This is a genomic window from Reinekea thalattae (assembly GCF_008041945.1).
Lineage (GTDB): Bacteria > Pseudomonadota > Gammaproteobacteria > Pseudomonadales > Natronospirillaceae > Reinekea > Reinekea thalattae.
Genome location: NZ_VKAD01000001.1, coordinates 1 through 115,343 on the forward strand (window position 1 = coordinate 1; position 115,343 = coordinate 115,343).

The window sequence follows — 115,343 nt, forward strand, 5'->3', positions numbered from 1 at the left end:
AAGGTATAAGGGCAAATGAAAGCAACGTGTTTGTAGTGTTGTAGTGATGGACAGCCCGCAATGCCCCTTTACCGGCTCGAGAACTCGCTGCGCTCAGACACACTCGCCGATAAACACGCATTGCAGGCCCGTCTTTGCAGTGAATATTTTTACCAAGACCAATGAAAAGGAAACTTGTTAAATAAAGGGGCTAAGAAGGACTAATATCAAAATAATGTATAACGAAGAATCTCATACCAAATATGCTGGTTATCGTTAGCCTAACGCCCGTCTTTGGTTTGTCTCAATGCGCGAGGGTGTCTGAGCGCAGCGAGTTTTCGAGTGCGTTTAGGGAAACCAAGACGCGGCGGTAGAACAGGAAAGGTATCAAGAAAAAGGGTTTGGGTTAGGTTCTTACTTCCAGGTGTCATACCAGTGTTGATAATTATCGAGTTGGCTTTGTTCAGGGAAGCGTTGCTCATGCCAGAGTAATTCGGTGATTTTCGCTAAGCAGCGAGCTAAATCTAATTCATCTTCATCTGGTTTGAAGGTTGCTATTAATTGTTGCCATTGGGGTTCATCTAGTGAAAACCCTTGCGAAATAAAGGCAAGATCAATTAACGGGTCGCCAAGAGCTGCGTATTCCCAATCCAGTAAGTTTAACGATTGTTCTGTTTCGATAATGTTATCGGGGTGAAGGTCAAAGTGACAAAGCACTGGATTTGCCGGAAGGCGATAACGTTCGAACTGTTGCTCTAGCAGTTGTCTCCAATCTTGATTGGCATAAAAAGACGGTGCCTGTAAATGTCGAATTTCTTGTCGGATATCCATCGCGGCGTGTTGTTGGATTTGCGAGCAGGGCACCGTATGGAGTTCTTTGACTAGTTGAATGAGTCGCTCCAAATTTTGGTCTTTTTCAAGATTGAATCGATCTCCTTGAATCCATTTGCTTAAACAGAGGTCATTGTCGATATAAACAATGTTAGGGCTCCACGAATAATTTTGAATAGCCATTAAAATGTCGCATTCTTTTTGACGATTAATCCCTAAGGCTGCCGAGTAGGGATTGTTGATGCGTAACGCCCAAGATTTCAGTTCGCTGTCTAATCGATACACGCTATTTGTTAGACTATGACTGATTCGATGAATTTTAAGGTTTACACCGGTGAAGCAGGCGATCGACTCTAGGTGTTTTCTAAGTGTCATATAAATCTTTTTTGTTCCTTGAAACGTAGGTAAACTATGACTCGTTCTTGCCGGGGTGCCAAGCAACGTTTTTATTATTAGACGTGTGGCTGAGACTGACCCGTTGAACCTGACCCAGTTAATACTGGCGTAGGGAGCAGACAGGCTGTATTTTCCAGCCCCTCTCTTTTTTATTCATTATATTGGATGAATAAAAACGCCGGTATCAATAATCTAATTGATACAGGAAATATTATGAAGCTGTTATTTAAACCTTTCTTATTGTCTTTGCTACTGGCATCGTTTAGCCAAGCACAAACTCTAACCGTTTATACTTATCAATCTTTTACTAGCGAATGGGGTCCAGGCCCACAAATTGAGACTCTATTTGAAGCTCAGTGTGATTGTGATGTCGAATTTATTGGTTTAGAAGATGGGGTATCACTGTTAAATCGATTACGTTTAGAAGGCCAGCAGACCAGCGCCGATATTGTATTGGGTTTAGACGATGCACTTATTGAAGAGACAAAAGCATTAAATTTGTTACAAGCGCACGGCATGACCTTTGAAAACTTAGACCTTCCGTATGCATTTAATGACGACCAATTTGTTCCATACGATTACGGCCATTTTGCTTTTATTTATGATGACCAAAAAGTTACTGACGTACCCAGCTCACTAAAAGAATTAGTTGAAGACTCTGAGCTAAGCATTATTTATCAGGATCCTCGTACCAGTACACCAGGCCAAGGTTTAATGCTTTGGGTTAAAGCTGTTTATGGTGATGAAAGTGCACAAGCATGGCAGCAACTTAAAGAAAAAACCGTCACAGTCACTCCAGGTTGGAGCGAAGCATATAGCCTGTTCTTAGAAGGTAAAAGTGATTTAGTTTTAAGTTATGTGACATCGCCTGCGTATCACATGACTTGGGATGAAACCGAACAATATAAAGCGGCTGAATTCTCAGAAGGGCATTACGTACAAATCGAAATGGCTGCAGCACTTAAAACCAGTAAAGAGCCAGAACTTGCGAAATCATTTTTACAATTTTTGATCAGTACAGAAGCACAAGCTGTTTTAGCCAGCACAAACTGGATGCAGCCTGTACTTAAAGATGCAGAAACACCGGCCGCGTTTGACAAGCTAATCACACCAAAAACAATCTATACGCCAAGCAGTACGGTTTATAAAAATCGTAAGCAGTGGCTACGGGAATGGCGTTCATCGGCTAGCTAAGTCATGACTTTGTTAGCAAGATTGACCACGGGTTTTTTATGCCTAACGTTAATGCTTTGTGGTGCTGGTCTTTACCTGCACCCAGGCATTGGCAGCCCGTGGCTGCAGTATTTTGATTCATGGCTAGTCTCGATCGTCCAATTTTCTATCTGGCAGGCTTTTTTATCTGCATTTTTTTCTGTGTTGATTGCGACTCCTATTGCATGGTTTCTTTCTCGGCAGGCTTTTCGCTTTCAGTGGGTGTTAAAGAGTCTGTTCAATTTATTTTTTATCATGCCGACACTGATTATTATTTTAGCTGTTGTCGCTGCCTACTCTGATTGGATTAATGTTTTTAGCTTAAAAGGCATTTTAATCGCTCATCTTTATATTAACGGCCCCTTTGCTATCCGGTTAATTTGGCAATCACTTGAAAATATTTCTCAAGAAAAATACCAGCTCGGACGGTCGATTGGCTTTAATCAAAAGCAACAATTTTATTGGATTGAGTTACCTGTTTTGTTACAGGCTATAAAACCTGTATTTCTGCTAATTTTCATTTTTTGCTTTAGTAGTTTTACCATTGTTTTAACACTTGGCGGCGGCCCTGCAAATACCAATTTAGAGGTTGCGGTTTATCAGGCGCTAAAACTTGATTTCGACCCAAAAGCAGCGGTTCTTTATGCGTTGATTCATTTTTTGTCGACAGCATCGATCATCTTATTACTCGGTAAAAGAGCGTCATTTAAAATGGAGTATGAACGGCTTGTTAAGCATATAAAGCCAAGTTCAAACCATATGCAGCGGCTGATCATCGGCGTGCTGTTATTGGTCTTGTTGTATCCTGTGACCTCTCTAGTTGCTCAAGCATTTTCTGAGCCGTGGATTGGTTCCTCTCGGTTGTTAGCTGCGTTGACTACCAGTTTTGTGATCGCATTATTCAGCGCCATGCTCAGTATTCTGTTGTCTTTAGGCCGAGCTTTTAGTCAGCAGCGTCGGCTTAATTTACTGTTAGATTATGGCTTGAACATTTTGCCCGTTATGGTGATTACCACAGGGTTGTTCTTATTGGTTTTAAAGTTAGGCATTGCTTTTAAAGTGACGCACCTGTTGATTATTTGGGTCAACGCGCTGATGACCATGCCGTTGCTCGTTCCGATGTTGCGTAATCGAGTCAATGTGTATCAGCAGCGTTATGCCGTTATTGCCACAGCTATTGGCATGCCGTTAGCCACCCAATTTAAGTATATATATTGGCCTGCCATTCGCGGCCAGATACCTTGGAGCGTTGCACTAGCCATGGTGTTGTCGGTGGGCGACTTGGGCGTTAGCGCTATGGTTGGCTCGGTGAATTTTGTCACATTACCTATTTTGATTTATCAGGCGATGGGAAGTTACCAAATGATCTTGGCGTCACAGCTGACGTTGTTGTTATTGGTTATCTGTGCGCTGATTTTATTAGCCGCTGAATGGCTTGGAGAGAGAAAAGCGCATGTTAAAGGTCGATAAACTGACAATCCAACGAGATGCTCAATCGTTTTGTTGGGATTTCCAATTAGCCGAAGGTGAATTATTGGCGGTAGTCGGTCAAAGTGGCGTCGGTAAAAGTACCTTAATTTCGGCATTGCTCGGCTTTCAGTTGCCGTCTTCTGGTGATCTAAGTTGGCATGGTCAACCCTTGACTCAATTATCCGTTGCACAAAGGCCGTTTGGCGTTTTGTTTCAGCAAGATAATATCTTTGAGCATTTAAGTGTTTATCAGAATATCGCCTTTGGCTTGCAAACGCATGGCAAACTAAACGCTGTTGAAAAGCAACAGCTGTTGTCAGCTGCCGAACGTTTCAACCTAAGTTCGTTACTTAAAAAACGGGCCAGTGATTTATCTGGCGGAGAACAACAAAGAGTTGCCTTGGCTCGTGTGTTTTTGCAGAACAAACCCATTCTATTATTGGATGAACCGTTTTCTTCTCTAGATCCGTCGTTGCGTGAAGAGGGTATGGGCTGGGTGCAAGATATGCGCAAAGAGCAAAATTCAGCTGTGATACTGGTGACGCACCACCTCTCAGAGATAGAGCATAAAGTCTCGGCAGTTTTGCATGGACACAGTGCTGATTCATGGCTATTTACAAGACTCTGCTAACTTATCATGATGTATCAGTTAACAGGTTTCGCGACTAGCTCTCTTGCTAGGCGTATTAATTTTTAAGGCGATTTTATGATTAATGTACAGCACGGTAACCAAGGGATTGCTATTCAGGTTGTGACCGAACGTCACTATGACGATTGGCTCGATGATCAGCAACTACAAACTAAAAACTGGCTAACCTTCAGTGGTTTTAAAACACCAGGATACAGCCTGATACCGAATAGTGAAGGTGAGTCGTCCTTTGTTTTGGTGGTTGTTAAAGATACACAAGAAGCGTCGATTTGGAACTTTGCGAACTTGGCGGTTGCATTGCCTGCCGGCGATTATTGTTTCTCTGGCTCGCCATCGCAACAGGCAAACTTTGCTCTCGGTTGGGCATTAGCGCAATATCAGTTCGACCGTTATCTGAAATCTGATAACGAGCAAGCCGTACTGTACATTGAAAATCAATCCTCTTATCAGCAAGTGCAAGATCAAGCCGAAGCGGTGTTTTTAACCCGAAATCTTATCAATACGCCAGCTGCGGATATGATGCCCGAACATTTATCGCAACAGATGCAAACGCTGGCCGAACAATACGATGCAGAATTTGACGAGCTGGTTGGAGAGCAATTACTGGAGCAAAATTACCCAACAATTCATATGGTCGGTCGTGCTTCTGTTCACGATCCTCGATTATTGCAATTGCATTGGGGCGATGAAGATGCTCCTAAGCTAACGCTTGTTGGCAAGGGTATTTGTTTTGACAGTGGCGGCTTAGATCTTAAACCAGCCTCGGGCATGCGTTTAATGAAAAAAGATATGGGCGGTGCCGCGCATGTTTTAGGCTTAGCAAAGTTAATTATGGCCGCTGAGTTACCGGTTCGGCTCAGAGTGATCGTCGCAGCGGCTGAAAATGCGGTGAGCGGCAATGCTTTTCGCCCTGGTGATATCGTAAAAACACGCAAGGGTTTGACGGTCGAAATTGACAACACCGATGCAGAAGGGCGTTTAGTGTTGTGCGACGCTTTAGCCGAAGCCAGCGATGAGAACCCAGACTTGATCATCGATTTCGCTACCTTAACCGGTGCCGCCCGCGTTGCTTTAGGCTTAGAGGTTCCTGGTTTTTACTCAACGGATGATGCCTTCTCTGAGCAGTTACGTGTTGGCGCGATTCAGGCAGAAGACAGTATTTGGCAATTGCCGTTACATCAGGGCTACGCCGACTACATGAAAGGTTCGATCTCTGATCTGGTGAATGCTTCTCCTACACCTTACGGCGGCTCGATTACCGCGGCTTTGTTTTTACAGCATTTTGTTGCCAGCGATAATTGGGTGCATTTTGATGTTGGCGCATGGAATGATCGTGCCCGACCAGGTCGTCCAAAAGGTGGTGAAGCCATGGGTGTTAGGGCGGTTTTTAATGCGCTAGAGGCACGTTACTGCTAAGTGCCGTGCCACATCTGTCAGAGCATCACCGACGCAAACCAGTCAAGCATTGTCTGATTCGAAGGTTTCATCATCGAGTCCGGCAATGTCATTGACAGAACTTCCAGTGTTAGACATTGGGCAAAAAATATCGACCAATAGCGATCAATCTGACTACTTATCTGCGAAATGTCGACTAAACTTATTTGACTTTGAAGATCCTTGGTAACCCGATGTCCAGAATGATTCAAAAATATCTCAATCTAGCAAATCTTGTTAAATTCCTGATCTATCTGTTTATTGCAGTCATAATTATGGGGCTGTTGTTTATGGGTTCTCGTGGCGCCAGCGCGCCAGCACAGAGCAGCTCTACTCATAACCCGTTCATCCAGCTAGATCATCAATTTATGCGTCTTGGATTATTGCAGTCGGTACCTACGTCAGTAACAGATTCTGAGGAAATCGACCGATTTGCAGAGGTTGAGCGGTTACTCGCAGACATTCAGCGTATGGAGCTCGAGTCTAAAGTTCCGAGCACCCTATTTGTAAACTTCTCTGACTCGGTACAAAATCTTGTTGATGAATGGCAATTGTCCGAGATCAATGGTCGCGTGCTGATACGGCCGGATTATTTAGTCGCTTATTTTGTTGCTCAAACACAGCTGATAACAGCCTTAGAACAGGATCTTATTAGTCGCCCAACTGCGATTGAAACCTGGCTAGCCAACCACCAACAAAAGATCACGGTGTTTCTGATTAGCCTGTTTGTTATAACCTGCTTATTGGTGCTGTTTATCTATCGTTCTATTCAGTCGCGCAGTCAATTACTTGAGTCCATTCTTAAATCTCATCCAGATTATATCAGTGTTAAAAACTATAGCGGTCGCACCGTATACTCAAATCATCATGGTCGTAAGGCGATACAAGGCGCAACAACGGTCAGTGAGCAGGCCGATTATCAATGTTGGTTACGTCAGCAACGTAAAACCGAGGCTGGCAATTTCGACAAAGAACAGCAGATTATGCGTCAGCAAGAACCCGAGCAAAATTATGAAGATTGTGTTGATGATAAAACCGGTAAGGTAAGCCATTCCTTGCTGACTCGCATTCCGTTTCGAGGCTCAGATAACTACTTATACTTGACGACCATTTATCAGAATGTCACTGATGTCGTATCGCTGAAGAATGAAACAGAACGTAATGCTCGTCGTCTAGAAAGTATTTTTGAAGTATCGAATGAAGGCTTGTGGGAGTGGAACGTTCGGACGAATGAAGTCGGCTATGACGCTCAGTGGGAAAAAATCACTGGCGTTTTTGCCTCTGAAAATCACTTTGAGGCATTTGATCGATGCATTCATGACGAAGATCGAGAAAAGGTTCACGCTCAATTAGCGGCGTTACTCGAACGTAATGAACCATTCAATTTAAAGTATCGAGTTCATCGATCAGATGGCGAAATGATTTGGATCTGGGATCGCGGAAAGATAGCCGAGTTTGATGAAAACAATAAACCTCTGCTGGTTGTCGGCATTATGCAGGACATCACCCAAGAGAAAATTAACCAAGATAAAATAGAGCGTTTGGCGTTTTTTGATCCACTAACCGAGTTGCCTAATCGAGCATTATTTAAGCAGCGCTTAAATCAGTCGATTGAATTGCATGCTCAAAAACACCACTACGGCGCAGTACTGCTTATCAATCTAGATCGCTTTAAATTAGTGAACGACACATACGATCATCAGGTGGGTGATGAACTCTTGATCGAAGTTGCACAGCGAATTAAGCGACAATTACGAGCTGAAGATACTGTCGCTCGTTTTGGTGGTGATGAATTTGCGGTTGTCTTGCAGCATTTAAGTGCCGACGAAAAAACTGCCAAAGCGCAAGCACTTGCAATGGCCGAGGTTATAAATGACGCCTTAACGGAAGTGTACTATTTGCCTTATGAAGAAGGTAAAACTCATGTCGAGCACTTTATCTCCAACAGCATTGGTGGTGTGGTTTATAACTCTAAACAGTTTAGTGTTAACAGCTTAGTGCAGATGGCTGATGTAGCGTTAACAAAAGCACAGCAACACGAAATGGACAGCAGCGTCATTGTGGGTGCAGAAATTCAACAGTCGCTTAACTTTGAACAGGATATGAAGCGCGAACTGCGCAGTTCGATTATTGACAATCGATTTATTGCTTATTATCAACCTAAGCACGACAGCGACCAAAATATTGTCGGAGCCGAAGCACTAGCGCGTTGGCTGCATCCGAACAGAGGTGTGGTGTTACCAGAAGTGTTTATGAAGGTGGCTGAGCAGACCAATTTAATTGCCGCCGTTGGTGACATCATGTTGAAGCAGGTTTGTGAGCAATTACAACGTTGGCAACAACAAAGTCATACTAAGCACTTAAGCTTGTCGGTTAACGTCAGTGCTAAGCAGCTTCGGCAAAAAGACTTTGTCGATCATTTTGCCGCAACGATTGGTGCTTATAGTATTGATCCTTCATTATTAACATTAGAAGTTTCAGAGATCGGGTTAAGTGATGACATTGAATCGATCGTTGAAAAGCTTCATCGCCTCAAACAGCAGGGTGTTCGTCTATGTTTAGATGATTTCGGTGCGGGTTATGCGTCATTGAATTATTTAAAAGAGCTACCAGTTGATGAAATCAAAATTGATCGCAGCATTATTGAGCAACTGTATTATTCCGAGAAGTCGGTGGCACTGATTAAGTCTGCGTTACACTTGGGGCAGAATTTCCAATTGACCGTTATTGCAGAAGGTGTTGAAAATCTAGAGCAGCGAAATCAGCTAATTCAATTAGGTTGCCAGTATTTTCAAGGTTTTCATTACAGTGAAGCCGTGTCTATTACGGAGTATGAGCAACTGCTCTCACAATAATGCTTAAATGCTTATCGTTTTTTAACTAGTTAATAGTTAATAGCCTTATAAATAGCTAACTAACTAACTAACTAAATAAATAAATAACGAAATGATAAAGTAACGAAATAACTAACTAAAGTAGATAGACCGCGAGGCATTAAAGGCCGTCGCGGTTTTTTTTGATTTAAATTTAACCAGTCGTTAACGGCTTGCCACCAACTGCCGAGCATCTCTTTTAGCCAGCCATGCCAAAAAGCCAAAGGCTGGAAGGTTCATAAATAGGCCGTACATGAGTGGTACAAACGCCAACTCAGGTGTATGTAATATTGCCAGTGCCACCATCATGGCGGTGCCAGCATTTTGTACGCCGACCTCAATCGCAATGGTGCGTCGTTGTTGTTGGTTAAGATTAGCGCGTGCGGCAATGCCAAAAGCAATGATCAGCGAGCCAGTGGCGAGCAGTAATACGGCCAAGCTGTTTAGACTGAATAGCGCCTGTACTACGTTCAGATTCGTTGCCATTAATGCAAATACAATGGCGATCATTGCGCCCGTTGCGATGCGTCGAACTATCGGTTGGACGCTGTTTGACCAAGAAGGCGCCATGCGCCGAATGATCATGCCGGTTGATACCGGTACAAGGGTTACTAACGCCAGTTGTTTCATTAGAGTTATTAAAGGTACCGCAAAGGTCGTTGCGCTATCCGCTGTTACAGCAAGGTAGCTGTAAAATGCTAAGGGTAAAATTATTGGCGAAAGTAAGCTGGTTAAGCCTGTGAGTGTCACGCTTAAGGCAATGTCACCGCGCGCTAAAAAAGAAAACAGATTCGATGTTGCACCGCCAGGGCAAAGTGAGACTAAAAATAATCCTGCTGCTGCCATAGGTGATAGTGGCACAAGTGTGATGATGGCTAGAGCCAGTAACGGTAGAAAGGCGATCTGCAAAAGCAAACCTAACAGCACGGCTCTAGGCTGTAGAATAATGCGTTGAAAATCTTTTACGCTTAGGCCAAGGCCCATCGCAAGCATGATGGCAGCGAGAACCACGGGCAGTAAAATTTGAGAAACGAATAGCGACATACGTACTTCCTTACTGTCGATGCAATGAATTTAAGATTAGATGCATGAGCGAGCTTAACGCATAAATCAAGGCTAACGATTGATTTGGCTTTGCGTATTGATAAGTATCTAACTAGATCCACTTTTGCACTGGTGCTTTACTCGTAATTTCTTTACATTTGGCGCACTTTTTTCTGACCGACAAATACTCCTTTATGAATTCGACTCATGCTTGGTGGCTTGCCGCTCGCCCTAAAACTCTGCCCGCCTCGGTTAGCCCGGTCATTTTAGGTTCTGCGCTGGCGTATTTTCATGGCCAGTTTGACGTATGGCTATTATTGCTGGCGTTGATTTGCGCTGTGGCGTTGCAGGTGGCGGTGAATTTTGCCAACGATTATTTTGATCACGCCTCTGGGGTCGATACCGAACATCGGCTGGGCCCTGTGCGCGCCAGTCAGAGCGGGATGGTTTCTGCCGCCGCAATGAAAAGGGCGCTGGCGTTGGTTTGTAGTATTGCGTTGCTCTCGGGCTTAGCGCTTTGCTGGTTATCGTCTTGGGCGTTAGTGTGGTTTGGTATTGCAGCGATGGTCGCCGTCTTTATATACAGTGGCGGGCCTTGGCCATTGGCGTCTCATGGTTTAGGAGAGGTGACTGTTTTTTTATTTTTTGGTTGGCTTGCGGTTGGCGGTAGTTACTTTGCACACAGCCAAGCGATAGGTAGCCTTGTTTTAGGCTTTGCCTCGGTAGCCGGGCTGATCAGTGCTGCCATTATGCTGGTCAATAATATACGTGATATTCCAACCGATAAGGTGGCAGGCAAATACACTTTGGCAGTGATGCTTAGCGAAGCTCGTGCGCGTATGCTTTATCGATATTTGCTCTGGTTTGTGATTGGCCTACATTTAGCGCTTGTCTCCTTATTAGGCATTGTCCTTATATTGCCGTTGCTCTTGTGCGCGCCGTTGTTTCGTCGGCTGTTTCAGCTGTCGTATCAATCTCAAGGTCAGGAGTTGAATGCGCTGTTGGCGCAGACGGCTAAAACCGAATTGGTTTATTGCCTATTAACCAGTCTATGTCTAGTTCTACTACCAACGTTGCCGTAGTTAGGTGGCTTTAGCCCTCTGTGAGCTCCTGCTATTTGAATTGTCATTGAGCTATTTGAATTGTCATTGAATAGTCACATTCGATTAGGTGACAGTGACGTGTCACCTCTAAATACCGTCAACGGTATGTCTATACTTTGAAGCTAAAGTTAGTAGCAAATCAAAAATATTACCCAGCCAGAGTTTTTTAGCAGAAGTCTGCTAGCTTTTACGTAAAAAAATCCCTTATCAGCTTGCTATGACGGTTTTATTAAAAAGCGCCAGTTATTGGTGCTGAGCCCAGTAAACAAGCGCCTTTGCGGTGCGTTTTTGGCTTTGGTAATAGTCGTAATAGCTAATGATTCTGAGAAAAATTGTCAATAGTTCCCGTTTTCTTACCTCGTTTACAATAAATTGACAAACTGACGAATAAATATAAAACGGTATTGAAAAAAAGCCCTATGTTGTTGATTTTTTAGACAATTATCCGCTTTATCGTCTTAAAACTGACATATTAGGGCTTTTTTTTTCTAAAAAAAATCAAGTGATCGCCTCAAAATAACGACAAAAAGGTTCTTTCTTTACCTTAAGATTACAGTTTGAAGTAAAACGAAAGTTGAAAAGCATTGTTGCAAAAGTTTTGTGGTGGTAGATTGGCTTCGCTTTCGATTTAACTCGGCTACAACTTTTTGGGAAGCCGTATAAGAGTTAGATACTTACTATCAACCAAAAAATGGTGAAATCACTATGAAAAAACTAGCACTTTCTGTTGCGGTATCTTCTATCGCACTTGCTGCTGTAGCTGCTCAAGCAGGTACTGTTTATGAAAAAGATGGCTTGTCTTTAGATATTTCTGGTCAGATTGCTTTTGAAGCAGTTAGTAATACAAGTACTGATGTTAACGCATTCAAAACTGACGATCTTAACCTTTTCATTGAACCAAGCCTTGCTCTAGAGAGTGGTACTGTATTCGGTTACTTCGATATTGAAGCGGCTTCACCTACTGAGTTTAATACTATTGATGAAGATAGTGGTGATACGGTAGAGACCTCTGCAAACCTTCTTCAATTAGATGATGAATACTACCTAGGTTACCAAACTGGTGCTTTAACTGTTAAGTTCGGTAATGTTTATGCTGCTTCTGATGATTTCTGGTTCACTAACGAATTAGATTCAGATGTTGCTATTCAAATTCCTGACAACATTTCTGACGAAACGTTGAAAGTTTCTTACGCTGCTGATGCATTCACAGTAATCGGTTCTTACGATTTCTCTGACGCTGAAGATGCAACAGCTTACGCTGTATTCGCTTCTTATGACGTTGCTGGCGCTACCATTGCTGGTACTTATGAGTCTATCGAAGACGCAGAAACTGCTTACGGTGTTGCTGTTGCTTACAGCATGGACGCAATCGGTGTTGCTGCTCAATACTCTGCTGAAACTGAAGGTGAAACTTCTGGTATCGATCTAACTGCAAGCTATAGCATATCTTCTGAGCTATCAGTAGCTGGTGGTTACGGTATGGCTGATGAAGTAAATACATACTACGTTAACACTTGGTATGACCTAGGTGCTTTAGACTTCTACGGTGAAGTTTATGGTAACGATGCTGACGATTCTGAAATCGGTTACGTTTTCGGTGTTGATCTAGACTTCTAAGTCGAATAGTTAATCTAACCACTTAATGCTTTTAATTAAGCTGGTTAATTAACACAAAGGTGGCTCAGTATTTATTACTGGGCCATTTTTTTTTGTTAAACATTCACTTATTTATTTGCTCCCTAGCTTTCTGCTCTTTCTCTTTCTCAGCCCTAGGCACAACTGCTTTTTAAAGCGAGCTTTTGGCAGAGAAACCACTATTTTATTGTCGTGCAATTATTTGAGTGTCGAGTCCGCGTTTGTCGGCGTTTTATAAGCCTTAATTTGGTCATTTTTTTATAACCCTACTGGAATAATGACGGGTTTGCTGCTACGCGTTGCGTCAGTTAAATAGTTATTTTTGGCTACAATGATGTAAAACAAAGAAAATAGTTTCAGCTATTTGTAAATGGCATCCGAGGGTGTTAGTTTAACCGCAACGGCTTATTACGTATTTTGATAATACAAAATACGTTGCAGTTGGGCCTCATCGCCTGCTGATTATGGCGTGGCGGTTTTTATATATAATAAAAAATTCAACCTTAATTGTTAGGAATTGATCATAATGAAAAAATTAGCACTGACTATTGCTGTTGCTGCCATTGCTGCGACTGCTGCTCAAGCAAAAACTGTTTATGAAGAAGACGGTATGAGCTTAGACCTTACCGGTGAAGTTGCATTTGAAGTTGTTCGTGATGAGAAAGATGAGTCAACAGTTGACTATAAAACTGATAATGTCGACCTTGAAGTAAAGGCTGCTTACGACCTAGAAAATGGTGTCCAAGTTTATGGCTTCTATGCATTTGAATTTGCTAGCTGGACGGAAGAAAATGTCTCTAGTGATGACGGTGTTCCAGAAGATGAATTGAAGGATGCCCTAATTGATCATTACATCGGTGTAAAAGTTGGCGGCCTGCATGTACGTTATGGCGACCAAGATTTAGCTGTTGATCAATTTGGAATCACTGAGGAAAAAGATTCAGACTTAGCTTATGAATCTGTACTTGGTGCAGATGACATTGATGGTGGTTCTGCTGAAGTATTGGTCGTTGAATATAGCGGTGATAGCTTTTATATTGCAGCCTCTACAGATTTACCTGAAGGTGATCCAAGTGATGCTACTGCTTATGATGTTTTTGGTAAGTATAAAGTTGCAGATATTACTCTTGGAGCAGTTTTTGCGGTTCAGGATCAAGATGGAGAAGACGGTGATGATCCGCTAACGTCAATGGGCGGTAGCATCGAGTGGAAAGGCATTGATAGTCTTAAGCTTGCAAACCAAACTACCTATAACCAAGATAGTGAAAATATAGGTACAGACTTCTCTTTTGAGTATGACTTTTCTTCAACCTTCGATATTGGTGGTGGTTTAGGGTACCTTATTCCGGGAGATGAAAGTGCTGAAACTACATACTATTATGTAAACTTAGATTACGATTTACATAAAGATGTAGATACTTATGCTGAACTGTTTGGTGAAAGCAACGATGACGTTGATACTCAGCTAGGCTTCGTTGTTGGCTTATCTGTCGACTTCTAAGTTATACCTTTAACAGCCAGGCTTCGGCCTTGCTGTGATTGATAAAGCGACCTTTGCTATCTATCGCAAAGGTCGCCTATCCGGCACGGATAATAGTGGTTAACCCATTATTGAGCGTTTACCGCTTAAACTAGAATTTTTAGATACAAACCTAATTTCTAGAGTGCCTACAGCTTTCTTTCAACCTGGTGCTCTGTGTTATTTGTCGGCCTGGTTGAGCTGGCAAATGGTTGCTCCGGTGGCCGGAGTGACACACTGAGAAGTTTAACGCTTTGCTTCTTAGGTTTCCCAAAGTCGATTAGCGGCGAATTTCAGGCTACTTTCAATGGCCACTTGAAGTGGGGCTGATGCCGCTCTTTTTGTTCCTATTATCTATCCTTTTTGCCATCGGCAACTTTTAATAATCTTCCTTCTCTTTTTCAAGTCCTTGATTACTATTGTTTGTGTTGTTTGTGTTGTTTGTGTTGTTTGTGTTGTTTGTGTTGTTTGTGTTGTTTGTGTTGTTTGTGTTGTTTGTGTTGTTTGTGTTGTTTGTGTTGTTTGTGTTGTTTGCTTTGTGGTGTAAATTGGCGTGTAAAGAAGGTGTCACATCTATCATTTAGAGTCATCTTAGATCATACTTAGCTCAGAAATATACAGTTGTATATTAATTGGTTTTCCATCTATTTTGATAGATATGCTTTTAGGTTAGGAGTTTATTGTGGCAGAGACAATGCCGAGATACGGTTTTAGAGAAGAGTTGGCTAACAGCCTTACCCATGGACTAGGGGCTTTTTTAGCGATTATTGGTTTGGTAGCAATGCTATTGGTATCAGTCGGTGATGGCAGTGTTTGGAAGGTTGTGTCTGCTTCTATTTACGGCGCTGCACTCATTGCGATGTTTTTAGCGTCAACGCTGTATCATTCCGTTCAGGCTGAAGGCGCACGTCGGGTTCTACGGCAGGCCGATCACTTAGCGATACTATATTTAATTGCCGGTACCTACACGCCATTAACGCTGGTGACCTTGAGTGGTGCTTGGGGTTGGTCATTATTTGGTGTTATTTGGGGCTTAACTCTTATTGGTACTGTGTTGCAGCTATCACCAGCGCGCCATGTTAAAGCGCTTATGGTAACGCTGTATTTGATCATGGGTTGGGTCGCCGTAATTGCAGCCAGACCTTTAATCGCCAATATGGATGCAACAGGGCTAGCACTGATTGTTGGCGGCGGCTTAGCCTACAGTGGTGGCGTTGTGTTTTACGTTAATAAAAAAATTCCATTCAATCATGCCATCTGGCACTTATTTGTCATGGCGGGTGCATTTTTACATTACTTCGCCATTCTCTTTTACGTTCTTTAGTTCATTAAACCTTTCTTAATTAAGCTTTCTTTAGCTTATAAAACACAGCTATATCGGTTAAGCGCAGTTAATCCCGTTAGATGGGATTAACTGTGTCGCCTATGTTTCGTTGCTGTTCGTTTTTTAATCATGTCGTTTGAGCTTTTATCTGTTTGCCGAAAGAAGGGTATCGCGAAGCTCGCCCAACAGCGTAAAATTTGAAACAATAGAGTAGATAACAGAGTTAGGGTTTTACGTGTGAGCAAGAAAATAAAAGTTGGCTTGGTCTTTGGTGGTCGCTCTGCGGAGCATCAGGTTTCGTTGCAGTCTGCGCAAAGTATTTTGTCGGCTATTGATAGCGATAAATTCGAGGTTGTTAAAATCGGTATTTCGGCAGAAGGGACTTGGCTATTAAATGATTCTGCGGATGTCTTTTTAAATGGTGATGATCCAGAAAACATAGCATTAGCAGAAACGGCTAAGCCTGTTGCTCTTGTTGCAGGTGAATCCAATGGGGCACTAAAACCACTGACAGAAACCACTGTAAACAACTCGACATCGCTGGATGTACTGTTCCCCATTTTACATGGTCCTTATGGCGAAGATGGCTCCATTCAAGGTTTAGCTAAGTTAGCTAATATTGCTTGTGTCGGTAGTGGTATTTTGAGTTCGTCGGTTGGAATGGATAAGGACTTCACTAAGCGAATTCTGATACAAGCGGGTATTGCTGTTGCTGATTTTATGACATTGAAATCGGCTTATTTCACTGAGGATGATGTTCAGCGCATTGAGGCGACATTTAATTATCCAGTTTTTATTAAGCCGGCCAATATGGGATCGTCGATCGGCGTAAGCTGTGCTCATAATCGTGAGCAGTTGTTAGATGCAATTCAATCTGCGTTTAAGTACGACAAAAAACTTTTGGTAGAACAAGCGATCAAAGGGCGCGAACTAGAATGCGCCGTGTTAGGTAATGATCACCCTCGTGCTTCTGTTGTCGGTGAAATTATAGCAAGTGATGGCTTTTATGATTACGAGTCCAAGTACATCGACGCCAATGCCGCTAAGTTAAGCTTGCCAGCAGATATATCTGAGCAGTTAAGTGAACGTATTCAACAAACCTCGTTGGCGGTATTTAAAGCCCTAGAGTGCCGCGGTATGGCGCGAGTCGATATGTTTGTTACTGATGATGAGCAGATTATTATTAACGAAGTGAACACCTTGCCCGGCTTTACTAAAATTAGTATGTACCCTAATTTGTGGGCGGCCAGCGGCTTAAGTTATACCGACTTAATCAGTGAATTAATTGAACTGGCTATTGAAGACTATCGGCCTTAGGTTTCATTCAATTTCTGGCTGATTAACGCAGAGATTATCGAGTTGTGATACGTCCGCCTTTGCGGATAAACGAGACGGCTCGGTATTCTCTGTCGGTCTTAAATGATGAACCATTAATAGTTAAAAAACAGTTCGGAAAGCATTCTTGATTCGCCGTAATATTGGGTGCATCGGTAATGAACTTGGCAAACTTGATGCTGTTCATCTTGCCTTCAATATCGAGCAAAATTTCTTGCATTTGTTTCATGCTTTCTTGTGCCTGTCGCGCCTTGTGTTTTTCATCTGCGGTGGCGCTGTTGTTTTCTATTTTTGTTTTTACCAACATGTAGTAGGCCTTCATTTGGGCCATTTTTTTAACTCGCTCGGTGTGCAGGCGTTTAAGATGTAAAGCCTGTTCGAGATCATTACGGGATGCGCCTACCTGAATTCGAGTATGAACATAGGCTTGGCTGCCGAGCACCTTTGCCGTGACCGCCTGACCCGCGACAATGTTGCCGCCAACAAGGTTGCCTTTACCACCTGTTTGGCCCAGCTGAATAATGTTGCCAGCGTCCAAGTCTGAATTGAATGAGTACTCTCGAATGATGATGTCTTTCTTTGCTTCAATAGCGGCAAGGTTGGCGTAGCGGACTTCAACGGAGCCCTGAGCCGTGAGTCGGCATTCCGACTGGCCGCCTTCTTGTTCGCGTAAATCAATATTTCCTAATGCGCCACCGCCGATATGGATGTCATTGCCTGCACTAATTGTCGCAGATTCAACTGAACCTTTAATAAACACATCGCCGGTGACATCAATATTAATGCCGCTCATGACATCGCCTCGAATATCGAGCGAGCCGTCAAAGGTGATGTGTCCGGTATTGAGTCCGACATTGTCGAATTTAAGCGTTGGGTCTACTTTTGCGCCATCGCTTAAAATAATTGGGTGGCCAGCAGTGGTGGACACTAGTACTTCTGAGTCGGCGTCGGACATTGCAACACCTTGCATATCTTCGGCAAAAGGAATCGACTTACCAGGTGTTGGCTGAATTATTTTGCCATAAACGTCCATGCCAACTTGGCCATTGGTCGGAGGGTGTCGGCGTACCAGTGGCGTACCTTCTTCAACAGTTAAATAGTCTTTACCTGCTAGAAAATCGACGCGACCGGAAGCGTCTTCTTTGGGGCCGTTTTGAGCTTCTGGTTCGTCGCCGATCAATGATTCAAAGCGACTATTACGGCCCATTACAGCCTTTTTACCTGTCGCAACGACGGTTTTGGCAGGTTTTGTCAGTGTTTCCAGTGCTTTTAGTGCGCGACCATTGATGCGTTTTTGGTCGATTTTAAGGCCGATAAGTTGTTGCAGTAAGGTCTTGGCCTGAATCGGAGTGCCGCCTTTCGCGGGTTTGACTTTAATTTGAACGACCATCTTGTCATTCGAGACTTTAAAATCCCATTCGGCGTCTAAGCGTGTTGCGAACAGTGTTTCAGTTGGTATTCCTTTTGCGAAGTCAGCAAGTAGCTTTTCCAGTGCCGTGAAGTCAATATCCCAATCGGCAATGCCATGCTCAGAAATCATGCGCGTTAGAATGTCCATTGAGAGTTCTAAAGGCGAATCTGAGGGCGTCAGTGCTGCGTGTGCAACACCGAGATCCTGACTGACCTTTAGCTCAAGGCTCATATTGGCAGATGTGTTTTTCTTATTGAGTATGGGCATAGTTACAACTTATGTCGTGTTGTTACTTAATCTAAGGCTAACAGTGAAAAAATTACCAGTGTTAGCCCAGTAAGTATCATTATTTTAGCTTTTATATAAATCGTCGAATCGTCGTATCGCGAGTGATTAGGCCGCAGGCTACTGTTCTTCTATTATTGTTTTTTTCTTTTTGATCGGGGCAAAACCACCTGTTTCTGGTTGGTTTGTCGCCTGCCGACGTTTGCCGATATTTTTGCGTTTACGTGCTGCGTGTTTTTCGGCTTTTACTTTCGATTCGTTTTTCTTATCAGAGTTCCGTTTTTTTGTATTGGCTTTTTTAACGCCGACAGGCTTGCCGTTGGCTTTAACATTTTTAGGGCCCGTGTATTTAGCTTTTAAAGGCTCAATTTGGCGTCGCTCAAAGCGAATTTTAAGGTAGCGCTCAATACTCGACATTAACGAATAGTCGAACGAATTTACTAAGCATATCGCCAAGCCGGACTCGCCAGCACGGCCGGTGCGGCCGACACGGTGAACATGTTCGTCGCCACTTTGTGCCATATGGTAATTGATAACCAAATCGACACCCTGAACATCTAAACCACGAGCGGCTAAGTCTGTAGCGACGATAATATCGACCACGCCTTCACGGAATTTAGCCATGACTTTGTTGCGATCATCCTGAGCGATTTCACCATGAAGGCTTTCGACGCGCAGCTTATGATAACGCAGCAGATTGTTTAATTGTTGAGCAGCGGCACGTGTTTTCGTGAAAACGATGGCTTTTTCATATTTTTCGTTCGTTAGCAGCCAGTGGGTTAGCTTTTCTTTATGCTTATCGTCATCACTGAGAATCACTTGCTGAGTGATGTTAGGTTGCAAGCTGTCTGTTTCAACCTTCACCAACTTGGCGTCGTTTAATAGCGTGCCGGCAATGGCTTTAACACCGCGATGTCGTAACGTTGCTGAAAGTAGCAGGCTTTGGTGCTTAGTTGTGCAATGTTCAGTGATCGCCAGTACTTCGTCTCTAAAACCCATGTCGAGCATGCGGTCGCATTCATCTAAAACTACAGTTTCAATGTCTGATAAATCGACGGTTTTGCTGTTCAGGTGCTCAGTTAGGCGTCCTGGTGTTGCAATGATGATGTGCGGGTTACGTCGCAATAACGACGCCTGGTATTGAAATTCTTGGCCGCCACGAATAATGACCGATTGAATAGCCGAAAATTGACTGAGTGCATCGCAGTCTTTTTTGACCTGCTGAGCCAGTTCGCGTGTTGGAACCATAATTAATATTTGGCTGCCTGCTTGGTTATTCGGCTGGCTGATCAGCTTGTGCAATACAGGGATCAGATAGGCTGCGGTTTTGCCGCTGCCAGTTTCGGCGCTGATAATTAAATCTTGACCTTGAAGAGCAAAGGGAAGGCTTTGCGTTTGCACCTCGGTGGCTTGTGTCCATTGAAGGGCATTAATCGCTTGGATTAGTTTTGGGTGCAAATTGAGTGATTCGAACAAGAAGGGTGACCTCAAAAAGTGTGCAGGTTGCAATGACCCGTGTCATGCGGTTTTCATGCAAGTTTAACATGATTATGAGGCTAAACTCACTACTGAGTCTTATTTGTGCGCTTTATCGCGCGGCGTTTTGGCTGTTTTGGCGTCCATTTAAGAGGGTAAAACAATGACCTGTTTACCGAGCCGGTTTTGTAAGCTATTCAATAGTGACCGCTATTGCAGGGCGATCAGCTGATAGGAAGCTAATTGATGACCAAAAAGCTAATTTTTGTACATGGCCGTTCGCAAAAACCGACCGAAACCGAGTTGATTGAATTGTGGTATAGCGCTATACGTCATGGCCTTGCGCGGGATTTTTCTCAATCGTCGGTGAGACAATTCGACAGCATCGACAAAGACTTTGTTTACTATGGCGATCTGTCTAATCAGGTGCTTAATTTGCCACCAGAAAATATAGATTCCCGTTTCGAAGCATTAGCCACGCTCAAAGGTTACAGTAAAGCGCAATTTAATCGGCAGACGTACCTGCAGGTTGCCAATGCGGGTTATTTTAAAGATGCCCTAGCGGATACCTTCTCTGCGGTGTTGGGCAAGCTGCATTTGGCTGACTTTCTTATCAATGCCGTGGCTCCTGATATGGCCGAATATTGGGGTGGCGAAACCTATTATGGTAACGACATTCGGGCGCGAATGACTCAGGCGTTAACATTCGCCTTGGACAGTGCGGACGATGTTATCGTCATAGCGCACAGTTTAGGCTCGGTAGTGGCTTACGATAGCCTGTGGAAGTTGTCTCATTACAGTGAATATCGACATCAGTACGGTGTTCACAAAAAGGTGAATCTGTTTTTGACCTTAGGTTCACCACTGGGTGATGAAAACGTCAAAGCCAAGGTTAAAGGTGCAGACTGCAAAGGCTTTAAAAGATACCCAACAAACGTACGCCGCTGGTACAACCTTTCTGCTGAAGGTGACTACATTTGTCACGATGGCCGATTGCATAACGACTTTCGGCAAATGATGTCGTTAAAGATGCTCAGCGAAGATATCAAAGATATTTATCCTATCCACAACATGACGGTTCGCCAAGGCGTTGCTAATCCTCATTCATCGATTGGTTATTTGGTGCATCCAGAATTTATCGCACTGCTGCAATCGTGGCTTGATCAGTCGGTTTAGAGCCTGATCCGTTAGCTGAGGCTGTATGGCTGGCGGCAGGGCGTTTTCGATGAACCTGAACCCAGGCTGTTTTATCGGTGTTGAATCTAAGTATCATTTTTTTTGATGCGCATTCTGCGGCGAGCCGGAGCCTTATGATAAGGGTGACGACAGCTCGGCTTAACTTTGCTTAATCCCTCTCTTTTTGCGCCCATTGTGCGCCTTTCTATTGGTCATTAGCTGTATTGAGGCAGGGCGAGTGCTGTTTAGACTCGCGTTGGCCGCAGTGAAGTGTCGTTTGGATTGACCTTATTAAAAATTGATACCCACCTTAAAAATTATCAAATTTTTTTATCTCATTCGTCCCGCTATGGTGAAGATACCTGAACATTAGGTGACAAGCGCTTCGGCGTATCTGTTTTTCATCGAAGGAGGATCTATGGGTCATTCACTGCTTAGCGTGGGCGTACTGCGCATTCGTCAAAAGGAGGCATCATGAGTCTTAATCAGCTCAGTACAGCGATGCCGATAGCTGAAAAGTCGGTTAGTCATGCCGCTCAAGCGCATACCTCGTTGGTGCAAGAGGCTGCTAAGTACGGCAAGGCTAAGGCACAAAAAGCCTTTGCAACCTCGTTTGGATTAGCGGTTTTTGCTGGGGCTTTTATCGCTATTGCCTTTGTTTTTTATATCACCGTTACCACGGGTGCTTCGGCGAATGCCAGTTGGGGCTTGGTGCGCTTAGTTGGTGGCATCGCCTTTAGCTTAGGTTTGATACTGGTGGTTATTGCAGGGGGAGAGCTTTTTACCAGCACGGTACTCACCACTATTGCCTGGGCGCAGCGACAGATCACCACAGGGCAGATGTTGCGCTGCTGGGCTCGAGTTTACGGCGGCAATTTTATTGGCGCGATGCTCATGCTTTCTCTCGTCAGTGGCGCAGGGCTTTTTATGCTCGATAGCGGAGCTTGGGGCTTAAACGCTCTACACATTGCTGATCATAAATTACAGCACAGTTGGTTGCAGGCGTTTTCACTCGGCATTCTTTGTAATTTGATGGTGTGTTTAGGGGTGTGGATGACCTTTGCCAGCAAGGACGCATTGACCAAATCGCTCTTGCTCGTTTTGCCGGTGGCGATGTTTGTTTCAACAGGTTTCGAGCACAGCATTGCCAACTTATTTATGGTGCCGCTTGGCCTAGCCATAAAAACCATGGCTCCCGTCGATTTTTATACATCCTTAGGTATATCGGTACAGGAATTTTCCGACCTGACGGTTGCCCATTTTATTACCAAGAACCTTATCCCAGTGACGCTCGGCAATATTGTCGGCGGTGGCCTGATTGTCGGTTTGGGTTATTGGTTAACTGAGATACCGCAAAAAACGACCCGAAAAACAAACGACAAAACAAAACCACAGGTGCGCCAGGTTTCGGCATTAACGTTGGTTTCAAACCAGCCACTGCCTAGCCTGAGAACTGGCGGCACTGCAGAAAAAACAACAGCAACGATTCAAGCGAAAGCAATTCAAGAGGATACGATGATGAACTCAGTAATTAAAAAAGCCAAAGTGAGAGATTTAATGATCGCCAATGCCATTGTTCTGGCTTCAGAAGCGACCCTAACCGATGCCTTACGTACTATGGCTGAAAATCAGCTGCGGGTACTGCCCGTTGCCGACAGCCAGCAGCGTTTATTGGGTGTCGTGTCAGAGCACGATGTGTTGCGCTACTTATGGGCTGAGGAGTTTTCTGACCAAACCGCATGGCGCATTAAAGACATTATGCAAACCGATGTTTTAACCGTTGAACCGGATAACTCACTGGTCGATCTGATTGAATTTATGACTGTTGATCGTGAGCAGCTATTCCCGGTGAACGACTCTGGTTTTCTGACTGCTAACGTCTACCAAAGCTATGAAGAGCGTTTAAAGATGGCACGGGCACAGCGTCCTAGCGTTTATCCGGTGGTTTGTAACGATACATTGTGTGGCGTGGTTCGCCGTACAGATATAGTGGCGTTTTTAGCGAAAGCTGCCGCTGGTAATGATGCAGCGCCAACAAGCGTACAGCGTGTCGACCCAAAGTTGAGCACCTGCTAGGCGCTCACTTGGATTGTTAAGTTCTAATGCAACGGCCTGCTAAGACAGGCCTTTTTTCTGCTCGTATGAATAGCACTTTTGTTTATGTTAATAGCTCTTGTTGATCTGGATAGTTCTTGTTTATCTGGATGGTACTTATGTTCCTATAAATAGAGCAAATAAAACCTCAAGCCAGAGCGCAGATTATGGTATTTAAACCACCCTGTTTGTGATTTAGACGGCTGGGATCTGGTTAGCTAAACGGTTGTTTTGATCTCGAAGGCGTTTCTTAGCCATTCGATGAGCTTCGGAAAGCACGCAGTCTCGTAGCGGGTTGTCAATTTCATCATTACGCCAAATGAAGGACAGTGATCGCTCCATGTTGAGCTGTGGAGTGCTGAGTATGACTAACTTACCTTCAACGACTTCTGGCTCAACGTCTAAATAGGGTAGGCAGGTTAGGTAAGGGCCTTTTTCGGCCATCGCTTTCAATATGCCGACCTGCTCGAATTCTTTCCAAACGTCAATGTGGTCGATTAAGCCATGAATGGCAGAATTAAAGATCCGGCGAGTACCAGCACCGCTTTCTCTAAGCACCCACTTAGCTTGTTCGAGCTGGGCTAGGCTGACATTGTCGTATTTGGCAAAGGGGTGTGTCGGCGCGGCAACAACAACCAGATAATCGTCAATCCAACGCTCTTGGTGCAACCGAGAGTCATCGCAGCGGCCTTCAATAATGCCCAGCTGAAATTCATAATTGATGACGCTATCAATCACACTGTTGGTATTACGAATGTTGACATCGATTCGCAGTTGCGGGAAATCGGTATCAATTTTAGTGATAAGCTCAGGTAGCAGGTGTTGGCCTGCCGTTTGGCTGGAGCCAATTTGGAATTGACCGCTAATAATATGGTGGTCGTGCAGACCCAATTCTATCTGCTGCGCATCCTGCAATAGCCGGCGAGCCCTGGGCCTTAGCCACTCGCCCCAGTGGCTGAGCACGAGCCGATTGCCTTGGCGAATAAACAGCGGCCGCCCGAGTAAGCTTTCGAGCTGCGATAACGACATACTCACCGCCGACTGGGTAAGTGATAACTTACGGGCTGCACCGCTCACACTCTCTAAACTGGCGACAGCATCAAACACTGATAGCTGCTTCAATGAATACTTCATCATAAGCGTTCACCTGAGGGTTATTGATTCGCCCTGATTGTAGTATCAGTAAAATTGATGAATACTGCCGCGCATCAACGATTGAGTGCAAAAAGTCTAGGGGTTGGCGCATTTTGCTAGAAAATCGATGCAATAAGGCAAGGCTGGGCTATTCAGACAGCATTGACGTCTGGTTTGCTAGTAAGCATTTGATATTAAACAACAGTCAGGCTGCCTTTATGCATTCATTTATTGCCTAACCCCTTTCAGGTCTTTATCCTTCACCCACCTATTTAATGGCGGCGGCTAACTGGTTGTTTAGGCAGTTAGGTATTGATGCGTCACGCATAACCGCATAATAAAGTAGTTAAACACACGAACCTCTCTAGGAGTTAGATATGTCAAAACCAGTTATCGGTTTTATCGGCCTTGGCCTTATGGGCGGCAACATGGTCGAAAACCTGCAAACACGTGGTTACCAAGTTAACGTTATGGACCTTAATAAAGATGCCGTTGCTGCTGTACTTGCACGTGGTAATGCGAGCGAAGCGTCTTCTGGTAAAGAGCTTGCTGAAAAAAGCGATATCGTCATGCTTTGCCTAACCACCTCTGAAGTGGTTGAAAAGGTTGTTTACGGCGATAGCGGTATTCTAGCGGGTATGTCTGCTGGTAAAACGCTTATTGATTTCGGTACGTCTATCCCTGCTTCTACTAAGAAGATCGGTGCAGACTTAGCCGCAATCGGTGCTGGCATGGTTGACGCACCTCTAGGTCGTACACCTGCGCACGCGAAAGACGGTCTATTGAACATTATGGCCGCTGGCGATAAAGAAACGTTCGAAAAAGTGAAGCCGGTTCTAGAAGATCAGGGTGAAAACGTATTCTACCTAGGTGCCCTAGGTTCAGGCCACGTGACTAAGCTTGTTAACAACTTCATGGGTATGACAACCGTTGCAACGATGTCTCAGGCATTTGCTGTTGCAAAACGTGCCGGTGTTGATGGTCAGCAATTATTCGACATCATGTCTGCAGGTCCTTCTAACTCTCCATTCATGCAGTTCTGTAAGTTCTACGCTGTAGATGGTGAAGAGAAATTAGGTTTCTCTGTTGCAAACGCAAACAAAGATTTGGGCTACTTCTTAGAGTTAGTTAAAGAGTTAGGTACTGAATCTCTAATTGCAGAAGGTACTTCTAAGAGCTTGCAAGCAGCTGTTGATAGTGGCCTTGCACAAAACGATGTGCCGGTTATTTTTGATTACTTCATGAAGTTAGAAAAGTAATTAGAACGGTTTAGTTTTAATCGATAATTAGTAGCCATCGATAGTTATTAGTCATTGATGGTTATTAGTCATTGATGGTTATTAGTCATCGATAGCGGAACGTTGCTTGGTGTTGAATGAAACACTAAGCAACGTTTTTTTGTATCTGTGACATATCAAGCCCTACCTGATTTTCTTTTTTATATTTCTTATTGGTTTAATTTTTTCTATTTCTTTGGTTAATCGTCATTCGTCGCCGCTGACGTAGCATTCGCTGTAGGTTGAGCATTCATCGCAGGTGGGTGACAGGCAAACATAATCACCTTCAGACTGACACAGCTGTAAATAAAAAAATCGTTTCCAGCGCATATTGTCGGCATTGGCTGCCGTCAATGATGGAAAGTTATGTGTAAGCCATTCTTTCAGTTCGTCGCGTGAATCCAATCCTAATGTTTTCCAAAGATGGGCAGGACTTAAGCATGCCGTGGCAACCACAATGGCGGCTACGGCGCTGTAGGGTGCATTGCTGCTGTGTTTAGTTAACAGTTCGACGAGTTGGTTGCGTTCAGCCATACGCAGCTCGATCAGTTGATTAATGACCTCCGAACGCATCTGTTTAGCCTGACTGTTGGTTGTATTCCAGCGCATGTCCATCAACGTTAATGGCTCAATATCAATCGCCTGCATTAACTCTTGATAGACGTGTTTATCTAACCCCAAACCGTAGGGTAAATTTGCCAGACCTCTCAGTTGAGCGCGTATCACCTTTGCGAAAATTGCTCGATTTTCGGAAGTCATGTTGCTTATTTTTTTAGTCGGCACTTCATCAGCGCCTAAGGTTTGTAAAAATTGGTCGTAATAATTTAGGGTAACAGCGTGCGTGGTCATTGTGTTGTCTCCATCCATTTTCAGGCTTATAAAAATTGAGGCTGATTAAAATTAAAGCTAATGGGTGCCAACGAACCCGTCGGGTTTAGAGCAATGCCGTTGGCATCTAAAATGGCATTTTCAACTGGGCAAATGCTGGCGCATTGCGCAACGGCTGCCGTTGATTGGCATTCATCGCAACGGTGGGCTGCAATTTGAAAATGAGGGCTTTTTGTTAGGATTGCATTCGACGGGCAAACTAATTTGCAGGCGTTACATGCAATACAGGCTTCTGAAATTGACAGCGCCATTAGCAGACCTCCTGTATAACGTTTTTTTCCATTTCTGGGCTTTTTGGTGCCAGCATTTTTAATGTGTCGGTAACATTCATCAGCGCAAACTCAACACTTGGCGAGATGCCTGCTTTTTCCAACTGTTGCCACGGTTCAATACCAATGCGAGCGCATAAAACCTGTTGGCAATCGTTTAGCGATTGGATGTGTTTGGCCAGCGGCTGGTCGTCGCAATGAGACATGCCGTGACAATATTGTTCGACGTCGCGGGTTTCGACCAGAGTGACGTTGTTTTCTGATACATCAAAGATACGAAATTCAGTCGCATGGCCGAAATGGGTATCGATAAGTTCGCCGCTGGAACTGGCAACGGCAATACGCACTGTAGCAATGGAGGCATCTAACTGTTGTGAGGCGCAGCTTTGATCATGACTCAGTTTTCCGACCGCGTCGGCGCGACATTGCTGGCAATGAGTCATCTGATGCATGTCCACTCCAGCGATTTTACGGGCAGCATTCAGTTGCGTTTCATCTGGGCCTTGAATGCCTTCTAAGCCAAAAAAAGTGCCGTGTGCTGGGTCAGAAATCAGCGGCATAATGTTGTGTAAAAAGGCGCCGCGTTGTTGAATTTCTTTGGCTAATTCAGGCAGCGACGCATCATTAATACCCGGCACTAACACGGTATTTACCTTAATTAAAATCCCTGCTTTGGCTGCCATCGATAAACCCTTGAGCTGTTGCTCAATGATGGCTTCGGCCGCGTCTAAACCTCTTAGGCGTTGTTGATCAAAGTAAGCCCAAGCATAAAGTTGGCTGGCGATGCTAGTGCTTAATGTATTGATGGTAATAGTAAGGTGATGAACGCCAAGTTCTGCTAGTGCATCAACATGCTCTGGTAAATTTAGGCCGTTGGTGGAAACACACAGATGAACATCGTCGTCGATTTGTTGAATACCTTTGAGTGTCGCCAAGGTTGCCGCCGGGTTTGCCAGCGGATCGCCAGGGCCTGCGATGCCAGCGACCTTAAGTTCTGGCATGCGTTTTTTTACTGCCTGAAAGCGATGTATGGCTTCGGCCGGCGACAAGAGTTTAGACACCACACCTGGACGGGTTTCGTTACTGCAATCGAATTTTCGGTTGCAGTAGTTGCACTGAATATTGCACGCCGGTGCAACAGGTAAATGGATGCGCGCGTACTTATGCGCGTCCTTGGAATAACATGGGTGGGTTTGAACTTTGCTGTCTTGCAAACGTATTTCATGCGATTTTTTAGCCAGTTCACTGATCATTTTTTAAGTCCTGATTTGTTCTTTGTATTAATAAGCTCCTGCATAGCTCAAGCCAACAGAGTGTGTTATTGAAATGCCCTAAATCCGTGGGCTATCGGCTATTGAGGTGGTTTATCTGTCTGTATGGAAGCAGCCGCTTGTTGGCTTTATGACAATGCGAGTGTCGGCTTTAGCAGGCGGTAACGCCTGCTGTTAGCGTTGAAAATGAGTTAACTAAATTTGCTTCATATGAATGTTCATGGTTTGTATGCGATAGGCAATTTGTCGAGGCGTCATATTTAATAGGCGCGCCGCTTTTGCCTGTACCCAACCGGCCTGTTCTAGCGCTGCAATCACCCGTTCACGATCGTCCATGTCCGAATCGATCAGGCTTGTTTCAACACTGCAAACGGAAGCACTTTTGCCAATTCGAGTGGGCATGGCATTGCCATCTAGAATGATCAGGTCTTGATCGATGGTGCCGTCGGCACTCATTACTGAGGCACGTTCGAGTAGGTTTTCCAGTTGGCGGATATTGCCTGGCCAGTCGTAGCTCATCATGCGGCGAATGGCACCGTCGGTTAGTGTCAAGGTTCGCCCCTGTTGCTTGGATAATTTATCCAACAAAAATTGCGACAGTTCAGGTAAATCTTCTAGGCGTTCTTTTAGAGCGGCAGGGAATATCGGCATCACGTTTAATCGGTAGTAAAGATCTTCACGAAATTTACCCTGTTGAACTTCATCTTCTAGGTTTCGATTAGTGGCTGCGATAATGCGAACATCGACCGTTTGCGTGCGCGTGCCGCCAACACGTTCAAATTCTCCCTCCTGTAAGACTCGGAGTAACTTGGCTTGAAAAGCGGGTGATATTTCGCCAATTTCATCTAAAAAAAGCGTACCGCAGTCGGCCTGTTCAAAGCGTCCTTTGCGTTGTTTAATCGCACCGGTAAAGGCGCCTTTTTCGTGCCCAAACAGTTCCGACTCTAGTAAATTGTCGGGCAGGGCAGCACAGTTGAGTTTAATAAAAGGCCCGGATGCTCTGGGTGAGTTGTAATGAATGGCGTTGGCAATCAGCTCTTTACCGGTGCCCGATTCACCGCGTATAAGCACCGTACTGTTCCATTTCGACACCATACGTATCTGCTCGAAAACGCGTTGCATGGCAGGTGAATGGCCGACCATATTTTCCAAACCATAGTTACTGCGAACTTTGCGTTGCAGCCGGTCACGTTCTTGTTCGAGAGAGGATGTTTGCTCATGAATGTTACGAGATAACACCACCGTACGGGCAATCAGGTTTGCACACATCTCCATAAAACGATTGAACTGAGCCAGTAATTCTGGGTTGGCCAATGAAGGCTGCGCTGCTAATACGCCAAGAATATGGTTGCTACTGGCTTTGATCGGAACCGCAATAAAGGGTTTGCCCCAATCGTACAAATCTAATTTGTCGGCAAAGCGGAAATCTTCGGAGATCATCGGAATAACGATGGACTGGCTTTCGCTCAGCACCATGCCGATGACGCCTTCGCCAATCTTATAAGCAACATGCGAGCGCACATTGGCCTCACCGCTGGTGTGGACGCTGTCGAGCTCTAGCTGTTCGCCAGCTTCATCCAGCAGTGTAATCATTGGGTGCTCTAACATCGCTTGCTCGTGAAGAATTTTTAAAATGGAGCGCACCGCTTCGGTGTAATCTAAGCCATTACTTAAAATACTGCTGACTTCATAAAGTGCACAGAGTTGTTGTTGAGCCATTGTTTCGTGGCGGTAGTCCTGATTTGTAATCATTATTAGACCTCCTGACGTCGAGGTAGGCTCATTCGTGCACAGCAGCCGCCCAGTGAACTGGAAACAAAACGCACCGTGCCACAGTGTTCGTTAATAACCTGTTGCACGATGCTCAAACCAATACCGCGAGATCCCTCACTGCTGACAGGTTTGGTCGAGTAGAAGGGTTGAAACACTAATAACGCGTCAGACTTTTTAATGCCTGGGCCGGAGTCGTCAAAACAAACCACCAGATCGCCGTCTACTTGGCTGGTGCTAATGAGAATTTCGCGCCGCTCACATTTAGCGTAATCGATTGCTTCGATGGCATTTTCGAGCAGCTGTTTAAGCGCCACTCGTAAGCGTGAAGGCTGTGCAATGATGGCGGGTAAATTGGTTAACAACGACAGTCGTAATTCGATTGATCGGCGCATCAGCTGTTCACTTTTCATTTGTGATACCTCATGCACTAACTGATTGACATTGACCGATTGTTTGGCTTCAAAAGCACGTTCAGGCAGTGCTTGGTGCAGCTGTTTTACCGCCTCTTTGCCAGCGTCGAGTGCCATTATCATCGGGTCGATACCTGTGCAGCTGGCGTGGCGTTTTTGTAATAAAGCCACAGCCGACTCAATCATGTTGACTGGCTCTTGCAGTTGGTGCAGTACAGCATGCATGGTTTCTTGCATGGCATGCATCATTTCAGTTTCGACAGTCGAACGTTGTAATTCAGCTAAGCGTTGTTGTTCGATGCGTTTTTGTTCGCGAGTGAATTCTGTTAACGCGAGAACCAAATGCGGGTTTCGGATCGGTGAAAAATAACTGGTGACGTTTTCTTCTTGCATGTCTAAGCCAGACAGTCGGCAAACAAAATGACGTGTGTGTCCTGACTGGTTGAATTCAATGATGACGTTTTTTTCTAACTGGCCTTCAACGGTCGATGAATGTAATGACTCAACATTGAGTTGTTGTTTTATCTTGCCAATGACTAATTTCGCTGGTTCTTGACGAATGTCGGAGGCTAAGGCTTTGTAGGCTAGGTTATCTAGAATAACCTCGTCGTGTTCATTCAGCAGTGCAACGGCAGTCGGCACACTGTTGAGAATCGAACTGAAGACGCGCTCATTATTAGACTGTTGCATCTCTAATGCGTGGTCAGCGCTAATGTCGCGATGCACACCTAAAAAGTACAGTGTGGCTTCGGCGTTGCTGTCATTTAGCGGCGATATTTGCACTTCAGCCAAATAGCTTTCACCGGTTTTTTTTCGATTGAGTAATTGACCACGCCAAGATTTCCCCGCGGTGATTCGTTGCCATAATTCTTGATACACCGGTCGAGGTGTTTTTCGGTCGCTTAAAATAGAATGGTTTTTACCAATGAGATCCTGTTCGGTGTAGCCGGTGGTTTGGCTAAAAAATGGATTGATGTACAGAATCACACCTTTGTCATCCGTAATGGAAACGGCCATCGGTGTTAGGTTGACTATTTTTTTCACCTGCTCAAGGGTAAATAGATCATCCTTGTGAGCAGCCCCTTCTGGTTGTGATTTGGCTTCGTTAAATAAGTCGATCATAAGTTGCCTCAATAATTTTTGTGGGCTGCTCTATTCGTTAGTCTATTGAACATCAACAGCGAACCCCGTGTGCATCGTTATGGTTCTGTTTTTCTGTGTTGGCTTAAAAAATAATTCTTATAGGCTAATTGCAATATGTATTCCCAATGCATTGAGTCGGCTTTGGCGTTAAAGCTTTGTTTGATTTACGACAAATATGAAAAAATTTATGTCACCGTTGCGTTAAAAAAATACCAAGAGTTTGCAGGCTTGCGCGTCAGGCACGCACTGATAAGGGGAGTTAAAACATTTTTAGTTTTTTTTGGTGCGCTGGCATGAGCGATGCAATAAGGCTGTTAGTGATCCACTAGGAAGACAAAAATGTTAGAGCATATTTTAATTATTGTGAGTACCGCCATTGTTAATAATGTCGTGCTGGCTAAGTTTTTAGGTCTTTGCCCTTTTATGGGCGTGTCAAACAAAATAGACAGCGCATTGGGCATGGGTATCGCAACGACCTTTGTTTTATGTCTCGCTTCAATTTCTGCGTGGTTGGTTGAGCGTATTATTTTAGTGCCATTGAATTTGCAAATGATGCGTATTCTCAGTTTCATTTTGGTGATTGCTTGCGTCGTTCAATTTACCGAAATGTTTATCCAAAAACTGTCACCAGTGCTGTATCAATCCTTGGGTATTTTCCTACCACTTATTACCACCAATTGCGCTGTTTTGGGTGTTGCCATTTTAGTGGTGCAAAACCAAATGAGTTTTTCGCAAACACTTTTTTATTCTTTTGGTTCGGCTTTAGGGTTCACGTTGGTGATTGTGCTGTTTGCAGGTCTGCGTCAACGCCTAAAGGTTGCCAATGTGCCTGAGTCTTTTCAGGGAGCGCCGATTGCTTTTTTAACGGCAGGATTAATGTCGATGGCGTTTATGGGTTTCGCTGGCATTGTTGCATAAGGGGATCGCATGAACATTACCTTCTCGATTATCGTTTTTTTACTGTTAGGTGCCGCCTTAGGTGCCATTCTCGGTTGGGCGCAGAAAGCACTGACACCAGAAAGTGATTCTACCGTGGATGAGTTAGAAGCCATGTTGCCCGGTGGTCAATGCGGCCAATGTGGCGAGGTCGGTTGTCGGCAAGCCGCAGAAAAAATGGCGCAAGGGTTGTTGTCACCAAACTGCTGTCCACCCGGCGGACGAGCGTTAGCCGCTTCTATTGCCAGTTTTTTAGGCATTGAATTGGGTGCCTCAGATAACAACCAAGGCCCAGTGGTAGCTTATATCGATGAAGCCAACTGCAGCGGCTGCGGTCGTTGTTTTAAAGCCTGTCCGTTTGATGCCATCGTCGGTGCGAATCGACAAATGCATACCGTGATGAACGCTATCTGTACCGGCTGCCAGCTGTGCGAAAAAGCTTGCAGTCAGGACTGCATCGAAATGCTGCCAGTGACAGAACAAATCAATACTTGGCAATGGCCTAAACCACAAACCGCTTAAGGAGAAAAACATGAGAGCGTTTGCAAAGCCGTTTCGTGGTGGCATTCACCCTGTAGGTTATAAAGAGTTTAGCCAAGACTGCGCCATCGAAAAATTACCCGCGCCAAAGCGAGTCTATCTAGGTTTGCAACAACGAAACGGCACTTTACTTTCTGCACTGGTGTCGGTTGGCGATTCGGTTGGTAAGGGTCAACTGGTGGCAAAGGGCGCAAATGATATGGCAGTGCCGTTGCATTCACCAATTAACGGAACCGTTGAGGATATTCGTGATTATGTAAGTGCTCATCCTTCAGGCATAAAAATAAAAACACTCGTCATTAAAAACAATGGCGATAGCAGCTGGTCACAACAGCACGGCTCGATTCACCCACTAAGTTTAGCGTCTGATGAAATGCTGCAACGCATTTTAGATGCAGGCATTGTCGGCTTAGGCGGTGCAGGTTTTCCGACCGGCATTAAGTTGCGTTTGGCGCGTGATAAGCAGGTGCATACCTTGATTATTAATGGTGGCGAGTGTGAACCCTACTTAACTTGCGATGATCGCCTAATGCAGGAGTACGCGGTCGATGTGGTGTTAGGCAGTCAGTTGATGGCAAAAGCCATTGGTGCGCGCAAAGCCATTATCGCTGTTGAAGATAATAAACCGGCCAGTATTCAGGCATTAAAAATCGCCGCTGCCGAGCTGCATGACATTGAAATTCAAGTGGTACCGAGCCTTTATCCGATGGGCAGTGAACGCCACCTAATTAAAGCTGTAACCGGCAAAACGGTGGCTCCGGGGACGCTCAGTGTTGAGTTAGGCATCTTGGTGCATAACGTTGCAACCGCGCGCGCGGTGTATCACGCCTTACGTTTTAATCGGCCGTTAATTGATCGAGTGTTGACGGTTTCTGGCGCTGGCATCGAGCAGCCGAAAAACCTGTTGGTGCCCATAGGAACCTCAGTGGCTGACCTGTTATCTGCTTGTGGTGGTCTAACCATGAGTGCGCAACGTTTGGTTGCCGGTGGGCCGATGATGGGGCAAGTGATTCCTTCTCCTTACACACCGATCGACAAAAGCATTGGCGGCCTGCTGGCGCTGACGGATCAAGAAGTGCGCGATGAACAAAGTCACGATTGCGTGCGTTGTGGTCGCTGTGTTGCAGCCTGCCCAATGGGTTTAATGCCTTTTCAAATGGCAGCCCATTCTCGCGTTTCGGATTACGACGGCGCGCAAGATTACGGACTCAACCACTGCTTACTTTGTGGTGCTTGCTCATATGTTTGTCCGTCACGAATTCCTTTAGTACAGCATTTTTCTCATGCCCGAGGCGAAATTAATGCTCAGCGCAGTATGGCTCAAAAGTCTGCCTTGGCTCGCCTGCTGACTAACGCAAGAGCAGAGCGGTTAGCCAAGGAAGCCGCACAGCGCAAAGCTGAAAAAGCCGCTAAAGCAGCAGAGCGGAAAAAGAAAGCGGCGCAGAGAAAAGCGCAGCAAGCCTCGGAATCAGGAGAGTAGCGATTATGAAATACAACATAGCATCCGGCCCTCATACACACGGCGGAGACTCCAGTTCTTCGTTGATGTATCAGGTAATTTTAGCCTTGCTACCGACCAGCTTATTTGGGCTTTATGTGTTCGGCGTTTCAGCCCTGTTGGTTTTATTAACAGCAAGCATCAGTGCGCTACTGGCAGAGTCGATCATGCTTTATTGGCGCGGCGTCAACCAAAGCAGTTTGTTTGATGGCTCTGCGTTGTTAACCGGTTGGTTATTGGCGCTGAGTTTACCGCCAGCAACGCCACTCTGGATTGTCGCTCTGGGTTCTTTTTTTGCTATCGCCATTGGCAAACACGCCTATGGCGGCCTCGGCCAAAATCTATTTAACCCAGCCATGCTGGCGCGCGTAATGTTGTTGATTTGCTTTCCGGTTGAGTTAACGGATTGGCATGCGGCGACACCGCCGGTATTGACTGAAACCGGTTTGGATTTAAACCCATATTGGCTTGGCATCGATGCGATCTCATCAGCAACACCTTTAGCTGCAGAAGCGCCTATGCTTGCAGTGCGCAGTCTATGGTTTGGTCACCATGCTGGCAGCTTAGGTGAAACCAGCGCGTTGTTTATTTTATTGGGCGGTTTGTTTTTGTTGTGGCGAAAGGTGATCAATTGGGTTATTCCAACGGCTGTTTTGCTGGGATTAGCGTTGCCGGCCTTACTGTTGCACGCCATCAAGCCCGATCAGTTTTTATCTGCCAGTACGCATCTTTTTAGTGGTGCGGTTTTTTTAGCGGCGTTTTTCATTGCCACCGATATGGTGACGTCTCCGGTCAGTGTTAAGGGCCAGTGGGTGTTTGGTCTGGGTTGCGGCCTGTTGATATTTTTAATCCGTACTTTTGGCAACTATCCAGAAGGCGTCGCCTTTTCTGTATTGATTATGAATGCCACGACACCGCTGATTGATCACTACCTCAGACCTGCGGTATTTGGTAGCCGGCCTAAATGGTTCAAGGAGGAGCGTGCATGAGCAGTCTGGCATTGAAACAATTTAAAGAAACCGTCAGTTATCAAAGTCTTTTATTGGGTGGTGTAACCGCCTTGGCCACGGCAATTTTATTTCTGGTTGCCAATCTAACTGCCAGTGCCATTCAACAACAGAATGCGCAAGATAAAATGGATGGTTTAAATCAGGTTTTACCTCCGTCGTTATACAGCAATGACTTGTTAGCGACAGAAAGAGGTTGGTTAATTTCGGATGCAAGCTATCGCGTATTCATTGCTAAGAACGCATCGGAAGCGATCACCGGCTTGGCCATTCAAAGTGTAGCAAAAGGCTATTCAGGCGATATTCAACTGTTGGTTGGGCTTGACGCGCAGCAGCAAATTATTGCTGTTCGTGTGTTATCCCATACCGAAACGCCAGGTTTAGGCGACAAAATTGAACGAGCTAAAAGCGATTGGGTCGATAGCTTTTATCAACAGTCGTTACAGCGTTTGTCGATGAAACAATGGGCGGTCAAAAAAGACGGTGGCGTGTTCGACCAATTTACTGGAGCCACCATTACGCCAAGAGCCGTTGTTGGTCAGGTACAGCAAACGCTGCTGGCGGTGCAGCAAGAAATTTTACCGACGCTGTTAAGCGAAGGTTATGAGCTAGCAAAGGGAGATTCAGATGAGTGATTACAAATCGATTTTTGCCGATGGCTTGTGGCGCAACAACGTTGTCTTGGGGCAAAGTTTGGCACTCTGCCCTTTACTGGCGGTGACATCCAGCGCGACCAACGGCTTAGGTTTAGGCTTGGCGACGTTATTTGTCATGGTGTTTGCCAACCTAATGACGTCATTGATGAAAGGTTGGGTGACTCGTGCCATTCGCATTCCGATAAATATTTTATTAATCGCGACACTGGTGACGGTGACCGATTTATTGCTCAATGCTTACTTGCATGACTTACATAAAGTTTTGGGTTTGTTTATCCCGCTAATTGTCACCAATTGCGCCATTTTAGGCCGAGTCGAATCCTTCGCCAGTCGCAGTGCTTTACTACCGTCTATGGCCGATGGTTTTGCGATGGGGTTAGGCTTTACTTTGGTGCTAACAGGCATGGGAGCTGTACGTGAAATTTTAGGTAGCGGTACTCTGTTTGCTAATGCCAGTTTGTTGTTAGGACCAGGTTTTGAGTTTTTAGAAGTCACGCTGATACCAGAGTATCGTGGTTTCTTGCTGGCTATTTTACCGCCGGGCGGGTTTCTTGTGTTGAGCTTTATTTTGGCGGCGCAGAAAAAAATTCAGCGGCTGTCTGCGCAACGAAGTGATCGTAAAAAAGCGCTCGCGCCTTCAGAAAATCCGTTAGCGATGGAGGGTTCCTAATGCAAGTGAGTGTTGCATATGCCTTGCCGGAGCAGCAATGGTGGTTGAATGTTGATATTGCCGAGGGCGCCACTGTGATGGCGGCTATTCATAAAAGCGGCTTACTCGAGCTTAATAAAGACATCAATTTAGAACATCAAAAGGTTGGTATTTTTGGTCGGTTAGTCAGTTTAGAAACAGCGTTGGCAGAAGGTGATCGAGTTGAAATTTATCGGCCTATCACTTGGCAAGGTGACGACGATGATGACGATTGAGCGTGCTAGCAAGTTTAAGTTGACCGCCAAGTTTAAACGTACCACTAAGCCTAAGTAGAGATTGTTAGGTATGCGACATTGTTTGCCTCAAAGCCTGAAGCTTGGTTTTTAGCGCCAGTAAAATCAATGCTTTAGCAAACAGATTATTTGGCAGTGACTTTGCAATGAAGCTTTTACAGGGCAATCACTGAGTGTGACTAAGCATCGCATCGTGGTTTTATTAATCGCTATAAGGATACAAATACTATGACTAAGATAGGCATTTTTTTTGGTACCGATACTGGCACCACTCGCAAAATGGCAAAAACAATGTACAAAGAATTAGGCGAGGATTTAGCCGACAAACCGTTAAACATTAACCGTGTTGATGCAGAAACCCTGTCCGGTTACGACTTTCTAATTTTAGGGACGCCGACCTATGGTCACGGAGAACTCCCAGGTCTGAGTGCCGACTGTCAAGAAGAAAGCTGGGAGGAGTTTATGCCTAATTTCGATGATATTGATTTGAGCGGCAAAAAGGTTGCCCTGTTTGGCTTGGGTGATCAGGTTAATTACAGTGAAGAGTTTGTTGATGGTTTAGCAGAGTTGTATGAAGCCGTTGTGGAAACAGGTGCAACACTGGTAGGACGTTGGCCTACCGAAGGCTATAGCTTTGAAGCTTCAGCTGCGGATGATGGCGGCGAGTTTTTTGGTTTGGTGTTGGATAACGACAATCAATCAAACCTGCATGCTAATCGTATTAGCCAGTGGCTGGATAAAGTGAAACAAGAAATGGGTATTACCGAAGCCGCCATAGCTTAGTTTTTAGTGCCTATTCAGCAGTGTTGGTTTCACTGCAATAAAAATATAAACAGGATCATCAGTGCTTAGCTCGTAGCCGCTTTTGTTGTAGCAAGCTGCGCTGCTAAGCCGTGTGAAATAGATGAGGAATTTATGACAACAGGTACGACAAAAGATCGTTATGTCACCTTTTGTGATATTGAATGCGATCGTAACGCAAATGAGCTGATTGCAAAGCTGGATCGATTGATTGCTGAAGGTCGTGGCTCTGAACAATGGCGGCATTATTTTCGTCAAAAGCGTGAAGAGCAGCTGGCGCGAGAACACGATAACTTGCATCTGATTGGCAATCAGATTAACCCGCTTTATGAATTTTTCAATGAGGTTGAAGATGAACAGGCGGTAGAACTTCTGTATCAAATTGAGCAAGAATGCTGTTAGCTCTTAGCGATGTTACTGTTAGGCAACAACTCAATGTGATAGTTATTCAGTGATAGCTGTATTTATTATTTATAACGAGCGTTAAAAACCAGCCTCGGCAAGGCGTTTCTCAACAGCGGTAATAAATGTTTGTTTGTTTTTTCGTCGCGCGTATCTTGAAATGGTTTGAATCGGAAACAGGGTTTTCTCGCCAAGGCCGTCGATTAGGTAGAAATCTTCTTCGCCGTCTGCTGGTTGTTCCAAAACAATGTTGCCAAAATTTAGGTCGCCAATGACTAAATCTGTTTTTTCAATTTGCTCAAGCAACGCCCTAAGCTTTTTAGCGCGGCTGGTATTCATTCGGTTTTCGCGGAATAACTTACCGATAGTTGGTGCTAGATTTCCCTTCTTATCGCGAACTGCCGATACCACCAAACCAAGCCCTAAGTCTGTGTCGACAATCCCTTCTATCGGGGCGATATAGCGCACCAGAGTATCTGCTCGATTGTAGCGAGACTGAAAATAGATATTTAACTCGCGTAAATTGCCAGAAAGAAAGATAAAACGATCTTCAATATTGCGATACCAATGTTGTAGTCGGCTCATAGGCCCAGATATTTCTATACGGCGATGAACCTTTACCAGCAACTCAGGGTTATCTGGGTGTTCATAAATGTAGCGGGTTCGACTGATCGCAATTGGCGTCAGTTCATTCAGTTTTAGGTAGCTATGATACAAGGTAAGAGCCTTAGAACGAGATATTTGTTGTTGGGTGCTAGTTATTCAGTACTGGTGTCAGATTATATTAGTAATAACAGTTGTAAGACAGCTGACTCGTATTAATATGGCCCTAAAATGACAAAATTGTGACTTTTTACCTAGCTGTTACATCGAAAGGGACTGCAGTTTTTGCGTGTGCCGACGGCATACGTTACTTTAGGCCGCCTAATTTTAAGCGAACCTAACGCAAAGAGGATTTATGAGTATTACCAGCCTGTTGGGCGACAAGCAGCGATTCGATGTAAAACCTGAAGACACTACCATGAAAGCGGTTGTGACCATGGCAAACGGCGGCTATGAGCAGCTAAATTACACCGATGTTCCTATGCCGAAACCATTAGCAGGCGAGGTGCTTGTCCAAGTGTTGGCAGCCGGTGTCAATAATACCGAGATTAACACTCGTTTAGGCTGGTACTCCTCTAAGGTGACGCAAGGTACCGATGCACTGAACGCTAATGACGATGAAAAATCCAGCGCAGCAGAAGAGCTTGATGGTGGCTGGAATGAGCAGACACCGTTCCCGTTCATTCAAGGTACCGACTGCTGTGGTCGTATTGTCGCCGTGGGTGAGGGGGTTGACCCTACTCGTATCGGTGAACGAATTTTGATTCGTGCCTGTATTCGTCGTGATAATTGGCAGTCGCTAGAAAATATCTGGATGGCATCAGACTTTGACGGTGCCTTCGCGCAGTTTGTGAAAATCACTGCAAGTGAAGCATTCGCGGTTGAGTGCGACTGGTCCGATGCCGAATTAGGCACCATTCCTTGTGCTTACGGTACGGCTGAAAATATGGTCCACCGTGCTGGAGTGGCTAAAGGTGAGCACGTATTAGTTGCAGGCGCTTCGGGTGGCGTCGGCTCTGCGGTAGTGCAATTGGCCAAACGACGTGGCGCTAAAGTCACCGCCATTGTCGGTAAAGATAAGATGGACATGCTGAAAGAACTGGGCGTAGACCAAGTGATAGAGCGCAATGCAGACTTGGTTGAAGTATTGGGCGACAAATCTGTTGACGTGGTCATCGACAATGTCGCCGGTGAAGCCTTTACACAAATGTCCGTGGTGATGAAGCGCGGCGGTCGATATGCATCTTCTGGTGCGATTGCTGGGCCTTTGGTGACATTAGATATGCGGAACTTTTATTTAAAAGACCTGACCTTTATTGGTTGTACCGCTTGGGACGAACCCGTTTTTCCTAATTTGGTTTCCTATATTGAGCGTGGTGAAATAAAGCCTTTGTTAGCGAAAACCTATCCATTGGCTGATATCGTCAATGCCCAAAAAGCCTTTACTGAGAAAAAACACGTCGGTAAATTTGTTTTGCTGCCGCCAGAGTTAACTGAGGCTCAGCAGCAATACATCGATAAGGTGAACGGCTAAAGCTAATTGTTGGCTCACAGTGCTAGCTCTATTTATGTTATCGCTGTGAGCCGAACCCAACAGATTTTAATTCGAGAGTTTCATGTCTAATTCTAGCAGTGCTGAGCGATCCATCTTTGCTCGCTTGGCAACCATTCCGCACGATAATCCAGCAATGAACGAATCGACTTGGTTCGATGTTCAGCCTTGTAAGACCTACCAGCTGTTTGGGCGTTCGGTGGTGATTACTCAGCCAAGTTCCAGTTTTTGGGTATATTTGCTTGGCGTGATCACGACAGCCGTCGGCATCTATTGTTTACTGATGCAAGGTGTTGAACAGACTCGCTTTTACTGGGGCTGGTCGCTTATCTTGTGGGGCGTCGGTGCGCTCATTGCCGGCACCAGTTATCAGGCGTTTGGTTTCCAGTTGAAATGCCAAGGGCGAGAAGTCTGTGCTTGGACCAGCTGGTGGGAAGTGGTGTATCTGATTTTCCAGCAATTAAGTGTCAACCTAATGCTGGTGGCTGTCGTGTATAGCTCTTTGCCTGCAGCTGTTGGTGTTGCTAAGGCGGTTGCGTTAGCAGTCTCAGTACTTTATTGCGTCATGGTTCTTTATGGTGCCTTTAAGCCGCAAAAACAGTTAATCACCTACGAACTGATGGTCAAGGTTTGTACGCCCTTTATCTATTTTTTCATCGCGTTAAATGGCTGGCGGTTTTACCAGCAGGGCATGGCGATTGATGCTGCGCTACTTGGGGTTTGGTTTGGCTTAATTTTGACCGACTTTCTTTATTGGCGTTATTACAATGCTGGCATCAGTGAAAAATTATGGGCCAAGGGCCAATGGTTTACCGAAAATGATGTGCTGCATGTCGCGCTGGTGATTTGGATTGTTTATATCGCAGTGGTATTGGTACCGTTAATGAAAGATGCACCGTTGGTTTAGTCTGTTGACTGTCGATTCAATTTTTTAAATCAATTAAATTAAATCAATTAAAAGGTTATTTGCCGATGAGTTGGATTTTATTAACCCTGCTGGCGGCTTTTAGCCAAAGCTGGCGTAATGCTTTTCAAAGTCGGCTGTCTCAAACATTCAGCACCGTTGCTGTAACCTTGGCGCGTTTTTTATGGGCAGGGCCTCTAGCGCTGCTCTATCTAATTGGGCTTTATCAATGGCGGCCGGTGGCTTTACCGCAATTTTCATTGGTGTCGGCGTTTTTTATTGTCGCCGCTGCACTGATGCAAATTGTTGCCACTGCATTAATGGTTGTTCTTTTTAAGCAAAAAAACTATGCCATTGGTGCAGGTCTGGCAAAAAGTGAAGCGCCGATGTCTGCTTTTTTAGGCGTGCTGTTTTTTGGTACCAGCTTAAGCTTAATTGGCTGGCTGGGCGTGCTTATTGGTGGCTTAGCGGTCTTTGTGCTAAGTACCGCTCAAGGTATTAAGCAGCTGTCGCTAAAAACCGTCCTGTTGGGTTTAGCGTGCAGCACGGCCTTTGCCTTAACCTCCCTTTGGATTCGTGAAGCCAGCCTAAGTTTGGCGCTACCCTTTCCGTACAGCGCGGCCTGGGTGCTGTTGTTGGTGATCGCTGTACAAACATTGCTATTAGTCGGTTATTTAGTATGTAACGACAGACGCAGCCTTGTGATGATGTTTAAAAAACCGACTTACGTTGTGTTGACCAGCCTAGCTAGTTTTATTGGCTCGTTTGGTTGGTTCAGTGCTATGTCGTTACAGGCTGTGCCTTATGTGAAAACGCTAGGGCAAATAGAGGTGTTATTTACGATGTTGATTTCGTATTTTTGGTTAAAAGAGTCGATTAAAAGTAAGGACGTTATCGCCTTATTTATGGTTGGTATCGCTGCAATATTGGTGATGTTGCACTAACGGTCAGATAAATGAGCTTTAAAATACAGCCCCTGTCAATTTGATAGCGAATTGATGATGAAACTGATTGACATCAAAAGCTGGAGCTTATACATTGCCCGCAGCTAAAAAGTAAGCCTATTTTTAACACCTCATTTCGTTGCATTCTGCGTAGTACATCGTCCTGTAGTTTGAAATTTCGTTTGTTTTTATTGCTAATAATGCCTCGCGGAGGCAGTTTTATAATTCATTACAGGATATCTAATATGTCTACTACTACTGGTACAGTAAAATGGTTCAACGAGTCTAAAGGCTTCGGTTTTATCGAACAAGAATCTGGCCCTGATGTTTTCGCACACTTCAGTGCAATCACTGGTTCAGGCTTCAAAACATTAGCTGAAGGCCAAAAAGTTGAGTTCACTGTAACTCAAGGTCAAAAAGGCCCTCAAGCTGAGAACATTGTTGCCCTATAAGGCTAATGATGTTGAAAAAGCAAACCTTCGGGTTTGCTTTTTTTTTGCCCGTAAAAAATAGTTGCTTACGGTTATCAATAGCTTGATATAAGCGCTGGTTGCAGCTTTCAAATAGCGCTAATATCTGCCGCCAACTGTAATCTAGTTGCCGAACGCTATCGGCGCAGCCTGATGCTTGGTTTCTTTTTCTTGAGAGAAGGGGAACAGGTATTAGGTTTAATCATTACATTGACTAATTAGGCTACAAGGCCTCGACGCCAATGCCTTTTATTATATGGAGCTCATATGTCTGTCTTTAAACAAGCCGCACAAGAACTGCTTAATCGTCGCAAGCCGGGTGTTAAAGCACCTCGCTTAGAAGAGTCTATTCGTCCTGCCAGCCTAGAAGATGCATTTGCTATTCATGCTGAAATGGCCACTATCGAGCCAGTGACGGGTTGGAAGTGTTTATTTCCATTGGCGGCAGATAAAATTATTGCAGCACCTATTTTTAATTTGCAGCAAGACACTGATGTTGTTGAATTATTTGAAGATAAAGGCGTTGCACGCGTTGAGCCTGAAGTGGCGTTTGTTTTAGCGAAAGATTTACCTGCTAAAGCAGAAGATTACACCGAAGCAGAAGTGCTTGATGCAGTAGGCAGTGCACACATGGCGCTGGAGTTGATGCAAAGCCGCTTTGAAGAGGGTGCAGAGCAAAGTTATTTTGAAAGCCTTGCTGACTGCATGGTCAACCAAGGTATGTTTGTCGGCCCAGAAATCGACAAAGCAGCGGCAGCTGAATTAAGCACGGTTAAAATCACCGTGACTCAGGGCGATGAAGTGCGTGAACTCGATGGTAAGCATCCAAATGAGCGTGCTATTGATGGTCTTGTTTGGTTGGTCAACTACATGGGCAAACGCGATGTTAGCCTAAAAGCTGGTGCCGCGATCATTACTGGCTCATTCAAAGGCATTGTAAACATGGCGTTTGATGTTGAAACCACCATTGCTTATGAAGGCTTAGCGCAATACCAGGTGACTTTTAAGCGCGCCTAATTATTGTTTGTCAGGTTGTTAAATGGCAAGCCAGATGGCTTGCCATTTTTTTTTGCCTATTTTGAGTCTCTAAAGTTGGCTCATTAAATTAGCCATCCAGTTTTTTTGGGCTCTCTTTTTTGCTAATAAATTATGCTGCTTAATAATTTTTTCTTTAGCCTGCTCAAATTCAACGCGGTGTGCCGGCTGTATTTTTTGGCAAAATAAAATGTGAAAACCTGCTTCCGTTTCAATAATGTAAGAAAGGCTGTTTGCGTTCATCGCAAATAAAGCACAATCGAGCTCGGTATGTAGCAGCCCTTTACTGACTAACCCTAAGTGGCCTTGGTTCATCGCTGTTGGGCATTCAGAATGGCGTTCTGCCATCTGTGCAAAATTATCTGGCGTGAGTTTATAAAGAATATCCTGCATCCGCTTGTGTGCCGCTTCGCGTTTGTTTTCAGCGAACTGGTCATTAATGGTGATCAGTATATGGCTGGCTTCTCGGCGCTCAGGCTGTTCAAATTTTTCGATGTTATTTTGGTAATAAATTTTTGCCTCTGCTTCACTAAAACGCGGGTAATCATCGGCAATAGTATCGAGTACCGCTTCACTGAGCAGCTCAATCGTTAGCGCCTTACGCATGTCTTCTTTGGTTAGCTTATTGGCGAGCAAGGTTTGTTGAAAAGCATTGCTGTCAGGGAAGCGAGATTCTAACTCCTTCATCGCTCTTGCGATTTCAATTTCACTGAGTGTTACCGCGTCGGCTTCTTGTGAGGCAACAATCTGTTTAATTAATAGTAGTTGTTTTGCTACTAGGCTTTGCAGCTTGGATTTTTCCTGACTGTCGAGTTCCGATGCAATACGGCCAAATAGGTCAAGGCTGGTCTTCATGGTTAAATAGGGTGCAAGCGCACTGCTGGCGTTGGCTTGAAAAATTTCTAAATTGGCCTGAGTCGACATGCGGCCTCCTAATGTTAAGCGTTATTTGACTCGGGCAATGAAGGCGGTGAAACGGCCGTCAGTGCACGTGCTGGGACGTCAATATCGTGTTCAATGAGCTGAATACGGTAATGAATTTGTTGCTTCGATCTGTCTACTGCCAATACAGAAACGGTGTCGCCTCTGTTGGCAATGCGTTCACCAGCGACACTTAACGCCAGCGTTAACTGGGCCTTATCGCCGTATTCAAATTCGTTGTAAATCCAGTCTTCACTGGCCGTGGCGAGTTCACTTTCTCGGCAACCGACAAGCTGGTTGCTGTCTAAAAAGTGCACTTGGTAAACAATTTGATCCTGTTGAAAATAACCGGCCTGGCGAATAAAACCAGTTGTACCGCGCCGCACTAAAAGTTGGCCGCGGCCACCTTGTAATGTGCCATCGTTACGAATGTTTTTGATCACACGTACCTCGTCACCGTAATCAAATAGAGGGCGTTGTTGGCTCATACTTGGCACTCCGATGCACAGCTGGCACAGGTGCTGGCTGCTAGCTCAACACGAACGCCATGTTTTAATAAACAATAGGCTTTTGTTAAGGCTGCTTGGTAATCTGCTAAGTTAGGCGCGTTGTATTGCTCCAGCAGTTGGTGAAACAGCTGCAACAGTGGCACTCGTTTATTGTTGATGACATCGGCTTCGTACGGCACCTGTAATAATTCAAAAAACTCTTCAGCGCAGTCTAACTCTTCTAGTTCTTGCATTAGGTTCATAGACAAGCTCCTACTGTCGCCAGTGGCTGTTGGATTTGAGCGCTGTTGTTCATAAGCTGGATTAACTCGGCATCGGTTGGCGTACGTTTTTTCTGCTCCGAAAACTGAGTTAACCGTTGCTTGATCAGTAGCACTTGCTCGATCGGTAATTCAAAACCCAGTGTCTGATAATGCTGAGTAATGGCTTTAACGCCGCTGTGTTTGCCGAGTACTAAACGATGTTCTCGACCTAATAAACTGGGGCGAAAAGCCTGATAATTGCGTACATCTTTTTTGAGTCCGTCGATGTGCAAGCCGGACTCGTGGGTAAAAATAGCGTCGCCGACAGCGCATTTTTGTGGTGACAGTGCACGGCCAGAAGCGGCTGATACCAACTCTGCAATATTTTTTAATGCCTTAAGGTTAACCTGACTTCCAGCTGGGTAGAGTTGTCGATGAACATTCAGTGCCAGCACAATTTCTTCCAGCGCGGCATTGCCAGCGCGTTCACCTAAACCATTAACCGTAGTATTGACAGATGTTGCACCGGCGCGGATAGCTGCCAAGCTATTGGCAGTTGCTAGACCCAAATCATTATGTGCATGCATTTCAATGCTTAGTGAGCAGGCGCTCACTAATTGGCTAATGCGGTCATAGGTTTGGAATGGATCTAACAAACCTAAAGTATCTGCAAAGCGAAGCCGTTCAGCACCGGCCTTCTCAGCAGCAGCAGCGGCACGTTTTAAACTATCTGGGTGTGCACGCGAGGCATCCTCTAAGCCAATGCAAACCTTTAAGCCTAAATCGCGTGCCTGTTGGACGCCGTAATTAATTCGGTCGAGCAGCTCGCGTTCGCTGATGTTTAATTTGCTGATACGCTGTTGATCGGAAATCGGTATCGATAAGTCAACCCAATCCAAGCCAAGCTCTTTGCATAGCACAATATCTTTTGGCATTAGGCGGCACCAAGCCATAGTTTTTGCCCGACTAAGAGTTGTTGTCAGCTGTTTGATGGTCGCTCGCTCTTGTTCCCCCATCGCTGGAATGCCAATCTCTAATTCATCGACACCGGCCAGCTCTAACGCTAGTGCAATGGCCAATTTTTCTTCGCTATTAAAGGCCACACCGGGCGTTTGTTCGCCATCTCGCAGAGTTGTATCGTTGATAATAATCGACATAGTTACACCCTCTTGCTGTTAAACATCAGCCGAACATTGGAATAAAATTATTGGCGCTACGTTCATCAGAATTCCAATAAGGCGATAAAGCGCGGAGCTTTTCGATGATCGGCGGCAGAGTTACTAGCACGTGATCGATCATATCTTCGGTAGTAAAGCGGCTCAGAGAAAAACGAATGGCACCGTGTGCAGCCGTATAGGGAATACCCATTGCTTTCATAACATGGGATGGCTCAAGCGCCCCCGAGGTACAGGCCGAACCGCTAGAAGCCGCAATGCCAGCTTGATTAAGCATTAATAAAATGGCTTCGCCTTCAACAAACTCAAACGCAATGTTAGTAGTATTTGGCACTCGGTTTTTGCTATCGCCGGTGACAAAGCTATTAGGGATTCGTGCTCTTAAGCCTTGCTCCAAGCGAGAGCGCATGAGTTCTATGCGTGCGGTATCTTCAAAAATTGATTGGGCTGCCAGTTCACAGGCTTTGCCTAAGGCAATAATGCCAGTAACATTTTCGGTGCCAGCACGCCTGCCGCGCTCTTGGTGACCGCCGCGAATCATCGGCCGGAATTTAGTACCACGACGTAAATAAAGTACGCCAACTCCTTTGGGTGCATGAAATTTATGACCAGAAATCGATAGCATATCGACATCGATAAAGTCGACATTAACAGGGATTTTTCCTGCGGCCTGTACAGCATCGCAATGGAATAGCACGCCTAGCTGTTTTGCCTGCATGGCTAATTTTTGGATCGGGAATAGGGTGCCGGTTTCGTTATTGGCCCACATCAAGCTGACCACAGCAACGTCTCTGCTTAACGCCTGTTTGTAAGCCTCGACATCTAAGCGACCCTGAGCATCGACACCAATCCAGTGAATGGTGTAACCCTTTCGCTCAAGCATTTTGCATAGCTCTATGGTGGCTGGATGTTCAACCACAGAGGTAATGATTTGTTTTTTATCTGGGAAGCTTTCAACAGCTGATAAAATAGCCGTTGCCGTTGCCTCGGTGGCACAGGAAGTGAAAATCACTTCACTGCCGTGTTCAGCGCCAATAAAGTTTTTTACCTGCTCACGGGCGTGCGCTAAAGCCTTGCCAACCGGCTGGCCAAAACTATGAATAGAAGAGGGGTTGCCATAGTAGTCGGTTAAGTACGGCAGCATGGTTTCAATCACTTTCGGGTCAACCTGAGTGGTTGCGTTGTTGTCGAGGTAACAGGTCATCTTGTTCATGCCATACCTCCGACTTTTGCAGAACTGGCAGCAACCGGATATACAGTGACTTCTTCACCGAGTGCGGCGGTAATTTGTTCTTCTACCATTGCTAATGTTGTTCCAGCTAGACCACAACCACTGCATGCGCCGGTCATTTCAACAAAAACCATGTCGTCTTCAACATCGTTTAACTGGATATCGCCGCCATCGGCTTGAATGCCTGGGCGAATGCTATCCAACACCTCTTCAATTTTTTGAATGCGTTGCACGGTGGTGAGAATCGAATGCTTAGTGGTGTTGGTTTTTCCCCCAGTATCGTTGGCTTGGCTGCTAGCGATGATCGACGATGGCTTAGTTCGTTCCGCCGTTAGTGGTAAGTGTGCAGGTACTGCACTGCCAAGCGTTTTGCCTTCGGCTTTTAAGATATCCTCTAATGCCCACTCAATTTTTTCGTGGCAAGCGCCACAGGCACCACCGGCTTTGGTGTAGCGAATCACATCGCCTAAGGTGGTTAGATTGTTTTGTAGGACGACGCGTTTAATCAGTTCACTGTCGATTGCATAGCAGCGACAAATGAGTTCACCTTCTTCGTGATCCTCTGCGCGTTTTTCACCTTTGTAATCGGCAATCGCTGCTTGCAGTGCTTCCATTCCCATGACTGAACAGTGCATTTTTTCAGGCGGTAAGCCGTCGAGGTAGTCGGCGATCTGTTGGTTGGTGACCGCACCAGCCTGCGTCACGGTTTTACCAATGATGATTTCTGTTAATGCCGAAGAGGATGCAATGGCACTGCCACAGCCAAATGTTTGGAACCCTGCATCTTCAATAACATCGGTTTGCTCATTAATCTTAAGTGTCAGCCGTAGCGCGTCACCACAGGACAAGGATCCGACATCGCCAGTGGCGTTAGCATTTTCAACCGCCTTGGCGTTGCGAGGTGAAAAAAAATGATCTTTTACTTTTTCCGAATAGTCCCACATAGAAGTCTCCAGCCGTACAGTTGTTTGTTGCATCAGTTGATCGCTTAACAGATGTACTTATTGACACCTGCCTATAAAAAGGGGGCGAAGACCAGTTGCAGTAACCCAGTACCTGAGCAGTCTCTCGGAGGGAACCGGTTTAGTGAGGTCTGCTCTCAACTGGCTTCGCTAAGAGTCTTGGTGCAAATAGAGTGCCGTGCAGCGCTTTTGTGTCAGACTGGCTGAGCCGCCGATAAACAGCGGCTTAGAGAGGGTAGCTGTGAATGAACAGCGCTTCAGTTGGCCTAAAGATGACAAACCGGCGCTGTCTTGATGTGAGTTTTATAACAAAGTGAAGGCCTTACTGAAGCCGACTAAATTAGGCTGAAAATTTCATCTTCAGGTAGGCGTGACTTTGGCAGTGCGGCGTTAAAGTCGTCTTCGGCACGGTAGCCAAACGATACGACAGCAACGGCATTGAAGCCTTGTGCGGGTAGGTCAAATTCTTGATTTAAAACATCGACGTCAACACCCTCCATCGGCACGGCATCAATACCCGCTGCAGCGGCGGCCAGTAAAGTGCTGCCCATATTTAGATAGAGCTGCTTTTGCATCCATTGTTGGGTGTCGCCGAGCTCTCGGTGGATAGTGACAAAGCCACCTCGTCCGTTGCTGACCGACTGTTTAAAGTCAGCGCTAGCATAACGGCCATCGGCATCTTCAACTGCCAATAGGTGTGCTAAGTAGTCTTCGCTGAGCTCAGTACGGACAGCAAAAACCACAACATGCGAGGCGTTTTCGATTTTCGGTTTGTTGTAGGCAAAGTTGCCGACTGCCGATTTGGCGATGCGTGCCTTGCCTGCTTCGGTGTTGGCAATAACAAAGTGCCAAGGCTGACTATTAACACTGGAAGGCGAGAAGCGTAGAGCATCTTTAATGGCGCGGAAGTCCTGTTCAGTGATCTGTTTGCTGGCGTCGAACAGCTTGGTGGAATAACGGGATCTGAGGGTGTGACTGATACTCATAACGAGGCTCCGAACGTGTCATGACAAATGTACTAAAGCAATAGCAAGGCAGTAAATGTATACTACAGTCAGCTTAATTCACAAGACTGTAAGTACCGGTGAGCGTTTACTAACGCAAGCATCGAGAATTGACAGTTCATCGGATCTGAAGGGATTGAGGTATGAAACTCGCAATAGGTCGCTGGCGCTGGCTGGCGCTGGTCGTATTAATCAGTGGCTGTGTTACTCGGCCAGTGGTATTAACGCCGGTGGAGCCGGTTAGTGAAAATCAAGAGTCAGTTGAATTGTTATCGGTATCGACTCGGCAAAAGTCTGATGTTCCCGGCATTATATACAGCGGTGAGCGGTCAAAAGACGTACACATCCAGTCAGTCCGTGTGGCGGTGCCAACCGATCATAAAGCAGGTGAACTGAGGTTTTCGTTTGATGCCAAGCCTGATCTGAGTACTGATTTTGCCGTCACTAGCATAGAAGATTTACAGCCTGGTAATGTTGAGGATTGGTTTAAAAAACGAGAGCACACTAAACGACTGTTTATTTTTGTTCACGGCTACAACATGAGTTACGGCATTGCGCTCTATACACTGGCGCAACTCAGTTACGATTTAGACGTCGATGCGACACCGATTCTATTTAGCTGGCCATCTCGCGGTCGGCTCGATTCCTATTTGTACGATAAAGAAAGCGCCACCCTTAATCGAGACCGGCTAGAGGAATTATTACAGCTAGCAATCGAAAGTGATCAGGTCGAGGAAATTACTATTCTGGCGCATTCGATGGGTTGTTGGGTCACTTCCGAAGCATTAAGGCAGATGGCCATTCGTAACGACGGTAACGTGCATGAAAAAATCAGCAACGTTATATTCGCCGCACCAGATATTGATGTTGATGTATTTCAATCTCAAATAAATGCAGCAACCGGTACTCGACCATTCTTTACGCTCATTACTTCGCAAGACGATAAGGCGTTGAAATTTTCTCGTATTTTAGCTGGCGATGTTGATCGCTTAGGTGCGATTGATATTAATAACGAAAAATATCGCCAAGGAATGCAAGATTATGCCTCGAACTTGATGATCCTCGATCTTTCTGAAATAGCGACCGGTTATGATGCATTTGATCATACTAAATACGCTGAAAGCCCGCTGGCACTGGATATTGTCAGTCGACGAATTAAAGGCGCAGAACAGGATGACGGTGAAATGAGTTTGGCTACGTCGATCCTCCTTACTTTGTCACAAAATGTCGCTAAAATCGAAACCATTACTCAAGAGGTTGAAGAGTAATTTAGCTTATTTATGTAGTCGCTTAGTTTAGTTCGAAATTAGGGTCAGCGCTTGCAGAGCAGTTAAGTACCGCTGAAGGTTGGTTCCGCTAAATCAAAATGTAAGTTGAGTTGTATTTTATGCTTTATCAAGTCGTCGATATTTTATTTCCGATCTTTGCAATAGTGCTGGTCGGTTTTATTCTTGGCCGGTGGTTAAAGCCGGATCTTGCTGTAACCAATCGCATTAATATGGATGTTTTCTGTCCCGCCTTGGTATTTTCATCCTTAGTTGCCATGCCGCTGAATACAAACCAGTTACCGTTGCTCAGTGCTGCGTTGGTAGCGGTATTGTTACCTGGTTTATTGATGATTCCGCTGAGTAAGCTTTTTGGTTTAAGTTTTAGAACTTGGGCGCCACCTAATATGTTTCGTAACAGTGGCAACCTGGCAATCCCATTGTTTACCTACACTTTCGGCGAAAGTGCATTGGCGCCAGCTATTTTATTGTTTGTTGTTTCTACGGTGCTGCATGCCAGTGTTGGGCTTGCGATTCTAAGTCGCGGTAATCCTATCAAGCAGCTATTGAAAATGCCGGTGTTCTTAGCGTCGGTACTGGCGATGACTTTAAACCTTGCGCATATCAGCGTTTGGCAGCCGTTAATGGATGCAACCAGCCTCTTGGGTCAAGCCGCCGTGCCTATTATGCTGATCGCACTAGGCCGACAAATGTGTAATATTCAAATTAAGGGGATAAAAGTTGGTTTATATGGCACACTACTGTCTATATTTACAGGTTCAGTTGCCCTGTTTATTATATATTGGCTCATCCCGTTGCCAACATTGCAGCTACAAATGATAGTACTGTTTACGTTATTGCCGCCTGCGGTGATGAACTATATGTTTGCTGAGCGCTTTAATATTGAGCCAGATAAAGTGGCTTCTATGGTGCTCATTAGTAACCTCTTTACTGTATTGACGCTACCGTTGATATTAACTGTTGCACTGCATTTAGGCTGATGAGTTTTTTTAATTTCAACCCCGTTTCGGCGGTCAGGGCGGCTCGGCTATTGGTTGAGCGATGACTGCTTAATTTCGTAATTAAACTAACCAACATGGAGAAACCATGGATTACAAAGCAATAGGTGACGCATTGACTACAATCGGAAAAGAAATCACCAAAGCCAATAATAAATTAGATCAGGTTTTAGAAAAGCTGGTCGAATTCGAAAACCTAGAAGAGCAGAAAAAATCTGCAATTGCTGCGATTGAAGCGGATAACTTCAGTGACGCACTTGAGCTAGTAAAAACGCTCGATAAAGGTAAGCAGAAGCGTTTGGACCTGTTGCAACAAGAAGAAGAAATTCGCAAGACTTTGGAGTCGTTGCGTGAGTCAGCACAAGCGACAGCTGAAGGTAAGATTCCTGATAATTTAAGTGCACAAGACTAATTATTGCTGTTTAGCGTAAAACACTTGTCACAAAAAAGGCCGCAGTAGCGGCCTTTTTTATTTGCTTTCGATCTTAACTCTTTAACTTTTTGACTATCTAATTTATTAACGACCTCACTCTTAGGCTGCCACTGGCGGGCTAGGGCGAACTGTTTTTGCCAACCCCAGTGCGATGATGCAAGGAATAACAAAGCCCAACGCCATGGGTGTTGCACTACCACTTCCGGCCACGGCAACAGAAGTTGAAACGATAAAGGCGATAGAAAACTGAATCGCTCCGAGTAACGCCGAACCAATACCAGAGCTGCTTTTGGCTGCCGACATTGCCAGTGCCATAGCGTTAGCACTAATTAAGGCAACAAAGCCAATGGCAAACCACAATGGAATAACCAACAACACTAATGAATCAATGAATGAGGCGGCAAGCAGAAGGCTGGCGATAACCAGTTGGCCGACTAACGCGCGCTTTAAAATAGCTAATGGTAAAAATTTATTTAGCAGTAGTGTATTGATACGCCCAAATACAAAGAGCGCCAACGCAATACCTGCAAAGGTGAAACCGTATTGCAGAGCCGATAAACCAAACTTGGTTTGGAACACACCAGAAGAGCCGGTAATGAAGGAAAACATACCGCCTTGGATAAGCCCTGCGATCAGTGTTGGTTTTAAAAAGCTAGCCTGGTTGAGCAAGCGTTTTGCTGCTTGTGCACCGTTGACAAAAGGGCGTTGTACACGCAGATCTTTCGCCAGAGTTTCCGGCAAAATAAAGTAACCCAAAATAAAGGCAACCACGCCAACGCTGAGCATGCAGATAAAAATTGAGCGCCAGCCAAAGGCTTCTAACAGTAGGCTACCGAGAGTCGGCGAAATAATTGGACCTACGGTTAATAACATGACTAATAATGTCATCACCTTGGCAGCCTCTTGGCCTTCGTACAGGTCGTTGACAATCGCTCGGCTGACAACCATGCCGGTACAGGCGCCAATGGCCTGAATAAGACGCAGAGCGTTAAACAACCAAATATTTTCGACCTGAATCAAGGCGAGCGAACTAAGGCAGAAAATAGCGATGCCTAACATCAGAGGGCGCTTTCGACCGTAGGCATCGATTAATGGTCCCATGATTAACTGACCAATACAGAGCCCTAAAAAGAATAGCGACAACGATAGCTCAGCCGCTGCACGGCTGCTGTTGAGCGATGAGGCAACATGACCGATGGCCGATAAATACATATCGGTTGCCAGAGGCGGAAAAATAGTGAGTAAGCCAAGCACTAGGATCATTGCGGTAGTGCGAGACGATGAGAGTTGGTGGCGAGTCATAAGGTCGTTCCTAGAGCGATGCTTTCGTTTAACCGGTTATTACGGATATTGATGAGTATTTAGACTTGTTGCGATTTATTAGTACTGAGTCTAATAAGTTGCGCAGTCTAGATAATAATTAGACCCGAGTCTATAAAAGAGTTAACATTTTAAACAAATATCATGGAGAACCGTGCATGTCAGAGCAGCCAGTGACGCTAGGGCGCCCTAAGGATGAAAAAACCAGTGTGGATATTTTAGCCGCAACATTGCAGTTGGTGCGGCTACATGGCTATGAAGCGGTATCGATCACCGCCATTGCCAAGCAGGCTGGTGTTGCCAAGCAAACCATCTATAACCGTTGGTCGACCAAGGCCGATTTAGTGCTTGAGGCGGTATTTAAAGAAACCGGGCGAATTGCTGCGGCTGTGCCAGATGATGAACAAACCTCTTGTCAGCAGCAGCTGTCTCTATTTTTGTGCAATGTCTTTGAGCACTTATCTTACGATGCAAGAGTGTTGGCTGCTTTGATCGCCGCAGCGCAAAAGGATGAAGCCTTCCGAGAAGCTTTTAAAAAAGGCTTTGTAAAACCACGAGAAGCGATGCTGATCGATATTTTAAACCGAGCGCAGCAACGTGGTGAGCTTTCAAAGCATCGTGATGTCAGTATTCTTTCTGCTTTTGTGCACGGCGCTTTTTGGTACGCCTTATTGCAGGGGGACGCTTTGAACTCCGAGTTGGCGCAAAGCCTCGCGGCTGAAATTTTTTGGCAAGGTTAGGATTTAGCTTTCAACTTTCAACTCTTCAATTGCTAAAGCTTAAAGCGGGTTTTGATCATTTTGCAGAATGGGCTGTTGGCTAGTTGAACCTATTCATCTGTATTGGCGTGTAAAAAAAGACTCTATAAAAAAGGCCGCAAAAATGCGGCCTTTTTGATTCATTAAAACGGCTTAGCCTAAGTTAATACCAAGACTAAGCGGCGTTAAAATTAAAGTTCGATGTTGACAGTTTCGCCATCGATGACAAGCGTTAAAGTGTTGCCTGCTAAGGTGTGGCTCACTTCCGTTTTAGCACCATCAATTTTGCTTGGTACTAATAGCGTCAGTACATTGTGCTCTTTAGCGGGCTTGAACTTCGCTTCAACATGACGGTGAATTTCTAAACCTTCATATTCTGCAGGATCCACTTCGCCAAAGCCTTCAACGTTTTCAATTGAGCTTAGGTTGTTGGTGCAGTCGTTAATGAACTGAACGTCTAAGGTTGCTTTTTCGCCGACAATTTCGAAGCCAGCATCCGCTGTTTTCGTCGCAAAGGTGGTGTGCATGTTCCAAGTTAAATCTTGCTCGGTTTTCATGCTTGCCGTATCGCGAATTACAAACACCTTGCCCTTAGCAAACCAGATTTTACGCTTGTAGCTTTCTAGCTCTGGGTTGAAGAACTGATACGAAGTGGTGGCATCACCTTCAACAAATTTCACATCGGCATCGGTTTCGTAGTCGGTAATTTTACCGCCAGCTTCAACACAGTAACGGTCTTGGTGGCCTTCAAATTTAGACGAAGTATTCTCAGCGTACTGACCTTTGCCATCAAATAACGGCAGGTTTTTAGCAAAGGTTTGACGACGCCATTTTAGGTGCATATCAACACCAAAGCCGCCGTAATAGCCAGTAATAGAAGCCAATGTATCGCCGAACGCGTGTAGCGTAAAGGCGTTTTGGTCACCATGCGAGTGGCTGATAGAACCAAATGGGCTGCACTTGTAAACCATGTGCACGTGCTCATCACGTTTAGTCATGTTGCTGTGGAACGCCGCCCAACCGGTAATTGGGAACACTTTCAATAATGGCTCGTCTGAAGGTGCAACTTCGGCCATGTCGTTCCATAGATAATCAAAACGCAAATCGTCGTAACCAAAATCCCACCAACCGTAGTTGTAGAACTTGGTGTGTGCTTCGGTATCGCGGTTTTTCAATTGGTTGTAGTACCAAATGTATTCTGGCTTATTATTAACACCGGCGTAATGCTTAATGTTGTACGCCAGTTTTAAACCAGGGAAGTCACCAATAGAAGATTGGTCACAGAAGCTCGCACGTTTAGAGTGAACCGGCATGCAGTAAAGCGGGAAGTCGCCAGTGTTTTTGTAAAACTCTTTATTAAACATGTTAATGCTGGTGTAGCTTTTGATCAGGTCGAAGGCTTCACCTAAAAACGCCATTTGGGTGTTCCAGTAATCTGGACCTTCCGCCCAAGCGCCATCGGTACCGCCCCAAGGTGGGTAATGCACCGCGTAGTATTCAATAGAGTATTCCATGTATTGACGAGCTTTCGGGTACTCGTTGTAAAGTGCAATACAGGTAGGCACAACCGCCGAAGAAATAGAGCGTACGCCATGGCTGTTAAGCGGGTTAGCCAGTAAGTCAACGGTGACTTCTAGGTGGTGCATGATCTCTTCTAAACGAACAACCAATGCGTCTTTGATTGTTTTGCGCTCAGCATCGTTTAGGTGCTCGTATAGCCAGTCGTAACCCCAAGCCATAGCAGCAATTACACGGAACGCCGCCTCATCGTTATAGGCACGAGAGGTCACACCTTCAGGGTCGTAAGAGGCAAGCTTTAATGTCCAAGCTTTAGCCTTAGCAATAATTTCAGCATCGTCTAGCAAAATACCAGCAATAGACAGGTTGCGAGTCGCGTTAAACGCCATTTGGCACTGAACGTACATTTTACGCCAGTAAGGACGCCACAACGAAGCCTTGCCAACCGTTTCTTCTGGGTAAGCTTCTGGCTCGTCGTAAGGCTCAGTATCTAAAAACTTATTGGTCGAATTGCTCATAAACGCATCGAACTTACAGTGCGATGGGTCTTTTTTAACCGCCGCGCGGAAATCCTCAAGGTCTTTGTTCTGTACCAAAAGGCGAGGGTGCGCAGTGCTTAGGTTATCTAGGAAAGACAGGTCGACTTCGGTTTGTTGTACCTTAACTGGCATAACATCCAAAAGGTTACCGGCAGACTTATCGTTTTCGAGCTTGATCTTTTTTATCGCGTCAAAAGACTTGTCATTAGACATTTAAGGCCTCGGTTGATGGGTTATTGTTGATTGATGATTAACTAAAAACGCGCAGATAATACAATAAAGGGCCCATCCTACTAAAGAGTAGGGTCAATAAAGCTGTAATTTTATAACCAAAAAGACCAGTGAAGGCTCTAAATAAAGCGATTGAGTCATGATCAGTAAAGCCTTTTGTCAGGTGACAAATATAAAATCGATAGGTGGTGGTTAAAAAATGATCGTTTTTCGGCGGCAATGCAATCGTTGCTATCGGAAATCATGGGTTGCTTAAAATGAACCGCTGTTATCGGGTGTGTTTTAACGTAGTTCACATTTATCCATAGAGAGGCTACTTATAATATCCTCACTAACAAGGAGAGGTATTTATGGGGGCCATGTACTATACGGCGTTGGTTGTTGAATTACTCGTGCTATTGTGTTTTGAGTTTGGTTACGGTGTTGAATATATAGGCTTAATCATTTTTCTTCATTTGGGGATTCTGCTGTCATTAGCGGGGTTTTTATACCCAAAAACTCAGAACAAACTATGGGCCTATATCGCTATGGTTGGTTTTGCGTTTTTTGTGCCTGTCGGTCTGCTTGGTATGATTGCCATGCGAAATAAAATAGATAAGTATGAAAAAGAAGCCTTTCTGGAGAGTCTTGAGAATGAATGATGCAAAAAAAGCGATAGAGCCGAAAAAAGTATATTTGTATGCAAAGTCGCACCTTACTAGCTCGATGATTATCGGCTTGGGGTTTGTTGTTATAGGGTTTTTTGTTGAGGCGACGAGTCTGGGTTTTGGTATTTTGATTATAGCTCTCGGTCTATTAAGGGGCCGATTGGAAGTAGTAAGGCTATATGACTCCCATAGTGAAATTAAAATAGCCCCGGTAGGTGCTCGTTGGTTTATTAAAGACAGCAGTATTACTGGTGTGAAAGAAACACCTAAGTTATTAATATTAACGGTTGCTCAGGGCGATAAAGCCGTAGTACGTAAAATACCGATTAAAATATTCTCAGAAGAGGATCAAAAATCGTTAATAGAGCATTATATGTCATTGGCGGCCAGTTAAGCCTGTTACTGTTTTAAGCGTTTTTATATTTCTTATAATGCCGAGCTTAGCTCGGCATTTTTTATGGCTAGGCTCAGTAAAGAGATGATTGATAACCCAATAGCTTTAGTATTCAGTAAAGGGCATTTATGCCCGTCTTTAAAATGCTTATACTGCAGGTCAATTGGCCAACCCAATTACCTATTGGTCGGAGCCTTCACCCAAGAATCCGTTAAAAATATAAAGAGATGTACACATGAGTCTAGATAAAGACAGCAAGCAAGATCAGCCTTGGCAACAGCCAATGCCTGAAAGCCAGTTCGAGCTAATGAAAAAAGTATTGGCAGCGCCTTCTCCAGTGAGTTTTGAAGCCGCAATGAGCTACGGTGTGATTAAACCAGAATTCGAAAGCTTTATGCCTAAGGGCTGGGCTGTACATCAGTTTAAAGCCAATGCTGGCTTAGTATTCGACTCTCACCCAGGTCGTGACGATCTGGTTAGCGTGATGATTGTCGGCCATGCCGATAAAATCCGTATGCAGGTTCGTAAAATTGATAAAGACGGTAAGGTCTGGATTAATACCGACTCGTTTTTACCAACAACACTGATTGGTCATGAAGTTAAAGTTTTTTGTCACGACCCAGATAAGGTCGGTGCCTATAAAGTGATCGAAGGCGCAACGGTAGAAGCTCTTGGCGCGATTCATTTTTCAACACCAGCGCAACGTGCTGGCGACCAAGGCATTAAGGCTGAGCAAATTTATCTAGAATTGCATACGCATGGTGAAGACCGCCAAGCACAGGTCGAAGCGTTAGGTTTACGCGCGGGTGACCCAATTATTTTAGACCGTCCGATTAAACCGGGCGTCAGCCCAGATACGTTTTACGGCGCTTACTTAGATAACGGCTTAGGCTGTTTTTCGGTGATCGAAGTGGCGCGTCTATTGGCGAAAGAGTCGTTAGAAAACGTCCGCGTTTTGTACACCATTGCTACGCATGAAGAGATTGGCCGCTTTGGTTCAACACAATTGGTTGGCGAGCTCAAGCCAGACGTACTGATCGCAACCGATGTTAATCACGATTATGAAGCTGCGCCAGGTATTGGTAGTCGCAACATGAACCCGTTAAAAATGGGTGCAGGTTTTACCATTGGTCGAGGCTCAGTTGTTTCTGAATATTTGGTACAAGCATTAGAAAAAGTTTGTAACGCGCAAGAGATTCCATATCAGTTGGATTTCTCGGGCCGCGATATGGGTACCGATGGTATGGCTGGCGTATTGGCTGCAGTGGACAGCGCTGCAATTACTGTCGGATATCCTATTCGTAATATGCACACCGCATCAGAGTCGGCGCACACAGGCGATTTAATTGCTTCTATTCACGCCTTGGCGGGTTTGCTACGACACTTCAATGGCTTGAACGACGGCAAAGGCATTCAACGCGATGACCTTAAAAATGGTCACATCCGTTTAGATCAAGCTTAAGCTACTGCACTGTTTGGTTTGCAAGTAAGTTAGCTGATAAAAAACTGGCTAGTAGCAAAAGGGCGTTCTTTGATAGAACGCTCTTTTTTTGTTGCCGTTATTTTTATTTTTTAATCCATTGTTGTTAGCTAATGCGGTTGTATGGTTGTTGCAGCCAAGAGTTTATGTGTGTGCTTTGCAAGGTAATGGCGGCTAATGCTAAAGCCTAGAGCCAGCGGTATTAGGCCATTAAAAATTAGGCGATAAAAAATACCGCTGTTTGGGGTGAGTACATCGGTGATCAGCGTTGCGCTCAGTAGCAACGATAGTGTCGGTAAAAATAACAGTGCGATGTATCGCAGCAAGGCTTGATCTTCGCAGTGTAGGTTTACTTCGTTACCAATATTATCGCAACTTTGTTCAACGTCTGTTGGTGTATTTTGATTCGCTTGAAGGTGTTCGTTGCGTGGCAGTTGAATGGCCTGTTTCGGTTCCATGGGTTGCCATAAAATTGCGCAGCCTTGTTTTTGTGCGCAGTTAGCACAGCCGCCAGAACGAGTGGCGGTGAGTTCAATCTGGTTGGCGCTCTGTGCATTTATTCGTGCTTTGATCGTTGCCATCAGGGTTCCTTAACTGCAAGTTTTAACTTTTTAACCTTAAGCTCTTAACTATTAACTTTTAATTCTTAATTCTTAATTTTCTATTTCTATTAAGGGTTTAACTTTTAATCCCACTCTTCATCGAGTAGGTCGAGCATCTTTTCTCGTGTCAATGGTTGAGCTTTAACGTTGGCGGTTTTGCTGAGGTTTGGTTTTAACCAAGGGGCTTGACCGTTTTTTTCATCGCTGATTAATTGTGTGAGTAAGGATTTTATCGGACTTTTCTCGGCGACGATGACTGGCTGTACTTGCAGCTTCAATAATTTTTTTACTGCCGATGGACCGATAGCATTGGCATAAACGGCGTTGCAATCGGCTAACGATTCGATCCTAGAAAGCAGTTTGTTTTGGTCATGCTTTCTTTGTGTTGCGCCGTATTCAATAATTTTTTGTAGTTGCCACTGTTGATCAAGCAAAGCAAAAATTAAAAAGTGGCTAGCGGTGCCAAAATGTTCGTCGACAGTTAAACGATCGCTAGTCGCCATTGCAACTTTGGCAGAAATACTGGACTCATCAATCGGCTGAACCAGTTGCAAAGCTCGGTCGGGTTGCTGTATTTCCATGGATTACCTCATCATTCTATTAGGCGCGCTGGGTTGCGATATAGCGGCAGTTTTCCGGCTCGTTCAGCGTCACCTGTTCTGGCCCAAAGCGGTAAGGGCTGTAAAATGCCGCTACTTCAGGTTGATGGCTGGCCAGCAACAGGTTGCCCAGTTGGTTGAGCAGCGAGCAAGCACCCTGATAACCCATTTGTAATTGCTGGTTGCTACCAAAGCGGTCGTGGCTAGGCAAGCCGGCACGCAGCACAGGCCGTTGTTGTTCAAAAAACTCGGCGCAGTGGCTGTTGCCAATAATCAGTTGGCATTGTTCGATGGTGCTGTCTAAATCGGAATGGTCACCAACGATAATCTGTTCTGCAAAGCTCGATTGCAGTAACGCGCTGGCCGTCGCAGTAACACCGATCGTCAGCTTTAAACCTGCTTCATGCAGTAGCGCATCGAAGCCGAGTAGTAAATCCGACTCTAACGCTGCCGCTGCATGGCTAGAAGAAAGTACGAAGTGAGTATCCAGCAGGCTATCTTGCAAGCGCTGACGTGCGCGATAAAGGCGCGGTGGTACCTCTCTGTTAGCGACTAAACTCAGTTGCTCGATAAACGCATCGGTCGCATCAAGCCCCATTAGGTGGCCAAATTTAAAGCAGGGAATGGCAAAGTTGTGTTCTAGCCAAGTGCCGGTTTTAAACAGGCTTTCGCCGATGACAAAGGTGGCGGCACTTTTATGCATGCTGGCAATGTCGGCAATACTACAACCGCCGGTACTGGTTGCGCTGTAGTCTTCGGTTTCTAGGTGGCCGTCGAGCGAGGTTGCAAGATCGGGTACAAAAATACCGCTTAGCCCAAAGCTTTCGACATAGTCTTTAACCAGTTCAATATCGGCACAGGTCATGGCGCTGCTGCAAAGCACATTAATTTGTTTGTCGATCACTTCATCTCGCGTAGCTGATTTATTGAGTTCTTTGACATAGGCATCGACAGTTTCGGAAAAGCCAGATTGCAATGAGCCAATGAAATCAGGTGTTGAAACCGGTATGACCTTAGTTTCTTTAAAGTCAGGATAGCGTTGATAAAACTCTTGCACGTTACGCTCTAAGTCGCAGCCTTGCAGTTCGGTTAATCCGGTAGACATCAGGGTAATGGCCTCTGGCTGGTGTTTTTCACACAGTAAGGCGAGAGCCTCGATAACGTTATCGTCAGCCCCCATGACGGCTGCGATTTGGTCAACCGCGGTGTTTTGAATCGGCATCGGTTCACGAAAATGTTGAATTAAAAACACCTTGGCAAAGGCGCCGCAACCTTGGGAGCCGTGCATCAACGGAATACAGTTAGCAATGCCCATGCTAGCTAAGCTAGCACCGGTTGCTTGGCTGGTTTTGAGTGGTCGATCCGTTAAGGGGCTCTTATTGCGAGTTAGTTGGCTCATGCTAGCGCGCTCCTATATCAGATGTTTTTTTCAGTGAACTGTTCAGTGCAGCGGCTTGCCAAGGTGGGCTCTTTTTCGCTAACGACCAGACTGGGCTTTCTAACGTCCGGCACAGCTCTTGCGCTAAGGTCAACATGCCCCGATAACCGGCATAGGCGTGGTGACGCTCTTGGTTAATATCTAGGAACGGCAATTTGGCTTTTACAGCGGTATACATGTTGCGCCCGCCAGCAATAAGAATGTCAGCGTTGTTACTGCGCGCTACGTTGAGCAAGTTGGTTGCGCCACCGTTTTCGAGCATGTGAGCGTCATCACCCATTAAACTTTTGATGCGAGCCTTGTCGGCTTCGGTTGATTTTTTAGTGCCAGTTGCAATGACTTCAATGCCCAGCTCGGTTAGTGCGCTGACCACCGACCATGATTTAACACCGCCGGTATAAAGCAGCGCCTTTTTACCTTGTAGCCGTTCTTTGTAAGGCTGAAGTTGTTGGCGAATGCTGGTTTCTTCGCGTTCGATAAGTTGTTCTGTTTGCTCGCTTAGGGTGTCATCGTGCATCAGTGTCGCAAATTGACGCAGCGCGTTGCTGGTGTCTTCAATGCCATAAAAGCTGCCTTCGAACCACGGAATATTCCAGCCTTCATTAAGCTTGCGAGCAACATTGATTTGCGCTCGTGAGCACACCACCATGGCGGCATCGGCACGATGCATGGTTTGGATTTCGTGAAATTGTGTATCGCCTGCTAAACAGCAAAGCAAGCGGTAGCCAAGTTCGGCAAACAGTGGCGCAACGTGCCAATACTCACCGGCGATGTTGTATTCGCCAATCAGTACAATGTCGTGAACGCGTTGTTCAGGGCGATGCAGCATTGCAGGTTTGGCAGGAGGCTCGCCGGTGCCGACCACTTTTTCGACCATAACTTCACCGGCAATTCGATTACCAAGATTTTTACTGCCATAAAAACCGGCCGCGTCGATACAGATAACAGGGCGGTGCCAGGTTTCACTCGCCAAGGTGCAGATCGCTTCGACATCGTTACCTTCCAACGCAGGGACACAGGTTAAATAAACAAAAACTGCTGGTGGATTGTATTGCTCAATGACTTGTTTGATGGAATGCAAAAGCCGTTTTTCGGCTCGCCCCATAATGACATCCTGTTCGTTCAGATCGGTAGTAAAGCCGTGGCGAAACAAATTTTCGCCGTGTGCACGAGTACCGCGATTGTTCCAGCTGTTGCCAGCGCAAGCGATAGGGCCGTGTACGATGTGAGCGACATTGGCGATCGGCAGTAATGAAATTTGCGCACCATCAAAGCTGCAACCGCCTGCGGTATTCCCAGGAGTAGGCCGTGCGCAACCCGATTTTTCGCCACTGTTATGATCACAGGCGGGTTCGTCCATTAATTCTCTTATTTCACTTTGCTTCATCGCGGTTTACTCACATAAAGGACAGTCAATTATCTGAACTGCAAACTGCCTGCCATATCTAAGTCATTGATATTTAAGGGTTGTTTATTGTTGGGTATGCGACAATGGGATACTTTTGTTGGTGCTGTGTTGCGGCAAGGTGATAGCGGCTTAGTGCTGGATATAGAGGTATGGCTAAAAAGAAAGTGAATAATAAAAAGAAGATGAATAAAAAGGCCACTGCATCATTGCTGCGTTAGTATCACAATGCTGTCGATGGTCAGTGGCAAACGGAGGAATTGATAACTAAACATGCCTATGCTCAGCCTGAGCAGAATCAAACTAGCTATTTGATTCATTTAACTTTCAGGTGTGTTTAATCTTTCGGTTTCTTAATCTTCAGGTTCAATGACTGCGATGACTAAACCAACAGCATTTTCTGGCTCGCGAGTCAGGCTGGCGCAGCCTAGACTGGCAGCGATTAGGTGCAGTTGAACCGAGTCGGTTTCCATGTAGGGTTCTTTTGCGCCCATGTCATCTTCGCTGCATAAAATAAAACGGAATTGCGGCCAGTCTTGTTTCAGTTGGCGCAGACTTTCATCATTTGCGCCATACTCATTGAGTTGGTTAACAATATCGTTGATGGCGTCGCTGGTGAGCGTTTGAGTCACAATAGCTTCAGCTTGCATAGTGTTTTCCTTTCAGTCGTCGCGGTTAGCGCTTTTTTCATCTATTTAGCGGTTGATCTATTTTCGCTTTGGGCGTCGAGTATTTTTTTAATCCAGGGTGGTGGTGAGCCTGCCAACATTTGGCAGATACGGTTTAAAAATTCTTCGGCAGCGACAGGCGTTGATTGTTTAATTGGGTGGACATCAGCGTTAGTGACTTTTGCCGCCGCAGGGCCGCCGATCGATAAGGTGGTTAAAATTTGGCAGTCGTGCAGTAAACCGGTGATGTAATCGGTTCGGTTCATACCGCTTTCTTGAGTGTCTACCGCTCTAACTTCACTGAGCCGAAAGTGCTCGGCGTTTGCTTCATAAACTAAAATTCGTAAGCACGAACCAAAATGTCCGTCGATCATTTGGTCATTATTTGAGGTGACGGCTATACGTAATACTGGCCCGCTTAATGGCGTGGTATCGTCAATGGTGGGAGCTTGCATGGCCGATAATGACTCGCTGGTTAGCACCGCAAACGCATGATTGGATTGGCTGCGCTCAATCTCTGCATTAATACCAGAGACAAAGTGGTAAAAGTTTTTTGGACTAAAGGTGCGTAACTTTTTTTCACTCAAAGGCTCGCCAACTTCTGCGATTAGGCTGTTAACAAAAGTCTGTAACGAAAGTTGAGGCAGCGCTTTAGCAGCAAGGCCAAGACGTAAGGCTAGCGAATTTTGAATGGTTTGAGTCATTAAATGCCCTCCTATAAGAAGTTGCGATTATTGTGTCGTTAAGCTCGTCGCGCCCGCAGAGTGATCGGCAACTTGGGTTGCTCAGACAGGGGTTCAATGTAATAACGACTGCCATCGGCCAGTTCGAATTCTCCGCCCCAACGATCGGCTTCGTTAAATTCAATGGCGGTGACGGTTTCTTCTAAATCTTTTTTTGCGATGTATAGCGTTAGGTTACCGCTCTCGGCTTCTTTTCGAATCATGACATTTGGCATGAGGATTCCTTAGTGTGTCTTCGGTAAAGATGAGAGAGAGAGTGAGCCTCTCTCTCATCGATCAGTGCCGAACGATTAACGGACCAAGTCGAATGACAAGTCTGTTTTACCCAGCAGCATGGCGTCGGTATCGAGTTTTTCTAATACCGCATTGACCAGCGTTGTTAACATCATCATGGCACCTTCGTAACAAAGAGTGGTGTTGCGATGTAGATGGTGGCGGTCAAAAATAGGGAAACCTAAGCGAATCAATGGCACTTCAAATTCATCGCCTTTGGCTTTGGTGTCCGCCTGAATGAACTTGGCGTAAGAGTTGCCAATCATAAAGTCTGGTTTGTTGGTGAACACTAAAGAGCGGAAATGCCACAGGTCTTTACCAAAGTGAATTTCTGCATTGGCGGTACCTGGAGCTTGCGCAATAAGTGCTTCCATTTTCTTCTTCCAACGCTTATTGGCATTGTGACAAAGAATATGTTTCACCTCACAGCCAAGCTCTTGCAAGAACTTAGTTAGGCCCATGAGATAGTCAGGATCGCCATAGATGGAGAAGCTGGTATCGTGTAGCCAAGTGTGTGAGTCGGTCATCATATCGACTAAACGACCACGCTCTTTTTCTAACGACGCAGGAATCTCTTTGCCAGAAATTTCGGCGATTTTCATAACAAAATCATCCGTCCAATCTAAACCCATTGGGATATTTAGCGCAGGGACTTCATGTTGCCATGTGCCTTCCACATATTTTTTTGTTTTCACCAATTGATCAGGTTGCAACAAAATAGTGGTTTTTGCATTGGGCGCGTCTTTTACTTCAGAAATTGGCGTGCCGCCAGCGTACATGCGGTATTCACCATCGGCTGGCGTGTCGAGCACTTCCGTTGGGTCACACAATAGGCTGTAGCCGGTGTCGAATTCTTGCATCACGCGATGCAAAACTCGGTAGTTACCTAGGTAGGTTTCAAAACCCGGAACTAGGTTGATTTTACCGTTACTGCCTACTTCTTTATTGTCCATTTCATTAATGGTGAAGTAGCGTGCAATGCCTTCAAACATGTTGTCCCAGCCTGTGGTGTGGCTGCCAACAAAGCTTGGCGTATGCGCAAAAGGAACTGGCATATCTTCTGGGATATGGCCTTCTTTTTTGGCGTTGCCAATAAAGGCGTTGAGGTCATCACCGATAACTTCGGCCATGCAGGTGGTCGACACCGCAATGACGTCAGGTTTGTATAACGCGGTAGCATTTTCCAGACCGTCGAAAATATTTTTTTGCCCGCCGAATACCGCTGCGTCTTCTGTCATGGAGTCAGAAACACAGGCAACCGGTTCTTTAAAGTGACGGTTAAAGTAAGTGCGGAAGTAAGCCACACAACCTTGAGAACCGTGCACATAAGGCAGCGTATTTTCAAAACCCAGTGCGCACAGTACCGAACCTAAGGGTTGGCAAGCTTTTGCTGGGTTAATGGTTAGAGTTTTACGTTCGAAGTTAAGCTCTTTGTATTCTTCGGTCGTTGTCCAGTCGAAGACTTCTTTGATTTTAGCGTCATCAAAGCCCTCTTCGTATTTGGCCCGTTTATTGGCCATCATGTCCTGATATTCGTCTTGCTTAAATAACGAATATCCAGGCGCTATTTTATCAACAGTCTGACTCATAACATCTCCTTCCCGTGCCACTCAAACGTGAACTTCCGGGGTGATCGTGTTGTTGCGTTATTGGTTAAACCTTCGGTCTGATGACAGGCGTCCGGTATTCGTTGTTAGGCAGTTTCTGCCAAGCTTTCTTGTTCCGTTTCTTTCCAAGGTGCGGTCAACTTATTCCAGCATGGGTTATTGATGGTCATGTCCATGTCGCGGGCAAAAATAGCAAAGCCATCAAAGCCGTGATAAGGACCTGAGTAATCCCAGCTGTGCATTTGGCGGAAAGGAATACCCATCTTCTGGAAGATGTACTTCTCTTTAACACCGGCACCGATTAGGTCGGGTTTGATTTTTTCAGCAAATTTTTCAAGCTCAAAGCCAGTCACATCATCGTAGATAAGGGTGGCGTCTTTGACTTCGTTTGCTGTTTTTACGTAATCATCGTTGTGGGCAAATTCATAACCGGTACCGACAATTTCCATACCTAAGTCTTCATAGGCTCCAATCACGTGACGAGGGCGCAGGCCACCGACATAAAGCATGACTTTTTTACCTTCCAAGCGAGGTTTGTATTTGTCGATAATGGGCTGCCACTGCTCTTTGTATTTAGCGATAACTTCTTCCGCTTTTGCCTGAATCGACTCATCAAAGAATGCTGCAATTTTGCGTAGTGATTCTTCACACTTAGTCGGGCCAAAGAGGTTGTACTCCATCCAAGGAATGCCGTACTTCTCTTCCATATGACGAGAAATGTAGTTCATCGAACGGTAGCAGTGGATGAGGTTGAGTTTTACGCTCGGCGTATTTTCTAACTCAGGCAGGGTGCCATCCCCAGACCATTGCGCGACAACGTTTAGGCCAATTTCTTCGAGTAAAATCCGCGAAGACCAAGCATCACCACCAATGTTGTAGTCACCGATAATTGCTACGTCGTAAGGTCCAACTTCACGCTGTTGTTCTTTATCGGCGCTGCCATCGAGTACATAGTCACGCAACGTATCGTTGGCAATGTGATGGCCGAGTGATTGCGATACACCACGGAAACCTTCACAACGAACCGGCACAATGGTTTTGCCAATTTCTTTGCCTTTGGTTTTTGCAACCGCTTCGATGTCATCACCAATCAAACCGACTGGGCATTCCGATTGAATACTGATGCCCTGTGCTAGCGGGAATAGGGTTTCAATTTCATCGATCATAGTTGACAGCTTTTTATCACCGCCAAAAACAATGTCTCGTTCTTGAAAGTCCGAGGTGAAGTTCATGGTGCCAAAGGCGTTTACACCAGTGGTTCCGGTATAGTAGTTACGGCGTCCGGCGCGTGAATATTGGCCACAACCGACAGGTCCATGAGAAATATGAATCATGTCTTTAATCGGGCCCCAAACCACACCTTTAGAACCGGCGTAGGCACAGCCACGAGCAGTCATTACACCAGGCAATGATTTTCGGTTTGACGTAACACAACTTTTAGTTGCTTCCGTATCGTTAGATGCCAGGTGCTTGGTGCGGTCTTTTTTCGCTTTAGCGGGATAGACCTCAAGCACTTCTTCGATCAACGAATCGGTGACGGATTTGTCTATTGTCATAACAGACTCCTGTTAAATTAAGTTGATCGAAAATTAAGCCGTTGCTTCTTCTGCAACCTGACCAATAATGGATTCGTCTTCAACATCCATGATGCCGAATTCCATCAATAGGTCTTCGAGTTCATCCATGGTGCAAGGGTTAGGAACCACAAACAGTTCGTTGGCCATAACTTTTTGCGCCAATGCACGATACTCGTCTGCTTGGTTACATTTAGGGTTGTACTCAATAACCGTCATGCGACGAATTTCGGCCTGCTGTACAACGTTGTCGCGTGGCACAAAGTGAATCATCTGTGTACCGATTTTTGCCGCTAAGGCTTCAATCAATTCATCTTCACGGTCACACTTACGTGAGTTACAAATAAGCCCAGCTAGGCGAACGCTGCCGGTTGCTGCGTACTTACAAATCCCTTTCGAGATGTTGTTCGCCGCATACATTGCCATCATTTCACCGGATACCACGATGTAGATTTCTTGTGCTTTGTTTTCACGAATAGGCATAGCGAAACCACCACACACAACGTCACCTAATACGTCATAGAAAACGAAGTCTAAATCTTCTTCGTAAGCACCTTCTTCTTCTAAAAAGTTAATGGCGGTAATAACACCACGACCAGCACAGCCAACACCTGGCTCAGGACCACCAGACTCTACACAACGAACGCCGCCGTAACCGACTTTGAGTACATCTTCTAATTCGATGTCTTCAACTGAGCCTGCTTCTGCAGCCATTTCCATAATGGAGTTTTGCGCTTTTGCGTGTAGGATCAAACGTGTTGAGTCGGCTTTTGGGTCGCAGCCGATAATCATGACGTTCTTGCCTGCTTCAGCCAGCGCTGCTACTAAGTTTTGCGTCGTGGTTGACTTACCGATACCACCTTTGCCGTAAATTGCACATTGACGAATAGCCATAATATTTTGTCTCCGATTGTTCGAATGACGGTTCCCTATAGCTCTATTGCGAATATTGAGCCAAGCTTCAAATAGGCTGTCAGCCCAATAACGGCGGTGACTTGTGGTTGTTTTCTGGTTTTAAAAAAGGCGATTGTCTGCTGTTAATGTGGGTTTTTGTTGGGTTACTAACAAAAGTAATGCGGTTGTATTCACTAGTGAAATTACTCATTTAGCGGTAATATTACCGAGTGAGTAGCAATAACTAATGAATGCTTGGCTGAACGCTGAAGTGCGGTTTCGATCCATAGACATAACGATTTTTACTAATAGCTGAATCAGCCAGTCGTTGCATAAAAAATATAAAAACAACAAAACGATAAAACCAGCAAAGTTGTAAAACCAATAATCAAAGTAACATCAGCTGGCTGCGGCCTATGAGCAATATAATCTCTGTTGCAGTGTATTTTTATTCGCTCGCCAAGTGCCACTGAGTACAACAATAAGAATGAGCATGGCAAAACCTAAACTCTATTTTTCCAGAACCAGCTTTCTGCAAAATGCGTCGTTGGCATGGCCGATGACATGCAACTCTTTATTGATGCAGTCAGTCACGATTATCGACCTATTATTGATCGCGCCGCTGGGCGAAGTATCGATTGCCGCCTTTGGTATTGCAGGCGCGATTATTTCTTTTGTTATCGGCATTCAGGCGGCTATTGCTAATGGCTCTCAGTTGGTCTTGTCGCGGGCTGCCGGTGCAGGTGACCAACGTAAAGTTGGCTTGGCCGTTGCCGCAGGCTGGATTTGTAATTTAAGTTTTTCCAGTACGGCGTTGTTGGCGCTATTAACGGGTGGCTCGGCTGTGGTTGCGCGCATTGCAGGCAACGATGCCGTGGCAGACGAAGCGTTAGCCTATATTTTGGTGTCGCTTATTCTGCTGCTTTTTGCTTCGGCTTCGAGCGTCATGGTGTCTTATTTTAACGCCAACAAAAAAACGCGCATTCCGATGTACGGCTTTATGATTGAAATCCCCACCAATGTGTTAGCAAGCTTTGTGTTTATTAATGGCTTATTGGGCATGCCAAAGCTTGGCTTAGCTGGAGCCGCCTTAGGCAGTGTCATCGCTATCGTGATTCGGTTTGTCTACTTGGCTTATCGGCTTTACCGAGAAAAACGGCAGGGCTTTGTGAGTGGCTTTAGTGTGGTGAATCGTTTGGCGGTGGTGGAGCACGTTAAAGAAGTTGTACCTATTGTGTCTAACTTTATTGTTTTGTTGGTTGGCTTATTGCTGTTTCAGGTGATTTTTGCCCAGCTGCCTTTGCCTTCTTATGCAGCGATCACATTAGTGCTGCCGTGGATTAAAATTGGTTCTATGTTTGCCAATACTTGGGCGCAGGCCAGTACCATTATGGTGAGTCAATCGTTAGGCAAAAAGGATTATCTATCGATTCCGCCGTTTGTTTATCAGTCGTTGTTTGTCACTCGGGTGATTTCATTATTTATAGCATTGGGATTCTTTTTCTTGAGTGTCTCGATGCCGATGATTTACCCCAACTTATCGCCACAAACCTTATCGGCGTTGGCGATTATCGCGCCGATCTATATTTTGTTGCCGCTGTTTAGAACCAATAATATGTTTTGTGGCAATATGATCCGAGCGATGGGCGATAGCTACATGATTGTGCGCATCAACCTATTAACTCAGTGGGTGATCTGCATTCCACTCTGTGCTTTGCTGGTGTATTTGCAAGCACCGTTGTTTTTGGTTTTTGGTGTGATTCTGTTCGACGAAATGATCAAGCTTTACTCGTTCCGCATGACCTTAGAGCGTCGGCTAAATAGCTACGCCGACGAGCCTACATTAGTGCCAGATAATTAACGCCGCACCAATGACCAAAAGAGTTGCGCCAAGCCAAGCGCCAAGGGCAGGGCGCTGTCCTGTGGTTAGCCATAAGGCTGGCAAGACGAGTACCGGCACCACTGCCGAAAGGGTTGTGACAATGCCGATATGAGCGTTGCCTATTCCCCAAACTAACAGGCTCATGCCAATCACCATACCTAACGTCGCCATGAGAGCCAAACCTAGGTAATCGATCAGTGGGATTTGCCAAAAGGCTGGTCGAGGTGTTGTCTCTTTGCGGCGTTTTATAGCTGGCAGATAAAACAGCACATAAGCCACGAGCAGAGCAACAGATGCGGTTGCAACCCTTAGAGTCGCAACTGCAATGGCATCAACACCAGCCAGTAATGCTGGCTTACTTAGCAGAGCACCAACGGCTTGCCCGAGTGCGCCACCTAACGCCAGCATAATACCAACGCTGAGCCGACCTTTGGTTTGTTCCCAATGATGAGGGTTATCCTGTTTGCCAAATAGGATGGCAATGATGACACCGCTAAGTACTAGGCTGCATGCAAACAGCTGCAATAAAGAAAGTTGTTCGTTGAGAAAAAGCCAGCCTAGTAAGATCGACATTGGCGCGTTCATGGTGAACAGCACACCCGCACGTCTTGGCCCTAAACGATGCACTGCGCTAAATAAAAAGGTATCGCCAAGAAAAATCCCCACAATACCGGAAAGAATAATGGCGCTGCTGTGTTGCCAAAGTAGGGCATCGAAGCGATTACTGGCAAGGCAGATGGCGACTAAAATAACCCCGGCAATGGTGATCCTAAAGGTATTGAAGCGAATGGTACCAAAGCGGCCAATAATGCGTGGCGCGAGCAAGCTCGACAGCGTCCAGCAGATGGCGGCACCTAAGCCAGAGAGTTCCGCGAATGGCATGGCTGTTCCTTGTAATCGCGTCAAAAAAGACGCGCATCTTATCTTGCAGTCGTTACACCATCAAGCGCTGATTTAGCCTCGCTGTACAGGCTGTATTTGTCTGCACGGAAGCTAAGTGGCAGCTTGGTTAACGCAATACAAAAGCGGTTATCCTGACGCAAGTTAAATGATTTAATAGCCTTGGTGAGCATTCTATTAACAGACATTGAGAGTGAGTGAATGATGAAAGTCGCTATTTACTGTGGTTCGGCCTCTGGTGAGGACGTGAGTTACCAGCAACAAACGACGGCGCTTGGGACATTTTTGGCCAAGCAAGGGTTCGATCTAGTTTACGGTGGTGGCGATGTTGGTCTAATGGGTACCATCGCTGATGCATTTTTAGCCAGTGACGCAAATGTTTATGGCGTGATGCCTGAGCACCTAGCAGAAAAAGAATTAGCACATAAAGGCTTAACTGAACTTACCGTTGTGGCAGATATGCACGAGCGAAAAGCGGCGATGGCTGATATGGCTGATGCCTTCATTGCGTTGCCTGGAGGGGCGGGCACGCTGGAAGAAATTTTTGAAGTTTGGACCTGGGCGCAGTTAGGGTTACATAAAAAGCCCTGCGCATTTTTTAATATCAATAACTATTACGAACCGTTGTTTCGAATGATCGAGCAAATGGTCAGCGCCGGTTTTACAAAACCAATCTATGAACAGATGTTGATTAAAACCAACGACGCCCAAACCTTGGTGACAGAGCTTAAGGCTTATCAACCCCCAACCATTAAGTGGAGCTAGGAACTTTATTGGGTTTTGTTTTGTCCGAAGCTGACATCGATTTATTGAACGAGGACATGTAATGCAACAGAAACTTGCCGCTGGTGCGGTTTTTCCAAATATAGAGGTCGCTTTGTTAGGCGGCGGTCATACTTCGCTTGCGCAGGCAACAAAGCCTTACGATTGGCGTTTGGTGGTTGTTTATCGTGGTAAGCATTGCCCAAAATGTACGGGTTATCTTAAAACGCTAAATGAACTATTGCCTGAATTTCATGCTCAGAATGTTGATGTCATTGCCGTCTCTTCCGATACGCAGGAAAAAGCAGCAGCGCACATGGAGGTAATTGAACCAACATTCCCAGTGGCGTATGGCTTAACCATTGAGCAAATGCAGAGTTTAGGTTTGTATATTTCTAACCCACGCTCAGCGGCAGAAACCGATGCGCCGTTTGCCGAGCCAGGTTTATTTGTGATTAATGCTGATGGCCAAGTACAGCTGGTGGATATTTCTAATGCGCCGTTTTTACGCCCTGATTTGGCAGGCTTGGCTGCAGGCATTGCCTTTATTCGTAAACCAGAAAGCAATTACCCAATACGCGGCACCTATGTTTGAGTTGGCACTTCGAAGCAACTTAAACTCTTAACTAAGTCGCCAGCGATTCAAATATTGCAGGCAAAAAAAAGCGCTCTCAGGAATATCCTGAGAGCGCGAATGCTCGATACGCAAATCACAGTGTTCATCGCAAAGCTAATTACGAGGGGTAATTCGCTTTGCGATAATTCTTTATAGCGAAGGCTATGCCAATTATTCTAAGCTACTGATTTAAAAGAGTTTTAGCTTTAGGTGTTGCAAATCTTGAATGCAAGGTCACGTTCTTCGCACCAGTTATGCGCGATGATTTGTGATGATGATCGTAATTGGTGCCGCTCAATCGGTGATCGATTGAGGTTGGCTTAGGGTGGCAGTTTAAAGCCGTGCAACTTAAAGTAACCCTTAAAGCAATTCTTAACCTAATCACAGTAACTTAGACCGCAGTAACTTAGATCACCGTAACTTAAGGGAGCATTGAACGTGTATTTTGGCAGTGACAATCAGGCAGGCGCTTCAGAGGTTATTTTACAGGCGCTGGTTGCAGCGAATCAGGGCAATAGCGCCGCTTATGGCGATGATGACTGGAGCCTAAAAGCAACGCAGCTTATTCAGCAGATTTTTGAAATAGAAGCAGAGGTGTTTTTTGTCTCAACCGGCACAGCAGCAAACTGTTTAGCGTTAGCCTGCATGGCATCACCTTGGCAAACTATTTTGTGTCATGGACAAGCGCATATCATTAATGATGAATTGACTGCTCCAGAATTTTTTACTCAGGGTGCTCGCCTTATCGGCCTAGATGCGAAACAGGCTAAACTGTCGGCAGCTTCGCTAGCAAATCACTTGCAGCAGGGCGCCGCTCATCCTCCTCACAATGCTGAGCCAGGGGTGCTGTCGTTGACCCAACAGAACGAATCGGGGCAAATTTATTCGATTGATGAGATTAAAGCGCTGACTGAATTGGCTCATCAGCATGGCTTGACTGTTCATATGGACGGCGCTCGGTTTGCTAATGCAGTGGCGTCGCTAGGCTGTAAACCTGCCGACATCAGTTGGAAGGCCGGAGTCGATGTTTTATGTTTAGGCGCGACTAAAAACGGTGCCTTAGCAGCAGAAGCGGTGGTGTTTTTCAATAAAGAATTGGCGAAAAATTTTGTTGCTCAACGAAAACGTTCAGGACATTTGATTTCGAAAAGTCGATTTTTGGGCGTTCAATTTTGTGCATGGTTAGAAAATAATCACTGGCTGGAGCTGGCTCAGCATGCCAATGCGATGGCCGCAGAGCTTGAGCAAGCATTGGCTAAGTTACCATCGCTGAGAACCATTTGGCCGGTGCAAGGAAACGAGTTGTTTATGGTGATGCCAAAAAAATTAGCGCAACAGGCGCGAATAATGGGTGCTGTTTTTTATGGCTGGCCAACAAATTTATTGCCTGAGACATTTCAGCTGAGTGAAGAGGAAGAGGCGGTGCGTTTTGTTTGTTCGTTCAACTCGACATCCGAGCAGATTACCGAGTTGGTGACTTGTTTTCATCAGGCCGCCGAAAAGACAGCCAAGGTTTAACCGTTCAATTATTAAACGTGAGCGCGCTTAGGTGCTCTGTGCTAAAAAGTCGCTTAATATTTTTAAGAAAGCAGCGGGTTTTTCGGCATGCGGCCAATGGCCCGCACCTTCGATAATTTTAGCTTGAGCGTTTGGAAATAGACTGAGAATTAATTCTCGGTCTTGTTCGCTAATATAATGGCTGTTCATACCTTTAATAAATAGCGTTGGCTGGTCGTAGGTTTGGCTGCTGGTTGGTGCATCGGCGACGGCTTGATATTTCTCTTCTAGGGTTTTGAAATTAAATCGCCAAGCGAGTTGCCCTTCTTTTTTGTAGAGGCTTTTTAATAAAAACTGCCTAACACCTGTATCTGTAACGAGATGCGCAATAGCATCATCGACGGACTTACGATCTTTCATTTGCGACAGGTCGGTCTCGTGAAGCGCTTTAAAAATTGCCTGATGGTGTTTTGGATACTCTTTTGGTGAGATGTCGACTACGACCAGTTTTTCCATCACACCAGGATGAGCATTGAGCGCCATCTGCATTGCTACCTTACCGCCCATCGAATGGCCGAGTAGGTTGTAATGTTGGATGTTATTGTCGCTAATCCACTGATTAATAATGCTGGCGAGATTTTCAAGTTCAGGTTCTTCTAACCAGTCCGATCGGCCATGATTAGGGAGGTCGATAAGGTGGACTCGATACTGTTCACTTAAGGCACGGCCGACGGTGCGCCAATTATCACCTGCACCAAATAAACCGTGTAAAAAAATAATATCCGGGCCATTGCCGAGCGTTTCTGTATGTAACATGGGTATCGAATCCAACAGAGTGAGCGGCGCAGTTTAACGAGCCAGTTTGACAAAATCTAGCATAACGATTGTCACTCGTAACACCCCTTGGCCAGACTGGGCTATAATGGCTGCCAGTCAATCAGCCGGTTATTTTACCAACCATTAGTCAATCAGCCTTGAGAACGCCAGCCTGATAAACAGAGTCTAAAAGATGGAATGTCGCGAACAATGTGGCGCTTGCTGTATAGCACCGTCAATCAATAAACCCTTTTATGGAATGCCGCACGGCAAGCCCGCAGGTGTTGCCTGTATTCATTTAGATCGTCAAATGAGGTGTCAGTTGTTTGCAGATCCAAGGCGGCCAAAAGTCTGCGCGCAATTTGTGCCAGAAGTTGATTTTTGTGGTGAATCAAAAGAGCAGGCGTTAGTTATTATGCTAACAATGGAAGGCATCGAGGCTGAATCATTTAAATAAAAGATGGTCGGCGAAATGAAACTTACATTCGCCAAGAGCTTTGCTCATTCACTTTATCGGCCAACTCTTCCCACAAAATATCTTCTTTATCGTCAGGTAAACCGAAAGTTTTAAACATCGGTACGGTTTGCCAATCGACATTACCCCAGCCCATATTTTTGTGTCGAGCGTTAACTAGGTTCGCCAGTGTAATGATGCCAGCGTAATCCGGCTTTTCGATTTTACGGTCGATTTTTCGGTACAGCTTTGGCACTTGAGTTAGGTTCTCAGTAAAATCCCAGCGCTCTAAAATAGCAGTCCCTAATGGGCCGTGAATGCGGTCAATAACTCGACCGAGTACGCCATTGTGATCGATGAGTTCTGATTTCATTTCAGCATAGGTCAATACCGGTAGGGCACCAATACGATGGACTAAGCCTGCCAGCATGGCTTCATCAGGCGGAATAGACTTGGTATGAATCGCCAAAACTGATGCCCATGAAGATACCTGTGTGATGAGCAGCCAGAGTTCGCGCATGCGCATTTCTACCATCTTGTTATTGGCCTTGAACATCTGCTCCATTGCCAAACCAATAGCCAGGTTAGATGAATAAGTAATGCCTAATCGGCTGATCGCCATCGGTAAGTCTTTGACATCTTGAGCCGCTCTAAACAGCGGGCTGTTGACGATCTGAATAAGACGAGCAGATAAGGCGGGGTCACCACTAATGGCTTCATTGAGCTGGAACACAGTTGAGGTTTTGTTTTCCGCGATCTCTTTAACTTGCATGGCAACTTCAGGCAGGCTAGGTAATTTAATCTGATCTTTTTTTAATAATTTAACGAGATCATCTAAAACTGTGTCTACTATATCGCTCATGTTGCTGCCTGAAATTTAAGTTATGGTTTTTAGTCTAGCAATGTTACGGCAACTCGTCGTTCATTATCGGCATAGAGTTGCTCTAGATTTCTATCGGATAATACGGCTAAGGCGATAGTTTGATCAGCGTCGATCGTTTCTTGAACAATAGTGCCAGCGACGCCTGCTTCAGTATAAATATCGGCATCTGTTTTATTTTCTATAGTCGGCCAGCTAATTCGGTACAGATGTTTTCTGGATTGACCTTTAAAATGTAATCGCGCCACCACTTCTTGACCGGTATAGCAGCCCTTTTTGTAGGAGATACCGTCTAAGTCGTCGAGGCTAAAGTTTTGAGGAATAAATCGCTCAACCTGATCACTGTTCAGCCATAAAACCTGCTGATAAATGTCTTGTTGTTGCCACCAAAGGCTGGCTTGTAAATTGAGCGTTGCGAGCTGCTCGCTATGGTTTTCGACAGCAATGATGATACGTTCATCGGGTAGTTGAGCTTGGAAGAGAGCTTTTATTTCACCAAGACTAGAGTCATCAGTACTGGCGTGACCAATAAGTTTGAATTGCTCGCTGTTGTCGGTCATGGTGGTGCCGCGAAAAAAAGGAATGTATTTTTTTAAATGGTTAAGTAATGGCTCAGCACTGTTTGCAGCGCAAAGCATATGGATACAATCATCCTGTTCTGGTTTAACCAGCCAAACATTGGTGATAGCTCGCCCTTTTGCGGTACAGAAAGCACCTGCGGTGGCTATGCCTTGTTTTAGCTGGCTGATATCCTGCGTGCATTGACCTTGCAAAAACTTAACAGCATCTTTGCCCTGTACGGTTAAAAAACCAAGAGTGTTGAGATCATAAAGCGTCATTGGATGTAGTTACCTAATTGAATGTATTTACCTAGTCGGCTGCGCGTAAGGTGCGGCAATGTTTACTGTAACGCTGTTCAAGCGTTAGAGTTTGGACATCTGTTCATAGTTAAAATAGGTTGCAACAAAACAGATAGATTGCAACAGTCAGCATTAAACGATCAACTCATAATAAGACTGAAAAGAGTAATTAAAAGTGGAACAAAATAAAAACCAAAACGACAGTGCACAGCTTTCATCGGATAATCAAGCTGCCATGAGTGCACAAGAATTAGCTCAGCAGGAGTTACGTCGGCTGACTTGGCATAGCCGACGAGGCATGTTGGAGCTGGATGTTCTATTGCTGCCTTTTACTGAAAATCATTTTATGCAACTGAATGAAACCGATAAGGCGGTCTATCGACGACTCATCGATTGTGAAGATCAGGATCTATTCAATTGGTTCATGGAGAAGTCACGTTCGCCGGACGATGAGATCCAACGCATGGTTGAGGTCATTTTGGCGCATGCCCGTCAGGGTTGAGCTGAGCGTTACGCCTTCGCGCTGGCGCTGGTGGTTACTTGCGCTGATCAGCCTATTGGTGGCTACGGTACTGGTATTCGTCTTTCAGCAGCGTTGGTTTGTGGTGATAGCGCCACTCGTCGGTTGGCTTGGCGCTTGGCATATGTTGGCGCACGTTGATGTTCGCAGGCTATTGTTTGAAGCTGAGACTTTGGTTGTTTGGGATGTCGACAACCAACGGCACAGCTATGAATGGCAAGGCGAAGGGCGTCGTTCTAGCTTTTTTGTCTATTTTCAATTGCTCAGTCAGCAAGAGGCTAACGAACGGCTGGATCTTATTATTTGGCGTGATAGCGTCAGTGATTCGAGTTGGCGTGCACTGAACATGGCCTATCTGGTTGCCAGCCATTCACTGCGGCAGTCAGCGGATGATGCGTCGTCTCAACCGTTCGATAGTCGTGATTAATCAAGGTAACTCAACCAAAAGCCTTTAGCGTTTTGTTGCTCGGCGCTAAAGTGCAAAACCTAAACCTTAGGATTCAGCTTTTTTAGGCGACAGTACGGTGATTTCAACGCGATCACTGGTCACCGGATGGCTGCGGGTATAGTGCAAACCTCGGCTTTCTTTGCGTGCCATCGCAGACTCAATGATCAGTTCGGCGACTGCCACCAGATTGCGCAGCTCCAGTAAGTCGGCGGTGATTTTAAAGTTGGAATAGTACTCGCTGATTTCTTGCTTAAGCAGCTGCACGCGACGTTTGGCGCGCTCTAGGCGTTTGTCGGTACGCACAATGCCGACGTAGTCCCACATAAAGCGGCGCAGCTCATCCCAGTTATGGGTAATGACCACCTTTTCGTCCGAATCTGAAACACGCGACTCATCCCACAGCGGCAGTTTATCTGGCGCATATTGAGGTTCATCACTTTGAGTGATGTGTCGAGCCACGGCTTGGGCGTAAACAATGCACTCTAATAATGAATTAGAGGCGAGGCGATTAGCGCCGTGTAAGCCGGTATAAGTGCATTCGCCTGCAGCGTACAGTCCGGCAATGTCGGTAGCGCCGTTTTCATCGATGCGTAAACCGCCGCAGGTGTAATGAGCTGCCGGAACAATCGGAATCGGCTCTTTGGTGATGTCGTAACCGTAACTTAGGCAGCGCTGATAAATGGTTGGGAAGTGTTCTTTGATAAATTCCGGTGACTTATGAGAGATATCTAAAAATAGATTATCGGCACCGAGGCGCTTCATTTCGTGGTCGATGGCGCGAGCAACAATATCGCGTGGCGCTAATTCAGCGCGCTCATCAAACTTGTGCATAAAGCGTTCGCCGTTTGGTAATTTCAGCAGGCCGCCTTCGCCGCGCAATGCTTCAGAAATCAAAAAGGATTTGGCCTTTGGGTGGAACAGGCAGGTCGGGTGAAATTGGTTGAATTCCATATTCACCACACGACAGCCTGCACGCCAAGCCATAGCAATACCATCACCGGTCGCGCCATCTGGGTTGGAGGTAAATAGGTAAGCTTTGCTGGCGCCGCCAGTGGCGAGCATGGTGAATTTACTGCCAATCGTTACAGCTTCGTCGCTCTTGCTGTTCAGCACATAAGCACCAACACAACGATTCGGTTGGGCATCGCCTTCCAGTTTTTCGGTGGTAATGAGGTCAATAGCAATGTGGTTTTCTAGCAGCTGGATGTTCGGCGCTTGGCGAACTTTTTCGATCAAGGTGTTAGAAATAGCAAGCCCGGTGGCATCGGCAGCATGAATAATACGTCGCTGGCTGTGGCCACCTTCTCGAGTGAGGTGGAACTCAATGCCTGAGCCGTCGGCACGAGTAAAGGGTACGCCTTGGTCAATAAGCCAATGTAGCGCATCGGTCGAGCGTTCAATGGTGTAGCGCACAGCTTTTGGGTCACACAGGCCTGCACCCGCGGTAAGGGTATCTTGGACATGCTGATCGACCGAGTCGACTTCGTCTAACACGCCAGCGACACCGCCTTGTGCCCAAGCGGTCGAGCCGCCGCCTAATTCACCCTTGCACAAAACTAAAACATGCATTGTTTTGGGTAAACTCAGAGCAGCGGTTAAACCGGCTGCGCCTGTGCCAATAATCAAAACATCGGTTGAAAGGCGAACGGACATAGAAAACCCTTTTGGTCGAGATTGAATCAAAAAATACAGTTAAGCCAATATGGTAACTGCTAATGCTCGTTGACTCGAGTGAAACCTGATTCCCAAACCACTAACCAACGCTGAAGAGCAACGCAGGTCAATTAAGGTTTACCGGTTTTTATATTTGCGGTTTTTTAGCTTACTTGATTGGTTTTCTGTTATCGCGTCGTTTTTGCTTAGGTGTTTTGCTGGTTCTAACCATGTCAGAAGATGAGTCTGGCGATAGAATCCGTATAATGGTGGGATAAATCGGCTATTTCGGTGAGTTTAGGGAACTTTTATCGACATCTTTAATCTGAGCTAGTAACAAATCTAGTCGATTAGAATTTAACGACCATAAGGCTTAGGAGGGTTTATGGAACGAACAGCGGATGCCGACCTGCTCTTGGTGCAGCGTGCCCAAGGCGGCGATTCACGAGCGTTTGACCTATTGGTGCTGAAGTATCAGCACAAGGTGGCTTCGGTCGTGGCAAAGTATGTCAGCGAGCAAGATATTATTGAAGATCTGGTGCAGGATTCGTTCATTAAAGCCTACCGAGCCATTGGCGGTTTTCGCGGTGATGCTGGTTTTTTTACCTGGATGTATCGCATTGCGACTAATACGGCCAAAAATCATTTGGAGTCGATGGGTCGTAAGCCGAGTTATCGCGGTAAAGACATCGATGAGGTGGTGAAGATCGATACGCCTGAGCATTTGCGCGATTACGATACGCCCGACAACTTGCTTGCAAAAAATCAGCTGGATCGTCAATTGCAAAAAACCATTGCCGACTTGCCGGATGACTTGCGTGTTGCCATTACTTTGCGTGAGTTTGAAGATCGCAGTTACCAAGAAATTTCCGACATTATGGATACGCCGATTGGTACGGTGCGGTCGCGAATCTTCCGAGCCAGAGAAGTTATCGAAACAGAATTAAAACATTTATTAACAGATTCTGATCGCACAGAATCATCACATGCGATTTGAGGTGCTTATGAATATGAAAGCAAATGAATCTTTTTCTGCGTTTCTCGATGGAGAAGCCAGTGAATTAGACATTCAACGAATGTTAAACGAGTTGGATGAACACCCAGAAAAACTGCAGCAGTGGCATGAGTTATCTAAAACCCAAGCCGTAGCACAGGGCGAGACGTTGGTTGATGCGGCATTAGCCTTGAGTGATGTCGAGCAGCCTAACGAAACAGTCACAGAAACTGCTAAGCCATGGTCGCAGCGTTTATTCCAAGGCGCGGTTGCCGCTGCGGTTGCTAGCGTTGTTGTGGCGGCTTTTGGTGTCATGCAAACACAGCAGACAACAGAGTTACCGTTAGTGCAAATAGACGCACCGGTTGATACCAACTCGACTCAGTTGGCAGAACAGACTTTAGAAGCACAGCAACGATTGGAGCTTTATTTACGTGAACATGCCGAGCAGGCGTCCTTTACGACAGGTCATGTGATTGTGCCATCGCAGATGAATTGGCAGGAGACTGACGCAGAATGAGCTTAGCGATGTGCCGAGCGGCCTGCGTTAGTGTAGCGTTAAGTCTGCTTGCATCATGGGCTGGCGCTATGCAGTGGCAATGGCTGGAGCAGATGCGACAGGCGGTGCAGTTTACCGATTACCGCGGTGAGTTTGTGCATCGTCGCGGTGATGAATTGAGCGCCTACAGTGTTGTGCATCGTTATAAAGATGGCTCGATGACTGAGCTATTGCAGCAGCTCGATGGCGACATGATAGAAGTGCTACGTACAGGTGACGAGCTGATTTGCTACTACCCAGAAGGCAGTAGCTCAGCTGTCAGTCATGCCATACCGGCAGCGCCGTTTTCAAAGGTTGCCAAGCTCGATGTTGAACGGATTAGTGGTAATTACAGCGCTTCGGTACAAAACGAAGAGCGAGTGGCGGGCTACATTACGCGAGTGGTTGTGTTAACCGGCGATGACTGGCGCTTTAGCCATAAGCTTTGGTTAGAACAAAAAACCGGTCTGTTGTTGCAGTCAGAAATGATCGACCAAAAGGGTCAGGTCGTTGAACAATTTCGCTTTACTCGCATAGAAATCGATGTCGATATTGCAGATCAAGAGCTGCGTTCTACCTTAGCGTTAGTTTCAGATCGTCAACAGGTGATATCGCTCAATAAAAAACCAAAGGGTGATACCGATAACGACTTTAGTTCTACCCTGTCTTGGCTGCCAGAAGGCTTTGAGCTAGCACGTGCTCATGCTGGTATGCAGGCAGAAAAATGGACTGAAATGCGTAATTATTCGGATGGCTTTACCAGCTTCTCCGTGTTTGTCGAAAAGGGCGTAGCGATGAAGGGTGAAAGTGCGATCGCTAAAATGGGCGCAACCACTGCCGTCATGCTGGATAAAGCTGGCTATGCCATTACCGTGTTAGGAGAAGTCCCGGAAGCCACGGCTCGGCAAGTTGCCAGTAACATACACATCGAGGCTTGGGATCTATAAACCAAACCACAATAGGGCTGTTGCGCGGTGATAATTTGTTGAAACTGTAACAACAGCCCCTATCATTAGCAGTTGAATTATACGGTGAGTCGTAGATCTAACTGCTCTCATTAGTCTTTTATAGGGCTAACAAAGTAATTTCTACATTAGACCGTAAGTCATTTCTAATTCATTGAGTCTCAATAGTTATGATCAAAGAACAAGGCACCGTCGTCTCGGTTGAAGCAGATAATTTTATTGTCGCAGTAGTGCGTACTTCTGCCTGTAAAAGCTGCCAAGCGCGCCAGGGTTGTGGTCAGGCGGTATTGTCTGAATGGGGCGATGCCCAGACACAGCAAGCTAAAAATCACTTCAAGGTTCCTACCAAGGGTTTCAGTGCCATGGTTGGCGATGTTGTTGAGCTAGAAATGCACCCAGATACGGTCAGCCGAGTTGCGTTATTGGTGTATCTGTTGCCATTGTTATTTGGTTTGTTTGGCTTGGTGATGGGCTATTTATTTGGTCAACACGAACTGCTGCAATTGCTGTTTTTTGTCTCTGCGATGGGCTTAGGTTATGTCTTTTTATCTCGGCTAACGTTAACAAACAGTCATCAGCTTGTACCGCAAATTATACGAACGTACCCCGCCAGTAAAGGCGTTGATGTCATCGAGTCAACATCTCTGTAATCCTTGTAAAACCGTCGTAAATGGCGAGCTTCTGGGCGAAATGCGCCGTAGTCTGTAGCCGTGAAATGCTCATTGCGTTGGAGAGAAGAGTCGGATGAGAAAGTATTTTTTATTATCTTGGGCGATTTGTTTGGCTTTTGTAACCACTACGGTCGCCAATGCGGCAAGTATTAGCTTGCCTGATTTTACCGAGTTAGTTGAGGACAACTCGGGTTCGGTGGTTAAAATTGTCACCGAATCTAAAGCCAGTTCGGTCAGTTCAGCAGAGTCTGAACAGCTACCTGAATTGTTCCGTTATTTTTTTGGCGACGAATTGCCTGAAGATTTCGAGTTTCGCAGCCCTCAACCCAGTCAAGGCTTAGGCTCTGGCTTTATTATTTCTTCAGATGGTTATGTTTTGACCAACAATCATGTGGTTAACGGTGCCGACAGCGTTTCGGTGCGAATGACCAATGGTGATGTCTACGACGCCGAGATTATTGGTACCGACCCAGGCTCCGATATCGCTGTACTCAAAGTCGATGCTAAGGGTTTGCCGGTTGTTTCGTTTGGCGACAGTGACGCGCTGAAAGTTGGTGAGTGGGTGCTAGCTATTGGCTCACCCTTTGATTTTGAATACAGCGTCACCGCAGGCATTGTTAGTGCTAAAGGTCGAGCATTAGGCGGTTCGGATCGTTATGTGCCCTTTATCCAAACCGATGTAGCTATTAACCCAGGTAACTCTGGTGGCCCTCTGTTTAATATGGATGGCGAAGTCGTTGGTATTAACTCGCAAATCTATACTCGCTCGGGCGGCTTTATGGGCGTCTCCTTTGCCATTCCGATTAACATCGCTATGAAGGTCGCCAAGCAACTGCAAGAAACCGGTACGGTACAGCGCGGCTGGTTAGGTGTTGAGATGTATCCTCCGTTTAACCAAGATCCTGCACTGGCCCGTTCATTGGGCTTAGAGCGAGCCGAAGGCGCTTTGGTTGCACGGGTGTTCCCAAACAGCCCTGCGGCGGATGCAGGTTTGCAAGCGGATGATGTCATTATCGCCATCGATGGTCATAAGGTTCGTCGCTATGCGGATGTGCCACCGTTGATTGGCGCTTTCAGTCCGGGTGATAAAACCGCTGTTACGGTGATTCGTGACGGTAAAGAGCGAAAACTGACGGTTGAGATTGGCGCACTAGAAGAGACTCAGGTCGCGCAAGTGCAGGCACCACAGAATCAGTCTGATAATCCGTTTAACATCGTTGTTACCGATATCGACAACGACAATGGTGTTCGAGTTGAAGAAGTCTTTTCAGGTCCAGCGCAGCGTGCCGGCATGCGTAAGGGCGACATCATTACCATGTTGCGTAATCGCTTTATTGCCAGCAAGGCCGATTTCGACAAGATTGTCTCCAATCTACCCGAGAATGGCGCGGTTGCGGTAAGAATACTGCGAGGTAATAACATCGTTTATTTAGCGATACCTACCCACTAAAAGACTCGGCTGTAAGCGTGCTATAACGCTGCTTCAGCCTTCGATTTAAAGGAGCCGAAAGGCTCCTTTTTAATATTCTGTTGATGTCTAGCTTAGCAGCGAGAGTTAGACAGCAATACCGTAGAGTTAGGGCGCGTTTTGGTTTAAACTCGCGTCCCCTTTTTAGTAAGTGATGACTTTTTGTGAGCAGCGATCTATCTCATATCCGTAATTTCTCAATTATTGCCCATATCGATCATGGTAAATCCACGCTAGCCGATCGGTTTATTCAATATTGTGGTGGTCTAGAAGACCGCGAAATGGAAGCCCAAGTATTGGATTCCATGGATATTGAGCGTGAGCGCGGCATTACTATTAAAGCGCAGAGTGTCACCCTGAATTATAAGGCCGACGACGGCAATACTTATCAGCTGAACTTCATTGATACGCCCGGACACGTAGACTTCTCGTACGAGGTTTCCCGTTCACTTTCGGCATGTGAAGGTGCCTTATTGGTGGTTGATGCGGCGCAAGGTGTCGAGGCTCAATCGGTAGCAAACTGCTATACCGCGATCGAGCAAGGGCTCGAAGTGGTACCTATTCTAAACAAGATGGACTTGCCGCAAGCCGAACCAGAGCGCGTTGCCGCCGAAATTGAAGAGATTATCGGCATTGAAGCGCAAGATGCTGTGCGCGCCTCTGCCAAAAGCGGCATCGGTATTCGCGAGACACTGGAAGAAATTGTTAAGGCCGTGCCAGCTCCTGAAGGAGACGTTAATGGCGATCTACAGGCGCTGATTATTGATTCTTGGTTCGATAACTATTTAGGCATTGTTTCGTTGGTTCGTGTAAAGCACGGTACGCTGAAAAAAGGCGATAAAATTACCGTCTTGAGTACCAAGCGTTCACATGTTGTTGACCGCGTCGGTATTTTCACGCCAAAAATGACCGATACTGGTGTGTTAAAAGCCGGTGAAGTGGGCTTTATTTGCGCCTCTATTAAAGAAATTACCGGAGCGCCGGTGGGCGATACCATTACTCTAACCAGCACGCCAGATGTACCGCAGCTGCCTGGTTTCCAAAAGGTAAAACCGCAGGTTTATGCCGGTCTATTCCCGGTCAGTTCTGATGATTACGAAGCATTCCGTGAAGCCTTAGAAAAGCTATCACTGAACGATGCTTCTTTGTTTTTTGAACCGGAAAGCTCCGATGCTTTGGGTTTTGGTTTCCGTTGTGGCTTCCTCGGTATGCTACACATGGAAATTATCCAAGAGCGGCTTGAGCGTGAGTACGATCTTGATCTCATTACGACAGCGCCGACAGTGGTTTATGAAATTGTTAAAACCGATGGTGAAACGGTTTACGTTGATAACCCATCGAAGTTACCAGCGGTCAATAACATAGAAGAGTTCCGTGAGCCGATTGTTAAAGCCAATATCTTGGTGCCACAGGAATATGTCGGTAACGTAATTACCCTCTGTGTTGAAAAACGCGGCATTCAAAAAGATATGCAGTATTTAGGTGGTCAGGTTTCACTCAGCTATGACTTGCCGATGGCAGAGGTTGTGATGGACTTTTTTGATCGGCTCAAGTCGGTCAGCCGCGGCTTTGCGTCGTTGGATTTTGCCTTTGACCATTTTGAAGCTGCCAAGCTGACTCGTTTAGACGTTTTAGTTAATGGCGATCGAGTTGATGCCTTGGCGGTTATTATGCACAGTGACGCAATTCAGCGTCGTGGTCGTTCCTTGTGCGATAAGATGAAAGAGCTAATTCCGCGTCAGATGTTTGATGTTGCCATTCAGGCGGCAGTGGGTAACAACGTTGTGGCTCGTACAACAGTAAAAGCGCTGCGTAAAAACGTGACTGCGAAGTGTTATGGCGGTGACGTATCGCGTAAGAAGAAACTGTTGCAGAAACAGAAAGAGGGTAAAAAGCGGATGAAGCAAGTAGGCTCCGTTTCGATACCTCAAGAAGCATTTTTAGCGGTACTGAAGGTTGATAGCTAAGTAAAGATGCCGACAGCTAAGTTAAGCTGTCGGCAGCGGTTTTGCGTTGCATGCTAGGCCGAAATTAATCATAAAGGAGCAACAATGAGCTTGTTGGTGTTATCTATTGTCGTGTTGGCGCTTGCGATTGTGCTTTCCGTGTTGGTATTTGTCAGCTATCGAAAACGCTTAAAGGCGATGGAGTCCGATAGCAAATTATCGCTGGAACAGATCAGCGATACCTTTCAATCTTCGCCGGTTGAACGCTTTTTAGGCTATTTATTATCGGTGACGATTGGTTATTTAATTTTACAAACCATTCGCCAGGGTTTTGATTTCTCGTTACTGATGATCAGTGCAATTGGCTTTACTGGCGTGATTTTTATAGTCGATTTATTGCTAACGCGTAAACATCGAGCCCGCTTGCTGAAAACAGCAGAAGGTCGTATTGATAACTTTAAAGAGAAAACCGATAAAACCGCGTTGGAACCTGGCCTGATCGAGAATAGCCGAGCGTTTTTACCTATTTTGGTTGCGGTCTTTTTGTTGCGCAGTTTTTTGTTTGAACCGTTTCAAATTCCGTCTGGTTCAATGAAACCTACATTGGAAATTCGCGACTTTATCTTGGTGAATCGTTTTGCTTATGGCGTGCGCATGCCGGTCACCAATGAGGTGATATTTCCAGTGGCAGAACCTGAGCAGGGCGACGTGATTGTCTTTAAGCCACCGCATGAACCAGAAAAGAGCTTTATTAAACGTGTGGTCGCAGTGCCGGGTGATCTTGTGCAATATGATTACGCACGTAAAATTTTGCGCGTTAATGGCGCTGTGGTGAATAAAGAATTCATGGGTAAAACTTCCGATGAGGTTGCTGACTATAATTTGTATAAAGAAACCCTAAACGGCAGTGAACACCTTATTTATACCAATCAGGGGCCTGCGTTACGTAGCTCATACGAGTGGCTGCCGGCGGCAGGGGTTGTCGTACCGGAAGGTAAGTACTTTGTTATGGGTGATAACCGAGATAACAGCCAAGATGCACGTTATTGGGAAGGCATTCGTCGAGTTGTACAGAATGACTTGGCTAATTCTGGCGATAACGCTTGGGGCTTTGTCGATGAAGATGCCATTCTAGGCAAGGCGTTTTTTATCTGGATGCATTGGCAGGGTTTTTATCCAAGTTTTGGACGCGCCGGCCTTATTGAATAGGTTGTCGTTGTAACAGCAGAGCTCGGCTAATTGAGCTTAGCTGCTGCTTAGTTTTGATATGAAATTTGTTGAAGCAAAGTTTGGCTGTGTGATGTTCGTAGTAATCGACTGTCGCACGGCCTTTTGTTTTAGTCGACGCTTACTTAATGATTAGGTTGGCGTTATTTTTTAATTAAACCAAACGAGTTTAGATTTGAATTCTGATTATTTTCGTTTAGCAAAATCAATAGGCTATACCTTTTCTGACCAAGCCTTGCTCGAGCAGGCGTTATCGCATCGCAGCTACTCTCGTAAAAATAACGAGCGGTTAGAATTTTTGGGCGACGCTATTTTAAGTGTCACCATAGCCAAAGCATTATATGACCAGTTTCCTAAAGCGAAAGAAGGGCAGCTATCGCGTTTGCGTGCTCATCTAGTGAAGGGTGAAACCCTGGCTGAGTTAGGTCGTGAATTTAACTTAGGGGACTTTATTAAGCTGGGCAGTGGAGAGCTGAAAAGTGGTGGTTTCCGCCGCGACAGTATTCTTGCCGATGCGGTTGAGGCCATTATCGGTGCTATTTCGTTAGATACCGATTTACAAACCTCTCAGCAGGTTTTATTGGCTTGGTACACCGAGCGCTTGGCTGGCTTAAGCTTGAAAGAAAACATTAAAGATTCGAAAACAAAATTGCAGGAATATTTGCAAGCGCGTCGCATCGCACTGCCTGAATATCAGGTGGTAAAAATAGAAGGCGAAGCACACAAACAAGAGTTTACCGTTCATTGCTCAGTCGAGTCGATCGACGAGCCGGTGGTAGGCGTGGGTAGCAGTCGTCGTATTGCAGAACAAGAATCGGCTGCTGGCATGCTGAAAATATTAGGTGAAAAGTAACATGACCGATCAATTTACGTTAGATACCAAATGTGGCTTCGTGGCTATTGTCGGCCGACCCAATGTCGGTAAGTCGACGCTGATGAATCATCTGTTGGGGCAAAAAATATCCATTACCTCGCGTAAACCTCAAACCACTCGCCATCAAATTTTAGGCATTTGGAGTGAAGAAAAAACGCAGATGGTTTTTGTCGATACGCCGGGTATGCACCGTGGTCAAGAAAAGGCCATTAATCGCGTTATGAATAAGGCTGCCGATACCGCCTTGACCGATATCGATGTCGTCTTGATGGTGGTTGATCGCACCGTTTGGACCGATGAAGATCAGTGGGTTTTAGACAAACTAACACGCGTTAAAGCGCCTGTTTTCTTGGTGATTAACAAGGTTGATCAGCTGGATAACAAACAAACCTTACTGCCACATATCGATGAACTGAGCAAAAAGTACGACTTTGCCGGTGTTATCCCTGTGTCTGCTTTGCACGGCCATAACTTAAAACACCTGACCGATGATCTGGTTAAAAATATGCCGGCAGGTTTATTTCATTTCCCTGATGATCAGATTACCGATCGCAGTCAGCGTTTTATGGCTGCAGAGATTATTCGCGAAAAAATCATGCGTCAGCTGGGTGAAGAATTACCCTATTCGACTGCCGTAGAGATTGAGCAATTTTCATTCGAAGATCGTGTATTACACATCCACGGTTTGATCTTGGTTGAGCGCAATGGTCAAAAACGAATCGTCATTGGCGATAAGGGTGCTCGAATTAAAAAGATCGGCCAAGAAGCTCGCTTGGACATGGAGCAGCTGTTCGAAGCTAAGATCATGCTTAACCTTTGGGTGAAAGTGAAAGGTGGTTGGGCCGATGATGACCGAGCACTGAAAAGTCTTGGCTATTTTGATGACTAATCGCTCTTTGAATGGCTAACGTTAATGAAGCGCAGCATTGTTACACGGGCGTTTTTATTAGTGGCTCGGCCTTATAAAGAGTCCGATTATTTATGCGATTTTTGGACCGAAACTGAAGGCCGTGTGCGATGTAAATTAAGCTGCGAGCCGCCAGAACCTTATCGCGAAATCGACATTAAAATGAATACCAAGCACAGCTTGGCGAATGCGTCTAATTTTCGCTATACCGGCGCGCTGCTGGTCGATACCAATCAGGCACGTATATTGGCCTTTTATGTCAATGAGTTGCTCTACCGGCTGTTGCCGTTAGGGCAGGCAGATCGGCAACTGTTTGGTACCTATATCAGCACACTGTTGCACTTGAATGAGTCGCTCTTTATTCAAGCCTCACTGAGATTTTTCGAGCAGGCTGTGCTGGCCACATTAGGCCAGGCGTTAGATTATCAGCGCAGTGCCGATAGCCAATTAATTGAAGCACAGCGAAATTACCGTTTTGATCCGCAACGAGGCTTTATTGCCGACTCTCAAGGTCGCTACAGTGGTGCTATGATTTTAGCGATCAGCCAACAGGATTATTCGTTTGCTGGGGCTTTGAGCTTGGCGCGTGAGTGTCAGCGGCAGATTATTGATCAGCTGTTGCTCGCTAATAACACTAGGTTAGAATCCCGAGCATGGCCGATGGATTTTTTAATAACAAAGAAGTGATTTCGTAGATGAAAGGTATCGGAACGGACATCGTTCAAATTGAGCGTATAGAGCAAACCTTGGCAAAGCAGGGTGAGCGTTTTATTCGCCGTATTTTAACCGAGCCTGAGCAAGCCTTGTATCATCAGCGTCATCAGTCTATTCGATTTTTAGCCAATCGCTTTGCCGCCAAAGAGGCAATTTCGAAAGCTCTAGGCACCGGTATTTCTGGTGGCATTCGCTTTACTGATATCGAAGTGATTCCTAATGCGCAGGGCATGCCATGCGTCAGCCTTTATAATCAAGCAAAGCTGCAACTCGACAGCCTACAAGCAGAACATGTGTTGGTCTCGCTCAGTGATGAAAAGGCTTATTGCGTTGCCTTTGCAACCTGTCTATAAATAGCTCCGAAGCCGCACTTGAGGGTGCTAAAATCAACTGGGTTTGGCCTGATAACAAAAGTTCAGTTGATCGGATAAAACAGATTAATTGTATAGTAACCTTGCATTTCGCTGATACGCCACAAGCGTTGTCGGCATAATTATGAATCCTTTTAAGAGCGGTTGTTGATACCTTACAGCCCACCGACTGGAGTAGTGATGAGTCAGTTTTCTAATAACGAGCCGTTCCCAACCATTGAGCAATTTGTTGGCAAAACGCCCTTGGTTCGCTTACAGCGACTTAACCCGAATCCCAGCAACCAGATTTTGGTTAAACTCGAAGGCAATAATCCAGCCGGCTCAGTCAAAGACCGCCCAGCATTAAATATGATCAGTGCAGCAGAGCAAAAGGGTTTAATTAAGCCCGGTGATGCGTTGGTAGAAGCCACCAGTGGCAATACAGGGATCGCATTGGCAATGGCTGCGGCCATTAAAGGTTATCGATTAACCCTGATTATGCCGTCTAACTTATCGGAAGAACGACGTGCCAGTATGCGTGCCTATGGCGCTGACATTATCTCGGTAACGCCAGAGCAGGGGATGGAATATGCCCGTGATTTGGCGGTGCAAATGGAAGCTGAAGGTAAAGCCAAGCTGCTGAACCAATTCAGTAATAGCGATAATCCGAATGCGCATTACCTAACAACAGGGCCTGAAATTTGGCAGGACAGCCGTGGACTAATAACCCATTTTGTCTCTGCAATGGGCACAACAGGCACAATCATGGGTTGCTCACGCTATTTAAAAGAGCAAAACCCAGCTATTCAAATTGTTGGTTTGCAGCCAGAAGAGGGTTCGCAAATACCGGGTATTCGCCGTTGGCCTGAGGCTTATCGACCGGCTATTTATGAACAGCAACGGGTTGATCAGGTGATCGATATGGATCAAAAAACCGCAGAAACCACCATGCGTCGTTTGGCTGCCGAAGAGGGCATCTTTGCTGGTGTCAGCTCTGGTGGTTCGGTGGCGGGTGCCTTGCGTTTATCTGAGCAGGTTAATAACGCGGTGATTGTGGCCATTATTTGCGACCGTGGCGACCGCTACCTATCCACAGGTGTGTTCTCCTAACGTGAACAGGCCGAATCGATCGCGTCGTCCAGCGACCAAACAAGTACTTCCAGAAAACTTAACTCTGTCGGTTTTACGATTCAGCCACGACGGCCGAGGTATTGCCCAGCACAAAGGTCGAGTCGTCATGCTGGCTAATGCGTTGCCGGGCGAGCAGGTTGTGGCAAAAATCGAAAAAGCCAATGCCAAACTTTGGCAAGGGCGAGCCATTGATGTCGAGACTGCCAGTGAGCATCGAATTCAACCTGTCTGTGGTTATGTCGGCCGTTGCGGTGGCTGCCAGTTACAGCACATGCCAATCGCGCTACAGCACGAATTAAAGCAGCAGGCAGTTGCCGATCATTTTCGGCGTAATGATCTGACTCTGGAATCGCCAGCTCAATCATTAGATGTCATCTCAGTGGCGGATTTTGGTTATCGTCATCGAGCGCGATTACATGTTTCTAAAAAGGGTGCACTGGGCTTTCATAACCAACAGGGTAATGAGGTTGTCGCGATAGACGGCTGTGCGGTGTTTACCGAAGCGTTGAGTCAGGTGTTTGAGCAGGTGCGCTCTAACGCACCTTTGGTTGGTTTAAGCCAATTAGAAATAGCGGTTGATGATTATTCCAATATCGGCGCGGTGGCACTAAAAGGCCAGCGTCAAGCGATCGATGCTTTTCATGGTTGGGTCGCAGAGCAAGGCTGGCATTGGCAGCAGGCGCTGAGTTATCAAGCCGGTCAGACTGTTGTCACGGCCTTGCCTGGTGAGTTTACCCAAGTGAATCGATTGGCTAACCAGCAAATGCAGCAGCGGGCGAGCGATTGGTTAGCGCTTAGCGATGACGACCGCGTGCTGGATCTGTTTTGTGGCAGTGGCAACCTTGCTTACTACTTTCAGCAAAAGGTTGCCCAAACGTTGGGCTTAGAAGCCAGTGAATCGGCGATCCGGCAGGCTAATTTAGTTAAAAAACCTGATGATCGGGTCGATTTTGCAGTTGCCGATCTATTTCAGGCTGATGTTAGCCAAATGCCGTTGGTGCAAAACTTGAACCCGACAGTGGCGGTACTTGATCCACCTCGGGCCGGTGCGGAACAAATTTGTGCCACAATCAACCAGCTAACGAGCCTTAATAAGATTCTGTATATCTCTTGTGATCCAGCTACCTTGGCGCGCGATGTAAAGTTGTTGCACCAAGCCGGTTGGCACTTGAGAAAAGTCGCATTGATCGATATGTTTCCTCAGACCAAGCATATTGAAACCATGGTGTTATTGGCTAAAACGACCTAGTTATTGGCTAAAGCGAGCTAGTTGCTGGTTAAAACGGCCTAATAGCGCACTCAACGTCCGTTGAATAATTTGACGACCTGCTAGCACATCTATTAGGGTAATTTCCCCTGTAAGCTTAGCTGCTTGTGTTTATTGTTATACGCTGGCAAGCCGATAAAAGAGAGTTTTGTTTTGAAAGTACGCGAAGATCAACCAGTTTTTAAGGACGGCACTGTCGACTTAGAAGCCTGGTTAGCACGAATTGAAGAAAAAGCCCCTGTTGTTGACAGTGAACAGCTGATTCGTGCTTGTCGTATTGCCCGTACCGCCGAAGAAGAAGCCGACCATCGCGAAAACGATTGGGGCGAAGACAGTTCAGCCTTTAAAACCGGCTTGGAAATGGCTGAGATTTTATCCGACTTGGGGCTGGATCAAGATGCCCTAGTTGCCGCAGTGCTGTATCGCACCGTGCGAGAAGGCGAGCTAGAGCTGGCTACGGTAAAAGACCAATTTGGCCCAAAAATCGCCAACCTGATTCGCGGCGTTACTCGTATGGCCGCCATTCACCACCCGCAACGATCCACTCGAACCGCTGTATTGGGGCAAAATGAAACCCAAGGCGAGGCGGTGCGTAAAATGCTGGTCGCGATGATCGATGATGTACGCGTCGCGCTAATCAAATTAGCAGAGCGTACCTGCGCCATTCGTGCGGTGAAAACCGGGCCAGTGTCTCGTCGCTATAAAGTCGCACGTGAGGTGTTCGATATTTATGCGCCGCTGGCGCATCGCCTCGGTGTTGGCTATTTAAAATGGGAGCTAGAAGACCTCGCTTTTCGCTACATTGAGCCGCAAGACTATAAAAAAATTGCCAAGCTGATCGATGAAAAGCGCATCGACCGCGAGAGCTACATTCAAAAAGTCCAAGATATTATTTGTTCCGAGCTCGAACAGGCCGACATCAAAGCCGAGATACAGGGGCGAGCAAAGCACATCTATTCTATTTGGCGCAAAATGAAGCGCAAAAATATTGGCTTCAGTCAGGTCTACGATATTCGTGCGTTCCGTATTATGGTGCCCCGAGTTCAGGATTGTTATGCCGTGCTTGGTATCGTGCATTCATTGTGGCGTCATATTCCACGTGAATTTGATGACTACATTGCCTCGCCGAAACCTAATGGTTATCGCTCATTACATACTGCGGTAATTGGTCCAGAAGGTAAGGTGGTGGAAATTCAAATCCGCACCTCCGATATGCACAGCGATGCCGAGCTGGGTGTTTGCGCACACTGGCTTTATAAAGGCACCGACGCCAAAAAAGCCAGCCAATCAAAAGGTTATGAAGAGAAGGTCTCTTGGTTACGTCAAGTTTTAGAATGGCATGACGAGCTGGGCGGTATCGACGAAATGGTCGAAGAGCTCGGCGCCGATGTCACTGTTGACCGAATTTACGTGCTTACCCCTGGTGGCCACGTGGTTGATCTAGCCGCCAGTGCGACACCGGTAGATTTTGCTTACAAGGTTCACACCGATGTTGGTCATCGTTGTCGTGGCGCTAAGGTAAATGGCCGGATTGTCCCTCTTAATACATCGCTCAAAATCGGTGATCAGGTCGAAATTTTAACCGGCAATGAATCCAGCCCGAGCCGCGATTGGCTGAATCAGGATTTAGGCTATGTACGTTCTGGGCGTGCGCGGGCAAAAATTAAGCAATGGTTTAAATCGCAAGATCGAGATGTAAACATTCGCGATGGCAAAGAGCTGTTACAGCGTGAATTACGCCGATTGAACCTCGACAAGGTCGATATGAATCTACTGTTGGAGCGCTCTAACTTTTTGGATGCTGACGGCCTACACGCTGCCATTGGTGCCGGTGATGTACGTGTGATGCATATTGTTCACTACGCCGAAGATATTCTGCACCCAGCCAAGAAAAAAACCTTAGCGATTACCGAGCATAAAGAACAGAATCACAGTGGCGATCTTGTCATTCAAGGCGTTGGTAATATGCTCACCAGTATTGCCAATTGCTGTAAGCCTGTGCCTGGTGATCCCGTTACCGGCTATATCACCATCGGCCGTGGCGTCTCTATTCATCGCGATGACTGCGTTAACATGTTGCAGCTAAAATCCAAAGAGCCGGAGCGAACTATCGACGTTTCATGGGGTGGTGAAGCACAAACCACTTACCCGGCAGAACTGTCGTTAACCGCTTATGATCGCACCGGCTTATTAAAAGACGTGATGACGGTGTTGGCCAACAATGGCGTCAATGTTACTTCAATGAATACGCTGTCGAATAAAGACCAGAACCTTGCCGAAATGCGCATTACTCTTGAGGTGGCGAATCTGACGGCGCTGAGTCGAGCTATCTCGATGCTTTCTAAGGTGTCTAATGTCTCCGATGTTCGACGCATATACGATACGCGTCATGATTAATGGAGTCTTCGATGTCTCGGCGGTATAACTATCAAGACTTAAAAACACTCATGGCGCGACTACGAGATAAAGACTCTGGTTGCCCGTGGGACGTTGAGCAAAGCTACCGAACCATTGTGCCTCACACCCTTGAAGAGGTGTATGAAGTGATCGATGCCATCGAGCGGCAAGATTACGATCACCTAGCCGAAGAGTTGGGTGATTTACTATTCCAAGTGGTGTTTTATGCGCAAATAGCCGCAGAAGAGGAGCGTTTTGCGCTGGACGATGTGATTCATCAGCTGGTCGAAAAAATGCTCTATCGTCACCCTCATGTTTTTATAAACGGCGATTTAGACGGCAAGCGCAGTGGCGACGTCAATACTGATATTGGCCGCCAATGGGAGGCTTTGAAGCAACAACAAAAGCCAGAGCACAGCCGAATTTTGGATGATGTGCCTAAGGCAATGCCGGGCTTATTACGGGCGAAAAAGTTACAAAAAAAGGCCGCCAAAGTGGGCTTTGATTGGCCCAATGTTGCGCAGGTGATCGACAAGGCTCACGAAGAGCTGGCAGAACTCGAAGAAGCCATTGAGTTGGGCGATAACGCACACATAGAATCTGAAATAGGTGATCTATTATTCGTGATGGCGAATGTTTGTCGTCATTTGAATATTGACCCAGAACAGGCCATCCGAAATACCAACCAAAAATTTGAGCGGCGTTTTGGTTATGTTGAACAGCAAGTGGCTGCTAGCGGTAACGACTGGTCTGCCTTTCAACTGCAACAGTTGGATGAATTTTGGGATCAAGCCAAAGCCGCTGAGCGCAACAAAAGCCGCTAAGCTAGCAATCCCGAAATAGAATCTAGTTAGTCCAAATAACGACCTCATAGTGCGAATGTTAGCTGGTAGCCAGCTGATCGATTCGCTATTCTGAATAAAAATAACAGCAAGGATCGTGGTTCTATGAAGCATCATTTCTCACTGACTTTTCAGCTGAATCGCTCGCAAGCGGTTAACGTCGCTACCTTAGCCGGTGGCATGCCAGGCCAAGATTTTCAAGTTGAAGCCGACCCGCTGGATAACGCCAAGTTTTGTATCCATTTTCAGCGCGATGGAGACTGCTCGGTGGAATTACTCAATTCGGCTAAAGAACAAGTACTTAACCTTGTTCCCGATGCTGAATTGATCGCCATGGATATGACTAACGAATTGCCTATGGCCGGCATTGTCGATGATATCACCAAGGTGGTTATCCAAGCCTGCCAGCTGTTTCAAGAGCCAGAATTGGCGCATACATGGTTGAATCAACCACAGCCGATATTAAACGGCGACGTGCCTAAGGTGTTGATGATCGAAGCCGAAGGGCGCACGCAAGTCTCTAAGGTGCTATTGCAGTTAAAGCAATCGATGCAGGGCGAAAACTAGATTAAGGGTCGCAGAATAAACAGCGCTGGTGCCTAGGGTTTCTCCTAAGGCATTAGCGCTTTTTTATGGCCTGCTCTTCGACCGAAGACAAGAAGCCGCGCAAAATGCTGAGCTCTTTTTTGCTTGGCCGGGCACGACGAAACAAGGCTTGTAAATGTTCAAGAGTTTGTCCTGGATGACGATCGTTAATAAAGCCGGTTGCTTGGCTCGCGTCACTTAAATGCTGCTGGAAGGCGATCAATTCTTTTTGCAGAGGGTATGCATCATCTTCTGTTAATTGGCTATCGTTTGGTTTATCAGCCTGAAAGACTTTAAATATTTCATAACAGATAATTTGTACTGCTTGGCTGAGGTTAAGCACTGGGTATTCAGGGCTGGTATCAATATTCACCTGAAAATGACACTGCTGGATCTCATCATTAAGTAAGCCGGTACGCTCACGACCAAACACAATGGCGACAGGTGCTTGCTGTTGTTCAGTCATTGATTTTTGCGCACATTGCTCAGGGCTTAATGCTGGTAGCTTAATAGAACGGTCGCGAGCGCTGGTGCCAATGACTAAGGCGCAATCTGCAATCGCCTCGCTTAGGCTGGTTACGACTGTCGCTTGTTCGAGTACGTCCAAGGCTTTGCCTGAACGGTTGCTGGCTTCTTCGCTTGGAAAGTCGACAGGGTCAACCAAGTAAAGCTGGTACAGACCCATGTTTTTCATGGCGCGCGCGACCGCACCGATATTTCCTGGGTGCCAGGTTTTTACAAGAACAATTCTAATATTTGGTTGCATAATAATTTGGTTGCTTTTTTATCGGCTATGTTGAGTCGGTGATTGTGGGCGAGTTTTAAAGTCGCCCACTTGAGGCTGCGTTTTAGAATCTAGGTCAGTCGGCTGACTCTGTTTTAGATCCAATCACGCGGATGCGAGCCGCCGTTACGGCGTTATCTTTGATCTGTAGAATCTCTACAAGATAGCCTTCTAGTTTAAGGCTGACGTTGGCATCAGGGATGTCTTCTATGTGTTCAAGAATCAAACCATTCAGCGTTTTTGGTCCGTCGGTTGGTAAATCCCAATCCAATGCTCGGTTGATATCGCGGATCGATGCCGTGCCATCGACAACATAACTGCCGTCGCGCTGAGGGTGAATTTCTTTGCTGCTGTTAGCAAGGTCGGTTGTGAACTCACCAACAATTTCTTCAAGCAAGTCTTCCAGCGTTACCAAGCCTTGAATGTCACCGTATTCGTCAACCACGAACGCCATACGCAATTGTTGATTCTGAAAGTTAATCAACTGGGTGTGCAACGGTGTGCCCTCAGGAACAAAATAAGGATCTTTGGCAGCCTTAGTCAGCATGACTTTAGACGGCTCATCAGAATACAAAAACTGTGCAGCGTCACGCACATGCATGATACCAATCACCTTATCCAAATCGCCTTTGTAAAGCGGGAAACGGGTGTATTCCAGTGCTCGAATTTGTTCGCTAATTTCTTCAACGCTGTCGTCTAGGTCGATACCGTTGACTTCGTTTCTCGGTACCATGATGTCGTCAACGGTAACGTTCTCCAGCTCTAAAATGCCGACCAGCATCGAGTGCCGATCTTCAGGCATGGTGCTGCTGGACTCGTTAACAATAGTTTTGAGTTCTTCTGGTGATAATGCTTCTTCGCTAGGCGCGTACTTGCCAATACGAAGTAACCAAAAGATGGCTTTAACAATGATGTTGACTAGCCAGACTGCAGGTGCCAACAGAGTTGAAAGGCCACGCAAAATATAGGATGCCGGAAAGGAAATGCGTTCAGGGTAACGCTGTGCCAGAGTTTTTGGTGTCACCTCTGCAAAAATTAACACCAAAGGCGTTAAAAAGACCGTCGCCGCCAGCGGTGCTAAATCGATGTTATCAACAAGCAGGCGTTGTGCAATAACGGTTGCTAAGGAAGCTGCTGCAATATTGACGATGTTATTGCCAATAAGAATCACGCTGATCAGTCTGTCGGGTTCATCCAGCAGCTTTGACGCCATCTTTGCGGAGCGATGGCCTTCATTAGTTAGGTGCTTAAGGCGGTAGCGGTTAAGCGACAGCATGCCAGTTTCTGAGCTAGAGAAAAAAGCAGACAGTAATAGGAGTAGACCTAAAATTATAAATAGTAGGCCCAAGGGAAATTCGTTCAACTGAGGACAGCCTCATTTGCTAAGGAAAGACGATTTTTACGATCTCTGGATTCAGTGTCAAGGCGTTGCATTCGGATAATCCGTATTTTTGTTGATTTAAGCAATATTCAGTACGTTAGTCGCCATTTAGCTGATATTTAACAGGTATTCGAGAACAAATTTCGAACCAATAAAGGCTAATACCAAAAAAACCGAGCCGGTATAGATCATTCGACTGGCACGTTGGCCACGCCAACCGAGTTGTAAATGGCCAAAAATTAGAGCGCCGTAAAAAAACCAAGCGATGACGGTGAGTACAGTTTTATGAATCAGATGTTGAGCAAAAATATTTTCGATGAAGGTGGCGCCAGTCACAATGGCGATAGTCAGCAAGCAAAAGCCAACGATCAGCCATTCAAACATAAGCCGCTCCATGGAGAGCAGTGGCGGCAATGCTTTCATGATACGACTGCTGGTGTGATGTTTGTGTAAGCCGGAAGACTGAATATCTACCAGCGCTGCTTGCAGTGTAGTAATAGTCATAATGCTGGCAGACAGCAAGGCAATAAATATATGAAATAGCATACCTGTCGAATAAAGCTTAGGTGCGGCATGTTGCGGAATATAGGCGGCAATAACGAGCAGCAATGCACAGATGGGCATCAAAAAAGTAAACAGGTTGTGCAGTGGCTTGGTTAAAGAGGAAATTAAAATCACTGAGATCATTAGCCAAATACAGATAGAGACGCTGTTGAGCAGGCTCAATTGCAATAGGCCATCAACATGTACCGTTAGCAGAATGTGCGCACTATGGGCCGCTAACCCAATATAAGCGGGTAGATAAATTTGCCATTTAGGGCGGTTATTGGCGCGCCAAACGCTGTCGATGGTGGTGATACCACAGGCAGAGTATGTGAGGATTGCAATCCATAAAAGCAAAATCATAACCAGAGCGGACCTGTTTCGGTGAAATATTTATCGAGCTAAATGAGTATGGTTATCAGTTTGCCATAGCAATGCGCGCTTTTCACGCATTGACTGCCATAGCCAGTGATTCCTGTTCGCTGTTATACTGCGGTCATTTTCTCGGTAGTGTGAATAGAACATGTTTAATAGTTTATCTGAACGCTTAAGCCAGACTCTCAAGCAAATTACCGGTCAGGCAAAACTGACCGAAGACAACATCAAAGATTCGCTGCGCGAAGTCCGTATGGCGTTGTTAGAGGCCGATGTTGCCTTGCCAGTCGTTAAGGCCTTTATTGATAATGTTCGAGAGCGGGCAGTTGGTCAAGAGGTGGCGCAGGCGCTGAACCCTGGTCAGCAGTTCTTAAAAATAGTTCAGGCAGAACTAGAGCAGGTGATGGGTGAGACAAATGAAGCGCTCAACCTCAAAGCTCAGCCGCCTGCTGTTGTGCTCATGGCGGGCTTGCAGGGTGCTGGTAAAACCACCACCACAGCCAAGTTAGCGCGTTTTTTAAAGGAACGCGAAAAGAAAAAAGTCATGGTGGTCTCGGCTGACGTTTATCGTCCTGCGGCGATCAAACAGTTGGAAACATTGGCGACAGAAGTCGGTGCACTGTTCCATCCTAGTGACGTTAAGCAAAAGCCAAAGGCGATTGTGAACTCGGCATTATCGGCTGCTAAAAAACAAGCCGTTGATGTTCTCTTGGTCGATACCGCCGGTCGTCTGGCGGTTGACGATGAGATGATGGCTGAGATTAAAACCCTGCATAAGGCGATTAATCCGATTGAGACGCTGTTTGTCGTCGACGCCATGACAGGTCAGGACGCTGCTAATACAGCTAAGGCGTTCAGCGATGTTCTACCGTTAACCGGTGTGGTGCTATCTAAAGCCGATGGCGATTCACGCGGCGGTGCGGCGTTATCTGTGCGCCACATTACTGGTAAACCGATTAAGTTTATCGGTATGGGTGAAAAAACCGATGCCTTAGAGCCGTTCCACCCTGACCGTATAGCCTCACGTATCTTGGATATGGGTGATGTCCTTTCGTTGATCGAAGAGGTTGAGCGTAAGGTCGATAAGCAAAAAGCTGAGCGACTTGCTAAAAAAATCAAAAAAGGCCAGTCATTCGATTTAGAAGATTTCCGTGAGCAGCTCGAGCAGATGAACAATATGGGCGGGCTTATGGGCATGATGGATAAAATGCCTGGCATGGGGCAAATGCAGCAGGCAGCTGGGCAACTGCAAGGCGCTGAGAATAAGTTCAAAAAGATGGGTGTCATTATTGATTCGATGACATTATTTGAACGCCGTTACCCCGATAAAATTTTAGGCTCGCGCAAAAAACGTATCGCCATGGGTTCTGGTACCAGCATTCAGGATGTCAACAGCGTGCTAAAACAGCATAAGCAGATGGCAAAAATGATGAAGAAGGTTGGGAAAAAAGGCGGCATGCAAAAGATGATGCGCGGCATGGGTGGTGCAGGTGGCGGAATGCCGGGCATGCCTGGCGGCGGCGCAGGTGGCTTACCGCCGGGTATCGGTGGCGGCAAACTGCCATTTTAGGCAGCAATAGCTTAGATCGTAGATCGCAACAGCAAGCTCGAAACCTATTAATAAGTTCGGTGCTATTAATAAGTTCGATGCTCTTAATACATTCGATACTTAGCGATAGCTCGGCATTATTAGCGTTCAGGGCTCATTAACGTTCAGTGTTATTTAATAGCGCTCACGCTAATCAGTATTGCATCGAGTTTTGAGTAACATAAAAGGGTAGGTAAGAATATGAAGTGGCTGGCTTTAATCGTTTGTGTTCTCGCATCAGGTTATTCTTATTCTGCCTGTAACTATTTTGTTGAGGGTGAAAGTGAGCAGTACTCTATCGATATATCGGATGGCGGTTGCTTAGAGCTTGATCTGCAAATCTATGAAAACGACAAGTTATCCTCAACTAAAAATCAGTTTTTATTTGGGAATGAGTGCACGCTAGAGCGAGCAACGGAAACTGTCTGCTATTCAGAAGGTAACTGCCGTACCTTTAACGGCATTTCGGGTTTTGCCTGTCACGCGGGCGGCGGCTCTGCATTAGCAGGCACAAGGTATCAACGCGCTGCCGACGAACAAAAGCATTGCGAGCTCCCCGGTTTTGAGCCCGTGGAAGTAACATTGCGTGTTTTTGAGTGCACCGAAGGCTGTGACGAAAAAGATATACCGTTAACCTTTAAAGATTTTTATATCTGCGATTAATCCCGACTAAGTCGTCTTGCTGGCGACTTAGTGACTAAATCCTTGCATTTCCCCCTCAAATCCCTATAATTTCGCGGCCTTAATTTCCGAGCATGCTCGGGTAATTTAAACTTTGGAGTCTGTTTAAAGGTAACCCCTTTAGCATTCCAAAACGGCAGGTGATTTTAAAGCTTGCCCTAACTAGGAGAACGCGATGGTAGTCATTCGACTTTCACGTGGCGGTTCTAAGAAACGCCCGTTTTATCATCTAACTGTAGCTGACAGCCGTAACGCCCGTGATGGACGTTTTATCGAGCGAGTTGGTTTCTTTAACCCAATAGCCCGTGGACAGGAAGAGCGCCTTCGCGTTGCTCAAGACCGTGTCGACTATTGGGTAAGCAAGGGTGCACAGACTTCTGATCGTGTCGCCCAATTGCTTAAAGAGTACAAGAAAGCCCAAGCCTGATAAGTTTGAACTAAGGCATAAGGTTGAGCCATGACTCTTAAGACTCCGCAAGATTATATAGTACTAGGTAAGATTTCCTCGGTTTACGGGGTTCAAGGTTGGGTGAAGGTTTACTCTTACACTGAACCATTGGATCGTATTCTCGAATATGGTAATTGGACTTTACGTCAGGGTAATAACCTGACCTTGGTGGAAGTCGATAAAGGCAGAAGTCATGGCAAGGGAATGGTGGCGCATCTACGCGGTATTGATGATCGCGAAGTTGCTAAACAGTATTCAGGTTTTGAAATCTGTGTACCTAAAAACCGCCTCCCGGAGTTATCCGACGGTGAATACTATTGGTATGAGCTAGAAGGATTATCCGTAGTGACATTAAATAATGAGTCACTCGGAGTTGTGGATTATATGATGAGTACCGGCGCTGGGAACGACGTGTTGGTAGTTAAAGGCGATGCGCACAGTATTGATCGGCGTGAGCGTTTAATTCCATACGTTGAGCAGTTTGTTCACGATGTCAGCTTAGAAGCTGGCCGTATTGTGGTCGACTGGGACCCAGAGTTTTAATGAAAGAAGGTATCGATCAGCCAGCATTGTCGTTTGGGTTGGTCACTCTTTTTCCTGAGATGTTTACATCTTTTTCGGATTACGGAGTGACAGGTCGGGCAGTAAAGGATGGCTTGGTTTCTGTAGATTATTGGAACCCAAGAGACTTTACTCACGATCGCCACCGAACCGTCGATGACCGTCCATTTGGTGGCGGACCTGGCATGTTGATGAAGGTTCAGCCTTTACGCGATGCAATCAGCGCTGCAAAAGCAGCAAGCGAACGGCAAAGCAAGGTGATTTATTTATCACCACAGGGGCGAAAGCTGGATCAGCAAGGAGTTGTCGAATTATCGACTAACGAACGCTTAATTTTTGTTTGCGGACGTTATGAAGGTATCGATGAACGACTGATTGAAACCGATATTGATGAAGAATGGTCACTGGGCGATATCGTCTTAAGTGGCGGCGAATTGGCGGCAATGTCCTTTATGGACGCCATCTCAAGGCTTGTTCCTGGGGTGTTGGGTCATGAGCAATCATCAGTTGAAGACTCTTTCTTTAACGGCTTATTGGATTGTCCGCACTATACTCGACCGGACGTTTTAGAAGGCTTATCGGTGCCAGAGGTGCTACTCAGCGGTCATCACGAAAATATTCGGGTATGGCGTGAGCAGCAATCTCTGGGACGAACTTGGCAAAGACGACCTGATTTATTAGAGGGTCGTGAGCTGACTAAACATCAGCAAACTCTTTTAGACAAATATATTAGTGAGCTAAGCTCACGCGACTGATCAGGAGCTGAATCATGAGCAACAAGAATCTGATTATTCAGCAGTTAGAAGCTGAACAGATGACAAAAGAAATTCCTGCTTTTGGCCCAGGTGATACTGTGGTTGTACAGGTTAAAGTAAAAGAAGGTGAGCGCGAGCGTCTACAGGCGTTCGAAGGTGTGGTTATCGGTAAACGTAACCGCGGCCTAAACTCAGCATTCACAGTTCGTAAAATCTCGAACGGTGTTGGTGTTGAGCGTGCTTTCCAAACCTACTCTCCGTTAGTAGATAGCATCGAAGTCAAGCGTCGTGGTGACGTTCGTCAAGCGAAGCTTTACTACCTACGTGAGCGTTCAGGTAAATCTGCTCGTATTAAAGAGAAGATTGCTGCAAAGAAAGGCTAATAGGCCCGATTTGTACAGACTAAAAAAGGCAGCTTCGGCTGCCTTTTTTGTGTTTCAGTTTTTTATTTTTTATCTTTAAAGTGGCTGCGCAATAACTCATTGCAAAAAAGTCATTGTCATTAACAACTATTCAACCTGCAAGGCCGCTTGATACGTTGACCTAACTTGCGGCGTTCAGTAATGTTCCACTTTGCAAATCCAGTATAACAAGCAATCCAGCACAAGAAGCAATCCAGCATAAAAGCAAAAAAAGAGGCATATTTTGAAACCAGTCAATGTCGGTATATGTGGGCTCGGTACAGTCGGTACCGGAACCTTTAATGTGTTACAACGTAATTTAAAAGATATCGCACGTCGTGCCGGTCGCTCAGTGCAGATTACGCACGTCGGTGCTCGACGTAAGCCCGATGTAAACCTTGCTGGAATTACCCATTCGACTGATATTTTTGCTGTCGCTAAAGATCCAAACGTACATATTTTGGTTGAGTTGATCGGTGGTACAACGGTCGCCAAAGATTTGGTTTTAATGGCGATTGAACATGGCAAGGGTGTCGTTACCGCCAACAAAGCGTTAATCGCATTACACGGTAATGAAATTTTCGCAGCTGCAGAAGCCAAAGGCGTTGTGGTTGCTTATGAAGCCGGCGTTGCCGGTGGTATACCGATTATTAAAGCCATCCGTGAAGGTTTGGTTGCCAATAAGATCACCAGTGTTGCTGGCATTATCAATGGCACCACCAACTTTATTTTGACGGAAATGTCTGAAAAAGGCCGTGACTTTGACGATGTACTCGCCGAAGCCCAAGCGCTGGGTTATGCCGAGGCCGACCCAACCTTCGACGTCGAAGGCATCGATGCTGCGCATAAGCTATCGATCTTAGCGGCAAACGCCTTTGGTATTGCACTGCAATTCGATAAGGTATTTACCGAAGGCATTACTGAGATCACTACAGAGGATGTTCAGTACGCAAGTGAGCTGGGTTATCGAGTTAAGCATTTAGGTATTGCTCGCCGTACCGAAAGCGGTGTTGAAATGCGAGTACACCCGACGCTGATCCCAGAAAAACGATTGATCGCCAATGTTGATGGCGTGTTAAACGCTGTCTTAGTACAGGGCGATGCTGTCGGTCCAACCATGTATTACGGTGCTGGTGCTGGTGCTGAGGCAACTGCTTCTTCGGTTATTGCAGACATCGTCGATATGGCCCGTGATATCGACAGCCCAGGGCTAGTGCCGCATTTAGGCTTTAGCATTGAGACCGAAGATTTGCCGGTACTTAGTGCAGAAGAGATGACTACCTCTTATTATTTGCGTATTTCAGTGAAAGACGAAGTCGGCCAAATGGCAAAAATCGCACAAACTCTGAGTGATCATGGCATTAATATGGAAGCCATCATTCAAAAAGAAGGGCCAGAAAGCGAAACACTGGTACCGTTAATTATTCTGACGCAACCGGTTAAAGAACGAGCGATGAATTTGGCGATTGGCGCGCTCGAAGCGTTACCGTCAATTCCTAATAAAATTGTTCGTATTCGAACAGAGCGGTTAGACGGTTAAGCGCAAAAGCCTTTAAACCAAATAACTAGAATCTGCTCAATGCTATAAAGAGATAACACAGTGAAATACATAAGTACGCGTGGTAACGCACCAGAATTAGAATTTGAAGACGTTTTATTAACTGGCCTAGCCAGTGATGGCGGCCTTTATGTGCCGAAAGAACTGCCGCACTACAGCCTAGATGAAATTCGTAGCTGGCGTGATCTGCCTTATGCCGAGCTTGCCTTTAAGGTGATTAAGCCGTTTGTTGGCGGTGCCATTGAAGACAGTGCGTTACAGAGCATGATTAACGACACCTATGCCGGCTTCGCGCATAACGCCGTCGCACCCCTGGCTCAGATCGATAACAACGAATACGTTTTAGAATTATTCCAAGGGCCAACGCTGGCGTTTAAAGATTTCGCCTTACAGCTGTTAGGCCGTCTGTTAGATCATGTATTGACCAAACGAAATGAACGCGGGGTTATCATCGGCGCAACTTCTGGCGACACTGGCTCAGCAGCTATTGAAGGCTGTAAGCACAGTGATCGGTTGGATATTTTTATCATGTATCCGCATAACCGAGTATCGGAAGTGCAGCGCCGCCAGATGACCACCATTAAGGGCGATAATGTTTATAACCTAGCCGTTGAAGGTAACTTTGACGATTGCCAAGGCATGTTGAAAGCCTGCTTTGCCGATCAGAGTTTCTTAAAAGGCGAGCGTCGATTAATCGCGGTTAACTCCATTAACTGGGCGCGTATTATGGCGCAGGTGGTTTACTATTTTTACGCCTCATTAAATTTAGGTGGCCCTGATCGCGACATGGCGTTTTCAGTGCCCACCGGTAATTTTGGTGATATTTTTGCCGGTTACTTAGCGCATAAGATGGGCTTGCCGGTTAAGCAGCTTATTGTTGCGACCAACAAAAACGATATTCTGCACCGCGCCATTAGCCAGAATAAATATGAGAAGCACCCACTGGCACAAACATTATCGCCTTCTATGGATATTGTGGTTTCGTCTAATTTTGAGCGTCTATTGTTCGATGTTTACGGTCGTGATGGTGCTGCGTTGTCGCAGTTGATGCAGAAGATGAACACAGAAACGGTCGAGTTCGATGCCCAAGGTATGGCCGCAGTACGTCAGCTGTTCGATAGCTACTCGGTTGATGATGATGTTACCTGCGAAACCATTAAGCAGCTGTACGGTGAAACAGGCTATTTGCTTGATCCGCATACAGCCATTGGCGTAAAAGCCGCACGTGAATGTCGCCGAGATGCCAAAACGCCGATGATTACTTTAGGTACCGCGCATCCGGTTAAGTTTACTCAGGCGATCGAAAAAGCTGGCCTAGAAGCACCTAAATTACCGCACCATCTGCAAGATCTATTTGAGCGTGAAGAGCGTTTTACAGTCATGCAAAATGATCTTGATGAGCTCAAAAGCTTTGTCGCAAAAACTATTTTTGCGTGAGCAGCACGCCGCTCGTAAGCTCGTCGGTTAAGCCTGATTTGACTCAGTCTAAACCAGCTCAATCTCAAACGTCGCAGCCTGTTGTCGGAATTTCTGTTGCTGGAGTTAAAGTACAAACTCGGCGGCAACAGGCAGCAGACCAATCAGTTGGTGAGGCTAACTCACCAACTGATCATCACGCACGTTCAGTGCATCCCGATCCACTGCTTAATCGACTTTACTTGGCGCGCGGTATTCGCCATGCCGATGAATTAGAAACCAGCATGCAAGCCTTGCTGGACTGGCAGAGCCTAAAAGGGATTGATCAAGCGGTCGAATTACTACTGGCAGCTCGACAGCAACAGCAGCGAGTGATGATTGTTGGCGACTACGATGCCGATGGCGCAACCTCAACGGCATTAGCCATGCTTGGTCTGTCGGCAATGGGCTTGAATGTTCAGTATCAATTGCCCAACCGTTTTGAATACGGTTATGGCTTGTCGCCAGCCATTGTCGAATTGGTGTTACAGCAGCAACCGGATTTAATCTTAACGGTCGATAATGGTATCTCCAGCTTTGACGGCATCGCTCTTGCCAAACAGCATGGCGTCAAGGTGCTAGTGACCGACCATCATTTACCGGCGGATACGCTGCCTAATGCCGATGCCATTGTTAACCCGAATCAACCAGGTTGCGCCTTTGCCAGTAAAGCCGCCTGTGGTTGTACGGTTATGTTTTATGTGCTGATTGCGTTGCGCGCAGCGCTAAGAGAGCAGGGTGAGCAAGCGCTGCCTAACTTGGCGCAGTGGCTCGATTTAGTAGCGCTAGCAACCATCGCCGATGTTGTACCGCTGGATAAAAATAATCGAATGTTGGTCAGTAATGGCTTGCAGCGTATCCGCCAAGGTCGAATGCGACCGGGAATGAAAGCCTTATTTGAAGTCTCAGGCCGTGACTGGCAGTTTGCCAGCTCTGAAGATTTTGGCTTTAGCTTGGGGCCGCGCTTAAATGCTGCTGGTCGATTGGGTGATATGTCGGTGGGTGTACAGTTACTACTGACCGAACAGCCCGCTCATGCGCACCAATTGGCGACAGATTTGCAAAATCTAAACAGCGAACGGCGACAAATAGAAGCCTCTATGCTGCATGAGGTTGAGCGAATTATGGGTGACTTAACAGAGAATACGGCCGCCTACAGCCAGGTTGTTTTCGGTGACAGCTGGCATGAAGGTGTCATTGGTATTTTAGCCTCACGTATTAAAGATCGTATTTATCGACCTGTGGTTGCTTTTGCTCGAGATGACAATGGCGAACTAAAAGGCTCAGCGCGTTCGATCAAAGGTATTCATTTACGTGATTGCTTGGATTGGTTGAGTAAGCAACAGCCCGAACTGATCTTAAAATTTGGTGGCCACGCCATGGCTGCCGGTTTGACGATACGAGAAGCCGATTTGGCTGCTTTTACTCAAGGTTTTGAGCAGGCAGTACAGCAATTGGCAGAAGCTGAAGCATTAACTCAGCAGCTTTGGGTCGACGGTGAACTTGGCGCGCAAGAATTAAACTTAGCCAATGCATTAACACTGGAGCAAGCAGGGCCTTGGGGCCAGTCTTTTCCTGCGCCGAGTTTTTATGGTGAGTTTGCTGTTAGTGACAGTCGGGTGTTGGCTGGTAAACACCTAAAGTTAACCTTAGTGAATGGTCAGAATTCTCTGGCGGCGATAGCCTTTAATGTGCCGCAAGAACATTTAGCTCAGACGGTTAATCAGGTGCGGGGAGTCTATCAGCTCAGCTGCAACCGTTTTCGTGGTGCAACAACACTGCAATTGGTGTTTTCAAACATAGAAATTGACTAGCCCGCGATACAGATAGCGGGCTCATTAGGCTTAAGCGCTGAGTTCAGTTGTATACTGATGTACTTGGCTTTGTTTCCAAATAAGGCGTCGTAGCTCAGCCTGTAGGTCTGGCGATTTCAACACAGAGTCTAAACGCTCTAGGCTCATGCGTTGCAAGCTCCATAAGCTGTAATGGCTCTTTTCAAATACCATAGACAGGGTTTCTTCGATGCTTAGCTGGCTTTGTTCGCTGAGGTGGATAAGGTCTTGCAGAAGTGCAGGGTGAAGCTTTTGGCTGATGGTTTCTATCGTTGTTTTCATTGTAGCCCCCTTAAATGTCGTGATGTCATTAGGAAAGTCGAGAACAAAAATACGTCGATTGGCTTGGCCAATATTTGACCTGCATCATATTTACCATTGCTCCGTGCTGCAATTTTTTTTTGCTAAAAATGGTTATTTTTTATTACTGCAATTGCACTGCATTGGCTACCGAATTGGCGGCAATTACTGTAGAATCCGGTGCCTTTTGAGGGTCCTGAGCCATAGGGCTAAGCGATTGAAACGTTAGGAGTAAAAGTGGAAGTTAATCCGATTCGAGAACAGATAAAAGACTTAAGCGCCCGTACCGACGTGCTTAGGGGGTACCTTTGACTTCGCTCATAAAAAAGAGCAGTTAGACGAAGTTGAACGTGAGCTAGCGCAGCCAGAGATCTGGAACGATCCAGAGCGAGCGCAAAGCCTTGGCCAGCAACGTTCATCGTTAGAACGTGTGGTACAAACCATTGAAAATCTCGATAACGGCTTAGCCGATGCAACCGATTTACTCGATATGGCGGTTGAAGAAAACGACGCCGATTCCGTTGCCGATGTGCAAGCGGAGTTGGATGGCTTACAAGCACAGCTTGAAGTACTTGAATTTCGTCGCATGTTCAGCGGCGAGATGGACCCAAACAACGCCTATTTAGATATCCAAGCCGGCTCCGGCGGTACCGAAGCGCAAGATTGGGCCGAAATGCTGCTGCGCATGTACTTGCGTTGGGGTGAAGAGAAGGGCTTTAAAACCGAATTAATGGAAGCCTCGGCCGGTGAAGTTGCAGGCATCAAGTCGGCCACTATTCGCTTTGAAGGTGAATACGCCTTTGGTTGGTTACGTACCGAAACGGGCGTGCATCGTTTAGTGCGTAAATCGCCATTTGATTCGGGTAATCGCCGCCATACCTCGTTTTCGTCGGTGTTTGTCTCGCCAGAAATCGACGATAATGTCGATATCGAAATCAACCCAGCCGATTTACGAATCGACGTTTACCGTGCCTCTGGTGCCGGTGGTCAGCACGTTAACCGAACCGAATCTGCGGTGCGTATTACTCACGAACCGACTGGCATTGTGACTCAGTGTCAGAATGACCGTTCCCAGCATAAAAACAAAGACCAAGCCATGAAGCAGCTAAAAGCCAAGCTTTACGAGCGTGAAATGATGTTACGACAAGAGGCGGCGCAAGTGGTTGAAGACAGCAAGTCTGACATTGGCTGGGGCAGCCAGATTCGTTCTTATGTATTGGACGACTCCAGAATCAAAGATTTACGTACCGGTGTTGAAAACCGAAATACCCAATCGGTACTTGATGGCAACTTAGATCCATTTATTGAGGCTTCTTTGAAAAAAGGCCTGTAATGAGCCGGTGCTCAACGAGCACTGAATGAAACCTAACACTTTTAATGCAACCGTGACTCGAACGAGCGGTATTTGGAAGAGACGATGAGCGATAACACAACAGACAATCAAATCAGCCAAACGGAAGAAAACCACATCATAGCGGAGCGCAAGCAAAAGCTGGCTCAACTGCAAGAGACACGTGGTATCGCCTTTCCTAATGACTTTCAGCGCGATGATCAAGCCGGTCAATTGCAAGCCGAATACGGCGAGTTAGAAAAAGAAGTGTTGGCAGAACGAAACATTCAAGTGGCGATTGCAGGCCGAGTTATGCGTCGCGGCGGGCCATTTGTTGGCGTACGAGATGTGTCTGGCAGCATTCAGTTTTACATGGGTAAACCACTGCAAAAAGAAAGTGATGATTGGAAGTTACTCGATATCGGCGATATCGTCGGCGCGCGTGGTACCTTGGCAAAATCCGGTAAAGGTGAGCTGTATGTTAATGTTGAGCGTATTGAAGATCTCACCATTCTGACTAAATCACTACGACCGTTACCCGATAAATTCCACGGCCTAGCCGATCAAGAAGCCAAGTACCGTCAGCGTTATGTTGATCTTATGGTTTCTGAACAAACGCGTACCGTGTTTGAAGTGCGTTCAAAAGTGGTTAACGGCATTCGTAATTATTTGGCTGAGCGCGACTTCATGGAAGTTGAAACTCCGATGTTGCAAGTTATTCCAGGTGGCGCAACGGCGCGTCCGTTCATTACTCATCACAATGCGATGGATCGTGACCTGTACTTGCGCATCGCTCCTGAGCTTTATTTGAAGCGTTTGGTTGTCGGCGGTTTTGAGCGAGTGTTCGAAATTAACCGTAACTTCCGTAATGAAGGTGTATCGACGCGTCATAACCCTGAGTTCACCATGCTTGAATGGTATCAGGCGTACGCCGATTATAACGATCTGATGGATTTAACCGAAGACATGTTGCGCACAGTCGCCACCGATGTTTTGGGTAGCACAGCACTGCATTACCAAGGCCGCGATTACGACTTGGCACAACCCTTTGAACGTATTTCGATGTTTGACTCCATTCTTAAGTTCAACCCAGAACTTAAGTCTGAAGACATCAACAACCTAGAGTCTGCAACCAAAGTTGCTACTGGCTTAGGTGTGCAGGTGAAGGCGAGTTGGGGTTTAGGTAAAGTACAGACCGAAATCTTTGAAGAAACGGTTGAAGAAAAACTGTTCGATCCGACCTTTATCACCGAGTACCCAGCGGAAATCTCACCGTTAGCGCGTCGTAACGATAATAACCCAGAAGTGACCGACCGCTTTGAATTCTTCTTAGGTGGCCGTGAAGTGGCTAACGGTTTCTCGGAGTTGAACGACCCGATCGATCAGGCTGAGCGTTTCCAAGCACAGGTCGCAGAGAAAGATGCCGGTGATGATGAAGCCATGTTTTACGACGCCGACTACATCAATGCACTGGAATACGGCATGCCACCAACTGCTGGTGAAGGTATCGGTATTGACCGATTGGTGATGTTTTTAACCGATTCACCTTCGATTAAAGACGTTATCCTGTTCCCGCATATGAAGCCCAAAGCCTAAAGCAACGACTAAGTTTGGCCATCATCGATGGCTAAACTTTCAATATCAGTGCATGGTTTAAAACAAGGGCATTGAATTGATTAAAAAAGCACCGATCAGGTGCTTTTTTTTATTCAGAAAACCGCAGTGATTACAAAAAAATACAAATCGAATCAGGAATGGAATTGCTCTGATTTGGCAAACAGGCTAAGCATCTATCCCCAAGTAAAGAATGCCCTAATCGCGATAGCCGTTGTTGATCAAATAACTTTAGCGTTAGCTAAATTAATTATTGCTGGCATTCTAAGTTACTGAAAAATAAGGATATTTTATTTGCTGGTTAAAAAATGAACAAATTGTTGCAGCCGCTTAATTTGGCTGTTTGATGACATAATCGCCTGCTTGTTCACAGAGATATCCACAGATTCTGTGGACAGTTTTCTCTAGCCCAGACATCGTGCGGAGTTGTCGGGAAACGAACAAAGAGTCAAATAATAAACGCTTTTTTTGGATCAGTGTTTAGTCGAAAAATTACTACTTAGAATGCAATTGGACAGACAATATCAGGCGCCTTCTGAAGAAATATCGTTGATATGCTATTAGAGCTCTATCCACTATAAATGAAGCATCTGAGTTTATTTTGGGCTTATTAAGGTTAGGTGCTAAAACTAAACAAAGATGCTCTTGCTCAATCCCCGACAATGTTACCTTTCAAACAATATTTAGTTTTCGCTATACAGTGCAAACTGGTGAATCAATGGGCGTTTCAAGCCTGTTAACGGCATTGCATACTCGGATTAAAAATTGCAATTGGGTTACTGGGAATTCACTTACCAGGAACTTTTTATGCCGTTAAAAACTTATCAAGAGCAAGAGCTGTTTTTTACTCCTAACTTTTTAGAGCCCGCCAGTAAGGCGCAAAGCTATGCTTATCGCGGTGAGCTTATTATTAAAGAAGGCGATGTTGCTGATGACTCTGGTCGTCGTAAACCGCCGGTTTCGGTGTTGCGCGATGCGATTCTTTTATCCGACGACAATAAGCTTTCGATGATGGTCGGCGGGTTAGATGATATAGCCGATGCCGAAAAGTTGATGCAGCGTTATGGCAGCAATATTGCTGACGGTGCGCCAGTTATTCTGTTAGCGCCTAACCTAGCTTGCGATTGCCAAAGTGAGATAGAGGGCATTAGGTGCGAATTATTGCGTTGGGATGCGATGGTCTGGAGTCAGGTTTCAGAAGAAATGAGATTGGAAAAGAGTGACTTCAAAGGTCAGTCATCCGCAGAGAAGGTGGAGACGCTGTACAGCGAAGCTGTAACCTATAAGCCGAAAAACCCGTTTATTCCATTTAATGAGGTTTTAGCCACGGCAACAGAGTCAAAGCGAGAGTTGCACGGCGCGATATAACTAATAAGCCAAATGAACGGATTGCGACCTGAGTTTAGGTTTCAATCCGTTTTTATTTGGCTGAACAATTAACTCAGCTCTTAAAAATTTAGCCAATCAGTTGATCAATTGTCTCTTTCATTGATTGAGTATGTTGATAATCAATCGGTATATGCGTCAACTGGTTATTGTTGAGTAAAGCGAGGGAAGGAAAAGAATTCAGTTGCAGCTGCCGGGCTTGGTCGATCTCTTTTTCTAAACTGTTCGCTTGTTTTAATTCTTGCATCGCTTTAATAAATTCTTGTTTATCTAATCCGATCGCTTCTGCGCACTGTTGGAGCGTTTCTAGGTCTGAAGGGTTCTGTGCATTTAGGTAGTAAGCCTGCTGAATTTGGCTAAGCATGTCACTTTCTAGATTAAATTTTCTGGCCACTAGGCAAGCTCGACAAGCAGGATAGGTGGAACGCCGCGGTTTGCAATCTCGCCAAAAATCGAAATTAAATTCTGTACCTAGTTGCTGATTAATGTGACGCCAAATACCTTGGAGGTTGGTTTGCATTTGCGCCGTCATCGGTTCATCGGAATCTGCAGCAAGGCCGCCAAGCAGATAAACGATTTCTAACTTGCCATTGTCGAGCAGCGGTTGCAGCTCGGTTTTAAGTGCATTCCAAGTGGGTTTGAACCCCCAGCACCAGCTACACATTGGGTCGTAGCAGTAAATTAATTTTGCACTCATAAATTTTCTCTTAATTAATATTTAAACTTTTTTCGCTTACTTATTCTGGTTCTGGCTATAAGCGAGATGTTTCTGTTTTTTATATTTTTAGTCTGGTTGTTTATAGATTTTACTGTTTATAAATTTTATTTTTTTAGATCTATAAACAGGCTAACTAAATTTAAATGTCATGAATTTATTAAATAGTTAAAAAAATAGTCGGCAGCCTAATAGACCTTGAGGCTGATTCTGTTTATTCAAGTCGAATCGGTAATTTAATTTATTGAAATGTGAATAATGTTTAGTTTACAGCAAGTTGACGTGGCTTTCGGTTGTAAAAGAAAGTCTGTTTGTTATGG

The 115,343-nt window shown here is 45.8% G+C and carries 109 protein-coding genes and 1 riboswitch; of the genes, 69 read left to right on the forward strand and 40 right to left on the reverse strand.

Annotated features, from left to right (window positions below; genetic code table 11):
* Positions 1 to 393: 393 nt before the first annotated feature.
* The gene (locus FME95_RS00005) at positions 394 to 1,185 is read right to left on the reverse strand and encodes a phosphotransferase (RefSeq protein WP_147711775.1); all 792 of its coding nucleotides are present in this window, start codon (positions 1,183 to 1,185) and stop codon (positions 394 to 396) included.
* Positions 1,186 to 1,226: 41 nt separating this feature from the next.
* Positions 1,227 to 1,338, forward strand: a riboswitch (TPP riboswitch).
* 81 nt (positions 1,339 to 1,419) lie between these two features.
* Here FME95_RS00005 and thiB point away from each other — a divergent pair.
* The 5 genes from thiB (at position 1,420) to FME95_RS00030 (ending at position 8,826) form a co-directional block, all read left to right on the forward strand.
* Positions 1,420 to 2,400 (forward strand): thiamine ABC transporter substrate binding subunit, encoded by a 981-nt coding sequence (gene thiB, locus FME95_RS00010; protein ID WP_147711777.1) that lies wholly within the window; start codon positions 1,420 to 1,422, stop codon positions 2,398 to 2,400.
* A 3-nt stretch (positions 2,401 to 2,403) separates the two neighbouring features.
* Entirely contained in the window at positions 2,404 to 3,888 is a 1,485-nt protein-coding gene (locus tag FME95_RS00015; protein ID WP_147711779.1) for an ABC transporter permease subunit, read from the forward strand.
* Complete coding sequence (locus FME95_RS00020) at positions 3,872 to 4,519, forward strand: thiamine ABC transporter ATP-binding protein (protein ID WP_147711781.1); 648 nt, start codon at positions 3,872 to 3,874, stop codon at positions 4,517 to 4,519. The genes FME95_RS00015 and FME95_RS00020 overlap by 17 nt, the downstream gene beginning before the upstream one ends.
* Positions 4,520 to 4,594: 75 nt before the next feature.
* The gene (locus tag FME95_RS00025) at positions 4,595 to 5,953 is read left to right on the forward strand and encodes a leucyl aminopeptidase family protein (RefSeq protein WP_147711784.1); all 1,359 of its coding nucleotides are present in this window, start codon (positions 4,595 to 4,597) and stop codon (positions 5,951 to 5,953) included.
* 212 nt (positions 5,954 to 6,165) lie between these two features.
* Positions 6,166 to 8,826: a putative bifunctional diguanylate cyclase/phosphodiesterase gene (locus FME95_RS00030; protein ID WP_147711787.1), complete on the forward strand. Its 2,661-nt coding sequence runs from the start codon at positions 6,166 to 6,168 to the stop codon at positions 8,824 to 8,826.
* A 183-nt stretch (positions 8,827 to 9,009) separates the two neighbouring features.
* Here the strand turns inward: FME95_RS00030 and FME95_RS00035 are convergent, their stop codons facing one another.
* Positions 9,010 to 9,888: a bile acid:sodium symporter family protein gene (locus FME95_RS00035; protein ID WP_147711790.1), complete on the reverse strand. Its 879-nt coding sequence runs from the start codon at positions 9,886 to 9,888 to the stop codon at positions 9,010 to 9,012.
* A 194-nt stretch (positions 9,889 to 10,082) separates the two neighbouring features.
* Here FME95_RS00035 and FME95_RS00040 point away from each other — a divergent pair, with 194 nt between their 5' ends.
* The 5 genes from FME95_RS00040 (at position 10,083) to ddlA (ending at position 16,786) form a co-directional block, all read left to right on the forward strand.
* Positions 10,083 to 10,970: a 1,4-dihydroxy-2-naphthoate polyprenyltransferase gene (locus tag FME95_RS00040; protein WP_147711793.1), complete on the forward strand. Its 888-nt coding sequence runs from the start codon at positions 10,083 to 10,085 to the stop codon at positions 10,968 to 10,970.
* Between the two features lie 726 nt (positions 10,971 to 11,696).
* Positions 11,697 to 12,608, forward strand: a complete 912-nt coding sequence (locus tag FME95_RS00045) for a porin (RefSeq protein WP_147711796.1) — start codon at positions 11,697 to 11,699, stop codon at positions 12,606 to 12,608.
* Positions 12,609 to 13,152: 544 nt separating this feature from the next.
* Positions 13,153 to 14,127, forward strand: coding sequence for a porin (locus tag FME95_RS00050; protein WP_147711798.1), 975 nt, complete (start codon positions 13,153 to 13,155; stop codon positions 14,125 to 14,127).
* Positions 14,128 to 14,827: 700 nt separating this feature from the next.
* Complete coding sequence (trhA, locus tag FME95_RS00055) at positions 14,828 to 15,469, forward strand: PAQR family membrane homeostasis protein TrhA (RefSeq protein WP_222709882.1); 642 nt, start codon at positions 14,828 to 14,830, stop codon at positions 15,467 to 15,469.
* Between the two features lie 237 nt (positions 15,470 to 15,706).
* On the forward strand, positions 15,707 to 16,786 hold the full coding sequence (gene ddlA, locus FME95_RS00060; protein WP_147711801.1) for a D-alanine--D-alanine ligase: 1,080 nt from the start codon (positions 15,707 to 15,709) through the stop codon (positions 16,784 to 16,786).
* Between the two features lie 34 nt (positions 16,787 to 16,820).
* On the opposite strand, the gene FME95_RS00065 is transcribed toward ddlA, so the two are convergent.
* The gene (locus FME95_RS00065; RefSeq protein ID WP_147711804.1) at positions 16,821 to 18,482 is read right to left on the reverse strand and encodes a flagellar assembly protein A; all 1,662 of its coding nucleotides are present in this window, start codon (positions 18,480 to 18,482) and stop codon (positions 16,821 to 16,823) included.
* Positions 18,483 to 18,620: 138 nt separating this feature from the next.
* Positions 18,621 to 19,976, reverse strand: coding sequence for a DEAD/DEAH box helicase (locus FME95_RS00070; protein ID WP_147711807.1), 1,356 nt, complete (start codon positions 19,974 to 19,976; stop codon positions 18,621 to 18,623).
* A gap of 246 nt (positions 19,977 to 20,222) precedes the next feature.
* Between FME95_RS00070 and FME95_RS00075 the strand changes: the two genes are divergently transcribed.
* On the forward strand, positions 20,223 to 21,152 hold the full coding sequence (locus tag FME95_RS00075; protein WP_147711810.1) for a hypothetical protein: 930 nt from the start codon (positions 20,223 to 20,225) through the stop codon (positions 21,150 to 21,152).
* A gap of 474 nt (positions 21,153 to 21,626) precedes the next feature.
* Entirely contained in the window at positions 21,627 to 23,228 is a 1,602-nt protein-coding gene (gene focA / locus FME95_RS00080; protein WP_147711814.1) for a formate transporter FocA, read from the forward strand.
* Between the two features lie 213 nt (positions 23,229 to 23,441).
* On the opposite strand, the gene FME95_RS00085 is transcribed toward focA, so the two are convergent.
* Positions 23,442 to 24,383 (reverse strand): LysR substrate-binding domain-containing protein, encoded by a 942-nt coding sequence (locus FME95_RS00085; protein WP_246109292.1) that lies wholly within the window; start codon positions 24,381 to 24,383, stop codon positions 23,442 to 23,444.
* 374 nt (positions 24,384 to 24,757) lie between these two features.
* Between FME95_RS00085 and FME95_RS00090 the strand changes: the two genes are divergently transcribed.
* Positions 24,758 to 25,639: an NAD(P)-dependent oxidoreductase gene (locus FME95_RS00090; protein ID WP_147711817.1), complete on the forward strand. Its 882-nt coding sequence runs from the start codon at positions 24,758 to 24,760 to the stop codon at positions 25,637 to 25,639.
* 225 nt (positions 25,640 to 25,864) lie between these two features.
* On the opposite strand, the gene FME95_RS00095 is transcribed toward FME95_RS00090, so the two are convergent.
* The 5 genes from FME95_RS00095 to nifL all read right to left on the reverse strand — a co-directional run bounded on the left by FME95_RS00095 (position 25,865) and on the right by nifL (position 31,390).
* Complete coding sequence (locus FME95_RS00095) at positions 25,865 to 26,506, reverse strand: nitrogen fixation protein NifQ (protein WP_187265391.1); 642 nt, start codon at positions 26,504 to 26,506, stop codon at positions 25,865 to 25,867.
* A gap of 26 nt (positions 26,507 to 26,532) precedes the next feature.
* The gene (locus FME95_RS00100) at positions 26,533 to 26,796 is read right to left on the reverse strand and encodes a 4Fe-4S binding protein (protein WP_147711823.1); all 264 of its coding nucleotides are present in this window, start codon (positions 26,794 to 26,796) and stop codon (positions 26,533 to 26,535) included.
* On the reverse strand, positions 26,796 to 28,067 hold the full coding sequence (gene nifB / locus FME95_RS00105) for a nitrogenase cofactor biosynthesis protein NifB (protein WP_147711826.1): 1,272 nt from the start codon (positions 28,065 to 28,067) through the stop codon (positions 26,796 to 26,798). The genes FME95_RS00100 and nifB overlap by 1 nt, the downstream gene beginning before the upstream one ends.
* A 213-nt stretch (positions 28,068 to 28,280) precedes the next feature.
* Positions 28,281 to 29,837, reverse strand: coding sequence for a nif-specific transcriptional activator NifA (gene nifA, locus FME95_RS00110; RefSeq protein ID WP_147711828.1), 1,557 nt, complete (start codon positions 29,835 to 29,837; stop codon positions 28,281 to 28,283).
* 2 nt (positions 29,838 to 29,839) lie between these two features.
* A complete protein-coding gene (nifL, locus tag FME95_RS00115; RefSeq protein WP_147711831.1) occupies positions 29,840 to 31,390 on the reverse strand; it encodes a nitrogen fixation negative regulator NifL in 1,551 nt (516 codons plus the stop codon).
* Positions 31,391 to 31,750: 360 nt separating this feature from the next.
* On the opposite strand from nifL, the gene rsxA reads away from it, so the two are divergent.
* From rsxA to cowN, 9 genes are all read left to right on the forward strand, one after another.
* Positions 31,751 to 32,329: an electron transport complex subunit RsxA gene (gene rsxA / locus FME95_RS00120; protein WP_147711834.1), complete on the forward strand. Its 579-nt coding sequence runs from the start codon at positions 31,751 to 31,753 to the stop codon at positions 32,327 to 32,329.
* 9 nt (positions 32,330 to 32,338) lie between these two features.
* Complete coding sequence (locus FME95_RS00125) at positions 32,339 to 32,869, forward strand: RnfABCDGE type electron transport complex subunit B (RefSeq protein WP_147711838.1); 531 nt, start codon at positions 32,339 to 32,341, stop codon at positions 32,867 to 32,869.
* A gap of 10 nt (positions 32,870 to 32,879) precedes the next feature.
* Positions 32,880 to 34,367, forward strand: a complete 1,488-nt coding sequence (gene rsxC / locus FME95_RS00130) for an electron transport complex subunit RsxC (protein ID WP_147711841.1) — start codon at positions 32,880 to 32,882, stop codon at positions 34,365 to 34,367.
* Positions 34,368 to 34,372: 5 nt separating this feature from the next.
* Entirely contained in the window at positions 34,373 to 35,374 is a 1,002-nt protein-coding gene (locus tag FME95_RS00135; RefSeq protein ID WP_147711844.1) for an RnfABCDGE type electron transport complex subunit D, read from the forward strand.
* Positions 35,371 to 36,027, forward strand: a complete 657-nt coding sequence (gene rsxG, locus FME95_RS00140; RefSeq protein WP_187265392.1) for an electron transport complex subunit RsxG — start codon at positions 35,371 to 35,373, stop codon at positions 36,025 to 36,027. Before FME95_RS00135 ends, rsxG begins: the two co-directional genes overlap by 4 nt.
* Positions 36,020 to 36,718 (forward strand): electron transport complex subunit E, encoded by a 699-nt coding sequence (locus tag FME95_RS00145; protein WP_147711850.1) that lies wholly within the window; start codon positions 36,020 to 36,022, stop codon positions 36,716 to 36,718. Before rsxG ends, FME95_RS00145 begins: the two co-directional genes overlap by 8 nt.
* Positions 36,718 to 36,972, forward strand: a complete 255-nt coding sequence (locus FME95_RS00150; protein WP_147711853.1) for an RnfH family protein — start codon at positions 36,718 to 36,720, stop codon at positions 36,970 to 36,972. The genes FME95_RS00145 and FME95_RS00150 overlap by 1 nt, the downstream gene beginning before the upstream one ends.
* A 246-nt stretch (positions 36,973 to 37,218) precedes the next feature.
* Positions 37,219 to 37,773 (forward strand): flavodoxin, encoded by a 555-nt coding sequence (locus tag FME95_RS00155; RefSeq protein ID WP_147711856.1) that lies wholly within the window; start codon positions 37,219 to 37,221, stop codon positions 37,771 to 37,773.
* Positions 37,774 to 37,905: 132 nt separating this feature from the next.
* Positions 37,906 to 38,193, forward strand: a complete 288-nt coding sequence (gene cowN / locus FME95_RS00160; protein WP_147711859.1) for a N(2)-fixation sustaining protein CowN — start codon at positions 37,906 to 37,908, stop codon at positions 38,191 to 38,193.
* An 81-nt stretch (positions 38,194 to 38,274) separates the two neighbouring features.
* Here cowN and FME95_RS00165 read toward each other — a convergent pair whose 3' ends face one another.
* Entirely contained in the window at positions 38,275 to 38,910 is a 636-nt protein-coding gene (locus FME95_RS00165) for a YrbL family protein (RefSeq protein WP_187265393.1), read from the reverse strand.
* Between the two features lie 241 nt (positions 38,911 to 39,151).
* Between FME95_RS00165 and FME95_RS00170 the strand changes: the two genes are divergently transcribed.
* The 5 genes from FME95_RS00170 (at position 39,152) to FME95_RS00190 (ending at position 43,683) form a co-directional block, all read left to right on the forward strand.
* Positions 39,152 to 40,330 (forward strand): alcohol dehydrogenase family protein, encoded by a 1,179-nt coding sequence (locus FME95_RS00170; RefSeq protein ID WP_147711865.1) that lies wholly within the window; start codon positions 39,152 to 39,154, stop codon positions 40,328 to 40,330.
* An 82-nt stretch (positions 40,331 to 40,412) separates the two neighbouring features.
* Positions 40,413 to 41,255: a hypothetical protein gene (locus tag FME95_RS00175; protein WP_147711868.1), complete on the forward strand. Its 843-nt coding sequence runs from the start codon at positions 40,413 to 40,415 to the stop codon at positions 41,253 to 41,255.
* Positions 41,256 to 41,320: 65 nt separating this feature from the next.
* Positions 41,321 to 42,196, forward strand: coding sequence for a DMT family transporter (locus FME95_RS00180; RefSeq protein WP_147711871.1), 876 nt, complete (start codon positions 41,321 to 41,323; stop codon positions 42,194 to 42,196).
* Positions 42,197 to 42,441: 245 nt separating this feature from the next.
* Positions 42,442 to 42,648, forward strand: coding sequence for a cold-shock protein (locus tag FME95_RS00185; protein WP_147711873.1), 207 nt, complete (start codon positions 42,442 to 42,444; stop codon positions 42,646 to 42,648).
* Between the two features lie 285 nt (positions 42,649 to 42,933).
* The gene (locus FME95_RS00190; protein ID WP_147711876.1) at positions 42,934 to 43,683 is read left to right on the forward strand and encodes a hydratase; all 750 of its coding nucleotides are present in this window, start codon (positions 42,934 to 42,936) and stop codon (positions 43,681 to 43,683) included.
* 69 nt (positions 43,684 to 43,752) lie between these two features.
* Here the strand turns inward: FME95_RS00190 and nifM are convergent, their stop codons facing one another.
* The 7 genes from nifM to nfsB all read right to left on the reverse strand — a co-directional run bounded on the left by nifM (position 43,753) and on the right by nfsB (position 49,727).
* Complete coding sequence (gene nifM / locus FME95_RS00195; protein ID WP_147711879.1) at positions 43,753 to 44,625, reverse strand: nitrogen fixation protein NifM; 873 nt, start codon at positions 44,623 to 44,625, stop codon at positions 43,753 to 43,755.
* A 14-nt stretch (positions 44,626 to 44,639) separates the two neighbouring features.
* Complete coding sequence (locus tag FME95_RS00200) at positions 44,640 to 45,110, reverse strand: nitrogen fixation protein NifZ (RefSeq protein WP_147711881.1); 471 nt, start codon at positions 45,108 to 45,110, stop codon at positions 44,640 to 44,642.
* A complete protein-coding gene (locus tag FME95_RS00205) occupies positions 45,107 to 45,373 on the reverse strand; it encodes a nitrogenase-stabilizing/protective protein NifW (RefSeq protein WP_147711884.1) in 267 nt (88 codons plus the stop codon). The genes FME95_RS00200 and FME95_RS00205 overlap by 4 nt, the downstream gene beginning before the upstream one ends.
* Positions 45,370 to 46,530 carry a homocitrate synthase gene (nifV, locus tag FME95_RS00210; protein WP_147711887.1) on the reverse strand — a complete coding sequence of 387 codons (1,161 nt, stop codon included), beginning with the start codon at positions 46,528 to 46,530 and terminating at the stop codon, positions 45,370 to 45,372. Before nifV ends, FME95_RS00205 begins: the two co-directional genes overlap by 4 nt.
* A gap of 25 nt (positions 46,531 to 46,555) precedes the next feature.
* A complete protein-coding gene (nifS, locus tag FME95_RS00215) occupies positions 46,556 to 47,761 on the reverse strand; it encodes a cysteine desulfurase NifS (protein WP_147711889.1) in 1,206 nt (401 codons plus the stop codon).
* On the reverse strand, positions 47,758 to 48,756 hold the full coding sequence (gene nifU / locus FME95_RS00220; RefSeq protein WP_222709883.1) for a Fe-S cluster assembly protein NifU: 999 nt from the start codon (positions 48,754 to 48,756) through the stop codon (positions 47,758 to 47,760). The genes nifS and nifU overlap by 4 nt, the downstream gene beginning before the upstream one ends.
* Before the next feature lie 320 nt (positions 48,757 to 49,076).
* Positions 49,077 to 49,727 carry an oxygen-insensitive NAD(P)H nitroreductase gene (gene nfsB, locus FME95_RS00225; protein ID WP_147711892.1) on the reverse strand — a complete coding sequence of 217 codons (651 nt, stop codon included), beginning with the start codon at positions 49,725 to 49,727 and terminating at the stop codon, positions 49,077 to 49,079.
* A gap of 161 nt (positions 49,728 to 49,888) precedes the next feature.
* On the opposite strand from nfsB, the gene FME95_RS00230 reads away from it, so the two are divergent.
* The 3 genes from FME95_RS00230 to FME95_RS00240 all read left to right on the forward strand — a co-directional run bounded on the left by FME95_RS00230 (position 49,889) and on the right by FME95_RS00240 (position 52,441).
* Entirely contained in the window at positions 49,889 to 51,013 is a 1,125-nt protein-coding gene (locus FME95_RS00230; protein WP_147711895.1) for an alpha/beta hydrolase, read from the forward strand.
* A 119-nt stretch (positions 51,014 to 51,132) separates the two neighbouring features.
* Positions 51,133 to 52,011, forward strand: a complete 879-nt coding sequence (locus FME95_RS00235) for an AEC family transporter (RefSeq protein ID WP_147711898.1) — start codon at positions 51,133 to 51,135, stop codon at positions 52,009 to 52,011.
* A 106-nt stretch (positions 52,012 to 52,117) separates the two neighbouring features.
* Positions 52,118 to 52,441, forward strand: a complete 324-nt coding sequence (locus FME95_RS00240) for a hypothetical protein (RefSeq protein WP_147711901.1) — start codon at positions 52,118 to 52,120, stop codon at positions 52,439 to 52,441.
* Between the two features lie 120 nt (positions 52,442 to 52,561).
* Here FME95_RS00240 and FME95_RS00245 read toward each other — a convergent pair whose 3' ends face one another.
* Positions 52,562 to 53,764 (reverse strand): multidrug effflux MFS transporter, encoded by a 1,203-nt coding sequence (locus FME95_RS00245; RefSeq protein WP_147711904.1) that lies wholly within the window; start codon positions 53,762 to 53,764, stop codon positions 52,562 to 52,564.
* A 176-nt stretch (positions 53,765 to 53,940) separates the two neighbouring features.
* On the opposite strand from FME95_RS00245, the gene FME95_RS00250 reads away from it, so the two are divergent.
* The gene (locus FME95_RS00250) at positions 53,941 to 54,522 is read left to right on the forward strand and encodes a TetR/AcrR family transcriptional regulator (RefSeq protein ID WP_147711907.1); all 582 of its coding nucleotides are present in this window, start codon (positions 53,941 to 53,943) and stop codon (positions 54,520 to 54,522) included.
* 209 nt (positions 54,523 to 54,731) lie between these two features.
* Here the strand turns inward: FME95_RS00250 and FME95_RS00255 are convergent, their stop codons facing one another.
* Positions 54,732 to 56,810, reverse strand: coding sequence for a DUF4962 domain-containing protein (locus FME95_RS00255; protein ID WP_147711910.1), 2,079 nt, complete (start codon positions 56,808 to 56,810; stop codon positions 54,732 to 54,734).
* Between the two features lie 368 nt (positions 56,811 to 57,178).
* Here FME95_RS00255 and FME95_RS00260 point away from each other — a divergent pair, with 368 nt between their 5' ends.
* The 3 genes from FME95_RS00260 to FME95_RS00270 all read left to right on the forward strand — a co-directional run bounded on the left by FME95_RS00260 (position 57,179) and on the right by FME95_RS00270 (position 59,331).
* The gene (locus FME95_RS00260) at positions 57,179 to 57,469 is read left to right on the forward strand and encodes a hypothetical protein (protein ID WP_147711913.1); all 291 of its coding nucleotides are present in this window, start codon (positions 57,179 to 57,181) and stop codon (positions 57,467 to 57,469) included.
* Positions 57,462 to 57,869 (forward strand): hypothetical protein, encoded by a 408-nt coding sequence (locus tag FME95_RS00265; RefSeq protein ID WP_147711916.1) that lies wholly within the window; start codon positions 57,462 to 57,464, stop codon positions 57,867 to 57,869. Before FME95_RS00260 ends, FME95_RS00265 begins: the two co-directional genes overlap by 8 nt.
* Before the next feature lie 235 nt (positions 57,870 to 58,104).
* The gene (locus tag FME95_RS00270; RefSeq protein ID WP_147711919.1) at positions 58,105 to 59,331 is read left to right on the forward strand and encodes a M20/M25/M40 family metallo-hydrolase; all 1,227 of its coding nucleotides are present in this window, start codon (positions 58,105 to 58,107) and stop codon (positions 59,329 to 59,331) included.
* Positions 59,332 to 59,459: 128 nt separating this feature from the next.
* Here FME95_RS00270 and FME95_RS00275 read toward each other — a convergent pair whose 3' ends face one another.
* The 10 genes from FME95_RS00275 to nifH form a co-directional block, all read right to left on the reverse strand.
* Positions 59,460 to 59,930: a SoxR reducing system RseC family protein gene (locus FME95_RS00275; RefSeq protein ID WP_147711922.1), complete on the reverse strand. Its 471-nt coding sequence runs from the start codon at positions 59,928 to 59,930 to the stop codon at positions 59,460 to 59,462.
* 104 nt (positions 59,931 to 60,034) lie between these two features.
* Complete coding sequence (locus tag FME95_RS00280; protein WP_147711925.1) at positions 60,035 to 60,532, reverse strand: NifB/NifX family molybdenum-iron cluster-binding protein; 498 nt, start codon at positions 60,530 to 60,532, stop codon at positions 60,035 to 60,037.
* Between the two features lie 19 nt (positions 60,533 to 60,551).
* Positions 60,552 to 61,949, reverse strand: coding sequence for a nitrogenase iron-molybdenum cofactor biosynthesis protein NifN (gene nifN, locus FME95_RS00285; RefSeq protein ID WP_147711928.1), 1,398 nt, complete (start codon positions 61,947 to 61,949; stop codon positions 60,552 to 60,554).
* A gap of 1 nt (position 61,950) precedes the next feature.
* Complete coding sequence (gene nifE, locus FME95_RS00290) at positions 61,951 to 63,375, reverse strand: nitrogenase iron-molybdenum cofactor biosynthesis protein NifE (protein WP_147711931.1); 1,425 nt, start codon at positions 63,373 to 63,375, stop codon at positions 61,951 to 61,953.
* Between the two features lie 371 nt (positions 63,376 to 63,746).
* Complete coding sequence (locus tag FME95_RS00295; protein ID WP_147711934.1) at positions 63,747 to 64,043, reverse strand: hypothetical protein; 297 nt, start codon at positions 64,041 to 64,043, stop codon at positions 63,747 to 63,749.
* A 41-nt stretch (positions 64,044 to 64,084) separates the two neighbouring features.
* The gene (locus tag FME95_RS00300; protein WP_147711937.1) at positions 64,085 to 64,765 is read right to left on the reverse strand and encodes a NifB/NifX family molybdenum-iron cluster-binding protein; all 681 of its coding nucleotides are present in this window, start codon (positions 64,763 to 64,765) and stop codon (positions 64,085 to 64,087) included.
* 38 nt (positions 64,766 to 64,803) lie between these two features.
* Positions 64,804 to 65,019: a putative nitrogen fixation protein NifT gene (gene nifT / locus FME95_RS00305; protein ID WP_147711939.1), complete on the reverse strand. Its 216-nt coding sequence runs from the start codon at positions 65,017 to 65,019 to the stop codon at positions 64,804 to 64,806.
* Positions 65,020 to 65,094: 75 nt separating this feature from the next.
* Positions 65,095 to 66,666: a nitrogenase molybdenum-iron protein subunit beta gene (gene nifK, locus FME95_RS00310; protein WP_147711941.1), complete on the reverse strand. Its 1,572-nt coding sequence runs from the start codon at positions 66,664 to 66,666 to the stop codon at positions 65,095 to 65,097.
* 104 nt (positions 66,667 to 66,770) lie between these two features.
* Positions 66,771 to 68,240 carry a nitrogenase molybdenum-iron protein alpha chain gene (gene nifD / locus FME95_RS00315; RefSeq protein WP_147711944.1) on the reverse strand — a complete coding sequence of 490 codons (1,470 nt, stop codon included), beginning with the start codon at positions 68,238 to 68,240 and terminating at the stop codon, positions 66,771 to 66,773.
* A gap of 33 nt (positions 68,241 to 68,273) precedes the next feature.
* Positions 68,274 to 69,152 (reverse strand): nitrogenase iron protein, encoded by an 879-nt coding sequence (nifH, locus tag FME95_RS00320; RefSeq protein WP_147711946.1) that lies wholly within the window; start codon positions 69,150 to 69,152, stop codon positions 68,274 to 68,276.
* Between the two features lie 493 nt (positions 69,153 to 69,645).
* Between nifH and FME95_RS00325 the strand changes: the two genes are divergently transcribed.
* Positions 69,646 to 71,013 (forward strand): MATE family efflux transporter, encoded by a 1,368-nt coding sequence (locus FME95_RS00325; protein WP_187265394.1) that lies wholly within the window; start codon positions 69,646 to 69,648, stop codon positions 71,011 to 71,013.
* Here the strand turns inward: FME95_RS00325 and FME95_RS00330 are convergent.
* The gene (locus FME95_RS00330) at positions 70,996 to 71,916 is read right to left on the reverse strand and encodes a DMT family transporter (protein ID WP_147711952.1); all 921 of its coding nucleotides are present in this window, start codon (positions 71,914 to 71,916) and stop codon (positions 70,996 to 70,998) included. The two genes, FME95_RS00325 and FME95_RS00330, sit on opposite strands and share 18 nt — an antisense overlap.
* A 219-nt stretch (positions 71,917 to 72,135) precedes the next feature.
* Between FME95_RS00330 and FME95_RS00335 the strand changes: the two genes are divergently transcribed.
* From FME95_RS00335 to FME95_RS00345, 3 genes are all read left to right on the forward strand, one after another.
* Positions 72,136 to 72,699, forward strand: coding sequence for an LOG family protein (locus FME95_RS00335; RefSeq protein ID WP_342783291.1), 564 nt, complete (start codon positions 72,136 to 72,138; stop codon positions 72,697 to 72,699).
* 61 nt (positions 72,700 to 72,760) lie between these two features.
* Positions 72,761 to 73,291 carry a peroxiredoxin-like family protein gene (locus FME95_RS00340; protein ID WP_147711955.1) on the forward strand — a complete coding sequence of 177 codons (531 nt, stop codon included), beginning with the start codon at positions 72,761 to 72,763 and terminating at the stop codon, positions 73,289 to 73,291.
* 459 nt (positions 73,292 to 73,750) lie between these two features.
* The gene (locus tag FME95_RS00345; protein ID WP_147711958.1) at positions 73,751 to 74,830 is read left to right on the forward strand and encodes a threonine aldolase family protein; all 1,080 of its coding nucleotides are present in this window, start codon (positions 73,751 to 73,753) and stop codon (positions 74,828 to 74,830) included.
* A gap of 27 nt (positions 74,831 to 74,857) precedes the next feature.
* Here FME95_RS00345 and FME95_RS00350 read toward each other — a convergent pair whose 3' ends face one another.
* Positions 74,858 to 75,625 carry an alpha/beta fold hydrolase gene (locus FME95_RS00350; RefSeq protein ID WP_147711961.1) on the reverse strand — a complete coding sequence of 256 codons (768 nt, stop codon included), beginning with the start codon at positions 75,623 to 75,625 and terminating at the stop codon, positions 74,858 to 74,860.
* Between the two features lie 193 nt (positions 75,626 to 75,818).
* Here FME95_RS00350 and FME95_RS00355 point away from each other — a divergent pair, with 193 nt between their 5' ends.
* Positions 75,819 to 76,082, forward strand: coding sequence for a YkgJ family cysteine cluster protein (locus tag FME95_RS00355; protein WP_147711964.1), 264 nt, complete (start codon positions 75,819 to 75,821; stop codon positions 76,080 to 76,082).
* 22 nt (positions 76,083 to 76,104) lie between these two features.
* Here the strand turns inward: FME95_RS00355 and FME95_RS00360 are convergent, their stop codons facing one another.
* Positions 76,105 to 76,941, reverse strand: a complete 837-nt coding sequence (locus FME95_RS00360) for an HDOD domain-containing protein (protein WP_147711967.1) — start codon at positions 76,939 to 76,941, stop codon at positions 76,105 to 76,107.
* A gap of 29 nt (positions 76,942 to 76,970) precedes the next feature.
* Positions 76,971 to 77,798: a CAF17-like 4Fe-4S cluster assembly/insertion protein YgfZ gene (gene ygfZ, locus FME95_RS00365; RefSeq protein WP_147711970.1), complete on the reverse strand. Its 828-nt coding sequence runs from the start codon at positions 77,796 to 77,798 to the stop codon at positions 76,971 to 76,973.
* A gap of 196 nt (positions 77,799 to 77,994) precedes the next feature.
* Between ygfZ and FME95_RS00370 the strand changes: the two genes are divergently transcribed.
* On the forward strand, positions 77,995 to 78,321 hold the full coding sequence (locus FME95_RS00370; RefSeq protein ID WP_425468220.1) for an FAD assembly factor SdhE: 327 nt from the start codon (positions 77,995 to 77,997) through the stop codon (positions 78,319 to 78,321).
* Positions 78,305 to 78,766: a protein YgfX gene (locus tag FME95_RS00375; protein ID WP_147711973.1), complete on the forward strand. Its 462-nt coding sequence runs from the start codon at positions 78,305 to 78,307 to the stop codon at positions 78,764 to 78,766. Before FME95_RS00370 ends, FME95_RS00375 begins: the two co-directional genes overlap by 17 nt.
* 66 nt (positions 78,767 to 78,832) lie before the next feature.
* On the opposite strand, the gene nadB is transcribed toward FME95_RS00375, so the two are convergent.
* Complete coding sequence (gene nadB / locus FME95_RS00380) at positions 78,833 to 80,440, reverse strand: L-aspartate oxidase (protein ID WP_147711977.1); 1,608 nt, start codon at positions 80,438 to 80,440, stop codon at positions 78,833 to 78,835.
* A 385-nt stretch (positions 80,441 to 80,825) separates the two neighbouring features.
* Here nadB and rpoE point away from each other — a divergent pair, with 385 nt between their 5' ends.
* The 16 genes from rpoE (at position 80,826) to FME95_RS00460 (ending at position 97,298) form a co-directional block, all read left to right on the forward strand.
* Positions 80,826 to 81,437, forward strand: a complete 612-nt coding sequence (rpoE, locus tag FME95_RS00385) for an RNA polymerase sigma factor RpoE (RefSeq protein WP_147711980.1) — start codon at positions 80,826 to 80,828, stop codon at positions 81,435 to 81,437.
* 13 nt (positions 81,438 to 81,450) lie between these two features.
* Entirely contained in the window at positions 81,451 to 81,954 is a 504-nt protein-coding gene (locus tag FME95_RS00390; RefSeq protein WP_147711983.1) for a sigma-E factor negative regulatory protein, read from the forward strand.
* Positions 81,951 to 82,919, forward strand: a complete 969-nt coding sequence (locus FME95_RS00395) for a MucB/RseB C-terminal domain-containing protein (RefSeq protein ID WP_147711986.1) — start codon at positions 81,951 to 81,953, stop codon at positions 82,917 to 82,919. Before FME95_RS00390 ends, FME95_RS00395 begins: the two co-directional genes overlap by 4 nt.
* A gap of 188 nt (positions 82,920 to 83,107) precedes the next feature.
* On the forward strand, positions 83,108 to 83,587 hold the full coding sequence (locus FME95_RS00400; protein ID WP_147711989.1) for a SoxR reducing system RseC family protein: 480 nt from the start codon (positions 83,108 to 83,110) through the stop codon (positions 83,585 to 83,587).
* A 130-nt stretch (positions 83,588 to 83,717) separates the two neighbouring features.
* Positions 83,718 to 85,058, forward strand: coding sequence for a DegQ family serine endoprotease (locus tag FME95_RS00405; protein ID WP_246109293.1), 1,341 nt, complete (start codon positions 83,718 to 83,720; stop codon positions 85,056 to 85,058).
* Between the two features lie 182 nt (positions 85,059 to 85,240).
* A complete protein-coding gene (gene lepA, locus FME95_RS00410) occupies positions 85,241 to 87,043 on the forward strand; it encodes a translation elongation factor 4 (RefSeq protein ID WP_147711994.1) in 1,803 nt (600 codons plus the stop codon).
* Between the two features lie 84 nt (positions 87,044 to 87,127).
* Complete coding sequence (gene lepB, locus FME95_RS00415; RefSeq protein WP_246109294.1) at positions 87,128 to 88,231, forward strand: signal peptidase I; 1,104 nt, start codon at positions 87,128 to 87,130, stop codon at positions 88,229 to 88,231.
* 193 nt (positions 88,232 to 88,424) lie between these two features.
* On the forward strand, positions 88,425 to 89,102 hold the full coding sequence (gene rnc / locus FME95_RS00420) for a ribonuclease III (protein WP_147711996.1): 678 nt from the start codon (positions 88,425 to 88,427) through the stop codon (positions 89,100 to 89,102).
* 1 nt (position 89,103) lies between these two features.
* Entirely contained in the window at positions 89,104 to 90,012 is a 909-nt protein-coding gene (gene era / locus FME95_RS00425; RefSeq protein ID WP_147711999.1) for a GTPase Era, read from the forward strand.
* Positions 90,013 to 90,036: 24 nt separating this feature from the next.
* Positions 90,037 to 90,717 carry a DNA repair protein RecO gene (recO, locus tag FME95_RS00430; RefSeq protein ID WP_147714311.1) on the forward strand — a complete coding sequence of 227 codons (681 nt, stop codon included), beginning with the start codon at positions 90,037 to 90,039 and terminating at the stop codon, positions 90,715 to 90,717.
* Positions 90,718 to 90,725: 8 nt separating this feature from the next.
* Entirely contained in the window at positions 90,726 to 91,097 is a 372-nt protein-coding gene (gene acpS / locus FME95_RS00435) for a holo-ACP synthase (protein ID WP_147712002.1), read from the forward strand.
* Positions 91,098 to 91,295: 198 nt separating this feature from the next.
* Positions 91,296 to 92,204 carry a cysteine synthase CysM gene (cysM, locus tag FME95_RS00440; RefSeq protein ID WP_147712005.1) on the forward strand — a complete coding sequence of 303 codons (909 nt, stop codon included), beginning with the start codon at positions 91,296 to 91,298 and terminating at the stop codon, positions 92,202 to 92,204.
* Position 92,205: 1 nt separating this feature from the next.
* The gene (locus FME95_RS00445) at positions 92,206 to 93,474 is read left to right on the forward strand and encodes a class I SAM-dependent RNA methyltransferase (protein ID WP_187265395.1); all 1,269 of its coding nucleotides are present in this window, start codon (positions 92,206 to 92,208) and stop codon (positions 93,472 to 93,474) included.
* A 171-nt stretch (positions 93,475 to 93,645) separates the two neighbouring features.
* Entirely contained in the window at positions 93,646 to 95,889 is a 2,244-nt protein-coding gene (gene relA / locus FME95_RS00450) for a GTP diphosphokinase (protein ID WP_147712010.1), read from the forward strand.
* An 11-nt stretch (positions 95,890 to 95,900) separates the two neighbouring features.
* Entirely contained in the window at positions 95,901 to 96,713 is an 813-nt protein-coding gene (mazG, locus tag FME95_RS00455; protein WP_147712013.1) for a nucleoside triphosphate pyrophosphohydrolase, read from the forward strand.
* A gap of 123 nt (positions 96,714 to 96,836) precedes the next feature.
* Positions 96,837 to 97,298 carry an MbcA/ParS/Xre antitoxin family protein gene (locus tag FME95_RS00460; RefSeq protein ID WP_147712016.1) on the forward strand — a complete coding sequence of 154 codons (462 nt, stop codon included), beginning with the start codon at positions 96,837 to 96,839 and terminating at the stop codon, positions 97,296 to 97,298.
* A gap of 52 nt (positions 97,299 to 97,350) precedes the next feature.
* Here FME95_RS00460 and FME95_RS00465 read toward each other — a convergent pair whose 3' ends face one another.
* From FME95_RS00465 to FME95_RS00475, 3 genes are all read right to left on the reverse strand, one after another.
* Complete coding sequence (locus FME95_RS00465; protein ID WP_147712019.1) at positions 97,351 to 98,082, reverse strand: RNA methyltransferase; 732 nt, start codon at positions 98,080 to 98,082, stop codon at positions 97,351 to 97,353.
* 94 nt (positions 98,083 to 98,176) lie between these two features.
* Positions 98,177 to 99,463 carry an HlyC/CorC family transporter gene (locus FME95_RS00470; protein WP_147712021.1) on the reverse strand — a complete coding sequence of 429 codons (1,287 nt, stop codon included), beginning with the start codon at positions 99,461 to 99,463 and terminating at the stop codon, positions 98,177 to 98,179.
* A gap of 126 nt (positions 99,464 to 99,589) precedes the next feature.
* Positions 99,590 to 100,387, reverse strand: coding sequence for a cytochrome C assembly family protein (locus FME95_RS00475; protein ID WP_147712024.1), 798 nt, complete (start codon positions 100,385 to 100,387; stop codon positions 99,590 to 99,592).
* A gap of 160 nt (positions 100,388 to 100,547) precedes the next feature.
* Between FME95_RS00475 and ffh the strand changes: the two genes are divergently transcribed.
* From ffh to recJ, 9 genes are all read left to right on the forward strand, one after another.
* Positions 100,548 to 101,969 carry a signal recognition particle protein gene (ffh, locus tag FME95_RS00480; protein WP_147712027.1) on the forward strand — a complete coding sequence of 474 codons (1,422 nt, stop codon included), beginning with the start codon at positions 100,548 to 100,550 and terminating at the stop codon, positions 101,967 to 101,969.
* Between the two features lie 219 nt (positions 101,970 to 102,188).
* Complete coding sequence (locus FME95_RS00485) at positions 102,189 to 102,650, forward strand: hypothetical protein (RefSeq protein WP_147712030.1); 462 nt, start codon at positions 102,189 to 102,191, stop codon at positions 102,648 to 102,650.
* A 193-nt stretch (positions 102,651 to 102,843) separates the two neighbouring features.
* A complete protein-coding gene (gene rpsP / locus FME95_RS00490; protein ID WP_147712032.1) occupies positions 102,844 to 103,095 on the forward strand; it encodes a 30S ribosomal protein S16 in 252 nt (83 codons plus the stop codon).
* 30 nt (positions 103,096 to 103,125) lie between these two features.
* The gene (gene rimM, locus FME95_RS00495) at positions 103,126 to 103,659 is read left to right on the forward strand and encodes a ribosome maturation factor RimM (protein WP_147712035.1); all 534 of its coding nucleotides are present in this window, start codon (positions 103,126 to 103,128) and stop codon (positions 103,657 to 103,659) included.
* The gene (gene trmD / locus FME95_RS00500; protein WP_342783307.1) at positions 103,659 to 104,432 is read left to right on the forward strand and encodes a tRNA (guanosine(37)-N1)-methyltransferase TrmD; all 774 of its coding nucleotides are present in this window, start codon (positions 103,659 to 103,661) and stop codon (positions 104,430 to 104,432) included. Before rimM ends, trmD begins: the two co-directional genes overlap by 1 nt.
* Positions 104,433 to 104,446: 14 nt before the next feature.
* The gene (rplS, locus tag FME95_RS00505) at positions 104,447 to 104,815 is read left to right on the forward strand and encodes a 50S ribosomal protein L19 (protein ID WP_147712037.1); all 369 of its coding nucleotides are present in this window, start codon (positions 104,447 to 104,449) and stop codon (positions 104,813 to 104,815) included.
* Between the two features lie 262 nt (positions 104,816 to 105,077).
* On the forward strand, positions 105,078 to 106,373 hold the full coding sequence (locus FME95_RS00510; RefSeq protein WP_147712040.1) for a homoserine dehydrogenase: 1,296 nt from the start codon (positions 105,078 to 105,080) through the stop codon (positions 106,371 to 106,373).
* Positions 106,374 to 106,433: 60 nt separating this feature from the next.
* Positions 106,434 to 107,828 (forward strand): threonine synthase, encoded by a 1,395-nt coding sequence (gene thrC / locus FME95_RS00515; RefSeq protein ID WP_147712043.1) that lies wholly within the window; start codon positions 106,434 to 106,436, stop codon positions 107,826 to 107,828.
* 38 nt (positions 107,829 to 107,866) lie between these two features.
* Positions 107,867 to 109,660 carry a single-stranded-DNA-specific exonuclease RecJ gene (gene recJ, locus FME95_RS00520; protein ID WP_246109295.1) on the forward strand — a complete coding sequence of 598 codons (1,794 nt, stop codon included), beginning with the start codon at positions 107,867 to 107,869 and terminating at the stop codon, positions 109,658 to 109,660.
* A 30-nt stretch (positions 109,661 to 109,690) separates the two neighbouring features.
* Here recJ and FME95_RS00525 read toward each other — a convergent pair whose 3' ends face one another.
* Positions 109,691 to 109,960, reverse strand: a complete 270-nt coding sequence (locus tag FME95_RS00525; protein ID WP_147712046.1) for a hypothetical protein — start codon at positions 109,958 to 109,960, stop codon at positions 109,691 to 109,693.
* 255 nt (positions 109,961 to 110,215) lie between these two features.
* On the opposite strand from FME95_RS00525, the gene prfB reads away from it, so the two are divergent.
* The 3 genes from prfB (at position 110,216) to FME95_RS00540 (ending at position 114,290) form a co-directional block, all read left to right on the forward strand.
* Positions 110,216 to 111,311 (forward strand): peptide chain release factor 2 gene (prfB, locus tag FME95_RS00530; protein ID WP_147712049.1). Its coding sequence is split into 2 segments (ribosomal slippage): positions 110,216 to 110,287 and positions 110,289 to 111,311, totalling 1,095 coding nucleotides; the frame shifts between segments, so codons are not numbered across the junction.
* Between the two features lie 84 nt (positions 111,312 to 111,395).
* Positions 111,396 to 112,904, forward strand: a complete 1,509-nt coding sequence (gene lysS, locus FME95_RS00535) for a lysine--tRNA ligase (RefSeq protein ID WP_147712052.1) — start codon at positions 111,396 to 111,398, stop codon at positions 112,902 to 112,904.
* A gap of 825 nt (positions 112,905 to 113,729) precedes the next feature.
* Positions 113,730 to 114,290, forward strand: a complete 561-nt coding sequence (locus FME95_RS00540; protein ID WP_147712055.1) for a hypothetical protein — start codon at positions 113,730 to 113,732, stop codon at positions 114,288 to 114,290.
* A gap of 88 nt (positions 114,291 to 114,378) precedes the next feature.
* Here the strand turns inward: FME95_RS00540 and FME95_RS00545 are convergent, their stop codons facing one another.
* Positions 114,379 to 115,005: a DsbA family protein gene (locus tag FME95_RS00545; RefSeq protein WP_147712057.1), complete on the reverse strand. Its 627-nt coding sequence runs from the start codon at positions 115,003 to 115,005 to the stop codon at positions 114,379 to 114,381.
* Positions 115,006 to 115,343: the final 338 nt, after the last annotated feature.

Excerpts from the sequence above, each read along its gene's own strand:
- FME95_RS00005 (WP_147711775.1), bottom strand. The coding sequence starts at position 1,185 with ATGACACTTAGAAAACACCTAGAGTCGATCGCCTGCTTCACCGGTGTA.
- thiB (WP_147711777.1), top strand. The coding sequence starts at position 1,420 with ATGAAGCTGTTATTTAAACCTTTCTTATTGTCTTTGCTACTGGCATCG.
- FME95_RS00015 (WP_147711779.1), top strand. The coding sequence starts at position 2,404 with ATGACTTTGTTAGCAAGATTGACCACGGGTTTTTTATGCCTAACGTTA.
- FME95_RS00020 (WP_147711781.1), top strand. The coding sequence starts at position 3,872 with ATGTTAAAGGTCGATAAACTGACAATCCAACGAGATGCTCAATCGTTT.
- FME95_RS00025 (WP_147711784.1), top strand. The coding sequence starts at position 4,595 with ATGATTAATGTACAGCACGGTAACCAAGGGATTGCTATTCAGGTTGTG.
- FME95_RS00030 (WP_147711787.1), top strand. The coding sequence starts at position 6,166 with ATGTCCAGAATGATTCAAAAATATCTCAATCTAGCAAATCTTGTTAAA.
- FME95_RS00035 (WP_147711790.1), bottom strand. The coding sequence starts at position 9,888 with ATGTCGCTATTCGTTTCTCAAATTTTACTGCCCGTGGTTCTCGCTGCC.
- FME95_RS00040 (WP_147711793.1), top strand. The coding sequence starts at position 10,083 with ATGAATTCGACTCATGCTTGGTGGCTTGCCGCTCGCCCTAAAACTCTG.
- FME95_RS00045 (WP_147711796.1), top strand. The coding sequence starts at position 11,697 with ATGAAAAAACTAGCACTTTCTGTTGCGGTATCTTCTATCGCACTTGCT.
- FME95_RS00050 (WP_147711798.1), top strand. The coding sequence starts at position 13,153 with ATGAAAAAATTAGCACTGACTATTGCTGTTGCTGCCATTGCTGCGACT.
- FME95_RS00065 (WP_147711804.1), bottom strand. The coding sequence starts at position 18,482 with ATGCCCATACTCAATAAGAAAAACACATCTGCCAATATGAGCCTTGAG.
- FME95_RS00075 (WP_147711810.1), top strand. The coding sequence starts at position 20,223 with ATGACCAAAAAGCTAATTTTTGTACATGGCCGTTCGCAAAAACCGACC.
- focA (WP_147711814.1), top strand. The coding sequence starts at position 21,627 with ATGAGTCTTAATCAGCTCAGTACAGCGATGCCGATAGCTGAAAAGTCG.
- FME95_RS00085 (WP_246109292.1), bottom strand. The coding sequence starts at position 24,383 with ATGATGAAGTATTCATTGAAGCAGCTATCAGTGTTTGATGCTGTCGCC.
- FME95_RS00090 (WP_147711817.1), top strand. The coding sequence starts at position 24,758 with ATGTCAAAACCAGTTATCGGTTTTATCGGCCTTGGCCTTATGGGCGGC.
- FME95_RS00095 (WP_187265391.1), bottom strand. The coding sequence starts at position 26,506 with ATGACCACGCACGCTGTTACCCTAAATTATTACGACCAATTTTTACAA.
- FME95_RS00100 (WP_147711823.1), bottom strand. The coding sequence starts at position 26,796 with ATGGCGCTGTCAATTTCAGAAGCCTGTATTGCATGTAACGCCTGCAAA.
- nifB (WP_147711826.1), bottom strand. The coding sequence starts at position 28,067 with ATGATCAGTGAACTGGCTAAAAAATCGCATGAAATACGTTTGCAAGAC.
- nifA (WP_147711828.1), bottom strand. The coding sequence starts at position 29,837 with ATGATTACAAATCAGGACTACCGCCACGAAACAATGGCTCAACAACAA.
- nifL (WP_147711831.1), bottom strand. The coding sequence starts at position 31,390 with ATGATCGACTTATTTAACGAAGCCAAATCACAACCAGAAGGGGCTGCT.
- rsxA (WP_147711834.1), top strand. The coding sequence starts at position 31,751 with ATGTTAGAGCATATTTTAATTATTGTGAGTACCGCCATTGTTAATAAT.
- FME95_RS00125 (WP_147711838.1), top strand. The coding sequence starts at position 32,339 with ATGAACATTACCTTCTCGATTATCGTTTTTTTACTGTTAGGTGCCGCC.
- rsxC (WP_147711841.1), top strand. The coding sequence starts at position 32,880 with ATGAGAGCGTTTGCAAAGCCGTTTCGTGGTGGCATTCACCCTGTAGGT.
- FME95_RS00135 (WP_147711844.1), top strand. The coding sequence starts at position 34,373 with ATGAAATACAACATAGCATCCGGCCCTCATACACACGGCGGAGACTCC.
- rsxG (WP_187265392.1), top strand. The coding sequence starts at position 35,371 with ATGAGCAGTCTGGCATTGAAACAATTTAAAGAAACCGTCAGTTATCAA.
- FME95_RS00145 (WP_147711850.1), top strand. The coding sequence starts at position 36,020 with ATGAGTGATTACAAATCGATTTTTGCCGATGGCTTGTGGCGCAACAAC.
- FME95_RS00150 (WP_147711853.1), top strand. The coding sequence starts at position 36,718 with ATGCAAGTGAGTGTTGCATATGCCTTGCCGGAGCAGCAATGGTGGTTG.
- FME95_RS00155 (WP_147711856.1), top strand. The coding sequence starts at position 37,219 with ATGACTAAGATAGGCATTTTTTTTGGTACCGATACTGGCACCACTCGC.
- cowN (WP_147711859.1), top strand. The coding sequence starts at position 37,906 with ATGACAACAGGTACGACAAAAGATCGTTATGTCACCTTTTGTGATATT.
- FME95_RS00170 (WP_147711865.1), top strand. The coding sequence starts at position 39,152 with ATGAGTATTACCAGCCTGTTGGGCGACAAGCAGCGATTCGATGTAAAA.
- FME95_RS00175 (WP_147711868.1), top strand. The coding sequence starts at position 40,413 with ATGTCTAATTCTAGCAGTGCTGAGCGATCCATCTTTGCTCGCTTGGCA.
- FME95_RS00180 (WP_147711871.1), top strand. The coding sequence starts at position 41,321 with ATGAGTTGGATTTTATTAACCCTGCTGGCGGCTTTTAGCCAAAGCTGG.
- FME95_RS00185 (WP_147711873.1), top strand. The coding sequence starts at position 42,442 with ATGTCTACTACTACTGGTACAGTAAAATGGTTCAACGAGTCTAAAGGC.
- FME95_RS00190 (WP_147711876.1), top strand. The coding sequence starts at position 42,934 with ATGTCTGTCTTTAAACAAGCCGCACAAGAACTGCTTAATCGTCGCAAG.
- nifM (WP_147711879.1), bottom strand. The coding sequence starts at position 44,625 with ATGTCGACTCAGGCCAATTTAGAAATTTTTCAAGCCAACGCCAGCAGT.
- FME95_RS00200 (WP_147711881.1), bottom strand. The coding sequence starts at position 45,110 with ATGAGCCAACAACGCCCTCTATTTGATTACGGTGACGAGGTACGTGTG.
- FME95_RS00205 (WP_147711884.1), bottom strand. The coding sequence starts at position 45,373 with ATGAACCTAATGCAAGAACTAGAAGAGTTAGACTGCGCTGAAGAGTTT.
- nifV (WP_147711887.1), bottom strand. The coding sequence starts at position 46,530 with ATGTCGATTATTATCAACGATACAACTCTGCGAGATGGCGAACAAACG.
- nifS (WP_147711889.1), bottom strand. The coding sequence starts at position 47,761 with ATGAACAAGATGACCTGTTACCTCGACAACAACGCAACCACTCAGGTT.
- nifU (WP_222709883.1), bottom strand. The coding sequence starts at position 48,756 with ATGCAACAAACAACTGTACGGCTGGAGACTTCTATGTGGGACTATTCG.
- nfsB (WP_147711892.1), bottom strand. The coding sequence starts at position 49,727 with ATGAGTATCAGTCACACCCTCAGATCCCGTTATTCCACCAAGCTGTTC.
- FME95_RS00230 (WP_147711895.1), top strand. The coding sequence starts at position 49,889 with ATGAAACTCGCAATAGGTCGCTGGCGCTGGCTGGCGCTGGTCGTATTA.
- FME95_RS00235 (WP_147711898.1), top strand. The coding sequence starts at position 51,133 with ATGCTTTATCAAGTCGTCGATATTTTATTTCCGATCTTTGCAATAGTG.
- FME95_RS00240 (WP_147711901.1), top strand. The coding sequence starts at position 52,118 with ATGGATTACAAAGCAATAGGTGACGCATTGACTACAATCGGAAAAGAA.
- FME95_RS00245 (WP_147711904.1), bottom strand. The coding sequence starts at position 53,764 with ATGACTCGCCACCAACTCTCATCGTCTCGCACTACCGCAATGATCCTA.
- FME95_RS00250 (WP_147711907.1), top strand. The coding sequence starts at position 53,941 with ATGTCAGAGCAGCCAGTGACGCTAGGGCGCCCTAAGGATGAAAAAACC.
- FME95_RS00255 (WP_147711910.1), bottom strand. The coding sequence starts at position 56,810 with ATGTCTAATGACAAGTCTTTTGACGCGATAAAAAAGATCAAGCTCGAA.
- FME95_RS00260 (WP_147711913.1), top strand. The coding sequence starts at position 57,179 with ATGGGGGCCATGTACTATACGGCGTTGGTTGTTGAATTACTCGTGCTA.
- FME95_RS00265 (WP_147711916.1), top strand. The coding sequence starts at position 57,462 with ATGAATGATGCAAAAAAAGCGATAGAGCCGAAAAAAGTATATTTGTAT.
- FME95_RS00270 (WP_147711919.1), top strand. The coding sequence starts at position 58,105 with ATGAGTCTAGATAAAGACAGCAAGCAAGATCAGCCTTGGCAACAGCCA.
- FME95_RS00275 (WP_147711922.1), bottom strand. The coding sequence starts at position 59,930 with ATGGCAACGATCAAAGCACGAATAAATGCACAGAGCGCCAACCAGATT.
- FME95_RS00280 (WP_147711925.1), bottom strand. The coding sequence starts at position 60,532 with ATGGAAATACAGCAACCCGACCGAGCTTTGCAACTGGTTCAGCCGATT.
- nifN (WP_147711928.1), bottom strand. The coding sequence starts at position 61,949 with ATGAGCCAACTAACTCGCAATAAGAGCCCCTTAACGGATCGACCACTC.
- nifE (WP_147711931.1), bottom strand. The coding sequence starts at position 63,375 with ATGAAGCAAAGTGAAATAAGAGAATTAATGGACGAACCCGCCTGTGAT.
- FME95_RS00295 (WP_147711934.1), bottom strand. The coding sequence starts at position 64,043 with ATGCAAGCTGAAGCTATTGTGACTCAAACGCTCACCAGCGACGCCATC.
- FME95_RS00300 (WP_147711937.1), bottom strand. The coding sequence starts at position 64,765 with ATGACTCAAACCATTCAAAATTCGCTAGCCTTACGTCTTGGCCTTGCT.
- nifT (WP_147711939.1), bottom strand. The coding sequence starts at position 65,019 with ATGCCAAATGTCATGATTCGAAAAGAAGCCGAGAGCGGTAACCTAACG.
- nifK (WP_147711941.1), bottom strand. The coding sequence starts at position 66,666 with ATGAGTCAGACTGTTGATAAAATAGCGCCTGGATATTCGTTATTTAAG.
- nifD (WP_147711944.1), bottom strand. The coding sequence starts at position 68,240 with ATGACAATAGACAAATCCGTCACCGATTCGTTGATCGAAGAAGTGCTT.
- nifH (WP_147711946.1), bottom strand. The coding sequence starts at position 69,152 with ATGGCTATTCGTCAATGTGCAATTTACGGCAAAGGTGGTATCGGTAAG.
- FME95_RS00325 (WP_187265394.1), top strand. The coding sequence starts at position 69,646 with ATGGCAAAACCTAAACTCTATTTTTCCAGAACCAGCTTTCTGCAAAAT.
- FME95_RS00330 (WP_147711952.1), bottom strand. The coding sequence starts at position 71,916 with ATGCCATTCGCGGAACTCTCTGGCTTAGGTGCCGCCATCTGCTGGACG.
- FME95_RS00335 (WP_342783291.1), top strand. The coding sequence starts at position 72,136 with ATGATGAAAGTCGCTATTTACTGTGGTTCGGCCTCTGGTGAGGACGTG.
- FME95_RS00340 (WP_147711955.1), top strand. The coding sequence starts at position 72,761 with ATGCAACAGAAACTTGCCGCTGGTGCGGTTTTTCCAAATATAGAGGTC.
- FME95_RS00350 (WP_147711961.1), bottom strand. The coding sequence starts at position 75,625 with ATGTTACATACAGAAACGCTCGGCAATGGCCCGGATATTATTTTTTTA.
- FME95_RS00355 (WP_147711964.1), top strand. The coding sequence starts at position 75,819 with ATGGAATGTCGCGAACAATGTGGCGCTTGCTGTATAGCACCGTCAATC.
- FME95_RS00360 (WP_147711967.1), bottom strand. The coding sequence starts at position 76,941 with ATGAGCGATATAGTAGACACAGTTTTAGATGATCTCGTTAAATTATTA.
- ygfZ (WP_147711970.1), bottom strand. The coding sequence starts at position 77,798 with ATGACGCTTTATGATCTCAACACTCTTGGTTTTTTAACCGTACAGGGC.
- FME95_RS00375 (WP_147711973.1), top strand. The coding sequence starts at position 78,305 with ATGCCCGTCAGGGTTGAGCTGAGCGTTACGCCTTCGCGCTGGCGCTGG.
- nadB (WP_147711977.1), bottom strand. The coding sequence starts at position 80,440 with ATGTCCGTTCGCCTTTCAACCGATGTTTTGATTATTGGCACAGGCGCA.
- rpoE (WP_147711980.1), top strand. The coding sequence starts at position 80,826 with ATGGAACGAACAGCGGATGCCGACCTGCTCTTGGTGCAGCGTGCCCAA.
- FME95_RS00390 (WP_147711983.1), top strand. The coding sequence starts at position 81,451 with ATGAAAGCAAATGAATCTTTTTCTGCGTTTCTCGATGGAGAAGCCAGT.
- FME95_RS00395 (WP_147711986.1), top strand. The coding sequence starts at position 81,951 with ATGAGCTTAGCGATGTGCCGAGCGGCCTGCGTTAGTGTAGCGTTAAGT.
- FME95_RS00400 (WP_147711989.1), top strand. The coding sequence starts at position 83,108 with ATGATCAAAGAACAAGGCACCGTCGTCTCGGTTGAAGCAGATAATTTT.
- lepB (WP_246109294.1), top strand. The coding sequence starts at position 87,128 with ATGAGCTTGTTGGTGTTATCTATTGTCGTGTTGGCGCTTGCGATTGTG.
- era (WP_147711999.1), top strand. The coding sequence starts at position 89,104 with ATGACCGATCAATTTACGTTAGATACCAAATGTGGCTTCGTGGCTATT.
- recO (WP_147714311.1), top strand. The coding sequence starts at position 90,037 with ATGAAGCGCAGCATTGTTACACGGGCGTTTTTATTAGTGGCTCGGCCT.
- acpS (WP_147712002.1), top strand. The coding sequence starts at position 90,726 with ATGAAAGGTATCGGAACGGACATCGTTCAAATTGAGCGTATAGAGCAA.
- cysM (WP_147712005.1), top strand. The coding sequence starts at position 91,296 with ATGAGTCAGTTTTCTAATAACGAGCCGTTCCCAACCATTGAGCAATTT.
- mazG (WP_147712013.1), top strand. The coding sequence starts at position 95,901 with ATGTCTCGGCGGTATAACTATCAAGACTTAAAAACACTCATGGCGCGA.
- FME95_RS00460 (WP_147712016.1), top strand. The coding sequence starts at position 96,837 with ATGAAGCATCATTTCTCACTGACTTTTCAGCTGAATCGCTCGCAAGCG.
- FME95_RS00465 (WP_147712019.1), bottom strand. The coding sequence starts at position 98,082 with ATGCAACCAAATATTAGAATTGTTCTTGTAAAAACCTGGCACCCAGGA.
- FME95_RS00475 (WP_147712024.1), bottom strand. The coding sequence starts at position 100,387 with ATGATTTTGCTTTTATGGATTGCAATCCTCACATACTCTGCCTGTGGT.
- ffh (WP_147712027.1), top strand. The coding sequence starts at position 100,548 with ATGTTTAATAGTTTATCTGAACGCTTAAGCCAGACTCTCAAGCAAATT.
- FME95_RS00485 (WP_147712030.1), top strand. The coding sequence starts at position 102,189 with ATGAAGTGGCTGGCTTTAATCGTTTGTGTTCTCGCATCAGGTTATTCT.
- rpsP (WP_147712032.1), top strand. The coding sequence starts at position 102,844 with ATGGTAGTCATTCGACTTTCACGTGGCGGTTCTAAGAAACGCCCGTTT.
- rimM (WP_147712035.1), top strand. The coding sequence starts at position 103,126 with ATGACTCTTAAGACTCCGCAAGATTATATAGTACTAGGTAAGATTTCC.
- trmD (WP_342783307.1), top strand. The coding sequence starts at position 103,659 with ATGAAAGAAGGTATCGATCAGCCAGCATTGTCGTTTGGGTTGGTCACT.
- rplS (WP_147712037.1), top strand. The coding sequence starts at position 104,447 with ATGAGCAACAAGAATCTGATTATTCAGCAGTTAGAAGCTGAACAGATG.
- FME95_RS00525 (WP_147712046.1), bottom strand. The coding sequence starts at position 109,960 with ATGAAAACAACGATAGAAACCATCAGCCAAAAGCTTCACCCTGCACTT.
- lysS (WP_147712052.1), top strand. The coding sequence starts at position 111,396 with ATGAGCGATAACACAACAGACAATCAAATCAGCCAAACGGAAGAAAAC.
- FME95_RS00540 (WP_147712055.1), top strand. The coding sequence starts at position 113,730 with ATGCCGTTAAAAACTTATCAAGAGCAAGAGCTGTTTTTTACTCCTAAC.
- FME95_RS00545 (WP_147712057.1), bottom strand. The coding sequence starts at position 115,005 with ATGAGTGCAAAATTAATTTACTGCTACGACCCAATGTGTAGCTGGTGC.